This window comes from Paraeggerthella hominis (assembly GCF_021044775.1).
Taxonomy (GTDB): Bacteria; Actinomycetota; Coriobacteriia; order Coriobacteriales; family Eggerthellaceae; genus Paraeggerthella; species Paraeggerthella hominis.
Genome location: NZ_JAJNOQ010000001.1, coordinates 57672 through 173014, shown reverse-complemented (window position 1 = coordinate 173014; position 115343 = coordinate 57672). Strand labels below are relative to the sequence as shown.

107 protein-coding genes and 1 tRNA gene (2 of these 108 cut by a window edge) are annotated in these 115343 nt (G+C 60.8%); 49 read left to right on the top strand and 59 right to left on the bottom strand.

Annotated features, from left to right (window positions below):
• From LQE90_RS00760 to hflX, 13 genes are all read left to right on the top strand, one after another.
• Window positions 1-1961, top strand: the 3' portion of a protein-coding gene (locus LQE90_RS00760; RefSeq protein WP_216528523.1) for an FtsK/SpoIIIE family DNA translocase. The gene continues 571 nt to the left of window position 1, outside the view; 1961 of the gene's 2532 nt are visible here — the last part of the coding sequence; the start codon falls outside the window, past its left edge; it ends in the stop codon at window positions 1959-1961.
• 4 nt (window positions 1962-1965) lie between these two features.
• Window positions 1966-3135, top strand: a complete 1170-nt coding sequence (locus LQE90_RS00755; protein ID WP_216528522.1) for a helix-turn-helix domain-containing protein — start codon at window positions 1966-1968, stop codon at window positions 3133-3135.
• A 99-nt stretch (window positions 3136-3234) separates the two neighbouring features.
• Entirely contained in the window at window positions 3235-3732 is a 498-nt protein-coding gene (locus LQE90_RS00750) for a YajQ family cyclic di-GMP-binding protein (RefSeq protein WP_114566108.1), read from the top strand.
• 16 nt (window positions 3733-3748) lie between these two features.
• Window positions 3749-5086, top strand: a complete 1338-nt coding sequence (gene rimO / locus LQE90_RS00745; protein ID WP_231088153.1) for a 30S ribosomal protein S12 methylthiotransferase RimO — start codon at window positions 3749-3751, stop codon at window positions 5084-5086.
• Between the two features lie 4 nt (window positions 5087-5090).
• Complete coding sequence (pgsA, locus tag LQE90_RS00740) at window positions 5091-6344, top strand: CDP-diacylglycerol--glycerol-3-phosphate 3-phosphatidyltransferase (RefSeq protein ID WP_231088152.1); 1254 nt, start codon at window positions 5091-5093, stop codon at window positions 6342-6344.
• Window positions 6345-6612: 268 nt separating this feature from the next.
• The gene (gene recA / locus LQE90_RS00735) at window positions 6613-7671 is read left to right on the top strand and encodes a recombinase RecA (protein WP_114566106.1); all 1059 of its coding nucleotides are present in this window, start codon (window positions 6613-6615) and stop codon (window positions 7669-7671) included.
• A gap of 6 nt (window positions 7672-7677) precedes the next feature.
• On the top strand, window positions 7678-8331 hold the full coding sequence (locus LQE90_RS00730) for a regulatory protein RecX (RefSeq protein WP_216528521.1): 654 nt from the start codon (window positions 7678-7680) through the stop codon (window positions 8329-8331).
• Window positions 8332-8634: 303 nt separating this feature from the next.
• A complete protein-coding gene (gene rny, locus LQE90_RS00725; protein WP_114566104.1) occupies window positions 8635-10167 on the top strand; it encodes a ribonuclease Y in 1533 nt (510 codons plus the stop codon).
• A gap of 12 nt (window positions 10168-10179) precedes the next feature.
• Complete coding sequence (locus tag LQE90_RS00720; RefSeq protein WP_216528520.1) at window positions 10180-11280, top strand: ATP-binding protein; 1101 nt, start codon at window positions 10180-10182, stop codon at window positions 11278-11280.
• 169 nt (window positions 11281-11449) lie between these two features.
• Entirely contained in the window at window positions 11450-11797 is a 348-nt protein-coding gene (locus LQE90_RS00715; protein WP_216528519.1) for a stage V sporulation protein S, read from the top strand.
• 13 nt (window positions 11798-11810) lie between these two features.
• Window positions 11811-13172, top strand: a complete 1362-nt coding sequence (miaB, locus tag LQE90_RS00710; RefSeq protein ID WP_216528518.1) for a tRNA (N6-isopentenyl adenosine(37)-C2)-methylthiotransferase MiaB — start codon at window positions 11811-11813, stop codon at window positions 13170-13172.
• Entirely contained in the window at window positions 13165-14121 is a 957-nt protein-coding gene (gene miaA / locus LQE90_RS00705; RefSeq protein WP_216528517.1) for a tRNA (adenosine(37)-N6)-dimethylallyltransferase MiaA, read from the top strand. Before miaB ends, miaA begins: the two co-directional genes overlap by 8 nt.
• A 32-nt stretch (window positions 14122-14153) precedes the next feature.
• The gene (gene hflX, locus LQE90_RS00700) at window positions 14154-15467 is read left to right on the top strand and encodes a GTPase HflX (protein ID WP_216528516.1); all 1314 of its coding nucleotides are present in this window, start codon (window positions 14154-14156) and stop codon (window positions 15465-15467) included.
• A 175-nt stretch (window positions 15468-15642) separates the two neighbouring features.
• On the opposite strand, the gene lexA is transcribed toward hflX, so the two are convergent.
• Entirely contained in the window at window positions 15643-16281 is a 639-nt protein-coding gene (gene lexA, locus LQE90_RS00695) for a transcriptional repressor LexA (RefSeq protein ID WP_216528515.1), read from the bottom strand.
• Between the two features lie 115 nt (window positions 16282-16396).
• Here lexA and LQE90_RS00690 point away from each other — a divergent pair, with 115 nt between their 5' ends.
• The 10 genes from LQE90_RS00690 to LQE90_RS00645 all read left to right on the top strand — a co-directional run bounded on the left by LQE90_RS00690 (window position 16397) and on the right by LQE90_RS00645 (window position 21351).
• On the top strand, window positions 16397-16630 hold the full coding sequence (locus tag LQE90_RS00690; protein ID WP_216528514.1) for a hypothetical protein: 234 nt from the start codon (window positions 16397-16399) through the stop codon (window positions 16628-16630).
• Between the two features lie 135 nt (window positions 16631-16765).
• Complete coding sequence (nrdR, locus tag LQE90_RS00685) at window positions 16766-17221, top strand: transcriptional regulator NrdR (protein WP_114566097.1); 456 nt, start codon at window positions 16766-16768, stop codon at window positions 17219-17221.
• Complete coding sequence (gene dut / locus LQE90_RS00680) at window positions 17214-17660, top strand: dUTP diphosphatase (RefSeq protein WP_216528683.1); 447 nt, start codon at window positions 17214-17216, stop codon at window positions 17658-17660. Before nrdR ends, dut begins: the two co-directional genes overlap by 8 nt.
• A 115-nt stretch (window positions 17661-17775) precedes the next feature.
• Window positions 17776-18153, top strand: a complete 378-nt coding sequence (locus tag LQE90_RS00675; protein WP_231088151.1) for a MerR family transcriptional regulator — start codon at window positions 17776-17778, stop codon at window positions 18151-18153.
• Window positions 18154-18305: 152 nt separating this feature from the next.
• The gene (locus LQE90_RS00670; RefSeq protein WP_231088150.1) at window positions 18306-18794 is read left to right on the top strand and encodes a hypothetical protein; all 489 of its coding nucleotides are present in this window, start codon (window positions 18306-18308) and stop codon (window positions 18792-18794) included.
• Between the two features lie 242 nt (window positions 18795-19036).
• Window positions 19037-19270, top strand: coding sequence for a hypothetical protein (locus LQE90_RS00665; protein ID WP_216528513.1), 234 nt, complete (start codon window positions 19037-19039; stop codon window positions 19268-19270).
• A gap of 9 nt (window positions 19271-19279) precedes the next feature.
• Entirely contained in the window at window positions 19280-19549 is a 270-nt protein-coding gene (locus tag LQE90_RS00660; protein ID WP_216528512.1) for a hypothetical protein, read from the top strand.
• 280 nt (window positions 19550-19829) lie between these two features.
• Window positions 19830-20810, top strand: a complete 981-nt coding sequence (locus tag LQE90_RS00655) for a permease (RefSeq protein WP_216528511.1) — start codon at window positions 19830-19832, stop codon at window positions 20808-20810.
• 24 nt (window positions 20811-20834) lie between these two features.
• A complete protein-coding gene (locus tag LQE90_RS00650) occupies window positions 20835-21068 on the top strand; it encodes a thioredoxin family protein (RefSeq protein WP_216528510.1) in 234 nt (77 codons plus the stop codon).
• A 16-nt stretch (window positions 21069-21084) separates the two neighbouring features.
• Entirely contained in the window at window positions 21085-21351 is a 267-nt protein-coding gene (locus LQE90_RS00645; protein ID WP_216528509.1) for an ArsR/SmtB family transcription factor, read from the top strand.
• 123 nt (window positions 21352-21474) lie between these two features.
• Here LQE90_RS00645 and LQE90_RS00640 read toward each other — a convergent pair whose 3' ends face one another.
• Together LQE90_RS00640 and fadK are read right to left on the bottom strand one after the other, a co-directional pair.
• Window positions 21475-21735, bottom strand: a complete 261-nt coding sequence (locus LQE90_RS00640) for a DUF4177 domain-containing protein (protein ID WP_114566094.1) — start codon at window positions 21733-21735, stop codon at window positions 21475-21477.
• 172 nt (window positions 21736-21907) lie between these two features.
• Window positions 21908-23542 (bottom strand): medium-chain fatty-acid--CoA ligase, encoded by a 1635-nt coding sequence (gene fadK, locus LQE90_RS00635; protein ID WP_216528508.1) that lies wholly within the window; start codon window positions 23540-23542, stop codon window positions 21908-21910.
• 199 nt (window positions 23543-23741) lie between these two features.
• On the opposite strand from fadK, the gene LQE90_RS00630 reads away from it, so the two are divergent.
• Complete coding sequence (locus LQE90_RS00630; protein ID WP_216528507.1) at window positions 23742-24305, top strand: hypothetical protein; 564 nt, start codon at window positions 23742-23744, stop codon at window positions 24303-24305.
• Window positions 24306-24733: 428 nt separating this feature from the next.
• Here the strand turns inward: LQE90_RS00630 and LQE90_RS00625 are convergent, their stop codons facing one another.
• The 4 genes from LQE90_RS00625 to LQE90_RS00610 all read right to left on the bottom strand — a co-directional run bounded on the left by LQE90_RS00625 (window position 24734) and on the right by LQE90_RS00610 (window position 29083).
• Window positions 24734-26023, bottom strand: a complete 1290-nt coding sequence (locus LQE90_RS00625) for an L-lactate MFS transporter (protein ID WP_216528506.1) — start codon at window positions 26021-26023, stop codon at window positions 24734-24736.
• 446 nt (window positions 26024-26469) lie between these two features.
• Window positions 26470-27738 carry a RidA family protein gene (locus LQE90_RS00620; protein WP_114566090.1) on the bottom strand — a complete coding sequence of 423 codons (1269 nt, stop codon included), beginning with the start codon at window positions 27736-27738 and terminating at the stop codon, window positions 26470-26472.
• A 425-nt stretch (window positions 27739-28163) separates the two neighbouring features.
• Complete coding sequence (locus LQE90_RS00615; RefSeq protein ID WP_216528505.1) at window positions 28164-28640, bottom strand: low molecular weight protein-tyrosine-phosphatase; 477 nt, start codon at window positions 28638-28640, stop codon at window positions 28164-28166.
• Entirely contained in the window at window positions 28637-29083 is a 447-nt protein-coding gene (locus LQE90_RS00610; RefSeq protein ID WP_114566088.1) for an acyl-CoA thioesterase, read from the bottom strand. Before LQE90_RS00610 ends, LQE90_RS00615 begins: the two co-directional genes overlap by 4 nt.
• 41 nt (window positions 29084-29124) lie before the next feature.
• Here LQE90_RS00610 and LQE90_RS00605 point away from each other — a divergent pair, with 41 nt between their 5' ends.
• From LQE90_RS00605 to LQE90_RS00585, 5 genes are all read left to right on the top strand, one after another.
• Entirely contained in the window at window positions 29125-30390 is a 1266-nt protein-coding gene (locus LQE90_RS00605) for an Mbeg1-like protein (RefSeq protein WP_216528504.1), read from the top strand.
• Between the two features lie 49 nt (window positions 30391-30439).
• Window positions 30440-31333, top strand: coding sequence for a prenyltransferase (locus tag LQE90_RS00600; protein WP_216528681.1), 894 nt, complete (start codon window positions 30440-30442; stop codon window positions 31331-31333).
• 9 nt (window positions 31334-31342) lie between these two features.
• A complete protein-coding gene (locus LQE90_RS00595) occupies window positions 31343-32548 on the top strand; it encodes a MalY/PatB family protein (RefSeq protein WP_216528503.1) in 1206 nt (401 codons plus the stop codon).
• 11 nt (window positions 32549-32559) lie between these two features.
• Window positions 32560-32997, top strand: coding sequence for a lipocalin (locus tag LQE90_RS00590; protein ID WP_216528502.1), 438 nt, complete (start codon window positions 32560-32562; stop codon window positions 32995-32997).
• 241 nt (window positions 32998-33238) lie between these two features.
• Window positions 33239-33877, top strand: a complete 639-nt coding sequence (locus LQE90_RS00585; protein ID WP_216528501.1) for a VanZ family protein — start codon at window positions 33239-33241, stop codon at window positions 33875-33877.
• Between the two features lie 33 nt (window positions 33878-33910).
• Here the strand turns inward: LQE90_RS00585 and gluQRS are convergent, their stop codons facing one another.
• From gluQRS to LQE90_RS00490, 19 genes are all read right to left on the bottom strand, one after another.
• Window positions 33911-34852, bottom strand: coding sequence for a tRNA glutamyl-Q(34) synthetase GluQRS (gluQRS, locus tag LQE90_RS00580; protein ID WP_216528500.1), 942 nt, complete (start codon window positions 34850-34852; stop codon window positions 33911-33913).
• A 95-nt stretch (window positions 34853-34947) separates the two neighbouring features.
• On the bottom strand, window positions 34948-36312 hold the full coding sequence (locus LQE90_RS00575; protein WP_225749155.1) for a phenylacetate--CoA ligase family protein: 1365 nt from the start codon (window positions 36310-36312) through the stop codon (window positions 34948-34950).
• A 5-nt stretch (window positions 36313-36317) separates the two neighbouring features.
• Complete coding sequence (locus LQE90_RS00570) at window positions 36318-36755, bottom strand: ACT domain-containing protein (RefSeq protein ID WP_216528498.1); 438 nt, start codon at window positions 36753-36755, stop codon at window positions 36318-36320.
• The gene (locus LQE90_RS00565; protein WP_216528497.1) at window positions 36752-37363 is read right to left on the bottom strand and encodes an indolepyruvate oxidoreductase subunit beta; all 612 of its coding nucleotides are present in this window, start codon (window positions 37361-37363) and stop codon (window positions 36752-36754) included. Before LQE90_RS00565 ends, LQE90_RS00570 begins: the two co-directional genes overlap by 4 nt.
• Window positions 37356-39110, bottom strand: a complete 1755-nt coding sequence (locus tag LQE90_RS00560) for a thiamine pyrophosphate-dependent enzyme (RefSeq protein WP_216528496.1) — start codon at window positions 39108-39110, stop codon at window positions 37356-37358. Before LQE90_RS00560 ends, LQE90_RS00565 begins: the two co-directional genes overlap by 8 nt.
• A 193-nt stretch (window positions 39111-39303) precedes the next feature.
• Window positions 39304-39744, bottom strand: coding sequence for an FHA domain-containing protein (locus LQE90_RS00555; protein WP_216528495.1), 441 nt, complete (start codon window positions 39742-39744; stop codon window positions 39304-39306).
• Between the two features lie 24 nt (window positions 39745-39768).
• Entirely contained in the window at window positions 39769-41184 is a 1416-nt protein-coding gene (locus tag LQE90_RS00550) for a D-alanyl-D-alanine carboxypeptidase family protein (protein WP_216528494.1), read from the bottom strand.
• Window positions 41177-41602: an ACT domain-containing protein gene (locus LQE90_RS00545; protein WP_123191241.1), complete on the bottom strand. Its 426-nt coding sequence runs from the start codon at window positions 41600-41602 to the stop codon at window positions 41177-41179. The genes LQE90_RS00550 and LQE90_RS00545 overlap by 8 nt, the downstream gene beginning before the upstream one ends.
• Window positions 41599-42909, bottom strand: a complete 1311-nt coding sequence (locus LQE90_RS00540) for a phenylacetate--CoA ligase family protein (protein ID WP_114566135.1) — start codon at window positions 42907-42909, stop codon at window positions 41599-41601. The genes LQE90_RS00545 and LQE90_RS00540 overlap by 4 nt, the downstream gene beginning before the upstream one ends.
• A 56-nt stretch (window positions 42910-42965) precedes the next feature.
• Entirely contained in the window at window positions 42966-44936 is a 1971-nt protein-coding gene (locus LQE90_RS00535; protein ID WP_231088149.1) for a VanW family protein, read from the bottom strand.
• A gap of 288 nt (window positions 44937-45224) precedes the next feature.
• Entirely contained in the window at window positions 45225-45884 is a 660-nt protein-coding gene (locus LQE90_RS00530) for a CDP-alcohol phosphatidyltransferase family protein (protein WP_216528492.1), read from the bottom strand.
• 440 nt (window positions 45885-46324) lie between these two features.
• Complete coding sequence (locus LQE90_RS00525) at window positions 46325-46681, bottom strand: 4Fe-4S binding protein (protein WP_114566074.1); 357 nt, start codon at window positions 46679-46681, stop codon at window positions 46325-46327.
• Between the two features lie 8 nt (window positions 46682-46689).
• Complete coding sequence (locus LQE90_RS00520; RefSeq protein ID WP_114566073.1) at window positions 46690-47778, bottom strand: hydrogenase large subunit; 1089 nt, start codon at window positions 47776-47778, stop codon at window positions 46690-46692.
• Window position 47779: 1 nt separating this feature from the next.
• On the bottom strand, window positions 47780-48463 hold the full coding sequence (locus tag LQE90_RS00515; protein ID WP_216528491.1) for an NADH-quinone oxidoreductase subunit C: 684 nt from the start codon (window positions 48461-48463) through the stop codon (window positions 47780-47782).
• 1 nt (window position 48464) lies between these two features.
• Window positions 48465-48908: an NADH-quinone oxidoreductase subunit B family protein gene (locus LQE90_RS00510; protein ID WP_114566071.1), complete on the bottom strand. Its 444-nt coding sequence runs from the start codon at window positions 48906-48908 to the stop codon at window positions 48465-48467.
• Between the two features lie 13 nt (window positions 48909-48921).
• A complete protein-coding gene (locus tag LQE90_RS00505) occupies window positions 48922-49809 on the bottom strand; it encodes an NADH-quinone oxidoreductase subunit H (protein WP_114566070.1) in 888 nt (295 codons plus the stop codon).
• 18 nt (window positions 49810-49827) lie between these two features.
• Window positions 49828-51741 (bottom strand): NADH-quinone oxidoreductase subunit 5 family protein, encoded by a 1914-nt coding sequence (locus tag LQE90_RS00500; RefSeq protein WP_181792511.1) that lies wholly within the window; start codon window positions 51739-51741, stop codon window positions 49828-49830.
• A gap of 235 nt (window positions 51742-51976) precedes the next feature.
• The gene (locus tag LQE90_RS00495) at window positions 51977-53425 is read right to left on the bottom strand and encodes an MATE family efflux transporter (RefSeq protein ID WP_216528490.1); all 1449 of its coding nucleotides are present in this window, start codon (window positions 53423-53425) and stop codon (window positions 51977-51979) included.
• A gap of 306 nt (window positions 53426-53731) precedes the next feature.
• Window positions 53732-55315: a YfcC family protein gene (locus LQE90_RS00490; protein WP_114566067.1), complete on the bottom strand. Its 1584-nt coding sequence runs from the start codon at window positions 55313-55315 to the stop codon at window positions 53732-53734.
• A 230-nt stretch (window positions 55316-55545) separates the two neighbouring features.
• Between LQE90_RS00490 and LQE90_RS00485 the strand changes: the two genes are divergently transcribed.
• The 3 genes from LQE90_RS00485 (at window position 55546) to LQE90_RS00475 (ending at window position 58246) form a co-directional block, all read left to right on the top strand.
• Window positions 55546-56517, top strand: coding sequence for a helix-turn-helix transcriptional regulator (locus tag LQE90_RS00485; RefSeq protein WP_114566066.1), 972 nt, complete (start codon window positions 55546-55548; stop codon window positions 56515-56517).
• Window positions 56518-56664: 147 nt separating this feature from the next.
• Window positions 56665-57159, top strand: a complete 495-nt coding sequence (locus tag LQE90_RS00480; protein WP_216528489.1) for an RNA polymerase sigma factor — start codon at window positions 56665-56667, stop codon at window positions 57157-57159.
• Window positions 57149-58246, top strand: coding sequence for a DUF4179 domain-containing protein (locus LQE90_RS00475; RefSeq protein WP_216528488.1), 1098 nt, complete (start codon window positions 57149-57151; stop codon window positions 58244-58246). The genes LQE90_RS00480 and LQE90_RS00475 overlap by 11 nt, the downstream gene beginning before the upstream one ends.
• Window positions 58247-58302: 56 nt before the next feature.
• Here the strand turns inward: LQE90_RS00475 and LQE90_RS00470 are convergent, their stop codons facing one another.
• The 4 genes from LQE90_RS00470 to LQE90_RS00455 form a co-directional block, all read right to left on the bottom strand.
• Window positions 58303-58554 carry a GlsB/YeaQ/YmgE family stress response membrane protein gene (locus LQE90_RS00470; protein WP_216528487.1) on the bottom strand — a complete coding sequence of 84 codons (252 nt, stop codon included), beginning with the start codon at window positions 58552-58554 and terminating at the stop codon, window positions 58303-58305.
• A gap of 132 nt (window positions 58555-58686) precedes the next feature.
• On the bottom strand, window positions 58687-60594 hold the full coding sequence (locus LQE90_RS00465) for a sensor domain-containing diguanylate cyclase (protein WP_216528486.1): 1908 nt from the start codon (window positions 60592-60594) through the stop codon (window positions 58687-58689).
• Between the two features lie 281 nt (window positions 60595-60875).
• On the bottom strand, window positions 60876-61358 hold the full coding sequence (locus LQE90_RS00460) for a peptide-methionine (S)-S-oxide reductase (RefSeq protein WP_216528485.1): 483 nt from the start codon (window positions 61356-61358) through the stop codon (window positions 60876-60878).
• Window positions 61359-61522: 164 nt separating this feature from the next.
• Window positions 61523-63205 carry a hypothetical protein gene (locus tag LQE90_RS00455; protein WP_216528484.1) on the bottom strand — a complete coding sequence of 561 codons (1683 nt, stop codon included), beginning with the start codon at window positions 63203-63205 and terminating at the stop codon, window positions 61523-61525.
• 753 nt (window positions 63206-63958) lie between these two features.
• On the opposite strand from LQE90_RS00455, the gene LQE90_RS00450 reads away from it, so the two are divergent.
• Complete coding sequence (locus tag LQE90_RS00450) at window positions 63959-64819, top strand: GGDEF domain-containing protein (protein ID WP_216528483.1); 861 nt, start codon at window positions 63959-63961, stop codon at window positions 64817-64819.
• A 323-nt stretch (window positions 64820-65142) separates the two neighbouring features.
• Here LQE90_RS00450 and LQE90_RS00445 read toward each other — a convergent pair.
• The 3 genes from LQE90_RS00445 to hemH all read right to left on the bottom strand — a co-directional run bounded on the left by LQE90_RS00445 (window position 65143) and on the right by hemH (window position 67640).
• A tRNA-Pro gene (locus LQE90_RS00445) sits at window positions 65143-65219 on the bottom strand.
• A 173-nt stretch (window positions 65220-65392) separates the two neighbouring features.
• Window positions 65393-66616, bottom strand: a complete 1224-nt coding sequence (gene coaBC, locus LQE90_RS00440; protein WP_114566058.1) for a bifunctional phosphopantothenoylcysteine decarboxylase/phosphopantothenate--cysteine ligase CoaBC — start codon at window positions 66614-66616, stop codon at window positions 65393-65395.
• Window positions 66609-67640 carry a ferrochelatase gene (gene hemH, locus LQE90_RS00435; protein WP_216528482.1) on the bottom strand — a complete coding sequence of 344 codons (1032 nt, stop codon included), beginning with the start codon at window positions 67638-67640 and terminating at the stop codon, window positions 66609-66611. Before hemH ends, coaBC begins: the two co-directional genes overlap by 8 nt.
• Before the next feature lie 95 nt (window positions 67641-67735).
• Between hemH and LQE90_RS00430 the strand changes: the two genes are divergently transcribed.
• Window positions 67736-68458 (top strand): putative ABC transporter permease, encoded by a 723-nt coding sequence (locus LQE90_RS00430; protein WP_216528481.1) that lies wholly within the window; start codon window positions 67736-67738, stop codon window positions 68456-68458.
• A 54-nt stretch (window positions 68459-68512) separates the two neighbouring features.
• On the opposite strand, the gene LQE90_RS00425 is transcribed toward LQE90_RS00430, so the two are convergent.
• The 3 genes from LQE90_RS00425 to ileS are packed head-to-tail and all read right to left on the bottom strand — an operon-like array spanning window position 68513 to window position 72973.
• The gene (locus tag LQE90_RS00425; protein WP_114566055.1) at window positions 68513-69529 is read right to left on the bottom strand and encodes an RluA family pseudouridine synthase; all 1017 of its coding nucleotides are present in this window, start codon (window positions 69527-69529) and stop codon (window positions 68513-68515) included.
• Window positions 69526-70119, bottom strand: coding sequence for a signal peptidase II (gene lspA / locus LQE90_RS00420; protein ID WP_181792515.1), 594 nt, complete (start codon window positions 70117-70119; stop codon window positions 69526-69528). The genes LQE90_RS00425 and lspA overlap by 4 nt, the downstream gene beginning before the upstream one ends.
• 4 nt (window positions 70120-70123) lie before the next feature.
• Complete coding sequence (gene ileS, locus LQE90_RS00415; protein WP_216528480.1) at window positions 70124-72973, bottom strand: isoleucine--tRNA ligase; 2850 nt, start codon at window positions 72971-72973, stop codon at window positions 70124-70126.
• Between the two features lie 267 nt (window positions 72974-73240).
• On the opposite strand from ileS, the gene LQE90_RS00410 reads away from it, so the two are divergent.
• Window positions 73241-74125, top strand: coding sequence for a DegV family protein (locus tag LQE90_RS00410; RefSeq protein WP_114566053.1), 885 nt, complete (start codon window positions 73241-73243; stop codon window positions 74123-74125).
• A 129-nt stretch (window positions 74126-74254) separates the two neighbouring features.
• Here the strand turns inward: LQE90_RS00410 and dinB are convergent, their stop codons facing one another.
• Window positions 74255-75523: a DNA polymerase IV gene (dinB, locus tag LQE90_RS00405; RefSeq protein WP_216528479.1), complete on the bottom strand. Its 1269-nt coding sequence runs from the start codon at window positions 75521-75523 to the stop codon at window positions 74255-74257.
• A gap of 238 nt (window positions 75524-75761) precedes the next feature.
• Here dinB and LQE90_RS00400 point away from each other — a divergent pair, with 238 nt between their 5' ends.
• On the top strand, window positions 75762-76892 hold the full coding sequence (locus LQE90_RS00400; protein WP_114566052.1) for a pyridoxal phosphate-dependent aminotransferase: 1131 nt from the start codon (window positions 75762-75764) through the stop codon (window positions 76890-76892).
• 44 nt (window positions 76893-76936) lie between these two features.
• Here LQE90_RS00400 and LQE90_RS00395 read toward each other — a convergent pair whose 3' ends face one another.
• Window positions 76937-79528 (bottom strand): heavy metal translocating P-type ATPase, encoded by a 2592-nt coding sequence (locus tag LQE90_RS00395; RefSeq protein ID WP_216528478.1) that lies wholly within the window; start codon window positions 79526-79528, stop codon window positions 76937-76939.
• Window positions 79529-79786: 258 nt separating this feature from the next.
• A complete protein-coding gene (locus tag LQE90_RS00390) occupies window positions 79787-80128 on the bottom strand; it encodes a metal-sensing transcriptional repressor (protein ID WP_216528477.1) in 342 nt (113 codons plus the stop codon).
• A 283-nt stretch (window positions 80129-80411) separates the two neighbouring features.
• Between LQE90_RS00390 and LQE90_RS00385 the strand changes: the two genes are divergently transcribed.
• Window positions 80412-80972, top strand: coding sequence for a hypothetical protein (locus LQE90_RS00385; protein WP_114566049.1), 561 nt, complete (start codon window positions 80412-80414; stop codon window positions 80970-80972).
• Between the two features lie 43 nt (window positions 80973-81015).
• A complete protein-coding gene (locus tag LQE90_RS00380; RefSeq protein WP_216528476.1) occupies window positions 81016-81669 on the top strand; it encodes an SOS response-associated peptidase family protein in 654 nt (217 codons plus the stop codon).
• 85 nt (window positions 81670-81754) lie between these two features.
• On the opposite strand, the gene LQE90_RS00375 is transcribed toward LQE90_RS00380, so the two are convergent.
• From LQE90_RS00375 to LQE90_RS00365, 3 genes are all read right to left on the bottom strand, one after another.
• A complete protein-coding gene (locus tag LQE90_RS00375; protein ID WP_216528475.1) occupies window positions 81755-82726 on the bottom strand; it encodes a DMT family transporter in 972 nt (323 codons plus the stop codon).
• Between the two features lie 67 nt (window positions 82727-82793).
• Window positions 82794-83528, bottom strand: coding sequence for an ATP-binding protein (locus tag LQE90_RS00370; RefSeq protein WP_114566046.1), 735 nt, complete (start codon window positions 83526-83528; stop codon window positions 82794-82796).
• Window positions 83529-83694: 166 nt separating this feature from the next.
• Window positions 83695-84204, bottom strand: a complete 510-nt coding sequence (locus LQE90_RS00365; RefSeq protein WP_216528474.1) for a flavin reductase family protein — start codon at window positions 84202-84204, stop codon at window positions 83695-83697.
• 188 nt (window positions 84205-84392) lie between these two features.
• Here LQE90_RS00365 and LQE90_RS00360 point away from each other — a divergent pair, with 188 nt between their 5' ends.
• The 7 genes from LQE90_RS00360 to LQE90_RS00330 all read left to right on the top strand — a co-directional run bounded on the left by LQE90_RS00360 (window position 84393) and on the right by LQE90_RS00330 (window position 92305).
• Window positions 84393-84773, top strand: coding sequence for an ArsR/SmtB family transcription factor (locus LQE90_RS00360; protein WP_114566044.1), 381 nt, complete (start codon window positions 84393-84395; stop codon window positions 84771-84773).
• Between the two features lie 29 nt (window positions 84774-84802).
• Window positions 84803-85021 carry a cation transporter gene (locus LQE90_RS00355; RefSeq protein WP_114566043.1) on the top strand — a complete coding sequence of 73 codons (219 nt, stop codon included), beginning with the start codon at window positions 84803-84805 and terminating at the stop codon, window positions 85019-85021.
• 81 nt (window positions 85022-85102) lie between these two features.
• Window positions 85103-87034 (top strand): heavy metal translocating P-type ATPase, encoded by a 1932-nt coding sequence (locus tag LQE90_RS00350; RefSeq protein ID WP_216528473.1) that lies wholly within the window; start codon window positions 85103-85105, stop codon window positions 87032-87034.
• Between the two features lie 105 nt (window positions 87035-87139).
• The gene (locus tag LQE90_RS00345; protein ID WP_216528472.1) at window positions 87140-87388 is read left to right on the top strand and encodes a VF530 family protein; all 249 of its coding nucleotides are present in this window, start codon (window positions 87140-87142) and stop codon (window positions 87386-87388) included.
• Window positions 87389-87477: 89 nt separating this feature from the next.
• Window positions 87478-87855: a hypothetical protein gene (locus LQE90_RS00340; protein WP_216528471.1), complete on the top strand. Its 378-nt coding sequence runs from the start codon at window positions 87478-87480 to the stop codon at window positions 87853-87855.
• 260 nt (window positions 87856-88115) lie between these two features.
• The gene (gene guaA, locus LQE90_RS00335; protein ID WP_216528470.1) at window positions 88116-89099 is read left to right on the top strand and encodes a glutamine-hydrolyzing GMP synthase; all 984 of its coding nucleotides are present in this window, start codon (window positions 88116-88118) and stop codon (window positions 89097-89099) included.
• A gap of 668 nt (window positions 89100-89767) precedes the next feature.
• A complete protein-coding gene (locus LQE90_RS00330; RefSeq protein ID WP_216528469.1) occupies window positions 89768-92305 on the top strand; it encodes a DEAD/DEAH box helicase in 2538 nt (845 codons plus the stop codon).
• Window positions 92306-92538: 233 nt separating this feature from the next.
• Here LQE90_RS00330 and LQE90_RS00325 read toward each other — a convergent pair whose 3' ends face one another.
• From LQE90_RS00325 to LQE90_RS00295, 7 genes are all read right to left on the bottom strand, one after another.
• A complete protein-coding gene (locus LQE90_RS00325; protein ID WP_216528468.1) occupies window positions 92539-92793 on the bottom strand; it encodes a type II toxin-antitoxin system RelE/ParE family toxin in 255 nt (84 codons plus the stop codon).
• 3 nt (window positions 92794-92796) lie between these two features.
• Complete coding sequence (locus LQE90_RS00320) at window positions 92797-93093, bottom strand: type II toxin-antitoxin system RelB/DinJ family antitoxin (protein WP_216528467.1); 297 nt, start codon at window positions 93091-93093, stop codon at window positions 92797-92799.
• On the bottom strand, window positions 93090-93344 hold the full coding sequence (locus LQE90_RS00315; protein ID WP_216528466.1) for a hypothetical protein: 255 nt from the start codon (window positions 93342-93344) through the stop codon (window positions 93090-93092). The genes LQE90_RS00320 and LQE90_RS00315 overlap by 4 nt, the downstream gene beginning before the upstream one ends.
• A gap of 1148 nt (window positions 93345-94492) precedes the next feature.
• A complete protein-coding gene (locus LQE90_RS00310; RefSeq protein WP_216528465.1) occupies window positions 94493-94912 on the bottom strand; it encodes a YjdF family protein in 420 nt (139 codons plus the stop codon).
• Between the two features lie 223 nt (window positions 94913-95135).
• On the bottom strand, window positions 95136-96635 hold the full coding sequence (locus LQE90_RS00305) for an ABC transporter ATP-binding protein (protein ID WP_216528464.1): 1500 nt from the start codon (window positions 96633-96635) through the stop codon (window positions 95136-95138).
• Entirely contained in the window at window positions 96632-97438 is an 807-nt protein-coding gene (locus LQE90_RS00300) for an energy-coupling factor transporter transmembrane component T family protein (RefSeq protein WP_231088148.1), read from the bottom strand. Before LQE90_RS00300 ends, LQE90_RS00305 begins: the two co-directional genes overlap by 4 nt.
• A gap of 10 nt (window positions 97439-97448) precedes the next feature.
• Window positions 97449-98105: an MptD family putative ECF transporter S component gene (locus LQE90_RS00295; protein ID WP_216528463.1), complete on the bottom strand. Its 657-nt coding sequence runs from the start codon at window positions 98103-98105 to the stop codon at window positions 97449-97451.
• Between the two features lie 268 nt (window positions 98106-98373).
• On the opposite strand from LQE90_RS00295, the gene LQE90_RS00290 reads away from it, so the two are divergent.
• The gene (locus LQE90_RS00290; RefSeq protein ID WP_216528462.1) at window positions 98374-99351 is read left to right on the top strand and encodes a helix-turn-helix domain-containing protein; all 978 of its coding nucleotides are present in this window, start codon (window positions 98374-98376) and stop codon (window positions 99349-99351) included.
• Between the two features lie 204 nt (window positions 99352-99555).
• Window positions 99556-100173, top strand: a complete 618-nt coding sequence (locus LQE90_RS00285) for a class I SAM-dependent methyltransferase (RefSeq protein ID WP_216528461.1) — start codon at window positions 99556-99558, stop codon at window positions 100171-100173.
• Window positions 100174-100390: 217 nt separating this feature from the next.
• On the opposite strand, the gene LQE90_RS00280 is transcribed toward LQE90_RS00285, so the two are convergent.
• From LQE90_RS00280 to LQE90_RS00245, 8 genes are all read right to left on the bottom strand, one after another.
• Complete coding sequence (locus LQE90_RS00280) at window positions 100391-101137, bottom strand: class I SAM-dependent methyltransferase (protein WP_216528460.1); 747 nt, start codon at window positions 101135-101137, stop codon at window positions 100391-100393.
• 167 nt (window positions 101138-101304) lie between these two features.
• Entirely contained in the window at window positions 101305-102720 is a 1416-nt protein-coding gene (locus LQE90_RS00275) for an MFS transporter (protein WP_114566027.1), read from the bottom strand.
• 152 nt (window positions 102721-102872) lie between these two features.
• Entirely contained in the window at window positions 102873-103745 is an 873-nt protein-coding gene (locus LQE90_RS00270; protein WP_216528459.1) for a MaoC/PaaZ C-terminal domain-containing protein, read from the bottom strand.
• A 227-nt stretch (window positions 103746-103972) separates the two neighbouring features.
• A complete protein-coding gene (caiC, locus tag LQE90_RS00265) occupies window positions 103973-105547 on the bottom strand; it encodes a crotonobetaine/carnitine-CoA ligase (RefSeq protein ID WP_216528679.1) in 1575 nt (524 codons plus the stop codon).
• A gap of 220 nt (window positions 105548-105767) precedes the next feature.
• Window positions 105768-106982 (bottom strand): L-carnitine CoA-transferase, encoded by a 1215-nt coding sequence (gene caiB, locus LQE90_RS00260; RefSeq protein WP_114566024.1) that lies wholly within the window; start codon window positions 106980-106982, stop codon window positions 105768-105770.
• Between the two features lie 72 nt (window positions 106983-107054).
• A complete protein-coding gene (gene caiA, locus LQE90_RS00255) occupies window positions 107055-108206 on the bottom strand; it encodes a crotonobetainyl-CoA dehydrogenase (protein WP_114566023.1) in 1152 nt (383 codons plus the stop codon).
• A 70-nt stretch (window positions 108207-108276) separates the two neighbouring features.
• Window positions 108277-109272, bottom strand: coding sequence for an acetyl esterase (aes, locus tag LQE90_RS00250; RefSeq protein ID WP_216528458.1), 996 nt, complete (start codon window positions 109270-109272; stop codon window positions 108277-108279).
• A gap of 93 nt (window positions 109273-109365) precedes the next feature.
• Complete coding sequence (locus tag LQE90_RS00245) at window positions 109366-110658, bottom strand: MFS transporter (protein ID WP_216528457.1); 1293 nt, start codon at window positions 110656-110658, stop codon at window positions 109366-109368.
• A 303-nt stretch (window positions 110659-110961) separates the two neighbouring features.
• On the opposite strand from LQE90_RS00245, the gene LQE90_RS00240 reads away from it, so the two are divergent.
• Both LQE90_RS00240 and LQE90_RS00235 read left to right on the top strand, forming a co-directional pair.
• A complete protein-coding gene (locus LQE90_RS00240; RefSeq protein WP_231088143.1) occupies window positions 110962-112425 on the top strand; it encodes a helix-turn-helix transcriptional regulator in 1464 nt (487 codons plus the stop codon).
• A gap of 8 nt (window positions 112426-112433) precedes the next feature.
• Window positions 112434-113024 (top strand): hypothetical protein, encoded by a 591-nt coding sequence (locus LQE90_RS00235; RefSeq protein ID WP_231088141.1) that lies wholly within the window; start codon window positions 112434-112436, stop codon window positions 113022-113024.
• Here LQE90_RS00235 and LQE90_RS00230 read toward each other — a convergent pair.
• Window positions 113014-113949 carry a LysR family transcriptional regulator gene (locus LQE90_RS00230; RefSeq protein ID WP_114566020.1) on the bottom strand — a complete coding sequence of 312 codons (936 nt, stop codon included), beginning with the start codon at window positions 113947-113949 and terminating at the stop codon, window positions 113014-113016. The two genes, LQE90_RS00235 and LQE90_RS00230, sit on opposite strands and share 11 nt — an antisense overlap.
• Window positions 113950-114094: 145 nt before the next feature.
• Window positions 114095-115343, bottom strand: the 3' portion of a protein-coding gene (locus LQE90_RS00225) for an MFS transporter (RefSeq protein WP_225749106.1). 17 nt of this gene lie beyond the right edge of the window; only the last 1249 of its 1266 coding nucleotides appear in the window; its start codon lies off the right edge, out of view — the gene reads right to left on this strand; it ends in the stop codon at window positions 114095-114097.

Sequence of the window (115343 nt, the reverse complement as noted above, 5' to 3'; positions counted from 1 at the left end):
TCTTGGCCGGGCTGATCGTCATCGGCTTCTCCCTTTCCAAGCTCATCGAGCGCGTGCAGGACGCGCGCGCAGCAGCAGCGGGGGAGGGCGGCGACGACGTGCTGGCTGCACCGCCCTTCGCGCGCGTCAAGCGTTCGGCAAGCTCGAAGATCCCCGTCGTTCCCACGATGGGCGACGCATTCTCGCAAGGGGCCACCAACGTGCTGCCCAAGGGCAAGAAAGCCGAAAAGGAGCGGTCCTCGAAGGCTCGTCGCGGCTCGCAGTCCCTGGCCACTCAGGCCATCGGTCGCGTAGGACCCGCCGCCGATACGGCAGGGGAGGCTCCTCAGACGCTTACGCGCAAGCTCGGCCGTAAGCACGAACGCGAGGCCGACGCCTCCGCATCCATGCCGAAGCCCTCGTCGGGTTCGAGCACGCCGTTGGCCGCTCCGCGCCCTGAAGACGGCTTCGAGCTTCCTCCCATGAGCCTGCTGGCCACGTCCAAGAACGCGAAGAAGGACGTCGCGTCGGATGTCGAGCTGAAGGAGACGGCGGCCTGCCTGCAGGAATCGCTCGAGAGCTTCCAGATATTCGCGGAAGTGGTGGGCTGGGTGGCCGGACCTACCGTCACGCTGTTCAAGGTCGACCTGCCCGCCGGCGTGCGCGTGAGCCGCATCACGGCGCTCGAAGACGACATCGCGCTTGCGCTGGCCGCGCCGGGCGTGCGCATCTTCGCGCCCATTCCCGGGACGAACTACGTGGGCATCGAGGTTCCGAACCGAACCCGCCAAAGCGTGCTTTTGGGCGACGTGATCAAGGACGCGCCTGCCGGGCCGCTCCAGATCGTGATCGGCAAGGACGTGGAAGGACGCTCCATCGTGTCCGACCTGGCCAAGATGCCGCACCTGCTTATCGGCGGCACCACGGGTTCGGGCAAATCGGTGTCCATCAACGCGATGATCATGTCCATCCTCATGCGCGCCACGCCGTCCGAAGTGCGCTTCATCATGATCGACCCTAAGCGCGTGGAGTTCACGCCCTACAACGGCATTCCCCATCTGTACGTGCCCGTGGTGACCGAGCCGCGCGAGGCGGCCAGCGCCCTGTCGTGGGGCGTGGCGGAAATGGAACGCCGCCTCAAGGTGTTCTCGAAGGTGGGCGCGCGCAATATCGGGCAGTACAACGCCAAGGTGCAAGCGGCGCAGGCCGAGGCCGAGCGCGCGGCGGACGCCGGAGAAGAGCCTCCCGCCAACGACCTGGGCGGCGAACTGCCTTACATCGTGATCATCATCGACGAGCTTGCCGACCTCATGATGAACGTGGGCAAAGAGGTGGAATTCTCCATCAGCCGCATCGCGCAGCTGGCGCGCGCGGCGGGTATCCACCTGATCGTGGCCACGCAGCGTCCGTCCACGAACGTAGTCACGGGCCTCATCAAGGCGAACATCACGAACCGTATCGCGTTCAATGTGGCGTCGGGCATCGACAGCCGCGTGGTGCTGGACACGCCCGGAGCCGAGAACCTGATCGGCTTGGGCGACCTTTTGCTGTCGAAGCCCGAGTACGCCAAGCCCCAGCGAATCCAAGGCTGCTACGTCTCGGAGGACGAGATCAACGCCGTGGTGGACATGCTCAAAGAGCAGGGCGAGCCCGAGTACCATTCCGAGATCCTGCAAACGAACCTCATCACCTTGGGCGCTTCGCAGCCCGACGGCAGTGGCGGTTCGGGGCTTTCGGACGATCCGCTCATCTGGGAGGCCGCAGACATCGTGGTGTCGAGCGGCCTGGGATCCACGTCGAACATCCAGCGCCGTCTTAAGGTGGGTTATTCGCGCGCTGGCCGTATAATGGACATGCTGGAGGAAAAAGGCGTCGTGGGGCCGCCGAACGGCAGCAAGCCCCGCGAAGTGCTGGTAGACGCCATGGAGCTCGAAACGCTGAAGGCGTTCGAAGCGAACGACGCGTCGGGTCCGGAGGAGTAACAGGATGGCTCAGGTTAATTTCGGGATGATTCTGCGCGAGGCGCGCGAGCGCAAAGGCTACGATCTGGCCACGGCCGCGCGCCGGCTGCGCATCAGGCCCGACATCTTGCGTGCGATCGAGGAGAACGACTTCTCGCGCATGCCTCCGCGCGGTTACGCGCGCAACATGGTGAACGCTTACGCGCGCCTCGTGGGGCTCAATCCCACCGAAATGACGCGCATGTACCTGGACGAGGCGTACGCTTATCAGGTAGGACGCGTGCGCACCGAGACGAAAACCGGCGCACGCTTCGACATGGGCGCGGCGTCGCGCCGCGCAGGAAGCTCGTCGGGCAGCGGTAACGGACCGGTCCGCCCGCGCGAGCGCGCAGCCCAGCAAGAGGCCGAACGCCCGCCGCGCCAGAACGCGCTCGGGCGCACGATGTACGACGATCGCCGCGAATACGTGCGCGATTACGGTTCGCGCGCCGGCGCGCCTGGGCGTCTGTACTCAGAGGATCGCACGCATCCGAGCAGGCACGCGGCGCTTCCGAACGGGCACTACACGAATTTCTACGCCGGCCCCAAGGCCCCCAATGCCGTGCAATCGAAGCTTCCTTTCATCATTGCGGGCGGCGTCATCCTGATTCTGCTGGTCCTGGTTCTCGTGCTGGCGTTCGGCGGCAAGGGGGGCAGCACCGACGACGCGCCGAAGGTTCCCATTACCGGCGTGACGGACACGACGCAAAGCGGAGAGGGATCGAACGGCGGGCAGGAAACGGCGCCGCCGCAAGAGGCGAAGCCGGTGGAAACCGCTCCCACGAAGGTGACCGTCGAGTACAAGGTTGCAACCGGGAAGGAAGTGTACGCGGTCATAACGGCTGACGGGACCCAAACGCCCCAGATGATCACCGGTCCAGTAACCGAAACCGTCGACGTTACGGGCACGTGGAGCTTTGCCACCTGGGTCGTCGACGCGGTGACCATCACGGTGGACGGCAAGGCCGTGAGCTTCGACGGCAAGGATGCGTCCGGCATGCCGCAGTGCACGGTGGATTTCCAGGCGTACCTCGAGCAATGGAAGGCCGACCATCCCGACGCTGCGTCGACCGGCTCGAGCGCGTCGACGGGCACCGGGTCGAGCAGCAGCACGGCAACCGGCGCGACGGGATCTACGGGCGCCTCCACCGAATAAACGAACAAGCACCTGCAGAAATGCGGTATGCTGTCATGATGCGAACGCTCAAGCGGCCTGCGCTCTTGCAGGCCGCGTTGTACGGAAAGGACGGTCTCCATGGCCAAGGAATCTAGCTTCGACGTCGTCTCCACGGTTGATATGCAGGAGGTCGACAACGCCTTTCAGCAGGCGAAGAAGGAACTTGCGCAGCGCTACGACCTGAAGGACTCGGGTGCCGAGATCACGCTTGACAAGGCGAACAAGACCATGACGGTTGCGGCTCCTGCCGACTTCGTGGCCAAGCAGGTCATTGACGTGATCGCGTCCAAGATCATTCGTCGCGGCATCGACCTAGGCGCGATCAAGTGGGCCGATCCGGAGGCTGCCGCCGGACAGAGCGTACGCCAGAAGGGCACTATCGTCGAAGGCATCGACAAAGAAACCGCCAGCAAGATCAACAAGGATATCAAGGCCGAGAAGTTCAAGGTGAAGGTGCAGATCGAGGGCGACAAGCTGCGCGTGAGCTCCGCATCCCGCGATGCTTTGCAGGAGGTCATCGCCTTCCTTAAAGAGAAGGACTACGGCCAGCCCCTTCAGTACGTCAACTACCGCTAAGGACGGCAGCCCTATCATGATGTCAGCAACAAAGCCGAACGCCGCGGTTCCCGCCGTGGCGTTCGTTACGCTCGGGTGCGCGAAAAACGAGGTCGACACGGCGCACATGAAAGCGCGCCTTGCAGAAGCAGGGTTCGCGCTGGAGGACGACCCTGCCGCCGCGGACGCCGTCGTGGTCAATACGTGCTCGTTCATCCAAAGCGCTACCGAGGAAAGCCTCGAGGCCGTGTTCGATGTAGCGGGCCTTCCCAATGTGGCCGAGGGAGCCGCGCTCATCGTTGCCGGATGCATGCCGGCGCGCTATGGCGACGACCTTGCAGGCGAGCTGACCGAAGCGCGCGCGTTCGTTCCGTGCAGCCGCGAGGACGACATCGCGCAGGTTCTCGTGGACGCGCTCGGCCTTGGCGAAGAACCCGCTGCATCGGATCGCTTCGATACGGTGGAAGCCGCCTGCGCGAAGCAAACGGCCCCGACGAGCGTCTCGGCTTACGTGAAGATATCCGATGGGTGCGACCGATTCTGCAGTTTCTGCACCATTCCGTACATCCGCGGTCGGTACCACAGCTTCGCGTACGAGGACGTGCGCGCCGAGGTAGCCGGGCTGGTTACCGGGGGCGTTCGCGAGATCGTGCTGATCGCTCAGGACACTGGCAGATGGGGGACGGATCTCGACGAGCCCTCTTCTCTCGCATGGCTGGTTTCCGCTTTGGCCGAAGAGTTTTCTCATACTTGGTTCCGCGTGATGTATATCCAGCCGCAAGGGCTGACCGATCAGCTGCTCGATGCGGTAGCCTCGCACGAAAACGTGTGCGACTACTTCGACATCCCGTTGCAGCACGTCGATCCCTCCATCTTGCGCGCGATGAATCGTTCGGGCTCGCGCGCCGAGTTCGAGGCGCTTGCGAACCGCGTGAGGACGCGCATTCCCCATGCTACGCTGCGCACTACCTTGATAGCCGGGTTCCCCGGAGAAACCGACGATCAGTTCGAGGATCTGTGCGATTTCGTGGAAGAGGGCCTGTTCGATTACGTGGGCGTCTTCCCGTATTCGCGCGAAGAGGGCACGAAGGCCTATGATTTGCCCGATCAGGTGGATGAAGACGAGAAGGCCGACCGCGCGCAGCGCTTGCGCGACCTTGCGGACGCGGTGTGCTGTCCGCGCATAGCCGCCCGCGTGGGGCTTGAATTGGACGTGCTTGTGGAGGGCGTGGAAGAGGACGGTCAGTTGTTCGGCCGCGCCATGTGCCAAGCTCCCGAGGTGGACGGCGTCACGTACGTGGAGGCGGGCGAGCCGGGGCAGATCAAGCGCGTGAAAATCACGGACACGCTGCTGTACGAGATGGAGGGGGAGTAGTCCCATGGCCAGCTCAAGCCAGATGAAGCCCACGCCGACCGACAAGCTGTGGACGCCGGCGAACATCGTGACGCTTGTGCGCATCTGCTTGGTGCCCCTGTTCGTCGTAGCATTGCTCAGCCCCTGGCCGCAGTGGTTCGGCCTGCCGCAGGTGGCGGACGACTCCAAGAGCCTCATCGCTGCCGGCATATTCATTCTGATCTCATGCACCGACTGGCTTGACGGCTACCTGGCCCGCAGCCGGGGGGAAGTCACCGATTTCGGAAAGTTCATGGATCCGCTGGCAGACAAGATCCTTGTTGCGGCGGCCCTGCTGGCGCTCATCGAGCTGGGAGCCCTGCCCAGCTGGGTGGTGCTCGTCATCTTGGCTCGCGAGTTCATCGTTTCGGGCGTGCGCATGGTGGCGGCCAGCGAGGGCGTGGTTATCGCTGCTAGCTGGTACGGCAAAGCGAAAACCGTTTCGCAGATGGTGGCTATCGTGCTGTTCACCATCAAGGACAGCTACATGGTGGGCAGCGTGCACGCTGCGTTCTCGGACTGGATGTGGATGATCAGCTGGCTCGTCATGATCGTGGCGCTCGTGTTGACCATCGTGTCCATGCTGGACTACATCGACAAAGCGCGTCACCTGATCGGACTGAAGCCCAAGGAGCCGAAGCGGAAGCGTCGGGGATCGAAGGATGCGCGCGCGGTGGCGTCCGAACCGGCGTCGCCTGCTGCACCCGTAGAGAGCCGGGTCCTTTCTGATGCGGATCTTGCCGAGATAGCCCCCGAGGCGCTCGAGGCCCTTGCTTCCACCGTGCTTTCCGCGGCGCGTGCAGCTGGAAAGACCATCGGAACGGCGGAAAGCCTGACGGGCGGGCTGATCGCCGCTACGCTTACGCAGATCCCGGGCAGTTCCGATGTGATGCGCGGAAGCGTGGTCAGTTACGCGACCGAGGTCAAAAGCTTGGTGCTTGCGGTGGATCCCGACACGATCGCCGCGCATGGCGTAGTGAGCGAGCAAACCGCGAAGGCCATGGCTCAAGGTGCGTGCACAGAGCTTCGCTGCGACGTGGCGGTGGCTGTGACGGGCATAGCCGGTCCGGGGGGAGCGGAGCCGGGCAAACCGGTGGGGACGGTATGGCTCGGCTGCGCTGACGGCTGCGGTACGGTCGAAGCGGAGACGCGCTGCTTTGCCGGCACGCGCGAGCAGGTGCGGCTCCAAACGGTGCGCGCTGCGCTCCAGGTCATGCAGCATGCGCTGGAAAGCCGCTAGAACGACGATAGGTTTCTGCTAGATTCGCGTGACGCTTCAGCAAGATTCGACGCAGGTCCCCGATAGAACCATGTTGGAAACCCGCTTGATTCGAAAAGGATCGAGCGGGTTTTTGGCTGTACGCGCGTCATGATTCAGCTAGAAAGGGCTTCTATACTTGAATTGCGGACTTGCCGATAAAAATGCTTGACCGACAAACAGATGTTCGTATAATAGGAGAAGTCGAAAAGCGGCGCTTTGGCGCACCTGCGGAAAGAGAAGGAAGCGCATGAACGAAGAAAAATCAAAGATGCTCAAGCTGACCACCGATCAGATCGAGACCAAGTTCGGAAAAGGCTCCATCATGAAGTTCGGCGAAAGCGACCAGAGCCTCAATATTGGCGCTATACCCACAGGCTCGCTTCCTCTTGATGCCGCATTGGGCATCGGAGGGGTGCCGCGCGGGCGCATCGTGGAGGTCTACGGTCCTGAATCGAGCGGCAAGACGACGCTTGCGCTTCAGGTGCTTGCCGAAGCGCAAGCGCTCGGCGGCATCGTCGCTTTCATCGACGCCGAACATGCGCTCGATCCGGTGTACGCGGCGCGTCTCGGCGTCGACATCGACGAAGTTCTTATATCCCAGCCCGATACCGGCGAGCAGGCGCTTGAAATCTGCGACATGCTGGTGCGAAGCGGCGCCATCGATTGCATCGTCATCGACTCCGTGGCGGCTCTTGTGCCCAAGGCCGAGATCGAAGGCGAGATCGGCGATACTACGGTGGGCTTGCAGGCGCGCCTTATGTCTCAAGCGCTTCGCAAGCTGGCAGGCTCGCTCTCCAAGTCGAACACCACGTGCATCTTCATCAACCAGCTGCGCGAGAAGATCGGCGTCATGTTCGGCAATCCCGAAACCACGACCGGCGGACGGGCGCTCAAGTTCTTTTCGAGCGTGCGCATCGACATCCGACGCATCGATTCCATCAAAAAAGACGGCGAGATCGTGGGCAACCGCGTGCGCGCGAAAGTCGTGAAGAACAAGGTGGCGCCGCCGTTTCGCCAGGCTGAATTCGATCTCATGTACGGCGAGGGCATTTCTCGCGAAGGCTGCATCGTCGATATGGCGGTAGAGGCCGGCGTCGCGAAAAAGTCCGGTGCATGGTACACCTACGGCGAAGAGCGCTTGGGGCAGGGCCGCGAAGCCGCGAAGCAGACGCTTAGGGAGAACCCCGATCTGCGCGACGAACTGGAGAACAAGGTGCGCGAGGCGTTCGATATCCCCATTATCACGCGAACGGCAGAAGAGGCGGACGTCCTCTCTCCGGTAGCGAAGCCCAAGGGAAAGAAGTAGCGCGTCATGTCGCATAGCTCCGACGACGTGAAAGCCCTCTTGCGGGCGAATATCGCTGCGATCGAATCGGGGGAACGGAGCTCGTTGCCCGGTGCGCGTCAGGCAACGAGCTCCGAGCGAAAAGCACGACCCGCCTCGTGCGAGAGCGTTTCCGTCGGCCGGGATAAAGAAGGGCCGGACGATTCGCCTGAGCGCGCGTTTCGCAAGATCGAGCGCCTTGCCTGCGCGCGCGAACAGGCAAGCGAGGCTTTGCGCCGACGTTTAGTGCGCGAGGGATTTTGCGAGGATGCCGTCGAGGAAGCGGTGGCGCGCGCCCAGGCATGCGGTCTTGTCGACGATCTTCGCTATGCCGACGTGCTCGTCCGAAGCCGTCTTTCGCAGGGCAAGGGGCGCCGCGGCATCGTCGCCGAGCTCGAGGATCTTGGCATTGCCGTCGACGAAGTCGCGTCGTTGTCCGAAGGGCAGGGGGTCGGCGACGATGCGTCGGAGATCTCGCGCGCCATCGCTTTGCTCGAGCGGAAGCCCCCTCGGTCGAAGAACGCTCGAGAGGCGGCGTATAGAAAACTCGTCCAGAAGGGCTACGGCTCATCGGTCGCTTCCTCGGCCGCCCGTCAATGGCATGAATCCCTTTGCTCGGCGCAGTTCGACCGGATAGGGTAAGGCCGGGCGTCGGACGTGCAAGCCGTCCGACGCCTCCGTTTTGCCGACCCTGTTCGTGAAGGTGCGTTTCGCCTTGTCGTTTCCGAATATTTCTTGTCGAGGGCTTTTACAAATCGCATACAAGCCTTATTATGTATAGAAGCTTGGGTGAAACGTACCTGATGAGGGTACTTCTTATAGACAAATTCATACGATGCTTCCCGTATCGCGTGCGTTCGCTCATGCCCGGTTTTGCCGGGATTTTTTATGCCTACGAGTACTTTGAAACACACTGACAGAATGCGAAACGAAAGGGGGGAGCGTATGCCTGAAATCATCTGGCTCGTTGTCGGAGCCGCAGCTGGCATCGCCCTCGGATTCGTCATCACGCGTTTTCTCGTCAATGCGTCCACTAAGCGTGCGGCGCAAGAAGCGGAATCCGTGGTGACCGATGCGAAACGACAGGCGGAGACGTTGCGCCGAGAAGCAATCGTCGAGGCGAAGGACGAAGCGCTTCGGCTCAAGCAGGAAGCGCAAGTTGAAAGCAAGGAGCGCATGCGCGAAGTGCGCGCCGCCGAGAACCGTATATCCCAGCGTGAGGAATCGCTCGACCGTCGCGTGGAGTCGCTTGATTCGCGCGAACATCAGATCTCGTCGATGCAAGGGCAGCTCGATCGCCGCGAACGCGATCTGTCCGAGGCAGAGCAGGAGATCAACCATCGTCTAGAACGCGTGGCGGGCATGAGCCCTGACGAGGCGAAAGCCGAGCTGCTCGATACGCTGAAGGACGAGGTCACGCATGCCTCTGCAGCCATCATTCGCGATGCTGAAGCGCGCGCGAAGGCCGAGGCCGACAAGAAGGCGCGTTCGATCCTGAGCCTGGCAATCCAGCGCGTTGCGGCCGACCATACCGCTGAAACCACGGTATCGACCATCCATATTCCGTCGGATGACCTGAAGGGCCGCATCATCGGCCGCGAAGGTCGCAACATTCGCTCGTTCGAGCAGCTGACGGGCACGAACCTCATCATCGACGACACCCCTGAGTGCGTGACGATCTCCTGCTTCGATCCGGTGCGCCGCGAGATCGGTCGCGTCACGATGGAGAACCTTGTTGCGGACGGCCGCATCCATCCGGCTCGTATCGAGGAGATGTTCGGCAAGGCCGAGGCGTTCGTGAACCAACGCGTCCAGGAGGCCGGCGAACAAGCTGCGTTCGATACGGGAATTCACGACCTGCATCCTGAGCTCGTGCGGACGCTCGGTCGTTTGCGGTACCGCACCTCTTACGGGCAGAATGTGCTCAACCATTCGCTCGAAGTCGCGTACCTGTCGGGCGTCATGGCTTCGGAGCTGGGACTCGATCCCATTCCGGCCAAGCGCGCCGGCTTGCTGCACGACTTGGGAAAGGCCGTTGACCACGAGGTCGAGGGAAGCCATGCCGTGATCGGCGCCGACCTTGCGCGCCGTTTCGGCGAAAAGGGCGATATCGTGCATGCTATCGAGGCTCACCACAACGACGTGGAGCCTTCGAGCGTGCTTGCGGTTCTGGTCCAGGCTGCAGACGCCGTATCCGCCGCGCGCCCCGGTGCGCGCAAAGAGACGCTTGACGCCTATATCAAGCGTCTTGAGAAACTTGAGGAAATCGCGAATTCGTACAAGGGCGTCGAGCGCACCTACGCAATCCAAGCGGGTCGCGAAGTACGCGTCATGGTGGAACCCGAAGCGGTGGACGAAGCGGCTACCACGGTGCTCGCCCACGATATCGCGCAGCGCATCGAAAACGAGATGCAGTACCCCGGCCAGGTGAAGGTCGTGGTCATTCGCGAGAGCCGTGCGGTCGGCATCGCGAAGTAAGGCGGATCTGTTGTGAAGCACGACTCTCTCGAGAGCTTCATCGAGGACGTCTGCGGCGAAAGCCATCTCCGGGTCGAAACCGACCTCGGGGATGGCTTCGTCCGTTTGAGGAGCGCAGAAGCCGAGCGGCGCCAAGCTGCGCACGACATACGGTCAACGGAAGACATCGTTATCGAGATGTTGAGAAACGCACGCGATGCTCATGCGCGCAGTATCTTCCTTGCGGTTACCCGCGAGGATCGGCGGCGGAAACTGGTCATGATCGACGATGGAGACGGCGTTCCCCCTTCCATGCACGAGCGCATCTTCGAGCCGCGCGTTACCTCGAAGCTCGACACTATGTCCATGGATAAATGGGGCGTCCACGGACGCGGCATGGCTTTGTACTCTATTGCCGTCAATTCCGAGTCTGCGTACGTAGCAGCTTCGGATTCGGGCAAAGGGTCTTCGCTGTACGTCGAGACGAATCTGGACAAGGTGGGGGAGAAGACCGATCAGTCGAGTTTCCCCACGTTCGAGCGAAATGAATCGGGGAACGTGGTCGTACGCGGTCCTAAAAACATACTGCGTACGGCATGCGAGTTCGCCATTGAAAGCAGAACAAGCTGCACGGTGTACCTGGGATCCGCTACGGACGTGGCCGCCACGCTGTACGCCTTCGGGCTTGCTTCGCTGACCTCGTCGGCAAGGGCGTTTTGCAAAGAGCCATCCCGCCTTCCTGTCAGCAAGCGGTTGTCGGTGTGCGCCGACCCCGCTTCGTTCGCACAGGAAGCGGCTCGATTGGGCCTTGAATTGTCCGAGCGAAGCGCGCGGCGCATCATGGACGGAGAAATAGCCCCGTTATCGCCGCTTATCGATCGAATTCGCATTGAGGCTGTTGCAGAACCCGACAACACCCCGACGGCTCCGCGCAACGTGCGCGATCATGCAGCTGCACAGGATGCGCGCGGCTTGAAAATCGCCACCGAGGATTTGGAGATCTTCTCGAAGCGCGTTGCCGCAGCTTTCGAAGACGTGGCGCGCGATTACTACCTCGAATCGGGGGTAAGCCCGGAGGTTCGCGTTGGGAAGGACTGCATTCGTATCACCATTCCTATTGCCAAGTTGCGATAACGCCTAGATGCCCTGATCGCTTCGAGTTCTCCATGGTTTCGGTATACCCGCAGGTTGCACGCCATAGATCGAATGGGTAGAATGTTGAATGCATAAACATTGCAGGCTGAGCGAAGCATATTTATCGAACTAAACGCACGCGTAACGGACCAAACGAAAAAGGATATGCATGTCCACTACAGAGCATAAGCCAGACGTCGGCTGCCTGAAGGTGTCGTCGAAATCGTCGCCCGCTTCCGTAGCGGGTGCCATCGCCGGCATGGTGAAGGACGGCGTTTCCGTCGAGATTCAAGCTGTGGGAGCGGGAGCCGTCAATCAGGCGGTCAAAGCCATCGCTATTTCTCGAGGGTTTCTGTCGCCTATTGGAATCGAAATCGCTTGCGTCCCTTCGTTCGCCGACATCGTAATCGACGGCGAGTACCGCACCGCAATCCGATTCGCGGTAGATCCTCGCTATACGCGCGGCGTCGGAGCTTCCGTTTCCGACGAGCGTCGCGACTCCCTTTCCGACCTCTAAGATAGACGAGCCTATGCAAACTCCCTTTATGAACTTGACGTTCTGCATCCGTACGTTCGGATGCCAAATGAACAAGCATGATTCCGAGCGTATTGCCGGGATGCTCGAGGGCTTAGGGGCCCTCATGGTGGATTCCATCGAGGATGCGGACATCGTCGCGTTCATGACGTGCTGCGTTCGCGAAGCGGCCGATACGCGCCTGTACGGCCAAGTCGCCTCGCTCAAGAATATCCCGCTGCGCGAAGGCACGCCGCTTTCCAAACGCGTTGTGGCCGTTGGAGGCTGCATCGGCCAGCGCGACGGCGAGAAGCTTACCGAAGAACTGCCTCATCTTGATGTGGTGTTCGGAACGCACAATCTAGGATCGCTGCCATGCCTTTTGCAAGCAGCTATAGAAGAGGGCGGCCATCAGGTGGAAGTGCTCGATGCGGCCTCTTCGTTTCCGACCGAGCTGCCCACGGCGCGCGAGCACGAATGGGCGGCCTGGCTTCCCATCACCATCGGCTGCAACAACTTCTGCTCTTACTGCATCGTGCCGTACGTGCGCGGGCGGGAGAAGTCGCGTCCGCTCGAGGACATCGTCAGCGAAGCCGAGCGGTATGTGGCTGCCGGCGTAAAAGAGATCACGCTGTTGGGTCAAAACGTAAATTCGTACGGTCGCGATCTGTATGGATCGCCTCGTTTCGCGCAGGTGCTCGATGCGCTCGACGCAACGGGAATCGAGCGGCTCCGCTTTGCCACGAGCCATCCGAAGGATTTGACCGACGAGGTGATCGCGAAATTCGGTTCGCTACGCTCTCTTATGCCTGCTTTGCATCTTCCGGTTCAGTCCGGGTCCGATGCCGTCTTAGCTGCGATGAATCGTCGCTACACGCGCGAGCACTACCGGGGCCTTATCGCCAAACTGCGCGACGCCTGCCCCGATATTGCGCTGTCGACCGACATCATCGTAGGCTTTCCGGGAGAGACCGCCAAGGATTTCGAAGATACCTACCGATTGCTTGACGAGGTGGGCTACCACCAGGTGTTCACGTTCATCTATTCGAAGCGCGAAGGCACGCCTGCCGCTTCCATGGACGATAGCACCCCGCGCGAGGTTATCCAGCAGCGTTTCGATCGCTTGGTGGACCTTGTGCAGGACAAGGCGTTCGAGGCGAATCAGAAAGACCTGGGAGCTACGGTGGATGTGCTGGTAGAGGGCGGATCGAAGCGCGACGAAACCCTTCTGACGGGCAAGAGCCCGAAGAACCAAACCGTTCACGCAGCTGTTCCTGCAGGGCTTTCGGTGAAGAGCCTGACCGGCCAAACGGTACGCGTGCGCATCGACGAAGCGAAAACGTGGTATCTGGCAGGCGAGGTTGTAGACGGTGTTTAGCCTTTCGGCCCCCGTTGTATGCGTCGTAGGTCCCACGGCATCGGGCAAGACTGCGCTTGCGCAAGCGCTTGCTTTCGAATTGAACGGCGAAGTGGTCAGCGCCGATTCGATGCAAGTGTATCGCGGTATGGACATCGGCACGGGAAAGCTCCCTGTTCGGGATCGCATCGTGGCCCACCACGGATTCGACTTGGTCGACCCGGGCGAGCCTTATTCGGCGGCGTTGTTCCAGGCGTATGCGCGAGATTGTTTTCTTGACGTCGACGCGCGCGGACGAAGAAGCGTGCTCTGCGGCGGTACGGGGTTTTATGTGCGCGCAGCGATAGACGATTACGATTTTCCCAAAGGCGAGCAGGTCGGCAATCTTGTACGAGATCGTTGCAATCGCATTGCGCAGGAACAAGGCCTTGAAGCTCTATGGAATCTTCTTGCGGATCGCGACAAGGAGAGCGCCGCTTTGATTCCGCCTGCCGACGTGAAGCGCGTTGCTCGTGCCTTCGAACTTCTCGAGGACGGTACGACGTATGCCAAACAGCGCGCCAAACTTGCGCAGTTGCCGCAATGCGTTCCCGCCGTGTTCGTGGGGTTGGCGGTCGATCCCGATGTTCTTCGCGCTCGGATCGACGCACGTGTCGACCAGATGATCGAAGACGGCTTGGTCGACGAAGTGAAGCATCTGCTCCAAAAAGGGTTCAGAAACGGAATCACGGCTCCGCAGGCTATCGGGTACAAAGAGATCGTTGCCGCGCTTGACGGTGAAACTACCATGGAGGAAGCGATTCTCAGTATCAAAACGGCAACGCACCGGTACGCTAAGCGACAACGTACCTGGTTTCGCAAAGATACGCGCATCCGCTGGATCGATGCAAACGCTCCCGATGTGCGTGCGATGCTGCGCGCGTCTTTAGCGGTTCTCGAAGAAGCTCAACCGCTTGCAAGCGGTTGTTGAAGATAGCGATGTTCTCTGGGAAGGATGGCTTGATGTCCGATTTCGAAGCAGTGATTACGCGCGGCATGACGCCTACTGCCGAAGTACGGCGCGAACGGGCCGTTCTTGTGGGGGTCGACCGACCCGGAACCGCATGGCCCTTAGCCTCGTCGCTTGCAGAACTCGAGCGGTTGGTAGATACGGCGGGAGCCGACGTCGTCGCCAGCACGACGCAAAAGCTCGAGGCGCCGAATCCTCGCACCTTCGTAGGCACGGGCAAAGCCGAGGAAGTTGCCGAGCTCGCACGCGCCCATGCTGCGGACCTCGTCGTTTTCGACGATGAACTGACGCCTTCTCAGCAGGCGAATCTGGAGAAGGTGGTAGGGCGCGATGTGAAGGTCATCGACAGAACGGCCCTTATCCTGGACATCTTCGCCTTGCATGCAACCAGCAAGGAAGGTCGTCTGCAGGTGCGGCTAGCTCAAAACCAGTACTTGCTACCTCGCCTACGCGGCATGTGGGCCCACTTGGCATCGAACCGCATGGGCGGCGGTGTGGGATCGCGCTTTGGCGAAGGCGAGAGCCAGCTCGAAGTCGACCGGCGCATGGTTCGCAAGCGAATCACTTCGATCAAGCGCGAGCTCAAGCATCTTTCTGAAGTGCGTGCGGTGCAGCGTGAAAGTCGCTACGAGAGCGGCATGTTCAAGGTGGCGTTGGCGGGCTATACGAATGCGGGTAAATCGAGCTTGCTCAATCGTCTGACGAAGGCCGATGTGCTTGCGTACGACAAGCTGTTCGCCACGCTGGACTCCACGACGCGCAAGTTCGAGCTTCCTGAAGGCCGGGAAATAACCATCACCGATACGGTCGGGTTCATTCAAAAGCTTCCGACGACGCTTGTCGAGGCGTTCAAATCGACGCTTGATGAGATTACGGGCGCGGATTTGGTACTGCATGTAGTGGATGCTTCTTCAGAGGAATACCAAGGTCAGATAGATGCCGTCGATGCCATTCTGGGTCAAATTGGCGCTCAAGATCTTCAGCGCATTCTCGTGTTCAATAAATGCGACCTGCTTGACCAGGAGCATCAACATGCGCTCGAGACGCGTCATGCTCAGACTCGGTTCGTTTCCGCCGAAACAGGGGAGGGGATCGCGGGGCTGATCGAGCATATCGCGCGCGTTGCTTCCGCGCATGACGATCACCTGAGCGTGTTGCTACCGTACCACCGGGGGGATCTTGTTTCGCTTGCGCACGAGCGTTGCCATATTCTATCGGAGACCCACGAAGAGCAGGGAACGAAGATCACCATGCTGGCATCGCCTTCGTTTTCCGGATTGTTCGCGCCGTTCGTTTGCGAAGAATAAAACAACGGGCAGTTTCCAGGTCGCGTGCTTGCTGCATCATGCGAATCCTTGCTAACCGCATCGCAGCACACGAGAAGATCTGCGCGTCAGGCCCATGTTAGAGTTGCTCTAACATGGGCCTGAAATCGTTTCGCCACCATAAGGGAGTGCGTCTCTCTCGAAAAACCGCTTACGCTTAAAGACGGCGAAACACTGCGACTACTTTGCCCGCGATGGAGCAATCTCGGGTGATGATGGGATCCATGGAGGAGTTCTCCGGTTGCAGCCGAATATGATCCTGCTCTTTAAAGAAGCGCTTGACAGTTGCACCGTCGTCGATAATCGCCACGACGATATCCCCGTTGTTCGCAACGGGTTGCTCTTTCACTACAACATAGTCACCGTCGTTGATCCCGGCTTCAATCATGCTTTCCCCGCGAACCGATAAAAGGAACGAGGGAGAATCCCCCACTATATCGGTCGGGAGAGAGATGGTGTCAGTAATGTTCTCTTCCGCAAGGATGGGAGAGCCTGCTGCAACGTTTCCGACCAGCGGAACGTTCACGACCTTGCTGAAACTCGGCTGCACGACGTTCGTTGCAAGCGCAGCATCTTCAAGAGGATAGGTAAGCGCTATAGAACGGGATTTGAGCGGGTCGCGCTTGATAAGCCCCTTGTCTTCAAGCGCTTTCAAGTGAACGTGCACTGTGGAAGGGGAGGAGAGCCCCAAGCTTTGGCAAACCTCGCGCACGGTAGGGCCGTACCCCTTTTCGCGAATGCACTCTTCAATGCAATCAAGTACAGCCTGTTGGCGCTTCGTCACTTTTTCGGACATACTCCATCCTTTCCTAAAAGCGAACAAATGTTTTGATTTTATGTTGACATGAACCTTTGTTCGCTCTATTATATACGCGAACAAAGGTTCTACGCAAGGGCAAGGAGGCAGAAAGATGAAGAATTTCGAGGTGCGCTACCCGACTGACGGCACGTCTGATGGTTTTGAAGTTCGATCGATTTCTGCCTCCCGCCCAGGATCATGCGGTACGCTCCAAGGCTTTGTTCGGACTTTACGGCAGGGCAATTGTCGCGGGCGGGCTTATGATCGCTTTAATACGGGGCAGGCCGTTGCGGGTGGAATTGTTCTTACGGCTTGTTCTTTTGCCGGCGTGCTCTTGAGCTTGTAACTGAGACGGTTTTCAAGCGGCGCATGTGATTGCACAGTGGAGGCGTTGGTTTTCTTGCAGTGATCAAAGAACGCGATTGAACCACTATATGTAGTATGTTAGGCTAGGGTAAATTCGAGAGAAGGAGTCCAGCCTATGCGTTGCCCAGCCTGTGGAAATCCTGAATCGAAGGTTGTCGATTCCCGACCTTCCGAAGACGGCACGGCTATACGGCGCCGTCGCGAATGTCTTGATTGCGGCCGACGATTCACCACGTACGAACGACTAGGCGACAACCCCTTGCTCATAATCAAAACGGACGGATCGTCCGAAGCGTACGACCGTCAAAAGCTCATGCGCGGCTTGCTTATGGCATGCGCGAAAAGGCCTATATCGCCTGAACAAATCGGATCGCTTATCGACAGTATAGAGAGCGAGCTCCGCAACGCCTCCAAGAGCGAGATTAAATCGAAAGAACTAGGCGATATGGCGCTTGTCCGTCTAGCTAAGCTTGACGATGTGGCTTACGTTCGCTTTGCGAGCGTGTACAAGGACTTTCAGAACGTCGAAGAATTCTCGGCTGCACTTGAAGGGTTGCGATACCATGACTGACCTTACAATACCAGTAAAACAGCTCGATCCCAGTTTACCCGTACCCGCGTATGCCTACGCAGGCGATGCGGGAGTTGATTTGCGCGCAACCTGCGATGATGTGCTGCAACCTTTTGAACGAAAGCTTGTTCCCTGCGGCCTTGCGATGGCAATACCGCAAGGCTACGCGGGCTTCGTCCTTCCGCGAAGCGGGCTGGCCATTAAGCACGGCATTTCCCTGGTGAATGCACCCGGTTTGATCGACAGCAACTATAGAGGGGAGATAAAGGCGGTTCTCGTGAATCTCGATCCCCAAACGCCGTTTGAAATCAAGCGCGGCGATCGTATTGCTCAGTTGGTTGTCATGAAGGTTCCGGACATCGCTTTCGAGTCGGCCGATGAGCTTCCTGAGAGCAGCAGGGGCGCGGGTGGTTTCGGCAGCAGCGGAGTGCGTTCGTAAGACAATGCGATCAGCTTAGAGTTACTCTAAGCTGCAGTACAAAAGTACTTAGAGTTACTCTAAGTACTCGAATTCTCGACTGAATAGACTAGGACACGAACGAAAGGGATCCGACGTGAGCGGCGTGCCATGTTACAGCATAAGCGACGTTGTCGACACGACGGGTATTTCTGCATTTACGATTCGCTATTACGATAAGTGCGGCTTCTTTCCAGATCTCGCGCGTGATCATCGTGGTGTGCGTTCGTTTTCACACGCTGACATCACGCAATTGCTGTTTGTGGATGCATTGAGAAAAAGTGGGCTTTCAATCGAGGGTATTCAGTACTTCGTGAAGCTGCAGAAACGCGGCGTTGCGACGCAGGCTGAACGCTTGGAAATCGTCAAAGACCAGGAAACTGTCCTCGAGTACCAGATCAGCGAATTGAAGGAAAGCTTGAAGCGCTTGCATGCAGCGAGTATGGAGTTGTCGGCAAGCGATTCGAGCCAATAGCGCACCATGGTATAGTTTGATAACAGGTCATCGAAAATCATTGCGATTTCCGATGACCTAGGAGTCGCGAAAGGGCAACATGGGGCCTTAGAACGGCTCTCAGAGCGTCGTTTACAAAAAGCCTGGTCAGAGGCATGAAATAGAGGGTATTTATGGCAGATGAAGAAAACAAAGCTCCCGAAGCGCCTCCAGCGCCGAAAAGCAACCGTGAAGAAAAGTATCAGCCTCCGACTGGTCCGCGGATATCGATTGCGCCTCCGCCGTTTCAGCCGAACATGCAGGATTATCGAGAACTGAAATCTTCCCAGACGCTGATCATGGTCGCAAATATCGCCGGACCCGTTTCGTTGTTCATCGGCGGTGTCTTATTGAGCGGCACGGGGCTTATATGCGGAATAATAGGTTACAGAAAACTGAGCGCGCTTGCAAAGAAGCAGACCGAAGTTGCTGCCGTTGCATCTCGTTTAAGGCGGTCGAGCGTTGTGGGCATGGTTATCTGCGGCGTCGCGCTCGTCCTCAATGCGGTTTCTCTATACTTCCTGCTTCCTGAAGTCATGCAATTGGTCGAAAGCGGCGACTACACTGGGATTGCAGCCGATGTCGGAAGCGGAGCTGCTGGTCCTAGCACGACGTGGGGTTAAAGTCGCGTATTCGCAACCAGTCTGTTTTGCATGCCGACGGCAATCGTATGCATAAAGCATCACGAAACCGTCGGCATGTTTTCTTTAAAGTAGCTAATGGGTTTACGAACCATGCTTTCCATCAGCCCCTTTATCACTCCCCTTCATACGCTTTCTAATTTATTGATAATATGTCTTATGTAAACCTAGAGACTAGTGAGACCTTCTTCGGTTGGGACAAAAGACTGAAGGAGTGTATTTTTATGCGCGCGAAACTATCTGCTGTCTGCCTCGGTATCGAGGAGAAGACATTCGTCAAGAAAGACACCGGCGAGGTCATCGCGTACCGCAAGGCCAAGTTCTCCACTCGCGGCACTACGGAGACGTTCTCCCTCGAGGTTCCCCTCGATTTCGACGTCGCGTCCTTGATCGAGTACCAGGATGCCAAATCCATGGCGGCAGCCTCGTTCCTGTCCTGCGCCGAAGAACGCGCGTAGGCGATCGCCATGCAGCCTACTTGCTTCGGGATCCTGCAGCACCCTCGGTTTCGGGAGATCTATCCTGCCGCGCCCGACGGCATCCCTCGCGGCAACCTGCTCGAACTGTCCTGCAATCCCTTCAACGGCCGGATCGTCGTGACGCTCCAGCGCTCCGATACCGCTATCGAGATCGTGCGGTTCGCCCTGGACGCGCTTGACGGCCATGGCTCGTTCGGCGGGTTCGCCCGCCCGTTGATCGAAGCGGAGCCGCGCTTCGCGCTGCGGGCGGTGGTCTGACGACCGCCAATGCGTAGCGCGGCAACGTCGAACATCCCGTAGGTATCAACTTCGCGGCGGGCTCCCTTGCTATTGCTTGCTGTCGCCTAGCGAGTACTTCGATGCGGCATCGTTCCCCATGCAAAGCCAAGATGGGCGACTCCCCTACTTATCCTGGCTTTGCATTTCAGAAAAAGTGGCTGATAACATATTGACATATATCAATGTATAAGTATATTTGCTTGTTATATAGATTCTCATCTATGTTAGGATGGCAATGGAAGCAGTAGGAACGTTCGTTATGGAGCAGCTTCTGAAAATGCAGTGGCTCTCCGATTTGATCTCGGCCGCGCTTACATCCGTTGGCATCGATCTCTCGACCCAATGGGGCGGCAGCCTACACTTTTTCGTATACGATACGGCAAAGATCGTACTGCTGCTATGCGTGATGATATTCGTTATCAGCTATGTTCAAAGTTATTTCCCGCCCGAGCGCAGCAGGCAGCTTCTTAGTCGATTCAAGGGAGCGTGGGCTAACGTCATGGGCGCTCTCCTGGGGACCGTGACGCCGTTTTGCAGTTGCTCGTCAATACCCTTGTTCATCGGCTTTACCCGTGCCGGACTGCCTTTGGGCGTGACATTCAGCTTCCTTATATCCTCGCCGATGGTTGATCTAGGCTCCATCGTTCTCATTATGAGTATCTTCGGCTTGCCCGCTGCCATCGCATATACCGCGGTGGGGCTTGTCGTTGCCATTGCAGGAGGAACCCTCATCGACAAGCTGGGAATGGACAACCAAGTTGCCGACTTCGTACACGGCAGCGGACCAACCGACGAGGAAATGCTGTCGATGACAAGACTCGACCGGCTCTCTTACGCGCGTGGTGAGACGTGGTCCACGTTCAAAAAAGTGTTTCCTTACATCTTGGTCGGAGTCGCAGTAGGAGCGCTCATCCACAACTGGATACCTCAAGAATTCATCGAGCCCGTACTGGGCAGCGGGAACCCATTCGCTGTCGTGCTGGCTACGCTTGCGGGTGCACCTATTTACGCGGATACGTTCGGAGCCATTCCTATCGCCGAGGCGCTGTACCTCAAGGGAGTCGGGTTAGGCACCGTGCTCGCGTTCATGATGAGCGTCACCACGATCTCCCTCCCCTCGCTCACCATGCTTTCACGCGTCGTGAAACCCAAGCTCCTCGCCGTGTTTATTGGCGTATGTCTGACGGGAATGACTATAAGCGGCTATATCTTCAATGCTGTGCAGCCGCTTCTGATGTAAAGTAACCGAGTGGAAGGAAACGTTATGGCGAAGCAACTGACCGTGTACGGCCCAGGATGCAAGAAATGCAGGCAACTCAAAGAGAATGCCGAGGCGGCAATAGCCCAAGCAGGCTCCGATGCTGTGCTGAACTACGTTACCGACATGGCGTCTCTCGCCGAGGCGGGCGTCATGTCCACGCCGGCACTCGCCGTGAACGGCAAGATCGTGTCGTCGGGTAAAGTGCTCAAGCCGACCGAAATAGCGAAGCTCCTCTAGAAGAAGGGAGTCCTATATGGGAGAGACCGGCTACGCACTGCTGTTCAAGGCGCTGTCCGATTCCAACCGCCTGAAAATTATAGAACTGATCTCCAAGCAAGACGAGTTGTGCGCCTGCAAGATATTGGATGCACTCGGGATCACGCAACCAACGCTCTCCCACCACATGAAGGTTCTCTGCTCAAGCGGCCTCGTAACAAGCCGCAGGCAAGGCAAATGGATGCACTATTCGCTGAACCGAGAAACCGTGGCCGAAGTTCGGTCTTACATCGATTCGTTGTAACAAGCGCTCGAAGAAGCTCAATCACGCTCTCCAGAATGCAAACCATACAGCCCGCAGCGGCAAGGGCAGCCGACCGGCGGGTTCCTTGCCGCTGCGGGAACGCAGCGCCGTCAAGCGCTTACGCTACATCATCCTCTCGAAAACCAGGTTGCATACCGTTCTGTCGCCGCCGCCGAATCCAGCAGAAGCCGCCGTGGACTGGGCGAAGGTATGCAGGCGATATCCTTGCGCATATTGCTGATTACAAATCTCCTCGATTTCCGTAAAGTTCTTCGATCCTTTGCCGACGAACTTCTCCCTCAGCACCACCTGCATAACACGGTATTGCCCTCCGTTGAAGTTGGTCTTTCCTGCTTCGTCATTGAAGTTGTCCATAAAGCCCATGGCCGCACTCCCCCACTCGTCGTCGAGCGCACCCGCTAAAGTACGCTACCCCTGATCAAAACACTGTCTTTCATCAGTATAGACCCTCTTCAAACACGCAATGATCGTCAGGAGAGGAAACTTGCCGGAAAGGAGCTCCCCGGGGAGGCGATGCGCCGCAAGCCCTACCCTTCTAGCCCCGAACCTCTTCCTCCATTCGACGCTTCAACTCTTCGACTAGCAGAAACCGTCGCGTTTTTCCCGTTGCAGTATGAGGAATCTCGTCCACGAACTCCAAGCGCACGGGAAGCAGGTGCTCGTGCGCCTCTTGAGCGCGCATGTAGTCCCGCACTTCCGCAAGCGTTGCGCACCTGCCGTTCTCCGAGACCGCGAAGAGGCATACCACTTCGCCCGGACGTTCGTCTGGCATTCCGATCGCCGCATGATCGCCGATGCCGGGACAACCGTCGACAAGATGGTCCACCTCGACTGCGCTGATGTTCTCGCCGCCGCGGATGATAATTTCCTTTTTCCGTCCGTTGATGCGTATTCGACCCTGTTCATCCTGGTAACACAGGTCGCCGCTGTAGAACCACCCCTCATCGTCAAGCGCCTTGTCAGTGCGTTCGGGATCTCCCAGATAGCCGACGAACTGATGCGGTCCGCGCGAAGCCTCTTCCCCCTGCGTTCCCCGCGGAACCTCGTTGCGATGCTCGTCCACCACGCGCACCTCGATCCCCGGATACGGAATTCCCGACCAACTTCCATTCCAAGCAAGACAATCCGCAGGTGGGACGTATACGTGCGGGCAGCTCTCGGTCGAACCGTACACCTCGCAGAGCAGCACCCCGTGCTTCCATGCGCGTTGGACAAGAGAACCGGGAACCGGGGCACCGCCGCAAAGGAACATCTCAAGAGATTCGAGTTTTTTGCCGGTCCGGTCAAGCTCGTTCAGCAGGTCGAATATGAAGGGCGTCGCCCCCATAGACCACGTGCACCGCTCCGCATTGACCAAGTCAACGGCTTCTTCGACATCAAATCGCTCCTGCAGCACGGCACGTCCGCCAAGGATCATCGGAGAAAGCAGTCCGTGGAAGAACCCCGTAGCATGATTGAGCGGCGACGGCATGTACATCACATCTCGCTTCGTCCTTCCGGCACCCGCAATGAACGAGGTTTCGGAAAACAGGATGTTGTTGTGCGTGAGCATGGCCGCCTTCGGTTTTCCCGTAGAGCCGGACGTTGAGAGAATGCAGGCCACGTCGTCAGAAGATACCTCAGGCCGACCAGGAGTCCGTCCGACGTCTTGAAGAACGGCGGACAAAGCCGTGCCCCGTTGCACAGGAGCAAGACGATCGACGAACAGCAAGCAACGCAGCGAAGGAACCTCGTGCCGGGCATCGAGCGCCAACGACTCGAAATCAGTGGATTCGAACAACGTGGGGCCTATGTAAGCCCTCGACGCAACTTGGTTCATGTTCTGAACGACGCTGCGTCTCCGGCGATCAATGGAAAGCGGATGCATAACCACGCCCGCTTTCAGGCAGGCAACGTAGACGATGCAAAACTCTGCCCAGGTGGGCATCTGGAACGAAACGACGTCACCGGGCTCTATCCCCTGATCGATCAGCCAAAAGGCAAGCTTCGAAGCGGATTCGTCCACTTCGCCGTACGTAAAACTGGAACCCTTGCTGTCGGTAACGTACGTATCAGACCAGCAAGCTGCCGCCTGCGCTTCCCATACATCCAGGATGGTCTTTTCAGTCCACAGCCCCTCGCGATAGTACCGCGACTTCCGGTTCTCGTTGATTCTTGCTTCGGTGATCATGACGCCCCTTTCATGAAAGCCCTGGTATCATCCTAGCGTTCCATGAACGGGGAATCACCGGTCAAACGCGTAGCTTCGCGCGGTCCGCCACCTGGCTGAATGGTTCGTCTGAGCGGTCCGCTGGTCTGGACTGATCTGCTGAAACAAGGTATCCTTCCTGATAGAGGCCGAAAAGGGCGGCCTATGAAGGAGGGGTAGCATGAAGATCAGGAACGTGTTTGTCGCGTGTGCGGCTGCAATGCTCATGGCGTTTGGGGCGGTTGCGCTCACGGGATGCGGACCCAGCGACGAGGAGATCATTCGCGAGGGGGTCACCGAGCAGCTCGAAGCCATCAAAACGCTCGATCCCGCTTTGCTCGATGAACTTGCCACGGGCGCAGGCACGACGGAAATGGCCGCATACGGGATAGATCCGAAGGAGTTCGTCACATCGTATCTGGCGGGTTTCGACTATCGCGTTGACGGCATAACAGTGGATGGCGACAAAGCCCAGGCCAGCGTGGTTCTCACCTGCAAGAACCTCAAGGAATTCGAGAAGGGATTCGCGGAAGCGACCCAGGCGCTCGCTTCCGATGAGACCGTTGCCAACATGACCGAAGCCGAGATCACCTCGAAGATCGGACAAATCATCATGGATACGCTCGGGGCTCTTCAGCCAGCCGAAACGGCGCCCATCACCATCGGATACGAACTCAAAGATGACACCTGGATGCCTGATTCCAATGCCGAGCAGGCTGTTTCAAACGCGCTTTTCGGCAACTAAACGCAAGTTGAGGCCACTCGATGCACGCTACGGTTCGGCTACCGCTTGGCAACCGAACGCGTTTCACGTTGCAGACGGCCATGCCTTAAGCGTATTCTGCGCCTAGGGCTTTAGCGGGCACGCAAGGAGGATGCAATGGGATACGTCATAGGCCTGTTGTGCTTTATGGGGGCCGTAATGTGCGCTTCACTCGTTCGGCGCCTTGCATAACGGAAAAAGCTCGATCAAGGAAAGCGGGTTGCGAAAGCAGCCCGCTTTTTGCATTGCCGAAGCGACTATCGGCTATAGCTTAGAGTAACTCTAAGCTATAGCATGCCAACAGGGGGCACGGATCCGCTTCGACGTCCGCAGTCGCGACGAGTTGTTTTAAAAGCGGAATCGTTCCGGATGTCGCATCTCGCTCGTACGACATCCGGAACGAGCAAAAGCTAGCTTGCAGGCGATTCCCCGCGATCGAGATTCGCCGCTTTCCCGCTCGCAGCGTTAAGCTGGCGCTTCAAGACCACGCCGAGCAGGATGCACAGCGCCAGGATTGCGGCGCATATCAGATAGGCTGTATCGAACGTGCCCGTGATGTCGAACACCACATCGGCCATGACCGGCGCCAGCACGCCCGAAAGCCCCCAGGCAAGATAAAGAATGCCGTAGTTCGTCCCGTAGTTCCTCAAACCGTACAGATCCGCTGTCATCGAGGGAAACACGCTCAAGAGCGTTCCGTACGAGAATCCAACGAACAGCGCCCCCAGCGTCAGCAGCGCGAAGTTTCCGTACAGCGCGAACAAGCACATGTTGAGGCACTGGATGGCGAACACTAGAACAAGGGTGTTGATGCGCCCGATCTTGTCCGACAGGATGCCGCCCACAACACGACCGCCCGTATTGAACAGGGCCAGAAGAGAAACGAGCAAGGCTGCGTAGCCTGCGGCGCTCGCAGGATCCTGGATGGTCGCGATCTTCGAAAGGTTGCCGATGATCATGAGACCCACCGAAGACGACAGCGCGAACAACGCGAACAGCAGGTAGAACTCCTTGGTTCGAACCATTTGACGCCACGTACGATCCGGGGTCCGCTCGACGGATGCCTTCCCCGCTTTACGAACGGAGGATGAAGCGGGAACGTAGTCGGTTTCGGGGTTCTTGATAAGCTGGGCGATGGGCACGCTTACGGCAATCGTGACAACGCCTAGGATCAGGAACGTCTGCGAAATGCCGAAGCCCTCGATCAGCATCTGCGTAGCTGGTGCAAGGTAGACGGCCGCCAGCCCGAAACCGCCGACGACGAGCCCGGCGACAAGGCCTTTCTTGGAGGGATCGAACCACTTCAAAGCGCACGGAGTAACGCAGCCGTAGCCCAGTCCGATGCCCGTCCCGGTAAGGACTCCGTACGTGAGGCACACCCCGAGCACGCTCTGCCCCGCGAACGAAGAAAGCACCATGCCCAAGCCGGCCAGCAAGCCGCCCGCCGTGATGACCTTACGAGGTCCTATCCTGTCCTGCACGATGCCGCCGCCCAGCAATCCAAGCGCGAAGAACACGATGGCGATGGTGTACGGCAGTCCCGCCTGCGCGCTCGACCAGCCGAACCCGCCTGCGTCAGGCGCGGCGGTCAGCCCTGATTTGATAACGCTCCACGAATACAACAAGCTGATGGAGAGGTTGAACAAAACCCCTGCTATCAGGACGACGTTCGCTCTGCTTTGAGTCTTCGATCGTTGCATGGATCCTCCTCGTCTTGGGGGAAAGCACGCAGTATAGCGAACGAGGTTCGGTGTCTTGATGCTTGCCCTTCCTTTTCCGATAAGCGGCAAACGCATCGTTTACGTCGCGAGCCATCGTTTCCGGAAAGGAGCAACGAGAACATGCATATAACCTAGTAAAACACTTTCGATTATGCGAAAACGGACACCCGATCCGCAGGGCGTTCGGAATACGCCCAATCGGCGAACGGCTGCCGGCGCGCGACCCGCACAGCCGCTGCGGCCCATTGAACATACGAGATCCAACAAGCGAAACCTCCGTCTAAGCCGTACCGACGTCGATCGAGCATCGGAATCCCGGCATACGGCCCCGAAACGGCGAAAGCGAGACCGCGTCGGCCTCGCTTTCTTGCCAAGGAGCTTCAACAGCTCCTTCTATATCAGGTTGATCGACTCCTGCTGGAAGCTTACGCCACCGGAGGGGTGCCCTCGGCGTTGCCGAAGATGGCGTCGATCTGCACCAGGGCGTCCATGGGCAGAGCGGAGGCGCCCACGACGCGGCGAGCAGGGGTGCCGCCCGGGAAGAACGTCGCGTACACTTCGTTCACCGCATCAAGGTCGTCGATGTTCTTCAGGAAGATGTTCACCTTGACGGCGTCCTCCATCACATGGTCGACGCACTCGATGATGGCCTTGATGTTCTTGAAGCACTGCTCGGCCTGCTCCTTGACGCCGCCAGCAACCATGGCGCCCGTGGCGGGGTCGATACCCAGCTGAGCAGAGATGTTGTTGTAGTGCGAGAAGGCAACGGTCTGCGTGGAGAGCTTGCACTTCGGCGCGGCGTCCGTGTTGTTAGCCTCGAGGATGAGCCCGTGACGGTCCTCAACCAGCTGCGGGGGCGTGCCGTCGCCATGGGAAACCACGGCTTCGATCTGCACGAGCGCATGCATGGGAAGGCCGGCAACCTCGACCACCGTGCGAGCCGGCATGTAGGCGACCGCGCGAGCGATGCCCGAATCCGGGAAGAAGCGCGTGTACGCCTCGTTCATGGCATCCGTGTCGGCGAGGTCCTTGAGGAACACGTTCACCTTGACGATGTCGTCGAAGGGCACGTCGATGCTCTCGAGCACGGCCTTGATGTTCTTCAGGCACTGCGCGGTCTGCTCGCGCACGCCGCCGACCACGATCTGGTTCGACTTGGGGTCGATGGGCAGCTGGGCGGAGATGTTGTTGTAGTGCGAGAAAGCCACGGACTGCGTGGACATGACGTCCAGCGGAGCGTTGTGCGTGTTGTTCGTGTACTTCAGGATGTCGCCGGCCTGCGGAGCGTTGGGGATGGTGCCTTCGCCGTTGGAGATCAAGGCCTCGACCTGGATCAGGGCGTCCATGGGCAGAGCGTCAACGGCGACGACCGTGCGGGTGGGCACGTAGGTCGGGAAGAACACCTTCTGCACCTCGTCGACGGCGTCCATGTCCTGGATGTCCTTGACGAAGATGGTGATGCGGATGACATCGTTCATGACGTGATCGATGCTGTCGATGATCGTCTCGATGTTCTCGAAGCACTGCACGGCCTGCTCCGTGATGCCGCCGGGCACCAACTCGCCGGTGGCGGGATCGATCGGCAGCTGAGCCGAAAGGTTGTTGTAGTGCGAGAAAGCCACGGTCTGCGAGTACAGATCGCTCACCGGGGCATCTTCCGTGTTCCTTGCCAGTACTACGTTATCGCCGCTCATTAGTACCCTCCTTTTAGAGTGTCTCGCTTACGATGCTTACGATCGGACCGCATGGGCCCTGTTCCCGAGGCGGACCGCCCGAAGGACGCTCCTAGTCTTTTTGGGAGGGCTGCATTATACCTATTTGTGCAGGTGCACAAATCCCTTTTCGGCAGATTTCCCCGCAGCCCTACCGGGCCCGTCCGACCGTTCGCCGCAAAATCTGGAAGGCTGAAAGCTGGCATGCAAAAAACGGGTGCGTTGCTCTTATTTCATGCAGGATTATCGCACCTACCGTTCACCGATTAATTTTCGCGCACGTGCGCACGACCGCAATATCACCACGGAATATACCGAACTTCGCCTCGCAACGAAATGAAGGCGCCCTCCTGCGCAAAAAGCGACAGGAGGGCGCCTTCGTCAATGCACGACGAGCGCTTCCGAAGCTACCCTCGCCTTCCTCCGGTGTTCAGCCAGGCCAGCAGGCCCGTGCAACCGGCCAGCACGTCGTCGTACGTGGTTTCGAAGTCGCCCGTGTACCACGGGTCGGCCACATCGCGATCCGTGTCTGCAAATTCGAGCAGCTTAATGCAGCGGCCTTCGGCCTCCCGACCCAGTTGACGACGCATGTCGCGCATATTCGCCTCGTCCATGCCCACAAACAGGTCCCACTCCCCCGCGTCTGCCCGCTTGAGGCGTCGCGCCCTCTTGCCAGCGCAGTCGATCCCTTGCGCCGCGAGCACGGCGCGCGTTCCCGAATGCACGGGGCTTCCTATCTCGTCATCGTGGGTGGCCGCCGACTCGATGACGAACGCATCGGCCAAACCGCGCTTGGCAACCAGGTCCTTCATGACGAACTCCGCCATGGTAGAGCGACAGATGTTGCCATGGCACACGAATAGGATGCGGTACGGCGCACTCATCGAGCGGCCTCCTCGGGCTCGAGCACTTCTTCGTAGCAGGCAAGCAGGTCGGGCATGACGCGCTTGATGCTAACGGGCTTGAACGTAGTCGCATCGACCAGGCAATGGGTGCTGCGCCCCGTGCAGCACGGCTTCTCCGTTTCCATGTCCTGCCCTTCCCTGAACACCTCGTAGGCGTACACGGTCTTCGTCGGCCGCGACAGCACGACGCGCGTGCGCACGATGGCCGTGTCCCCGTAGCGCAAGGGCATGCCGTAGTCGCATTCGAAATGCGTGACGGGAGAAAGGTAGCCTGCCTCTTCGATGCGCGCGTACGGAAATCCGATCGCCTCCAGAAACGAGGTGCGCGCATCTTCGAAGTACAGCAGGTAGTTTGCATGATAGACGATGCCCATCATGTCGGTTTCAGCATAGCGTATGGTTATTGGCGTGCAGACGCGCATGGGTGGCGGCCCTGCCTTTCGCAATCGGCTACAATGTGAGTATGCGCAATATCGTATCGTATATAGCAGAAGAGCAGCGGACTTTCTCCGAATTACCGTTCAACCCGGTGGACTCCCTCGTATTCTCGACCCTGGCTTACCTCAACTACGAAGAAGCCGGACGCGACCAGGCTGACGCCTTGCGCTCGGACGGCTCGATCGCCGCCCCCTGGGAGGCGCTGCTCGACGCAAGCGGCCCCCGGCGCGTGCACTTGCACGACGTTTTGGCCTTGTCGGACTGGGAGGCCCTTACCGCGCACAGCTGGATGGAGGATGCGCGGGACACCGTGGCTTTTTTGCACGTGGCAATGGCGAGCCGTCGTTTGCGCGACGTGCGGGTATCCTTCTACGCCAACGAACGATCCGAGGTGGTTGAGAAGCAGTTCAGCGCCGTAACCTTGTTCTTCCCCGCCATTGAGGGAGAGCGTGCTTACCTGGCGTTTCGAGGCACGGACGGCAGCTTCGCCGGTTGGAAAGAAGACTTCAACCTGTGCTTCAAAGACGTCATCCCGTCGCAGTGCACGGCGGCTGCCTATCTTTCGGGCGTGGCGTCGGCCTGCGCGTGCCCGCTTCTGGTTGGCGGCCACTCGAAGGGCGGAAACCTTGCCGAGTACGCGGCTCTGGTTGCAGACGACGGCACGTTCTCGCGCCTTGAAGGCGTGTTCAACCACGACGGCCCGTCGTTTTTGGACGATCCCTCCCCGCGCATCGACGATCCGACGTTCTGCTCGCTTCTGCACAAGAGCGTCCCCGAATCTTCCGCGTTCGGCATGATATTGGAACGGCGCGCCGACTACCGCGTGGTAAGATCATCAGCGCTTTCGGTGTTTCAGCATGAGCCGTTCACCTGGCAGACCGAAGGATCGGACTTCCTGTACCAGGACGAGCTCAACGCATCGGCCGTGTTCTTCGACGAAACGCTCGACGCATGGCTGCGCAGCAGGAACGCGTCCGAGCGCGAGCGGTTCATCGATTCGATCTACGACTTGTTCGCCTCGACCGAGGCGAACACTTGGGCCGAGTTCCAGGAAAACCTGTTCGCGAACACCCGGCAGCTTTTGGGATCGGGATCCAAGCTGAACGCGGAAACCAAGAGTTTCATCTGGAAGACGCTGGGAGGATTGGGCAGCGTGCTGAAGGAAGAAGCCATCAAGCGCTTCAAGTCGTCGCCGCCCATGTGGCTACCGCGTCGTCGCGAAGCGTACGCAACAATGAAGACGAGGAAGGAAGCGAAGCATGAGCGCAGAAGCGCCCGCAAGGACGGCTGACGAAAGGGACGCGGAAACGAAGCGCGCATACGGAAGGTTTACGCTGCGCATGGCGGTGCAGCTAGCGGCTCCTCATACGTGGCCGGCGGCCATTCTGCCCGTACTGGTGGCAACCGCAGCGGCCGCTGCCACAACGGGAGCCGTTTCCGCCGTGATGGCATGCGTGCTGCTGGTCATCTGCGTGCTGATGCAAGCCTCGGTCAACACGTTCAACGACTACTACGATTACGTGAAAGGCGCAGACTCGGCCGACGACAACGTGGATCCGACCGATGCCGTACTGGTGTACAACAACGTGAATCCGCGCGCAGCGCTCGGGCTTGCCGTCGGGTTTCTGGTGGCGGCGTTCGGACTGGGCGTTTACGTTATCTGGCAGGCCGGATGGATTCCGTTGGCTCTGGGCGTCGTCGGCGCGATCATCGTGGTTTTGTATTCCGCGGGGAAAACGCCCATCTCCTACCTGCCCATTGGCGAGCTTGTCAGCGGGTTCGTCATGGGCGGGCTCATTCCCCTTGCCTGCTACCAAGCATTGACCGGAGCGTTCGACCTGCGCGCGCTGCTGTGGGCGGTGCCCACCGTGCTGGGCGTTGGGCTGATCATGTTCACGAACAACACGTGCGATATCGAAAAGGACGTCGAATCGGGACGTCGCACTCTGTCGGTGCTGCTGGGACGCGACCGCGCGCGCAAGCTGTACCACAGCGTGGTGGCGGCTTGGATGATCTCGATCGTAGCGCTGGTGGCCCTGTTCTTCACGAGCGGCGTCATCGTGGTTCCGTTCATGCTGCTTGCGTCGTATCCGCTGGTGAAAGCGCTCATAGCCAACCCGCTCGCGCCTGCGTCGCGCATAGGCGCCATGGCGCAGGTATGCAGCTTGAACATCGCGTTGGGCGCGTTTTACGCGGCGGCGTTGTTCGCAAGCGGCTTTTCCCTGTTCGTGTAGGAGGCTGCCATGACGTACGACTTCGATCGAGTGATCGAGCGACGCGGAACCAATAGCGAGAAATGGGATTGCGGACCGCAACTCAAAGGGCGCGACGATCTGCTGCCGCTCTGGGTCGCCGATATGGACTTCGCGCTGCCCGATGAGGTGCTTGACGATATGCGCACAGCCGTGAACCACGGCGTGTTCGGCTACGGGTTCGCAGGAGCCGCGTACTACGAATCGGTTCTGGCCTGGTACTCGGATCGTTTCGACTGGACCGTGGAGCGCTCGTGGCTCACGCAAACTCCCGGCGTGGTGTTCGCGCTGGGAATCGCCCTGCAGGCGTTCACCGATCCAGGCGATGCCGTGCTGATTCAGCAGCCCGTTTACTACCCGTTCGCGCAGCTCATCGAATCGAACGGACGCAAGCTTGTTGACAGCCCGCTTGTCTACGAGCAGGGGCGATACCGAATAGACTTCGATGATTTCGAGAAGAAGATCGCGTCCTCTCGGGTGAAGGCGTTCATTTTATGCAGTCCCCACAACCCGGTCGGCCGGGTATGGACGCACGACGAGCTGGAGCGGATCGGGCGCATCTGCCGCGCGCACGACGTGCTGGTCATCTCGGACGAGATCCACGCCGACTTCACCTATCCGGGGCATCGCCATCACGTGTTCCCTACGGTGGATCCTTCGTTCGCCGAACGCTGCGTAGTATGCACGGCGCCGAGCAAGACATTCAACATCGCCGGGCTGCAGATAGCGAACATCGTCATCCCGAACGAGGAGCTGCGCGCACGGTATCGCAAGGTTTTGGAGCGGATCGGCTACTTCGGAGCAAGTCCGTTCTCGCTGGAAGCATGCCGTTCGTGCTACACTCACGGCGGCCCTTGGCTGGACGAGTTGAAGGACTACCTGGCGCAGAACCTGAGCTTTTTAAGGGAGTTCCTGCGCGAACGGATGCCTGAGATCGCGTTGGTCGAGCCGCAGGGCACGTATCTTGCATGGCTCGATTGCTCGGGCTTGGGCCTGGACGACGCGCGGCTTGAAAAGCTCATGGTGGACGACGCGCGCGTGTGGCTTGATTCCGGCAGCATGTTCGGACCATGTTCGGGGCAGTTCGAGCGCGTGAACATAGCCTGCCCGCGCGCCACCCTCGAACGCGCCCTCGAGCAGATAGAATCAGCTGTCGGAAAGCTGCGCGCACAGCGTGCGGTCAACCGGGAAAGATAAAGGAGCACGCTATGGAAATCGTTCGTTTCGGCGTAGGGCTGGTGCTGTTGATTGCGTCGGGCGCGTTGACGGTGCAGTTGTGGAACGGCAACTGGCTGTCGCTGATCGCAAAGCCTACGACCACGAAGAAGGGGACGTTTTATCCTGAAGGCACCCGCAAATCAGGACAGCGCGCAGCCTGGGTCATGGTCGCCTGCTTCGCGGTGGTCGGAACGCTCATGGCGTTCGAGATGGCGAAGATGACCGGGCTCGTCCTGTTCGCGCAGATCGCTTCGGTGCTGTGCAACGTAATGCTGGTTGGATTCTGCGTTCTGGCGGTATGGACCCTGTTTTCCCGCTCGAAAGGCGCAGACGGCAAGTTGAACTTCGGCGGCGACAACGTGCGCCTGACGCTTCTTCTGCTGGGAAGCTGCGTGGTACTTACGCTCGTGTCGCTCCTGTTCGCGTAGTCTCGTCAACTCTCGCCGCGTTCGGCGGGAGTTGACGCGGGGTGCAAGCCGGCCTCCTATCGCACAGCCGAAACCATCAGCCCTGGTTTGCGTCCGGATCTTGAAGAGCGCTCCCGCGACGGTTTCGGCAACGAAATCCTTAACGATCCTCAACGTTGCGGCACTTGCCCCTTCAAACGTCGAAGCAAGCTGCTAGGATACGGTGTTCGAGGGATGAATCTGGGCGAAAGGTACGGACACGATGGTCGAAAGCGCGCTGCTGGCCGCGTACGAGCTGGCGACGGTGCTCGCGCCGTTTCTTGTAGCCTACGCGATACGGCATGCCCACGCACGACGAACGGGCTCCATTCCCGTTGAGTTCGCGCCCGCTTTCGCGTTCGTGCTGTACGTGTTTGCCGTGCTGTACGTCACGGGATCGGGCACGCTGTACGACCTGCTGCGGCAAACGGCCAGCTGGGGGCCGAATGACCTGTACTTGATTCCGTTTCTTGCCGCCGACCCGATCGGATGCGCTCTCAATGTCGTGCTGTTCCTCCCCTTGGGCTTTTCGATCCCGCTCATCTGGAAGCGAGTTGACCGGGCGTTCACCATAGGAGCGATGGGCTTCTCTTTTTCGCTCGCCATCGAGCTGAGCCAGCTTCTCAACCATCGCGCGACCGACATCGACGACCTGATATTGAACACGCTCGGCGCGCTTTTGGGCTTCGCGCTGTATCGACTTTGGTCGAATCGCGCGAATGCGGCGCGCAGCAAGCATGTTTTCGTCTCGGAGCGTCTTCCGAGCGCACGCGAACCCGCCCTGTACCTGGCCGTCACCTTTGCGGGGCATTTCTTTTTGTTCAACGAGATGGGTATTGCGAAACTGCTTTACGGGTTCTAAGCACCTGCACCCTCCGCGCCAAGCCGATACGCTCTATCGCCAGCGTATCTGGGTAAGATCCTTCAGGTCGGTTGAAATCCTGTCGAAATCGAACAAGGCCAGCAACTCTTCGGGCGACGCCGGATCGCACGTGGGGGCAAGCCCCGTGATTCCCGCAATATGGCCGATAACTCCCTCGGACGTTTTGAACCGATCCAAAAGAGCATCGAGCGCCGCGTCGTGATCGCGCTTCGAAAGGCGCCGCTCCTCTTCCGCAACGATAAGCGGCACGTGCGCGTACGCAGGATGCCCCAGACCGAGCAGTTCCTGCAGGTACAGCTGCTGCGGCGTGGAACAGAGCAGGTCGACGCCGCGCACGACCGAGTTCACACCCTGTTCCGCATCGTCTACGACCACGGCCAGCTGGTATGCGAACGCCCCGTCCGAGCGCTGTATCAGGAAATCGCCGCACTCGCGAGCAAGGTTTTGACGATACGGTCCTTGCACCTGATCATCAAGCGAAACGGCCCTGTCGACAACCAGCAGACGTTGCGCCGGGACGCGCTGAGCGCGCCGTGCGGCGCGCTCTTCGACCGTCAACGCACGACAGGTTCCCGGGTACACGGGCTTTTCGCCACGATGAGGCGCTGATGCCGCATGCAGATCGGCGCGCGTGCAGAAACAGGGGTACACGAGCCCGCGCGCAGCCAGCGAATCAAAGGCGGCCCGATACGCCTCCGTGCGATCATGCTGGAAGTACGGCCCTTCGTCCCAGGTGAGTCCTAATGCCTCGAAATCGCGTTGCACGGCATCGATGAACTGCGGCTTCGATCGTTCGGCATCAAGATCCTCTATGCGCAGGACAATCCGTCCGCCTTGCGATTTCGCCACAAGCCACGCCACGAGCGCCGCGAACACGTTGCCCGCATGCATGCGCCCGGTCGGAGAAGGAGCGAACCTCCCGACGACCTCGGTATGCGAAGGGGCTGCTTGCATGGGCTGATCTCCCGTTGGTCCTTCCCGCGTGCGGGCTACCGCACCGCAATGCCGGCGGGAGGCCGACGTGCGTGCACGGGCCTCCCGCATTCAATCTACTTGCGTCGATCTTCGACGTGCTTCGTCTTGCCCAGAGACCTCTCGATGCCGCCGGGCTCGACCAGCTTCACGCGCACGCCCACCAGAAGAACGCCCTTGAGCTTCTCCTCGATAGCGCGGCGGAAGCGGTCCATCTCCTCGAAGGAGTCGCTGAACGCCTCGGGCTTGAGCTCCACGTGCACCGCCATGCGGTCGAGCCCGCCCTCGTTGTCCACCACGATGCGGTAGTGCGGCGTGACCCCTTCGATGCCGGTGAGGACATCCTCCACCTGGCTGGGAAACACGTTCGTGCCGCGGATGATCAGCATGTCGTCCGAACGCGCGCGCACCTTCTGCATGCGCGCCGTCGTGCGCCCGCACGCGCACGGCTCCGTGACCACGCGCGTCAGATCGTGCGTGCGGTATCGCAGCACGGGAATAGCCTGCTTGCCAAGGGGCGTGAGCACCAGCTCGCCCATCTGCCCATCGGCGACGGGCTCGCCCGTTTCGGGATCGATGACCTCCCACAGGAAGTGATCCTCCGCAATATGCTGCATGTCGCGCGCCGCCAGGCATTCGCCCGACACGCCTGGACCCATGACTTCGGTCAGACCGTAGTTGTCGGTGCAGACGATGTGCATACGGCTTTCGATCTCGGCCTTCAGGCCCGGCGGGCAGGGTTCGCCGCCGAACAGGCCCACGCGCAGGGTGGACCGCTCCCAATCGAAGCCCATGCGCTCTCCCACCTCGCACATGTGCAGGGCGTAGGAAGGCGTGGCCACGAGCACGGTGGTGCCGTAGTCCTGGATCATGGCGATGTGGCGCTCGGTGTTGCCCGACCCTGCGGGAATCATCATGCAGCCAAGCTTCTGCAGCCCGTAGTGCAAGCCGAAGCCGCCGGTGAACATGCCGTATCCGAACGCCATCTGCGCTCGATCGCCCGGCACGACGCCCGCCATCTGCACAAGGCGCATGATGCAGTCGGCCCACAGCTCCATGTCATGATCGTTATAGCCGACCACGATGGGCTTGCCCGTGGTGCCCGAGGACGAATGCAGCTCCTTCACCTGGTCGAGCGGTACGGCGAACAGCCCGTACGGAAACGTGTCGCGCAGGACCGACTTGTCGGTGAAGGGGAGTTTGCGAACGTCTTCAAGCGTCTTGATGTCATCGGGGCTCACGCCGTCGCGGTCCATGCGCTCGCGGTACCAGGCCACGCGGTCGTACGTCCAACGCACCTGCTCGATCAGGCGCTCGAGCTGCAGCGCGCGAATCTCCTGGCGCGAGGCGCACTCGACGGCAGGGTTGTGGATGGGCAGGCTGGAGAAGTCCCCGGCTTGGGCGGCAGCCAGCGCCGCGCCCTTGACGGTCATATCGGCCATGACGTTCACCGCCCTTCAGCGGGCGCAAGCGGCTGCGCGAGATCGTCCTGCCCGATGAGCTCCACCGGTTCGCCGGCCAGCAATTCCTCGGCACGTGCCAGATCCTTGACGGATAGCGCGATGTAAGTGGAGATGAGGGAATAGCTGTACGTGACGTTGATGCCGCAATCGGCCATGACGCCCATGACGCGCGCCAACTCGCCGGGCGTGTCGTCCAGGCGCGCGCACAGCACCTCCGATTTCGTGGCGGCGGCGCCCATGTCGGTGAGCACGGCCAACGCCTTGTCCGGATCGCTCACGATGAAGCGCACGATGCCGTAGTCTCCCGTGTCGGACGCGCTGTATCCGCGAACGCTGACGTGAGCGGTCTCGAAGGCGTCCAGCACGCGCCGCAGATGCCCCGGCCTGCTCTCAAGAAACACGCTGATCTGCTGTACGCTCATGCTCGATCCCCTTCCCTGCTCTCGACCGCTTCCTCGGCGAAGGCGAAGCCGGCGCGAAACGCGGCCAGGTTCGCTTCGACGGTTTTGGGCGGCACGCGCTTTGCGATGACCCGCTCCCATGCGTCCTGCGGAAACTCCAAACGCGTGGCAAGCGCGCCCAGCAGCACGACGTTAACCGACTTCGGGCTGCCGACGCCTGCGGCTATGTCACCGGCGGAAATGAGCGTGGCACCCGCGTCGGCCAGCGTTTCGCGGGCGTTCTCGGGCATGGACGCACGTCCGATGAGCACGGGCAAAGGCTGGATGGACTCGTCGGCCACCAGCAAGTACCCGCCTTCGCGCACGAAGGAAAGGTTGCGCAGCGCCTCGGTCGTCTCGAACGACACGACGCAATCGGCGCACCCCTCGTCAGCCACCATGGACTGCACGCCGTCGCGCCCGAAGCGCACCACCGTGGTAACCGCGCCGCCGCGCTGAGACATGCCGTGAATCTCCGAAACCTTGGCGTCGAAGCCGGATTCCAAAGCCGCATGGGCAAGCAGATCGGCGGCGAGGATGGTTCCCTGCCCGCCGACGCCGCACAGGAGCACTGTGGTCGCCTTATTCATGGCAGCCCCCTTTCTCCAGAGCAGGTTGCGCGATGGCCTTCCAGGCGCAGTACTGCGCGCATTGGCCGCACCCGACGCACTGGCCGGCGTCGATGATCGCATGGTCCGTTTCGGGATCCTTCGATATGGCAGGGCAGCCCAAGGTCGAGCAAACGCCGCACGCCGTGCAGGCGTCGCTTACGGCGTACACCGGATTCTTGATGCGATCGATGAGCACGCACGGGCTGCGGAACACCAGTACGGAAAGGTCCTCGTTCGCCACGGCCTCCTTGAGCGTGCGGCGCACGGCCTTCGCATCGTTGGGATCGATCGTGCGAACGTCCTCCACGCCGAGCGCCCGCACGATGCCCTCCAAGTCCATCTCGCGCGACGGGCGTCCCTGAAGCGTTTCGCCGTTGAACGGGTTTCCCTGACGGCCCGTCATGGCGGTCGTGCGGTTGTCGAGCACGCAAACGGTTCCACCGCCCTGGTTGTACACGGTGGAGATGAGCGCCGAAAGCCCCGAATGCGCGAAGGTCGAATCGCCGATCACGCCCACGACGGGACGATGATCGGTTCCAGCCCACGCCAGCTCGAAGCCGTGCGACATCGAGACGGACGCGCCCATGTCGATGGTGGTGTCCATGGCGGAAAGGGGCGGCAACGCACCGAGCGTATAACATCCGATATCACCCGTGACCACGGCTTTCATGCGCGAAAGCTCCTTGAACACCAAACGGTGCGGGCATCCGGCGCACAGCGCGGGCGGACGGCCCGGAAGGCCCTCGGGCATGGGCGCGTGCGCGGGCTCTTCGAACCCGAACGCGGCGCGAATCAGGCCGGGCGAAAGCTCGCCGTCCCGCGGAATGGGATTGGCGAACTCGGCAACCGCTATTCCGAGCGCTCGCACGGAGTCGGTCAGGTATTCGGACGCTTCCTCGACCACGTACAACGCATCGACGCTGGCAGCGAAGTCGCGCAGCGCACGAGCGGGCAGCGGCCACGTTACCCCGAGCTTGAACACCGACGCGTCAGGCAGCGCCTCGGTCACGTGTTGGTACGTCGCGCCGGCGCAGACCACGCCGACGGCGCTTTCCTTATGCACGACGTTGTTGTACGGGCATTCCTCGACCCACGCGCGCAACGCGTCGATGCGGTCGAGCTGCACCTTGCGGCGCGGCTTCGCGAATGCGGGCATCATCACCCACTTGGCAGGATTGCTCTCGTAGGCCTTCACCGGAACGTCGGTGCGCTCGCCAGGCTCCACCGGGGTCTTCGTGTGCGAAACGCGCACGGTCGAGCGAATGAACACGGGCACGTCGAAGCGCTCGGACAGATCGAACGCTTCGCGCGTGAAGCTGAGGGCTTCGGCGGAATCCGCAGGATCGAGCATGGGAATATGCGCTGCGCGGGCGTACCAGTGCGAATCCTGCTCGTTTTGCGACGAGTACATGCCCGGATCGTCCGCGGCCAGCACGACCAGGCCGCCTCCCACGCCCGCATATGCGGCGGTGAACAGCGGGTCGGCCGCCACGTTCACGCCTACGTGCTTCATCGTCGTGAGAACGCGCGCGCCGGCGGCAGACGCGCCGATGCCCACCTCCACGGCCACCTTCTCGTTGACGGCCCATTCGGCGTACACGCCGTCCTTCTTCGCGAACGCTTCGAGCGTTTCCGTCGAAGGCGTTCCGGGGTACGCCACGCCGATATGGGCGCCGGCTTCCCACGCCCCTTGGGCGATCGCCTCGTTACCTGACATCAATTCCATTAGACGAACCTTCCTTGAATGCTGACCCGCAGGGAATTATACGGCAAAGCGCGCCGCGCGGCCCGGTCAAAGAAGGAAGACCGTTCCGAGCGGCGCGCTATTCGACGCTGGGCGCCCGACGGCGCGTCGTCGCCCTGAAACGCGAAGCTCGGCTTCAGCTCGGCCTCAGGACGACGACGCGCGAAAGAGCGCGTTACTCCTCTTTGTAGACCAGGCAGAACGCCCCGATCTGGATGACGTCGCCGTTTTCGAGCTGGCGCTCGTCGATGCTCGCGTTGTTCACCCACACTCCGTTGAAGGAGTTGGAATCTCGGATGACATAGCCCCCGTTCGCAGGCTCGACCGACGCATGGGAGCGCGACACGGTCATGTCGTTGAGAAACACGTCGCACTGGGGGCTGCGGCCGATGGACAGCGGCGCGTCGGCAAGGTGGAAGCTGACGCCGGTCTGCGGACCGCGCACCACATGCAGCACGGCGCTCGCCTGGGGCTGGGCTGCCGAAGTCAACGGGTCGTCCGACAGCGCCACCGGCTCGAAGCGCTGCGTGCTGCCAAGAAGCTTGAACCCGCAGGTCGGGCATGCGGCTGCCTGGGCGTCAACCGGATTGTTGCAAACGGGGCACATGGTGCTCATGGCAATTCCTCTCTGCGGCGCGCCTTACGCGGCGGGGGCCGTCTTGTCTACGACCAGCGGCGTTTCGTTGATCGTCACGGATTGGGCCACGGTGCTCTGCCCGGAGAACCCTCTGAACAAGCGATCCCACCAGATTCCCACGCTCTCGAAGAAATTGGGGGCTGCAACGTCTTCGCATGCGACCAAGTCCATAGTGGCTATTTCAGCGTTGCGCTGCTTGAACGTGATGGTGCCCACCTTGTCGCCTGCGCGCACGTCGGTGGTCAGCTGATCGAACGAAAGCGACTGGCTGACGTTGCCGTTCAGGTCGAAGATCGTGGCAGAAGCTGCAGGATCCGCAAGCGTGGCCTTCACGGTCTTGTCGATCCATCCCTCGTGCGCCACTTCGGCGATTACGGGAACCTCGGCTCCGTTCATGGTGGCGGTCTGGTTGCTGTGGGCCAACGGGTACTTCACCTCGTGCTGGTACACCCACTCGCAAAGCGCCTGCGCATCCCTGAAGCGCTGGGGCTCGGACGAGGAGTTGATGACGATGGCGTACAGCTCTTTCTCGCCGTTGTTGGCAGCGCCTGCGAACGAGAACCCTGCAAGCGCGGTGAACCCGGTTTTGACGCCGATGGCGTACTCGTAGATGTCGAGGAAGCCGTCCGTGGTCTCGAGGCTGATGTCCGCCTTCGCGCCGCCGCGCGTCACCTGGATGACGGTATCGCCCTGGGAAACGTCCGCGCGGAACGTCTCGTCCTTCATGGCGTACTGCACCACCTTGGCCACGTCGGCAGCCGTGCTGTGCAGGTTGCCCGCGTACGCGTCGAAGTCCAGGCCGTGGGGGTTCTCGTAGACCGTATCGGTGCAGCCGAGCTCTGCGGCCTTCGCGTTCATCTGGGCGACGAACGCGCCTTGAGCGCTGTCGCCCGATGCCGTGCCGCTTGATTGGAGCGCGGCGCCCACCGTCTCGGCGATGGCGACGGCCGCGTCGTTGCCCGACGGGACGAGCAGCGCCGTCAGGGCCGTGCGCAGGCTCATGACGTCGCCTTCTTGCAGCCCGGCCGACGATTCGCCCGCGGCGGCGGCGGTTGCGGACACCGTGATCGGGGTGTCGAGCGATACGATGCCGCTGGACACCGCATCAAGGGCCACCACGCCCGTCATGACCTTGGTGATGGAGGCGATCTGCGTGGGAGAAGACGCGTTGCGCTCGAAGTACACGGTTCCCGCAGAGTCCATCACGATGGCGTACTCGGCATCGATGTTGGGGCTTTGCGCGACCGACAAGCCGCGCGCGTCGACGGTTTGGCCGTAAACGACGTCCGCTTTGCGCACGTCCGCCGCTGCAACGGCCGGAAAGGCCGCAGCGCTCGCGAACGCAAGCAAAAGCGCCAGGGCGCACGCGAGGATGCGCGTGCGCCCGCTCTGGGCGATATGTTGAACGGTGCTAGTCAATGCGGTAGATATCCTCCGGTCGAACCGGCTGGAAGCCGGCATCGGTCAGCTTCTGCTCCACGGCGTCGTCGCTTACTTTAAGCACGTCGACAGCAGTGTCCTGGTTGACCGAGAAGCAGTAGCCGTACTCCACGTTCACGTTCTGCTCGTCTAGGAACTCCAAGAGCTTGGCAAGACCGCCGGGCTCGTTGGGAACGCGCACGGCCAGCACGGGCGTGACGGCGGCGCGCCAGCCCTGCGCCTTCAACGCTTCGGCGGCGGCTTCGGGCGTGTCGCACAGCATGCGCACCACGCCGAACTCGGTGGTGTCGGCCAGGTTCAGCGCGTGCATGTTGATGCCTGCGTCGGAAACGGCGCGGCAAGCGGCCGCCAAGCGGCCTTTCTCGTTCTCGAGAAAAACGGTCAGCTGGGAGATCATGCCTTCTTCCCTTCTCTCAGGTCGATGATGCGCTTCGCCTTGCCCTCGCTGCGCTCGATGGTCTTGGGCTCGACGATCTTGATCTCGACGGCAATCTGCAGGTTGCTCTTCAGCTCGGAGGCCAGACGGCGCTTGAGGTCCTGGAGCTTGCGGATCTCGTCGAACGGGAACTCGGGAACGGTCTCGACGTTGAGCTCCACGTGATCCAGCGCGCCGCGCGTGGTCAGGACGATCTGGTACTGCGCCGCGATCTCCGGGAATTCCGTGATGACCTGCTCGATCTGCGACGGGAACACGTTGACGCCGCGCAGGATGAGCATGTCGTCGGAGCGGCCGACGATGCGGTCGATCTTGCGATGGGTGCGTCCGCATGCGCACGTCTCGGGTATGATGCGCGTGATGTCGCGCGTGCGATAGCGCACGAGCGGGCAGCATTCGCGCACGAGCGTGGTGAACACGAGCTCGCCCCATTCGCCGTCGGGCAAGGGCTCGAGCGTGTCCGGATCCACAATCTCGGCGTAGAACTGGTCTTCGGCAAGGTGCAGGCCGTTCGATTCGGAGCACTCCACGGCTACGCCCGGCCCCATGACCTCCGAAAGCCCGTAGATGTCGCAATAGCGAATGCCCAGCTTCTCGCGGATTTCCTGGCGCATGTTCTCAGAGCACGGCTCGGCGCCGAAGATGCCGGCGGAAATCTTGAAGTCGGTCGCGGGATCGTAGCCCATCTCCCGCGCCGTGTCCGCTATGAGCAGCGCGTAGGAGGGGGTGCAGGCCAGGATGTCGGTACCGAGGTCCTTCATCATTTGGATTTGCCGCTTGGTGTTGCCCGAAGACGTGGGGATGACCGTGCAACCAGCCGCCTCGCCGCCGTAATGCGCGCCCAAGCCACCGGTGAACAGGCCGTATCCGTACGATACCTGGATGGTGGATTCCGGGCCGCCGCCCGCCATGTAGATTCCGCGCGCGAAGCAGTCCCCCCAGTTCTTGAGGTCGTTCGCCGTATGCCCGACCACGGTCGCCTGACCGGTGGTGCCGGAAGACGCGTGGATGCGGGACACCTCTTTCTGGCCGACGGCGAACAAGCCGCGAGGATAGGCGTCGCGCATGTCCTGCTTGACGACGAAGGGGAAGTGCGACAGGTCTGCGAGGCTCTTGAGATCGCCCGGCTCGATGCCGGCTTCCTTAAAGGACTTCTGATAGAACTCGACGTTGTCGTAGGCGTGCTGAACGGTTTTCTTCATGCGCTCGAGCTGCAGCTCGCGGAGCCGCTCGAAGGGCATGGTCTCGATTTCGGGCTGGTAGTACACCTTGGGAATCACCTCTCCTGCTGTTGCAAACGGATATCGAGCGGCGGGCCGCTCGTTTAGGCGTTGGTCTCGTCGCTTGGGGACTCGGGGCCCTTCACCACGACTTCCGTCACGGGATCGTACACGGAATAGAACGGGTCCTCGTGCAGGATGCCGCCGTCTTCGCTCTTCACCGTGCGAACAACCGTGATCTTGCGTCCGTCGGTTCCGCGCGTTTTGACGTAGCTCGAACCGGGTGCGAGCGACTCGTCGACCTTTGTCTTGGTCGCGTAGTGCTTGCCTTCGCTCCATTCGCCCGTGGTCGAAACGACCTGGTAGCCGGGATCAACACCATACAGTGTAGCCGTTACCGACCCGTCTGTACAAGAAAGACGGACCAAAACATCGCTCGCGCCGTCGTTTTCCCACACAAGATCCAGGTCGGGCCAGCTGACCGCGGCATCGCGTCCGGCCGGGTAGCTGGATATGTACAGGGAATGGTTGTGGCGCGTCTTCACCGGGTACCCGGCTTCGTACACGGCGTTGAACATGGTGGTCGCCACCTGGCAGATGCCGCCGCCCACTGCATCGTCGTACTGGCCGTCGATGATCGCTCCGGCTCCCAAAAACCCTCTCTCCTCGTTGCACTCCCCTGCCGTTTTATTGAACGACCAGGAGCCGCCGGGCTTCACGACGGAGTTGGAGAGCAGCTGGGACACCAGCTTGATGTTATGGTTGCGGTTCTCCGTCCCCGCGCCCGTAGTGAACTGCGTGGTGTACGAGGCTATCGAGCTTATGATGCCAAGGTCCATCGCCTCGTCGAACGAAAGGGTCGCGGGCGCCGGGCCTTCGGTTATGGATACCTCTATGGGAGATCCGCCGGGCGTCGAGCCTTCCGCTTTGCCGCCCGGCCCGAACAGGGCGTCGTTGAGCGCATGGACGCCTTCGGCGACGAGCGGCATGGTGCCCGTCCCGTCCGTATGCACCGCCACACCCCCTTCGTTCGCTTGGAAAGTCACGCGGACGGGGTCGTTCGTGTCGAGCTTTTCCACGTGGGTGAGAAGGGACGGCTTGGCTTGCGCCTCGTCTATGTACGCAGACAGGGCGAAGGACCCCTCGCCCTCGTCGATGCGCGTGGCGATCCATGCGCCCATATCCGAGGGCGTGGCCTTCCAGGTCGATCCGTTGTAATTGAACTGCGCTCCGTCGGCGATCGCGCGGTTCACGGCATCCGCGACCGCCTGGGCGGCGGCTTCGTCGATGCGCAGCGGCGCATGCTCGGCACGCGCGACGAACGACCCCTGCCCGGCTTCCTGCGCGAGCAGAGCCTGGTCGAGCGAACGAGCGAAATCTCCTCGGTTGACCATGGAGCCGTCGTGGCCCTGCACCACCGTCGCGACGCCGCCGTTGACCGCCACGTTGAAATCGACGCGCGGATCGCCGATGGTTGCGTCTATGTCGGAGGCAAGCTGCTCGAGCCGGTCGCTCGCGTAGTCGGCTCGCGGCTGGATGGTGCGCCCTCCGAACAGCGCCCCGATGCGCGCGAAGATGCCGCCGTCGCTGCGCCCGGCCGCAACGGCCTCTTCGGCCAAAGCGCGGGCAGGAAGGGTGGCGCCCAGGTCGGAGGCGCTCGTGGTCCATGCCAGCTTGTTCGCACGCGCCTCCTCCACTGCCAACTGCTCGGCAAGAGCGGCATCCTGGGCGGCGGTCATCTCGTCGTTCACGCGCGCTTCGGCATCGTCGTTGGCGTATACGATGGCGGTGTTCGATTCCAGGCGCGGCCCGTAAGCTTGCTCGATGGATGCCTCGATCTCGTCGACGGTTTTCCCGGCGACGTCGATCTCCCCCACGCGCACGCCCGGATACGCCTTGCCGTAATTCAGGCCGAAGTCAACCGCGCCGCCGACGAGCAGGACCGCGGCGAGCACCATGACGGCGAGCGCAGCGCGGCTGCGCGAGGCAAGCGAGACCATCGCGCGCAGAAGGGCGAGCGAAGCCGCTCCCAATAGGCCGATCAGGGCAAGCAGCGCGTGTCCGAGAATACGCAAGATCCGCAGAGCGAGATTTTCGTCCGACGGGGACCGCGGCGCGTCCTTCGTCCAAAGCGAAGGCGCGTTGTAGGCGCCGGCATCTCTGGTTCGAGATCGGCTGGAAGAAGCGGGTCGACCTGAAGACGCTCGGGTCGAACGCGGCGAACGCCCGGCATCTCGGCCCGTCTGCGGGCGCGACGATCGCCGGGAAGCCTCGCGGCGATCGGGTGCGCGATTCGGACGCGGCTGCCTTGGAGCGCCTCCCTGCCTGCACGCTGGTTCTCTGGGCGTACGTCGATCCATCCGCTATCGTCCGCCCTCCGGCGTTGCGCCTTTGGCCTCGCGCAGCTGCCGAAGCGCCGACGCGATGTAGTAAGCCGTGGTAGCTAACGCCAGGACAAGGCCGGCGTACACGAACCAGATGCCCCACGAGCAGGCGTCGGCGTTGAATCCGGGCAACCAGGCGACGTCGACGATCCCCAGGCCGGGCAGCAAAGGCCAGTTCAAAAGCAAGCCGGCGAACCCGATGAACAAAAGCGTGGTGGCAACCTTGCCGGGATAGACGACCGCGACGCGAATACGGAAACGCTTGATGAGGCACGCGCCTCCAACAAGAAGAAACAGGTCGCGCACGACTACCACGAGGATGATCCACAAGGGAAGGCGGCCCACCAAGAACAGGCCCAAAACGCCCGATATCATGAGGATGCGGTCGACGGCGGGGTCGAGCAGCTGGCCGAGCTTCGACACTTGGTTCGTGCGACGGGCGATCTGCCCGTCGACCCAGTCGGTGCCGGCGGCCAGGGCGTACAGCAGCGTAGCTACCAGGTTGTAGCCATTCATGAGCAGGACGAAGAAAACGGGGACGAGACACAGCCGGATGAACGATATGACGTTCGGCACGGTGAATATCTTGTCAGAAACCTGCACGTCCTCAATCGTTGCTTCCTCGCTGCGTTTCGCCATATCCTCTTCCCTCGTCGCTTGCCGATCGCGCTTCAACAAAAACCGGGCGCGTTTAAGGCAGCCCGGCTTTTCCTTTGAATTCACTGGATCATTTTAGCAGGTTTCATTCAGGCCCTCGCAGGGTTTCGCGCTTCGACAGGTTTTCCATCAGGCGCTGCCGGGCAGAGGTCCACGAGCGCCGGTGCAAAGCCGGTATCGACGTTCGCTGGGATAATGCGCGAAGCGACGGCTTCCCATGTCAAAACGGACGAGTTTTGCGGCGGTTTTTCGCCCAAACGGAGCAGCTTCGCGCAAGGAGTTTTTCATCATGCCTGGTCAAAAGCTTGCCGCCTGCTATTATCCTGGTTCGAGGACCAGCAAAACTCATCCGTTTTGACAAAGGAGCCGCATCGTTTCCGATGCGGCTCCTCATGTTCGAACGTTTCGCCTTGGTTTCGACGCTACGCCGTCTTCTTGGTGTCGGGCACCTCGAAGGCGTCCACGTGCTTTTTGGCCGCCGGCGGAGCATACGAAGGCTCCATCGTCAGGCAGTCCTTCGGGCACTCGCGCACGCAGCTGCCGCACTGCACGCAGCGGAAGCGGTCGATGGTCCACGTGCGGCCGGGCTTGTCCACCGTGATGGCGCCGCACGGGCAGCGCTTCTGGCAGATGCCGCACAGAATGCAGTTCGCCACGTCGTTGGCCACATGCCCCTTGAGTCCCGGCGGCGGCGTTTTGGTCTGAACCGGGTACTGGATGGTCTCGGGCTGCTTGAACAGCCCCCCGAGGGTCATCTTTCCAAGCTTGAAGCTTCCCATGGTCCCTCCTACCTTTCCGTGCAGCTGATGCAGGGGTCGATGGTCAGCACGATCATGTTCACGTCCGCCAGGTCGCAGCCCGCGAGCGCCGTGGTCATGCCGGCCAGGTTCTGCGACGTTGGCGTGCGCATGCGCATGCGCTCCAGGTTCTTAGAGCCGTTGCCGCGCGCGTAGTAGTAGCATTCTCCGCGCGGCTGCTCCACCACGTTGGCCGCTTGCGACCCGGCCGCCGGGGCGCCCTTCACGTCGACGGCGATCTCGCCCGCAGGAATTTTGGCGATCATCTCCTCGATGATGTCGATGGACTGCAGCACTTCGAGCGCGCGCACCTTGACGCGCGCGTAGCAATCGCCCTGGCCGTCCAGAATAGGCTGGAAATCGGACAGGTACCTGTACCCGCCGCCACCGAGCATGCGAGCGTCGTAGTTGACGTTGGATGCGCGGGCGAAGGGGCCCACCATGCTCTGCGCAAGGGCGTCCTCGTGGCTGATGTAGCCCACGCCCACGGTGCGGTTCTTCACCGACGTGTCTTTGAGGAACGCGTTGCACAGCTGCGCGTAGTCGTCCTTGATGCCCTCGAGCACGCGACGCATCTCGGCGAACTGGGCGTCGTCGATGTCGCGGACCACGCCGCCCACCTTGACGACCGAGAAGATGACGCGGCCGCCGGTGGTCTTCTCGAACACGTCGAGCACGCGCTCGCGCAAGCGCCAGCAGTGCATGAACAGGCTCTCGAAGCCGAATGCGTCGGCGGCAAGGCCCATCCACAGCACGTGCGAGTGGATTCGGCTCAGCTCGTGCCAGATGACGCGCAGGTACTCGGCGCGCGTGGGAATCTCGACGCCCATGAGCTTCTCGACGGTTTCGGCGTAGCCCATGGAATGCCCGAAGGCGCAGATGCCGCAGATGCGCTCGGCCACGTAGATGAACTGGTTGTAGTCGCGCGTTTCGACGAGCTTCTCAAGACCGCGGTGGATGAAGCCGATCTGAGGGATCGCCTCGATAACGGTTTCGTCCTCCACCACCAAATCGAGGTGCAGCGGCTCGGGCAGCACCGGGTGCTGCGGTCCGAACGGGATGACGGTCGCCTTTCCCATGCTACTCACCTTCCTTTCCCGCTGCCTCGGCGTCGGCTTTCGCCTTCTCGCGCGCAGCCTTGGCCTCGAGCGCCGCCTTGACCTTAGCGGCCTTTTCGGGATCGAGGTCCTTCAACTTGTCTTCGGCTGCAGCCTGCTTGGCTGCAGCTTCCTTCTTGGCCTTGGCCTCCATGGCGGCGCGCACCTTCGCGGCTTTTTCGGGATCCATCCCGGCCAGCTTGGCCTCCATGGCCGCCGCATCGTCGGCAGCAGGCTTGTCCCCCGCCGCCGCCTTCTCCTTGGCGGCTTTCGCGGCCGCGATCTTCGCAGCCTTCTCGCGCGCAGCTTTCTGCTCGGGCGAGATGATGGTCATGGGCTCCTTCTGCGAAACGGCGTAGAAGTTGCCGCCGAAATCGATGGCGATGCCCTTGATGTCCACGCCGAACAGGTCGTGCGTCTCGTTCTCGAACACGAACGCGGCCAGGAACTGGTCGGTGATGCTGGGAACGACCGTGCCCTTCTGCACGCCCTTGATCTCGTAGTTGACCAGCAGGCTGTCCTTCATGAAGGAGTAGATGAGGTCGATGCCGTCATCGGTGTTCACTGCCAGCAGCTGCACGAAGCGCCAGCCTTCGGCCTTCTTCTCGGCCGCGAGGGCGGGCAGGCCCTCGACGGTCAACGGGATGAACTCGGTTGCAAGCGTCATGTCACGCCCCCTTCTTCTGCGCCTGGAGCGCCTTGGACTTCTCTTCCAGGATACCCAGGCCCTGCACCACGGCGTCGATGATGGCTTCGGGGCGCACAGCGCAGCCCGGTGCGTACACGTCAACCGGAATGGCCTGGTCAACGCCGCCGATCACGTTGTAGCAGTCATGGAAGATGCCCGCAGAGCACGCGCAGATGCCGCAGGCGATGACCACCTTCGGCTCGATCATCTGGTCGTAGATCTCTTGCACTACCTTGATGTTCTGCTCGTTCACGCTGCCGGTGACAAGGAAGATGTCGGCGTGCTTGGGATTGCCGGTGTTGATGATGCCGAAGCGCTCGACATCGTAGCCCGGGCAGAGCGCGGCCAGCACTTCGATGTCGCAGCCGTTGCAGCTGGAGCCGTCGTAGTGGATGACCCAGGGTGATTTGGTTGCATACGTCATAGCTGCAGCTCCTTTACAGGTACGCCAGGACCGCGATGTTCACGCCGCCCGCCACGAAGGCCACGATCCAAGCCGACTTGAGCATGAACTGCCACTTCACGCGGGCGAAGTTGTTGTCGATCCAGATCTCCAGGAAGTACACGAGCAGGGCCACGACCACCGCGAGCAGGATGGACAGCGGGTTGCTCCAGACGAAGAACAGGCCGGTCCAACCCAGGAACAGGATGTTCTCGCACCAGTGCATGACCTCGACCTTGGCAAGCGTCTTGCCGCTCATCTCGGTGGTGATGCCCTTGACGATCTCCTGGTGGGCATGGTGGGAGTACGACAGGTCGAACGGAGACTTGCGCAACTTGATGGTCAGCACGAACAGGAAGCCCAGGAACACAAGCCATATATTCGTGATGACGGGCGCGTCGAGCAGCAGGGCGCCGGCCGAGCTGAACGTGCCGATGGGACCGATCAGGCTGGTGGACATGAAGAACGCCACAGCCATGAACAGGATCATGGGCTCGTACGCCATGACCTGCAGCATCTCGCGACCCGCGCCGATTTCGGCATAGGGGCTGCGCGTGGAGTACGCGGCCACGATGAAGAACAGGGCCGACAGCGTTATCACGAACACGCTCATCAGCAGGTTGCCGCCGGAGAAGAAGATGCCGCCGGCAATGAGCGTGAACACGAGAGCGCAGGTCACGTACGTGCCCTCAGTGGAGTTGACGGACACGTTGTCCTTCTCGATGAGCTTGCGCACGTCGTAGTACGGCTGCAGCAGCGGAGGGCCTACGCGTCCCTGCATGCGCGCCGAGATCTTACGGTCGAGGCCCGCGAGCAGACAGCCCAGGATGGGAGCCAGAATGGCGAAGGCAAGGGTGCCGATGAGAACGAAAAGCAAAGACATGTCGAATCACACCCTTTCCTAGAACAGTCCCGGAACGGCCACGGCCGAAGCCGCGAACGCCACGATGATGACGACAGTGCACAGCGCGGTGCCAACCGGAGAGAGACGCTTCTCGCCGAAGTAGTCCTCCATGTACCAGTTGCGCGCGGTTGCCGTGGATTCGCCCGACAGCGAGTTGCGGAACGTGCGCGCCTCGTTGTCGCGGCTCACGCCGGCAAGGTAGATGTCGGCCTTCTTGGCTTTGCTGCGACCCAGGCCCGCGAACAGCACCACGACCACGAGCGCCGACAGGATGGAGCCGATCCACAGGTTCGTGGTGGAAATGTCCTGGCCGATGGTCCCGAACACGCTGTAGACGTACGGATCGATGACGGTCCAGGAGATCACGGGCAGGCCCACGCAGCACAGGATGACGAGCACGGCCATGACCATGATGGAAACCCACTCGCTCTTATGCACGCTGACCTCGACGTTCTCAGGCTGCGCGGCAATGCCGGAAAGCTTGCCCAGCCATTTCGCCCAGAACATGAACGTGGCGGCCGAGCCGAACGCCAAGATGATGATGAGCGCCACCTGGCCGGTTTCGGCGAACGACACGAGCGTTGCCCATTTGGCGATGAGCATGCCGAACGGAGCGATGAACATGACCATGATGCCCAGCATCATGAAGCGCGCCAAGCGGGGCATGCGCTCGAACAGAAGGTCCATGTCCTCGATGTCGCGGCTGCCGATGTGGTGCTCGGCGGTGCCGACGCACAGGAACAGCAGCGATTTTGCAATAGCATGGAACAGCACCAGAAACGATGCGGCCCACACGGCCTCGGGGGTGCCAACGCCGGCGCACGCTACGATCAGGCCCAGGTTGGCGATGGTCGAATACGCCAGCACGCGCTTGGCGTTGCTCTGCGAAATGGCCATGCACGAGCAGAACAGGAACGTGAAGCCGCCCACGAGGATGACCATGACCGCCGGAACGGGGCATGCCATCATGATGGGAGCCAGCTTGATGAGCATGAACACGCCGGCCTTCACCATGGTGGACGAGTGCAGCAGCGCCGAGGTGGGCGTAGGCGCCACCATAGCGCCCAGAAGCCAGGTGTGGAACGGCATTTGAGCGGCCTTGGTAAGGCCCGCGAACGCAAGCGCGGTCACCGGCAGGGCCACCATCGCAGGGTTCTGGATGCCGATCTGCAAGAACTCCAAAAACGACAGCGTCTGGAACTGGATCGCCATGACGAACAGCGCCACCAAGAAGGCGATGCCACCCAGAAGGTTCATGATGATCTGGCGAAACGCGTTCTTGATAGCCTCTTCCGTACGGGTGAACCCAATGAGCAAGAACGAGCACACCGTGGTGATCTCCCAGCCCGTGAACACCCACATCATGTTGTTCGAGAACACGATCAGGAACATGGCGGACAAGAAGGCGAACATGAGCGCGAAGAACATCGGTCGGCGGTCCTTGGCGCCTTCAGGCTCATGCGCCTGGAAGTCTTCCATGTACCCGAGCGCGTACACGCAGATGCCGGAGCCCACCACGCCGATGATGAACGCCATGAGCAGCGACAGCGAGTCGAGGTACAAACCTTCGGTCACCAAGATGTCATGGGCGAACCCGAACTCGAACACGAGCGACCCGACCACCTGCACACCGGCCAGGACGCATGCCCACACGTTCTTGTACTTGATGCCGAAGTACAAGATGACGACCGCGATAAGCACGCTGATCGCCATGCACGCGTAATCCGCCACGGGCGAGTAGAATTCGTACGTTATCCACGGAGCTCCTAGGTAGGCCACCACCAGCCACACGGACACCAGTCCGATGACCAGGGCCGAGGCTCCCACAATCACGTTTCTCGCTCGATTGTTGCGCACGACCAACAGGACGCCTGCAACAACCAGCGGGAAAAGGATTAAAAACCCGAGCATAGCCACGTAACTTCCCCCTTCACCTTTACCGATTGCTTGCGAACAATAAAAGCGACCCGTGTCGCTTGCCTAGCACTCTATCAAAGAAAAGCAGGGAGGTCGTATCTAGGGCCGCGTCGGGGGCGTTTGCTCGGTAAAAGGGCGTTTTGGGAAAACGGCGACAGCGCAAGCGGCAACACGTCTTAGGCGAACGGTTTCAGGGAGCCGCACAGGGCGCCCGCCCCCTGAAAAAACCTTACCCTTCCAGCGTGCGCAGCCGCTTCATCTCGAAGAACAGGAACAGCGACACCAGCAACGTCGAGGTGATGTCCGACAAAGACGGCGCGAACCAAACGCTTTCCAGCGGGGTGATCGGCAGCACGGACGGAAGGAATACCGGGCAGAACACCAGCAGCGGTATCAAGAACAGTATCTGGCGCGTCAACGTGAGCACGGTGGCCTTCACGGCTTGCCCCGTTGCATCGAAGTAGTTCGACCCAATAGCCTGAACAGGCAAGATGGGAACGAACACCAGGTACAGCACAAGCGCCCACGCGGTTTCGGACAGGTAGGCTTCCGGCAGGCCGAACAGATGGGCGTACATGTTCGGCGCAACGATGACGGTCAGCCACAGCGGCACGGTGATGGCCACGCCCATGAGAATGGCCTGCCCCAGCACGCGCTTCATGCGCTTGAACTTGCGCGCGCCGTAGTTGTACCCGATGATGGGCTGCGCGCCCATGGCAATGCCCATAGCCGGCATGAACGTGAACAGCCCCACGGCGGAAAGCACGCGCATGATGGCCAGCGCACCGTCCACGCCCAGAGGGTCGGAAGCGCCGTAGAACACGAGCAGGTTGTTCTCGACGGCCGACGACACGGCGAAGCCCAGCTGCATGACGGAGGGGGCCACGCCGAGCGCGCAAATGCGCAGGGCGAGCCGAGGCCGAAGCTTGAGGGACGGCACGGTCATGGGCATGGGCGAGCTCTTCTTCAAGAAGAACTGCATGACGAACAGGGCCGACAGAGCCCACGAGCACACGGTGGCAAGGCCCGCGCCGCGCATGCCTCCATCCAAGACAACAATGAACAGGTAACCGAAAACCACGTTCGCGCCGGTGCCCACCAGCATGGATCCAAGCGCACGGTTCGGATGCCCGGCAGTGCGGATGAAGTTGTTCATGCCGAACGCGATGAACTGAAGGGGGCAGCCCGCCACGATAACGACCATGAAGTCCATCGCCAGAGGCAAAACGGCGTCATCGGCGCCGGAGTAGCGCAAGACCGGCTCGAGCGCGAACGGCGCCACGATCCAGAGCACCGCAGCCGCGATCAGCAGGAGCACGAAACTGTTCCCCAGCACCTGTCGGGCGACGTCTTTTCGGCCCTCCCCCAGCCTGATGGCGGCAAGCGCGTTGCCGCCGACGCCCACCAACATGGAAGCCGCCACCATGGCGGTCATCATCGGGGTTGCCACCGTGGTGGCGGCAAGGCCGTCCGCGCCCACGGCATGGCCCACGTACACCGCGTCGATGACGTTGTAGAGCATCTGCACGATGACGCCCACCACGGCAGGCACGGAAAACTCCAGGAGCAGCTTGAACGTGCTCTCGGTGCCCATGCGGTCGATCTTGCGATCCGCCGATCCGGCGCTTTCGCAGAGCGAGGGCGCCTCCGCGCCCGATTCATGTACGGTCTTGCTCATAGGTGCTCGTCGCTTTCGATAAAACGACCACGTATACGCCCGGACGATCTGGGCGTATACGTGGTCGATAAACGTTCCGGGTTGTCCCGGCTAACGGGATCTCGGCTGCGGAGCTTCCTCGAAAGGGCTCGACGCATCGAGTCTCGGGTCATCCCGAGCAGGCATCAGTATACGGGAACGAACTTTGTCCGACAACCCGGCCGAGCGCAGGAAAACGGCCCGGCGAAACGCTGCCGGGCCGTGACGAATATCGGGCGCGCGTACCGTTGTCCGACAGTTGCGAAGCGCCCGCGGATGTGCGTTGGATCACGCGCTGTACATGAGGACCTGCGCAACCAGCAGGATGCCGCCGAACACGAGCACGAACACCACCATGGGCCACACGAACTTCAGCCACTTCGAGTACTTCATGTCCAGCATGGTAAGCGTTGCCAGCACCAAGCCCGTTGGCGCAAGGTAGAGCATGGCGTACTGGCCCCACTGGTAGGCGCACACGACCACCGAGCGAGGGATGCCCACGGTGTCGGCCAGCGGCGCCATGATGGGCATGGACAGAACCGCAAGACCCGACGACGAGGGAACCACGAAGCCCAGGAAGAAGAACACGAGCATCATGACGATGATGAACACGGGCCCCTGCATGCCCTGCACCAAGCCCGAAGACCAGTGCAGAAGGGTGTCGGAGATGAGCCCCTGCTCCATGATGAGGTTGATTCCGCGCGCCAGGCCGATGATCAGCGACACGCCCACCAAGCTGGACGCTCCGTTGATGAAGGCGTCAACCACCTGCTTCTCGGCTATGCCAGAAAGGAACATGATGATGATGGCAATCGCCAAGAACGAGGCCGCCATCTGGGGGAACCACCAGCCTTGGCTGACGACGCCCCACACCATGATGGGAAACGCTATCACGAACAGCACCAGGATGGTCTTCTTGCGAAGCGTGAACCCGCTTTCCTTGGCCTCTTCGGTCTCGCCCGCTTCCACGTTGTAAAGCTGCGCGAACTTCTCACGATCTTCGTACGTGTAGGAAAACGTAGGGTCGGCCTTGATCTTGCGGCTGTACCAATACAGGTAGCCGATGACCACGAGCGCGCCTACGATGCAGCCCGCCACGCGCCATTCGATGCCCTGTGTGAAGTTGATGCCCGCCGCGTTCGATGCGATAACGACCGAGAACGGGTTGATAGTCGAGAACGTCGTTCCCATCGACCCGGCCAAGAAGATGGCGCCCACGCAGATGATGGAGTCGTAGCCGAGCGCCAGGAATATGGGCACGAGGATCGGGTAGAAGGCGACGGCCTCCTCCTCCAAACCGCAGGTGGTGCCGCCGAGCACCATGAGAACGCTCACCAAGAACACGAGCAGAAACTCGCGTCCCTTCGTCTTCTTGGTGAGAGCCATGAGACCCGATTCGAAAGCACCGCTGGCGTTGACCACGCCGATAAGGCCGCCGAGCACCAGGATGAACACCATGATGTCCGCCGCTTCGATGGTTCCCGACACCATGCTCACCGTGATGTCGGCGATGCCCTTAGGCTGCTGTTCGAGCTGTTCGTAAGTGCCCGGAACGGAAATGGGCTTGGATAGCGCGCCCGACGTGAATTGCTCGATGTCGATGTTCACGCCGATCTTGTCAAGCTCCTCTTGCGTGGCGGCCACTTCCGTGACCTGCTTCTGAGGACTAGTGATCTGCAGCACGTTGTCATCCGCGTTGTACGCGAGCTTCGCGTACTGGCCCGCGGGCACGAACCACGTTGCAGCTACCGCAACAATAGTGAGCGCGAACAGGATGGTGAACGCGGTGGGAAAGCTGAGCTTGCGGCTCTTCTTCGGCTTTCCCTCGCGCTGCCCGACGGATCGGGCGGGTGCAGTCGCTTCCGTCGACATGGGGACCCCTTTCGTAGGCATTGGACCTTGCTGCGGCACATGATGTACCGTCGGCGCTCATCCGAACAGGTATAACGCGGGGATATAGGCGGGTATAATTCGGTAATACACCCAAAGGACGATGCTCGATCAGGGCTGATGCAGCGGGAGTTTGCGCGCGCAGCGTTGCGGCATAGCCTATACTGTTGCCATTCTGCTCGACCGAGGTGGCCGACGATGGAGAACGCTTTATGGACATGGGTCTCGTGCTTTTCTACTACACGCTGTTCGTGCTGCTTGCCGTGATTCTGACGGCGGCGGCGTGTCTTGCCTCGTATTTGGTTTCGCGAACGAAAGCGCTGCTGTACGCGTTCTTCGGCTTCCTGTTCTACTTCTTCGACGTCGCCTTGGTCTTTCAGGACGACTTCATGATGCGCAGAGCCGCCGACGTGCTGTCCACGCCGTTTTTCATCGGCAGCCCCGCCGCGTCCATCGTCATCGGAGGCGGAGCGTTGATGGCTTTTTGGCTGGTGGTGTGCGAGTACATCGAGGAGCGCCGGCTGTTCGCGCAATGGATTCCGGGAGCCGCTTTCGTGCTGGGAAGCATCGCGGTGCTGTTGTTGGTCGAAGAAGGGAACGTCCAGGAGTTCCTCTTCTACAGCATGCGCGAGCTGATGATGTACTGGATGCTGGCCTACGTTGCCGTGATGTACGTGGGCGCGCAGGACGAGGTGCTGCGCCTCCGCATGCGCCGGTTCCGCAAGCTCTACCTTGCGCTGTGGATCCTGGTGACGCTCGTGCTGCTGGAAAACGTCACCTTCCTGCTGGTCATCGGACCGAGCATGGTGGCCGACGGGCTGTTCCCCTTCCTGCCGCAACGCAACTTCGCAGAAAACCTGCTGGTTCTTTGCTGTGCGTTCGTGGCATGCCGCGGATCATGGAAGAACCTTTCGCTGCGCCATGCCGACCCGCCCACGCAAGGCGGAGACTCGCTTCAAGCGTTCATCGAGCACAACCTGGGCGCGTACAGCGCCGCGCGCAACCTGTCCAAACGCGAGGAAGAGGTTTTGCGGCTGGTGCTCTTGGGAAAAGACAACCAGAACATCGCCACCGCCATGAGCCTGGCGCCCGGTACCGTGAAGGTGCACATGCACCATATTCTGCGCAAGACGGGCAAAGCGAACCGCAAAGAGCTCATGCAGGATTTCTGGGAGTTCTCTTAAACCCTTCGGGAGCGCGGAATCCTCAGCGCGTCTTCTCGAAATCTTTCGCGCGGGTGTCAGGATTCGCGCATCTCGTTCGTATTGTCGGTGAAGCAGCGTTGCCGCCCGGCGACGATCGGGCCCACACGACAGGAAGCGAACCGGATCATGGACAAAAGACGGCCGGCGCAAGCCGAAGCCGAACGGCTAGTGGACGCGTACGCGGACCTTATCCTGAGGTTGAGCTACACGTACCTGAAATCCACGCACGATGCCGAGGACATCTGCCAAAACGTGCTGTTCAAGCTCATGAGCCGCACGGATCCCTTCGAAAGCGCCGAGCACGAGAGGTCCTGGGTGATTCGCGCCGCGGCGAACGCCTGCAAAGACGTGCTGCGCAGCGGGTTTCGGCGAACGTCGGCGCCGCTTGACGAGATGGCGGACCCGCCCGCGCCCGAACTGCCCGAAAGCAACGTGCTCGACCAGGTCATGCGGCTGCCGCAGAACTACCGCGAAGCCATCTACCTGCATTACTACGAGGGATATTCCCTGAAAGAGATAGCAGAGATGACCGGACGCAGCGAATCGGCCGTAGCGGCGCACGCAAGCCGCGGCCGCGCGAAGCTGCGCGCCATGTTGAAGGAGGAATCCGATGAACGATGAGCTTCGACGCGCACTGGACGACCTGCGATTCTCCGACGACGAGAAAGCGCGCTTGGCACGCAACCTCGCGGCCGCCTGCGAAGAACCCGAGCGCTCGGGGAAGCGCGCCTTCGCAGCCTCGGCGCAACCCGGTGGAAAGCGGACCCGCCGGACGATCGTCGCCGTAGCGGCTGCCGCGTGCTTGACGGCTGCGATCTGCGGCGGCGCGCACGCATCCGGCGCGCTTTCGAGCATGGAAGACGTGTTTGACGACGTGTTCGGGGGGCCTCCTGCGCAAACCGAGGTGATCGACAAGATAGGGCGTCCGCTTGGCGTAAGCGCCACGACGAACGGCATTACCATCACGGCCGAGGCGATCGTAGGGGATGCGCGCAGCTACGCGCTGGTGTTTCGCGTCGAGAAAGACGACGGCACGGCGTTCGAAGGCATCGAGCCTCTCGAAAACGGTCTGCTGCCGCTCTGGTTCGAAAACGGCTCCATGCTGCATGTACCGGGCTTTACGGGAAGCGGAGGCAGCTCCAGCTTCCACGATCCCGATCCCGCCGACAACGCCCTTCGATTCGTGCAGCGAATGACCGTGAACGCCTCCGACGGCACCATCGCGGGCAAGACGGCGCACGTCGAGCTGAGCGATCTCTGCGCGCTCGGTCCGGAAGGCGACAGGCGAATGGTGGCCGAAGGGACGTGGAAGATGAAGTTCGCCATCGACTACGAGGACACATCCGTCGCCCTGCCCGCCGGGCAGGCGCTCGACGTCGACGGCATGGACGCCACCGTCGAGGCGATCTCCCTTTCTCCCCTTTCGCTTGCCGTGGACTACACGGTGCAAGGGGCGATCGGGCGACACGAGGGCGCTTTCGAGCAGGATCCCGCAGCGCGGTCCGAGGAACTGGATCGATTCCGCGACGTGAGGATGACGGTGCGCCTGAAGGACGGAACGTCGATCGACGCGTCCAACGCCGCAAGCAGCATGCGCGAGCAGGGTTCGGCCACGGCATGCAGCAAGACGTTCATGTTCGATGCTTTCCTCAACCTTGACGAGGTGGCGTCGGTCACGATCGGGAATGCGGAGGTTGCCTTTCCGTAGGGCGGCAAGCCCCGCGCATGCGGCCCGCCCGCTCTGCGAGGCGGACCGTGCTTTTGCTATGACTTCTTTCCCGTGATCAGGTTGATCGCCGCCAAAAGAACGATGGACCCAATCAGCGCGACGACGAACGACCACACGTTGAGGCCGGTGAACCCCGCTTGCCCGAGGAAGTCCATGAGGAACCCTCCGACGAGCGCGCCCACCACTCCGGTAACGATGTTCTTGAGAAAGCCTCCGTCGGTTTTCATGATGAGGCTTGCAATCCAACCCGCCAGTCCGCCGATTACTATCCACACGATGACGCTCATGATCGCTCCTTTCCATCGACTGCACCATAAGCATAGGAAAGGCAGGGGGCGACCGCCCGTCAAGCGGTTAAAGGTAACCCCGTCGTTATGGAATCGTTGCCGCTGCGACGCGGCGATCGGAATCGGCGCGGCCTAGTCCTCCCCGTACACCGTCAACCCGTTTCGACCCTTCTCCTTCGTGCGGTACAAAGCCTGGTCGGCGTGCTTGTACAGCGTATCGAAGTCCGAGCCGTCGCGAGGGGCGAACGCGATGCCGATGCTCGCCGACATGTGCCACGTCTTACCGTTGCTGGCATGGTCGCGATCCAGCTCGCGCGAAAGCTCCTCGGCCTTCCTCCTGGCCCATGCCTCGTCGGGCACGGAGGCGAACGCCACGAACTCGTCGCCGCCGATACGGCCGATGACGTCGTCTTTCCTGAACGCCGAGCGGATGGAGCCAGTGAAGGACTTGATGACCGTGTCGCCGAAGGCGTGGCCGAACCGGTCGTTCGCCTGCTTGAACACGTCGATATCGAAGATGAAGAACGCGAACAGGCCCGCACGATCCTCTTCGAGCGCCTGCCCTATGACGCGCTCCGTCGCAGACTTGGTGTACAGCCCCGTCATCTCGTCCGTCATCGCAAGGCGGCGCATGTGGCCCTCGCGCAGCTTCTCGGCGTTGACGTTCTGGCGATACACCAGCATGTGCACCGCGCCGTCTTCGTCGTTTTTCACGATGCGCCCCGTGATGCGCAGCCAGTAGTACTCCCCGCCGCTCGATATCATGCACTCGTAGCGCAGCTCCTCGCGCCCGGCCTCGTACGCTTCGAGCACCTTGTCAGGAGAGAACGTGTTCAGGTATCCGTCGCGGAATTCCTCTTTGATCTGCTTCTCCGCAATGATGGCCAGCCCTTCGCTGAACGAAGCGCCTCGAGGCGCGCCCAGGCTTTCGAAATAATCTTCGGCCGCTTCGTTCGCGGGGCGGTCGTTCGTCACGTCCAGCTCGTAGATGTCTTCGAACAGGTGCTGCGTGGCTTTCTCGAACGCGGTTCGGCGCTCTCGCTCGATCGACTGCGTCAGATTCACGATCTTGCGGTTGAAGTTGCGGATGACCGACGTGATGACGAACAAGATGACGCCCACGATGAGGACGATCACGGCAAGCGTCTCGGCAAGCTGCAAGCGCAGATCCGTCAAAAGCTCGCTCGTGTCTCTTTCGACAACCAAATGCCAGCCGGCATCGGGCAAGAAGCGCGCGACCACGTAGTCGGATTCCACCGGGATGACGCCCGAGTTCTCACCCGCCCAGAACCCGAGAGATTCGGTTGCGGAATCCCAGCTCGTCAGCTCCGCCTTCTGTTCCTCCGTGAACGGATGCACGTCGAAGTAGTTCAGGTTCTCCCCGACGTCGTGGTTCGCGGACACTTCCACCGTGCCCGCGGCGTCTACAAGGTAGGCGTCCACGCCGAAGTCGTCGTGGTACTGCCTGAAAAGCGATTGCAGATGCTCGATGCGCATGCCCACGCCAACGACGCCGAGCGCGTTGCCTTGCGCATCGCGGATCACGCAGTTCGCGAACAGGGTGACTTCGCCGTTCGCTGCGTCGTCGTTATCCACGTTCGCCACGTAGGCTTCGCCGCTTTTCAACAGGTCGTAATACCAATCGTTGGCAGGATCTTCAGGATTCATCGTGCGATCCGACCCGGTATAGCTGTAGTAACGCCCGGTATCCGCCGACACCAGGAACACGGATTCGTAGCCGTACAGCTCGTGGTACTCCCCCAGGTAGGTTCGGATCGTCTCATCGTAGCTAGGATCGTCCTCGCGGTCGCGCTCTTCGGAGAGCAGAAGTTTGAGCAGGCTGTCGTTCGCCATGGTGAGCGACACGTTGAGCGGCTTCGAAAACGTGGTGTTGAGCTGGTGGTACATGCTGCCCGACGCAAGGCGGGACACTTGCTCGATGTTTTGAAGGGAGGCTCCGTAGTTGGCCTGGTAGCTCAGCGCAGACGTGACAACGAATCCCCCGACGATGATCAAGCAGACCAAGACGTTGGTCCGCATGAGAATCCCTCGCCTCACCTGGCTCCCCCTTCGATACGCGAAACAGCTGACGCTTGGCCCGTCGTTGGACCGATGCGCTTCCCTAGCCGGCATCCGCATATCCGCGGTGCGGTTCCCATGGTAAACCAACGCCGCCAAAGAAACCGCGCAGAGTCGACGGTTTTTCGCGCGCTGCGCACCCTGTCGCGTATTTTACGGGCGCGAATCGCATCGATCCCGCTCGTCAAGCTAGCTCCGCGACGCGCGAGCGCGCGCCATTCCACGCGAAGGCAAAGCGAGCGCTAGGGAACAACTCGCTTGTGCTTGGCCAGCAGCTCGACGGGAATATGGCAGTAATCGTCCGGGCATCGATCGAGCCTGTCCTGATGCTCGTCGGCGCTTCTGACGTACCTCGACAACGGCTCCACCTCGACGACGATCCTCGCTGCATCGTCGCGCGCTTCGATGAAGGCCCTTGCTTCATCAAGATGGCGAGGATCCTCGCTGTACACGCCGGTACGGTACTTCTTGCCGACGTCGATCCCCTGCTTGTTCAAGCTGTACGGATCGATGATCTCGAAGAAGTACCCCATAAGCCGAGGAACGGATACGACGCGCTCGTCGAAGACGGCCCTGACGCATTCCGCGTACCCGTCGTAGGGGCCGTCGAGCGTGTCGGTGCTGCCGTTTGCGCGGCCCGCTTCCGTTTCGACGACGCCCGGCAAGGTCTTCATATATGCCTGAACGCCCCACAGACAGCCTCCGGCGAAATACATGGTTTGCATGACGGGTGCGCCTCCTTCTTGAACTCCGCGCTTATCATAACCGTAGAGCGGCCGCCCTGCCCTGCGAACCGGAAAAACCAGAGGAGGCCGCGAGGCATGCAAACTCAACGGAATCAGCCCGCAATCCTCTGCTCCGGCCCCGCTAAGCCGACAACCTGCAGGTTTCAACGATTTCCGCCGTCCTCGCCAAGATGCGATAGCAACTTCAGCGCTTTCTCCCGCTCGGCTTCAATCGCTTCCTTGATCTTGTCCCTATCGGAATTTCGGTTGATCAGCTGGTCGATAATCCACTGGGGAATCGAAGCGACCGTATCGAAAATCGTTTTCGACGTTTCGGGCGACAGGGCATTCTCGCCGGCGTAACCGCCCAAGTTGGCCGCGACGGAATCCAAGGCAACTATGCGATTCTCAAGCTCGTCGAAAACAGCGGCGTCCTTCTCCGTATCCGCCTCCTGAAGCCAATCGGGCACGTACCTGAGCTCATGCGTTGCAAGCTCCGCTTCGTATGCTTGCTCGACCGACGAGATTCGGGATCGATACTCCTCAAGGCACTCTTTCAAAGCCGTATCGTCTACGCCCTCGTTCAGCATCTGAACGTAGATGCCGCGCAATTCCTCCTCTGAATACTCGCCATTTCTGCTTGGCAGGTATCGCTTGTTTTCGGACTCGTAGCATTTGGAAAGAAACGAATCGACGTTTTCCTTCCGCTTGTTAAAAGCCTCGTTGATCAAATTGGTGAGGTTCGGAGCGGCTTCGTCCGTTATTTCGTTCAGCTGGTTCTCGTAGACAGCAACAAGCTCTTTCACAACATTTCTATCATAGTACTTGCCTTCGTACTCGCATGCTGCGGAAAGTATCTCTTCATGCACGATCGACTTTGCAGACTGATAAAGAGGGCGATTGAAAAGCAAACCCGTGTTGGCATTCAGCGCAAAGCAGAGAACTACCAGCATAATCGGAGCGATACAACCAAACAGGGCATATTTTTTAACCAAGATGACGTCCGCGTTTCTGACGTTGTTTTCCTTTAGCGTTTGAAATGCGCGGAGCAATTCGCCTTTAGGCATTCCGCAAACACCAAGAAGGCCCGCGATGGAGGCAAGCGGAGCAAATTGCAAAACAATGCGGAGGATAAAGCAGACCTCGGGCGACAAGGTGCTCACGGCTTCAATCTCAGTTGCCTGAAAGGCGTTCATGAACCTGGTGATAGCGCCCGCTTCAGAGAAAAGAGCAACCCCCGATCGCTCGAAAGGCTGCTCTACCAAGCAAAACGTCTCCGCGAACGAAACCGTCTGCTGGGTTTCCGCATTGTCCGCGGCAACGGCATAGCCTATGCCGAGCAAGAGCGCCGTAAGCAGAACGCTCCACCAGAAAACATGCGAAGGCCGATAATCGTCCTCCATCTGCCGCCCCGACGTCTTGTCGATCGCAGCGGCAACACACCGGTACAGAGGAATGGCGAGCAGCACTATCAACCAGTTCGACCAAGACCACAGGGGCGACTGCAAGATGAGCATCAGCATGCAGGCCGCAGAGACAAGGAACGATACCGTAAAGCACAGAAGACGACCTTTGTTGAGCCGCGCAAGAGTCGTGTCCACTTTGTATTTCACTTGCTTGTATTGCTTTGCAATCGTGTATTGATAGGTCGCTCCAACGGCGGTTAATGTGCTTAAAGCGGCCCATACCAGGGCAATGACGACCAACGGCATATGTTGGGTAAGCTGCGAGAACAGCGCGAACCCGCCCAATACGATAGAGCTTTCGATGAGATAAGGGCGCCAACGCTCGACCGTCCGAACCCGCTCCGGCGTCTCTTCTGAAATCGACTCACTTTGAACCAGCATGCCTAAATCCTCGGACTACGCAACGAATGCAAGGGCGCAACCGCTGCAGCTGAAGCACCGCCGTGCCGAGCCCCTGAAGCACGACACGACATCTGCCGTTGCCCAGGGATACTCGATGCTTGATGTTTGCGAACGTTCATGCCGATATTGTACACCGAGCGCACTCGTCGCACGTGCTCGACGTGCAAGCGAGCTTCTCTTCCGGAGCCGCTACGGGATGGCCGCCCGGTAAAGGGGCGTGACAAATCTGACAAACGGGCTGGCTGCTTCCAGGCGGTTTAATGAAGCCAAGAGTCACCCTGCGATGCGGCCGAGCAGCCGGCGAAGCCAAACAAGCGCTCCGCGTCCTGGACGAACCGCACCTCCTGCACACCCAAGCCGAGCAGCACACCCATGCCCCAGGCCGGCCGCTGCGTGCGTGACGGGCGAAGCGCACCCTGCTGAGACTCTCTCTCAGGCTCGGGCTGAAGGGGCTCCCCTCACCGCGAACGGGCTGCGAAGACGGGCCCTTCATGCCTTCACGATGGAGAATTCATGGATCCGCCCAGCGTGAACCGAGCTTCGACTACCTTGGAACTACTTTAATTAGATTAGACTAACTTATATCGCCCAGCGACGGGCGCCGCCCTTTCCGCAGATTGCGGGAATCCAAAAAACCGTGCACCATCGCTTGCCGGTCGCCTCGGCGCGCGCAGAGGAAACAGCCGTCCGCACGGCTCGCGTGCGCCTTCATTCGGGAAAGAGGGGGTCTCCATGAAACTGACCGAGAACCAGCTGCCGGGCTTCATGGCCGGTCTGCGGGAGCTGTTCGACGTAGCCAGGCTTGTCGACGCGTCGGCAGCCGAGGCCTGGGACGTGTCAGAGGACGGCAGACTCGTCGCGTGCGAGGGACGATGCCACGCGATCTGGGGAAAGAGCAGGCGTTGCCGTGATTGCACGTCCGCAAGGGCGCTCTCGTCCAAAGGGCAGGCGTCCAAGTTCGAGATCGCGGACAACGAGGCATTCTTCGTCGTGTCCACGTACGTCGAGGTCGACGGCTCGCCCTACGTACTCGAGACCGTGAGGAAAGTGGGCGAAGACGCCCTGTTCGGCGCCAACGGCAAAAGCCGCTTCCTCGAGATGGTCGAAACCTACAGCAAAAGGCTTTGGCTCGACCAGCTTACCGGAGCATGCAACAGGAGGTACTTCGACGAGCAGATCAAGAGCCTCGAGGGCTTCGATGCAGCGGCGTTCGTCGACGTCGACGACTTCAAGTCGGTCAACGACTCGTTCGGCCATGCGGCGGGCGACTACGCCCTGAAGGAGATCGCATCCGCTCTGGCCTCGTCCGTCAGGCCCTCCGACCCGCTCGTCCGCCTCGGAGGAGACGAGTTCGTCATAGCGTTTCGAGGAATGCCCCCGGCGGCGTTGGCCGGCAGGCTCGAGGAGGCGCGCCGCAAGGTCGCGGCGCTGAGGTTCCCCGAGACCCCGGACCTTCGGGTGTCGGTCAGCATCGGCGGCGCCTGCGGAGCCGGCGGGATCGAGCAGCTTGTAGCGCGCGCCGACGAGGCCCTCTACCGCGCTAAGGAAGGCAAGGACCGCGTGGTCCTCGCCCCCGTCGACCCGCAGCCCTGACGGGCCGGCGGGGGCAAGGCGGAACCGGGCCGAGCCCTAGCGAGCGGGCAGCGCAATGTGCGCGGGGGCTTGGCCGCGACGACCCGTGCATGCATCCAGAAGCCCGAGAGGTCGGACAGGAGCCATCCCGCGACCATGGGCCAACAACCAGCCTTGTCCGCATCGATGAGGCTGCATATCCCCCGGTCCCCGCAGCCTCGGAGGACGAGCCTATCCGAAGGAGACCGTCATGGGAGGATTCTACGAGAAGAAAGTCGACATGCGAATTACCCCAAACGAAAAGCAGGTCAGAAGCTCTTAAGCCTCTGACCTGCTGTAATAGCTGGTCGGGTTGACAGGATTTGAACCTGCGACCCCTTGACCCCCAGTCAAGTGCGCTACCAAACTGCGCCACAACCCGTTCATGCTCGCTTCTTCGAACTCGCGCTCTTCCGAAGCAGCGCAGATTATATTAACCGTATCGCCCAGGCTTTGCAAGCCCGAATTTCCATCTTTTGAAAATTTCTGGCGCTTGCACTAAAAAGTTCGAGCTTCCCTTGCCCGCAGGCCAGGGAAGCTCGAACTCCCGACGCTTTACCGCAGGAACTCGACCGCCTTGTTCAGGATCGCGTCGGCCAAGCGGGCTTTCGACATGCGCGGAAGCTCCTCGATATCCTCGTCGTCAACGAACCACACCTCGTTGTCGTCGGTGCCGAAGGCCTTGCCCTCGCCCACCTGGTTCGCCACCACGAGATCGGCGTGCTTCGACACCAGCTTCTTCTCGGCGTTCGCCACCACGTCGTTCGTTTCAGCCGCAAACCCTACGACCACCTGGTGCGTTTTCCGCGCACCGAGGGTCGCCAGGATATCCGGGTTCTCGATCAGCTCCAGCACGCCCAGCTCCGCGTCCGACTGGCCCTTCTTCAGCTTTCGGTCGGCCGCCAGCTTCGGGCGCATATCGGCCACCGCAGCCGCGAACACGGCGATGTCGGCGCTTTCGAACGCCTCCTCAGCGGCTGCGAACATGTCGCGCGCCGTCTTCACATGAACGACGCGCACGCCCTCGGGAACCGGAATGGACACCGGGCCGGAAATCAGCGTCACGTCCGCGCCGCGCAAGGCAGCAGCACGTGCCACGGCGTATCCGGTCTTGCCGGAAGAATGGTTGGAAATGTAGCGCACCGGATCGATGGGCTCCACCGTGGGGCCGGCCGTCACCATGACGTGCCTGCCCGACAGATCACGGCTCATGCCCAGTTCCTCGAGCACCGCCGTCACAATGTCGTCGATCTCCGCCAAACGACCGCGGCCCACGTCGCCGCAAGCAAGGTAGCCGTCTCCGGCTTCGATGATGCGCGTCCCGCGGATGTGAAGCTTGCCGATGTTGTAACGCGTGGCGCCGTTCTCGTACATGTTCACGTTCATGGCGGGTGCTATGACCAACGGCGCCGTGGTGGCAAGCGCGGTCGTGGTCAGCAGGTCGTCGGCAATCCCGTTCGCAATTTTCGCAATGACGTTGGCCGTGCACGGAGCAATCAAGAACACGTCCGCCTCTTGAGCAAGCGAGATATGATGGATGGGATCCGACGGATCGTCGAACAACCCAACAGCCACCGGCTCATGCGTAAGCGCGCGAAACGTCGTAGGGCCCACGAACTCGGTTGCGTGCTCGGTCATGACGACCTTCACGCGTACGCCGGCTTTCTGCAATGCGCGAACGATCTCGCAGGACTTGTAGACGGCGATGCACCCCGTAACGCCCAACAACACCGTTTTTTGCGCGGGCTCGACCGCAGAGCGGCCCTCGTCTTTACCCATGGTTAGCCTCCTCGATATGCGGCCGCAGCACGTCGGATAAAACGCGCAAATGCGCTCGGCTGCGGTCGAGGCAAGGCACGTATACGAAACTATCGGAGCCAGGCGTCCTCCCCGCCTGGCGAATATGATCAAAATAAAAAGGTTTCAACTCGTATTCGATATCGTAAAGCGTCTCCAGGCAATCGACGGCGAAGTTCGGGCAAACGTAGAAAACGCGCCCCACATCGGCTTCCGCCCATCGAGCCAGCGTGTCGCGCGAAAACGGCTTGAGCCATTCCCTGCCCTTATCGAACTGGCACTGATAGCCGATAGTCCAACGGTTGCGATCAAGGCCCAGCTCGCTGGCTATCTGCAAGCTCGAGGCACCCGTTTGCAGCTCGTAGGTGTCCCCCGCCTCGATGTCGACAAGGGGGATCGAATGATACGAGAACAGTAGGCGATCGTCTGATTCGATCTGAAAGCCCGCATGTTCGATGGAAGCCGCTATAGCGCGGATATACGTGACGTGATCGTGGTAGTTGTCGATGAAATCGCACGGGACCTTCCAGCGCGTTTTCTTGAGCGCGCGCTCAACGCTGTCGGAGACCGACCCGGTGGTGGAGTAAGCGCTCTGCGGGTACAGGGGCAGAACCACCAAACGCGTGCATCCGGCCGCCTTCATCTGCTTCACGCAGTGCCGAACCGTAGGATCGCTGTAACTCATGGCGCAGCGAACCATCACGTCGAAGCCCTCTTGCTGAAGCGATGCGTTCAGCCCCGATTCCAGCTTCTCATGCGCCACGGTGAACGGCGACCCTTCGTCAGTCCAGATCTTCGCGTACTTCTCGCCTGACGCGCGCCCGCGCTTGGGCAGAATGAACAGATGCAGAATGAACCACCAAGCCACGCGATTCATCGGAGCTATGCGCTTGTCCATCAGAAACCTGGCCAAATACGCACGAACAGCACGAGGACGCGGCTCGGCCGGCGTCCCGGTATTCACGAGGAGAACCCCGCAGCGACTACCGGCTGACACGATGCTCATCACCTTCCTGCAATTGACATGGGGTGTAACGGTTTAATTTCAAGCCCCCTAAATCTGATATAGTTTAGCCCATTGACTTATCGGAGGGCAGGTGAATGGAGAAAGAACCTCAAAATTCAAGCGTCTTCAAGGAGATAGGTCAGGAAGTCCGCGAACAGGTCAAGCCGAATTTCGGCTATTTGAAGATCGACTACTTTACATTGTTCTGGCTGTTCGTGGCCGGCAGCATGTTTGGACTTGCCGTGGAAACCATCTTCCATGCAATCGTGTACGGAGGCTACGAAAGCCGCGCCGGTCTGGTCTGGGGTCCGTTTTCCCCCATTTACGGCATGGGGGCCGTGCTGCTCACGGTAAGCCTGAATCGCTTCCACCATTCCCACAACTTGATCATCTTCATCGTATCGATGGTGCTGGGATCCGCGATCGAATACACGGCAAGCTGGCTCATGGAAGTGCTTTGGGGAGCCATAGCCTGGGATTACGCCGGCACGTTCGGGAGCATCGGAGGACGCACGAACTTCGCGTTCGGCGTCATGTGGGGCCTTCTGGGGCTTCTATGGGTTCGCATCGCAATGCCGCTCGTCAAGCGCGCGTTCTCCCACGTGAACGCGCGAACCACGACGGCAAAAGCGCTGACCGCCGCAGCAAGCGTGCTTATGGCACTGAACATTGCCGTCACCGTGCTTGCCCTCGATCGCGAAAGCCAGCGGGCGCAGGGTGTGCCCGCCGTCACCTGGGAGCAACGCGCTTTAGACGAGTGGTTCCCGCAACCCTACATGCAGGAGCACTTCCATAACATGAGCGTCTACGGGAAGTGATGCGAAGCGAACGGGCGCTAGAGCCGACCCCGCGCCCGGATCGTGCGCCCGGCTCTAGTGCGAAAGCAGCTCGAAAACCTCTTCGCCGGCTGCCGTACGACCCTCGCTTCGGTCGGACAGCGCGTCAAGAGCCGCCTGGAGATCCTCGGGCAACGCATCGAAGAAGCGCAGCTCCTCGCCGGTTTCCGGATGCGCGAAGCCAAGCTGGAACGAATGCAGGAACTGCCGGTCAAGCCCCAGATCGGCGGAAACGTCCTTCGGAGACCTGGACGAGTACACGGGATCTCCCACCAAAGGATGCTTCGCGTACTCCATGTGCACGCGAATCTGGTGCGTTCGTCCCGTAAACAGCTTGCAGTCGATAAGCGTGTAGCCGTCGTCTTTCGCGCGAGGCTCGAACCGCTCGAGCACGCGAAACGTGGTAATGGCCTCGCGCGCAGAAGGCGCGACGCGCACGGCCATGCGCGTGCGCTCGTTCGCAGAGCGAGCGATGGGCGCGTCCACCATGCCCGTGTCGTGCGCGACAATGCCATGCACGAGCGCCAGGTACCGACGATCGACGGCGCGATCGCGGATGTCGGCCATGAGGGCGTACCCCGCCTCGTCAGTTTTCGCAGCCAGCATGAGCCCGGTCGTATCGCGGTCAAGGCGATGCACGATGCCCAGCCGATCGTCCTCGCCCTGCACATTGCAGAGGTTCTCAGCCCCGCAATGAAACACGAGCGCGTTCACCAACGTGCCGTCATCGTGATCGACGGAAGGGTGGCACACGAGCCCCGCCTGCTTCGAAAGCACGATAAGATGCTCGTCCTCGAAGCGAATGTCCAAATCGATGGGCTGGCCCGCCAACGGACCCGCCTCGATTGCGTCTTCTACCTGGTAGACAATGGTGTCTCCAGCGGCCACGGCGTGCTTCTTCGCAACGGACGCACCGTTCACGTACACGGCGCCGTCATCCACCGCGCGCGCAGCAGCGCTGCGGCTCGGGTACAGCCCGCGAGCGGCCAGCAGAGCGTCCAAGCGCTGGCCAGCGTCTTCGGGGGCGACGATATGGGACAGCAGGCGCGTCATCGATCGCCACCCTCCTGCACCTGATCGACATGCGCGGCCGCCAAAGCGCCCATGCGCCGCTCGCGTATCAGCAAGCCCACAATAAACAGAACGAACCCGCAGGTCACGCCAATGTCGGCAACGTTGAACACCGGAAAGTCGATGAAAACCGGTTCGATGAAATCCACTACGTAGCCCAACGCGAACCGATCGATGGCGTTGCCCAGTCCTCCGGCAACCACCAGCGCAAGGCCCAAAGCCTCAAGCGTCGAGGCGGTCGGCGAGAACCCGATCAAATACACGACGAGAACCGCGCACACGACCAGCGACATAATCCCCAAGGCGAACGTGGAGTCGCCGAACATGCCCCACGCCGCCCCGGTGTTATGAACCAGATGAAAGCGCACGATCCCCCAAAGCGAGTTCGCCGAAGCCTCCCCCACCGCGTAGTTCGCAGTAAACCAGCTTTTGGTGAGCACGTCCAGCGCAAGCCAGGCCAAGCCGGCCGCCCCGAGAATCAGGGCGCTGCGCAGGCGATGCGAGGGCGCAGCGCCTGCAACAGCCCCCTGCGCCTCAAGACGGTCGGTTTGGGCTTTGTTGTCGTCGATCAAAAACCTACTCGCTTTCCGTGAAGCCGATGGCGTCGAGCGCGTCGCCGCAACGATCGCACACGTCAGGATGGCTCGCGTTGCCGCCGAGCACGCGATAGTTCCAGCAACGCGGGCACTTCTCCGCATCCGTGCGAGCAACCGCGGCTGCAAGCTCGTCGCCTTCGACGAACGCCACGGATGCCACGATGAACAGCTCTTCGTACACGGCGGCGTCGTAGCGCTCCAGCACGTCGAGCACGCTGCGCGGAGCCGTCACCGTCACGGCGGCTTCCTGGCTCTTGTTCACAACCTTCTGGCCACGGGCGTCCTCAAGCGCCTTCGTCACCGCTTCGCGCACGCCCAGCACCACGCCGAAGTCCTCGGCCATGCGCTCGCCGCCTTCCGCGGGAATGGCGGGCACGAAGTCCGAGACTTCAGGCCAACCGGCCAGCTGCACGTTGGAGGGACGGCCTTCGTTCATGCGCTCGGCCTGCGGGTAGTGCTCCCACACCTCGTCGGTCGTGAACGTCAGGACGGGCGCCAGCACGCGCACGAGCACTTCGAGGATGTTCGCGAGCACGGTCTGCACGGCGCGGCGGCGCGGCGAGTTCGGCGCCTCGGAGTACAGGCGGTCCTTCGTCGCGTCCATGTAGACGGCCGACAGATCGTTCACGATGTAGTCGTACACGCTGCGGTACACGTAATGGAAACGGTAGCTGTCGTAGGCCGCCTCGACGTCGGCAAGCAGATGCCGCGTGCGCACCATCGCCCACTGGTCGATCGGCTCGAGCCCCTCCCAGTCGGAAACGGCGTCGTGCTCGAAGCAGAAATCGTCCAAGCTGCCCAGCAGGAAGCGGAACGTGTTGCGGATGCGGCGGTACGCTTCGCTCGTGCGCTGCAGGATCTCGTCGGAAATGCTCACGTCCTGCGAGTAGTCGACGCTGGCCACCCACAGGCGCAGCACGTCGGCGCCCGCCTTCGCCATCACGTCGGCCGGATCCACGCCGTTGCCCAGCGACTTCGACATCTTGCGGCCTTCGCCGTCCACCGTGAAGCCGCAGTGCATGACAGACTTGTACGGCGGCACGCCGTAAGCGCCCACGCTGGTCAGAAGCGACGACTGGAACCAACCGCGATGCTGGTCGGAGCCTTCCAGGTACATATCCGCCGGGAAGCGCAGGCCCTCGGCCTCGCGATGCTTGAGCACGGAGGTATGGGACACGCCGCTTTCCCACCACACGTCCAGGATGTCCTTTTCAGGCACGAGCTCGCTGCATCCGCACGTTTCGCACTTCACGTGGCGGGGCAGGTACTCGGAGGGCTTGCGCGTGAACCACGCGTCGGCCCCTTCGCGGTTGAACAGGTCGATGACCGCGTCGAACGTCTCCTCGGTAGCAACCGTGCTGCCGCACTTCGCGCACTTGAACACGGGAATGGGCACGCCCCACGAGCGCTGGCGCGAAATGCACCAGTCGGGACGGTCGGCCACCATGCTGCCGATACGGTTCTTCGCCCACGCGGGGATCCACTCCACCGTGTTCTCGATGGCGTTCAGGGCGTTCTCGCGCAGCGCGTTCTTGTCCATGGACACGAACCACTGGTCGGTGGCGCGGAAGATGACCGGCTCGTGGCAGCGCCAACAATGCGGGTAGCTGTGCAAGATGGTCTTCTGGGCCACGAGCGTGCCGCGCTCGCGCAGCCACTCGATGATCACCGGGTTGGCCGCCTCGACGTCAAGGCCGGCGAAGGGGCCCGCCTCGTCGGTCAGCACGCCGTTGTCGTCCACCGGCATGAGCAGCGGCACGTCGAATTCGAGCGCCACCAGGTAGTCGTCCTGGCCGTGTCCGGGAGCCGTGTGCACGGCGCCGGTGCCCGAATCGAGCGTGACGTGATCGCCGTAGATAATCGTGCCCTTGAGATCCTGGCGGATGGGGCACGTGTAAGTCAGGCCGGTCAGCTGACGGCCCTTGAGCGCAACGGGCTCGCCATCTTCGCCGAGCACCAGGTCATAGCTTTCCCAACCCGCGATCTCGGCCACCTGCTCCACCAGCTCGCGCGCGAAGATCACGTTGGACCCGTCGGCGCGCACCATGACGTAGTCGGCGTCGGGGGCAAGCGACACGGCCGTGTTGGCCGGCAGCGTCCAGGGCGTGGTGGTCCAGATGAGCACGTAGGCGTCGCCCTCGGCTCCGGCGGCCTCGAACACGCCCGGCATCACGTCGAGCTTGAACTTCACGAAGATGGACGGCGACGTTTCGTCGGAGTACTCGATCTCAGCCTCGGCCAGCGCGGTATGGCAGCGCTTGCACCAGTGAATGGGCTTGCGGCCGCGGTAGACCGAGCCGTCCAGGTACATCTGCTTGAACACTTCCACGTTGCCGGACTCGTAGTTCGGCGTGAACGTGAGGTAGGGGTGATCCCAGTCGGCGTTGACGCCCAGGCGCTTGAACCCGTCGCGCTGGATGCCGACGTACTTCTCGGCCCATTCGCGGCACAGGCGACGCAGCGTGGGCTGGTCGATCTTGGCCATCTTCTCAGGCCCGAGGGTCTTTTCCACCATGTGCTCGATCGGCTGGCCGTGGCAGTCCCAACCGGGCACGTACGGCGTGAAGAAGCCGCGCTGCGCGTGGGACTTGTTCACGAAGTCCTTGAGGATCTTGTTGAAGGCATGACCGATGTGAATGGGGCCGTTGGCGTACGGGGGGCCGTCGTGCAGAATGAAGGGCTTGCCGTCCTTGTTCTTTTCCAGCACGCGCTCGTAGATGCGCTCCTCTTCCCACTTCGCAAGACGCTTCGGCTCGCTTTCGGGCAAGTTCGCCCGCATTGCGAAGTCGGTCTTGGGCAGGTTCATCGTTTCCTTGTACGTATTGGCCACGGGATGCCGTACCTTTCCTCAAGAGTCCAAGATGCATGCGGCGCGCGGACCCGAAGAATCCCCTGCGGCCCGCCGCGCGTTTCAATCGTTGCAAACCGCTATAGTATAGTGGAAGCAAGGCAGGATACGGCGAGTTCGATCGCACTTTTCAAAATTGCGACATAGGAAAGCGCGCGAACCGGTATACTTCTTGTGTTTGCAATTCAAAGCGAGCGGCTTTTGTTTCCGAACATGCCGTTCGCTTGGCTTTTCAGGAAGGAAGCGACTATGTCGATGAACTTCGAAATCGTCACCGATTCAAGCAGCAACCTCGTCGAAGAGATGATCGACGATTTCGGCTTGCACGTCCTGCCCCTCACCTTCATGGTCGACGGCGAGGACGAAGTGTACCAAAGCTACCTCAAGGGCGAGCACACCGACCTATCGCAGTTCTACACCATGATGCGCGAGGGGAAGGTGTTCAAAACTTCCCTGCCGAACCTGGCCGACACCGAGCAGCTGATGCGCGGCTTGCTGGAGCAGGGTCGCGACGTCCTGTACCTGGGATTCTCGAGCGGCCTGTCCGGCACGTACGAAGCCGTGGAGCTTCTGGTGGGCCAGCTTGCCGGCGAGTTCCCCGACCGCACGGTGCTCTCCGTGGACACGCTGGCGGCCTCCGGCGGCGAAGGCCTGCTGGTGTGGCACGCGGTGCAGCGCGCTCGCACAGGCGCCGCCATCGAAGAAGTCAGGGATTGGGTCGAAGCCAACAAGCTGAAGCTTGCCCACTGGTTCACGGTGGACGACCTCATGTTCTTGTTCCGCGGCGGGCGCGTGTCGAAAACGAGCGCCTGGGCGGGCACGATGCTCAACATCAAGCCGGTCATGCACGTGGACGACGACGGGCATCTGGTGCCTATGGAGAAGGTGCGCGGGCGCAAGAAATCGCTCAACGCCCTGGTCGACCACATGGAGAAAACGGCCATCAAGCCCATCGAGGACCAGATGGTGTTCATCACGCACGGCGACTGCCTGGAGGATGCGGAGTACGTCGCCGCGCAGGTCAAAGAGCGCTTCGGCGTGCGCGACGTGGTCATCAACTACGTCGATCCGGTGATCGGCGCGCACTCCGGGCCGGGCACGATGGCGCTGTTCTTCTTGGCTGACACGCGCTAGCCCCTCGCGAAACGCAACCTGCCAAAAGGCCGACGGGACGCCCCGCCGGCCTTTTTCGTTCGCCCGCTTTTCAACGAGAACCCGCCCGCTACGTCCGCCCTTCCTCGACGCAGCGCTTCGGATGCGCTTCTACTTGTAGTCCGCGATGTTCTTGCTTGACGAGCCGGTGGTGTTCTTCTCGTTGCGCAGCTCATGCCCGAACCGCACGGCCGATTCGCCGAACCGGTTGCGCACAAGATCGGTGGCGTCAAGAAGGCCCCGGCGCTTGCCCTCGTCTTTGATGACGGGCGCGGCATCGTCGTCCGACGGCGCGGCCTCGGACAGGTCGAACAAGCTCTCCTGCACGGCGGCATCGGCGTCGAACCCGGTCATCGCAACGCCGATCAAGCGAACCGGCATGCCCGGACGCCACACTTCGTCCACCATGCGGTACAGGATCGGCGTGTAGGCCAGCTCGTCGTCGGAGGGGTTCGACAGCTGCCGCTGAACCGAGCGCACGCTCCGATCGTCGAATTTGACCCGTAGGCCAACCGTGCGTCCGACAAGCCCTTTGCGACGTAAGCGACGACCCACTTTGGCAGCCATGGTGGCGATGGCCGCTTCCACGTCCTGCCGATCGACCAGATCGTGCGCGAACGTCATTTCGTTGGACACCGACTTCACCGCATCGTCCTGCTCGACCGGCGCATCATCTCCGCCGAGCGAGCGGATGTGCATGACGCGACCGTTTTTGCCCAGCATCCTTACCAGCATGGCCTCGTCGGCTGCGGCCAGCTGCCCGAGCGTGACGATGCCGCGCGAGCGCAGCTTCTCCTCGGCCGCGGCCCCGATGCCGCTCATGACCCGAACAGGCAACGGCGCCAGGAAGTCCCGCTCGCTTCCCGGATACACCACGGTCAAGCCGCGCGGCTTATCCATGTCGGAAGCGATCTTCGCCACTGTCTTGGAGGTTCCAACGCCAATCGAGCAGGTCACGCCAAGCTTTTCCACGCGCGTCTGGATGCGCTGCGCCACGAGCACCGGGTGCTCGCAGTTGACGGCGGTCGGCGTCACGTCCATGAACGCCTCGTCGATGCTCACCTGCTGCACGCGAGGGGTTTCGGCCTTCAGGATGTCCATGATCTGATTGGAGACCGCCCGATAGCGATCGAAATGCCCGCGCGTCCAGATAGCATGCGGGCACAGGCGCTTCGCCGTTGACGAGGGCATGGCGCTGCGCACGCCGAACGGCCGGGCCTCGTAGGATGCGGTGGACACCACGCCGTGCTTGTCGGGGTCGCCGCCCACGATAACGGGCTTGCCGCGCCAGGCGGGATGGTCCAGCTGCTCGACCGAAGCGAAGAACGCGTCCAGATCGACCAGAAGGATGGCAGGGCCTTCCCAGGGGGCCAACAGCATCGAGGCGCCTTGGTCGCCGCTGCAAGCCGAATCGGTATGTTCGCCCGAGAGATTCATGATCGCAATTAGTCTACCATGTCCGATGCGCGCGTATGGAACTTGTGCTAGGATGTTCATTCCCTGCCTCTTAAGGAAGGCATGGATGCGACCGCATTCGAACGCCCGCTTCAAACGCTCACCTGGATTTCGACGTCGAGTCCATTTGCGGTTCGTTGACGACAGTCGGAAAGGAGGGACGATGGCGCTGCATGAAACCGTCGCGCGCGGGTGCGTACGCGACTGCGTGACCGCGCTTCCCGAGCAGCTGCTCTCTCCGCCCTACGAGTTACGCACCGAAATGAACTGGATAGACTTTTCGGGCACGGCGAACCCCTTGGGCACTCCCCCTACGTTCATACGAGCTATGGAAGCGGCGCTTGCCGCCGGACAGCTGAACTATCCGCCCGACCGCGAGGCTCATACGCTGCGCAGCGTGCTCGCGCGCAGGTTCGGGCTGCCCGTGGCATCGTTTCTCGTGGGATCGACCGTCGGCGACATGGTTCGGGCGGTTGCCCAAACCTACCAGCCGTGCACGGTCGGCGTCACCGTGCCGGGACCGGCCGAGTATGCGCTGGCGGCGGGAAACGCCGGGCATCGCGTGGTCGAGATAACCAGCCCGGCAGGATTCGTCATTCCCGATCCCGCCGCAGCCGAACGGCACGGCATCTACTTCGACGCCGCCGTGCTGGCAAACCCGGGCTACCCCACCAGCCGCCTCTTGCCGCAGCCGACGCTGCTGTCGTACCTGGAGGCATGCACGTGGGTGGTGGTGGACGAACGATCCATCGAGCTTACGCTCGGCGGCGAGAGCATGGTCGAGCTCACGTCCGAACATCGCAACCTGGTGGTGGTTCGCTCCTTCTGCGAGCCCTTCGCCATGCCGGGCGTGCCCATCAGCTACTGCATAGCGCACCCCGACACCATCGCGCAGATCGCGCGCTTCTACGACAGCTCCGCGGTTCCGATGTTCGCCGAAGTGCTCGGCGAGCTGACCCTGACCGAAGTAGGGCACCTGGAGCGCACCCGCGAGTTCCTGGATTCCGAGATTCCCTGGCTTCAGTGCATGCTCAACCTGATTCCCGGTATCGACATTTTCCCGGCGGAAGCGAACTACGTCATGTGCACCTTCGATGCAGGAGCGGACATGACTTTAGGCGTCGCAAGCGCCGAAGAGCTTGCCAGCAGACTGCAGCTTGCCGGCTTCCTGATTCGCAAGCTGGAAAGCACGCCGGGCCTTGAAGACGGCCGCTACTTCTGCGTGGCCGTGCGCACGCGCGAAGACAACGAGAAATTGATCAGCGCGCTGCGCGAGATCATCGTAGGCTGCTAACGCGGGAAGGGAGCCTTGCAAACGGCGGCTCCCTTCCCGCAATGCTAATCGACCTTCGTCACCTCGTATCCGGCATCGACCACGGCGGCGGCAAGATCCTCGACGGGCACGTCCCTCCCGAGTTTCGCCACAGCGGTCTTTGCCTCCAGATCCACGATCGCCTCTTCAACGCCGTCCACCCCTTCGAGGGCCTTCTTCACGTGCGCGACGCAATGCGGGCACATCATGCCCTCCACATGCAAGGTTCTTTCCATGGCTGTCTCCTTTCTTTCGGGCGCCTCGACGCCGCCCGATTCGCTTTGCTGATCGGCAGCCTGCCGGGCCACCGCCGTTGCCGTCCGACTGAAGCGCGGCTCCCACCTGCGCAGCCGAAGGGCGTTCGCCACCACGCACACCGAGCTCATGCTCATAGCCGCCGCCGCGATCATGGGATTGAGGTTGATACCGGCGAACGCGAACGCACCGGCCGCCACGGGAATGCAGACCGTGTTGTAGACAAGCGCCCAGAACAGGTTCTGCTTGATGTTGCGCAGCGTGGCACGCGAAAGCTGAATGGTTGCGGGCACGTCGAGCACGTCGCTTTTCATGAGCACCACGTCGGCGCTCTCGATAGCGATGTCCGTACCGGCTCCGATAGCTATCCCGACATCGGCGCGCGCAAGAGCGGGCGCGTCGTTGATGCCGTCGCCCACCATGGCAACCTTTCCCTGGCGGGCTAAGCGCCGGATCTCGCGCTCTTTTCCATCCGGAAGCACCCCGGCAATGACCTGGTCGGCTCCCACTTCGCGTTGAATGGCCGCAGCGGTGCGCTCGTTGTCGCCGGTCAACATGACCGTGCGAATGCCCATGGCCCGCAACTCGGCCAGCGCCGCCGCGCTCGTAGGCTTCACGGTATCGGCAACCGCCAAAACCCCCGCAAGCCGACCGCCCCATGCGAAGAAGAGCGGCGTTTTGCCCGCGTCGGCGAAACGCTGCGCGTCAGCCTCCAAAGAGGAAACGTCCACGCCCTGCTCGCGCATGAGCCGATCGTTGCCGGCCGACGCAGGCCTGCCGTCCACGACGGCCGTCAGGCCCCCGCCCGGCACCTGCGCGAACTCTTCCACGGCAAGACGTTGGACGCCGCGCCGCTCGGCCCATGCGACAACGGCCAAAGCCAGCGGATGCTCCGAGCGACCCTCGATGGACAGCGCAAGCCGAGCCAGATCGTCAAGGCCGGAATCCGGCACGCACAGCGCGTCGGTCACGCTCGGTTCGCCGCGCGTGACGGTGCCCGTCTTGTCCAGCACGACGGTTTTCACGTCATGGGCGGTCTCAAGAGCCTCCGCCGATTTAACCAGGATGCCGCGCTGCGCGCCACGGCCCGTGCCCACCATGATAGCCGTGGGAGTTGCCAAGCCCAGCGCACACGGGCACGAGATCACCAGCACCGTAACGGCATGCGAGAGCGCGGTTTCGAGCGGAGATCCCAACGCCGTCCACGCAGCGAACGTCGCCACGGCGATCACGATGACCACGGGAACGAACACGCCCGATATTCGGTCGGCTATCTTCTCGATAGGGGCTTTCGTGGACGTGGCCTCGTCCACCAGGCGAATGATGCCGGAAAGCACGGTGTCGTCGCCCACGCGGTCCGCGCGCATGGAAAACCAGCCCGTTCGGTTTATGGCGCCGCCGGTCACGGCGTCTCCCGGCCGCTTCTCAACCGGAACGCTCTCCCCCGTGATGACGGACTCGTCCACCGTTCCCGCGCCCTCGAGCACAACGCCGTCCACAGGCACGCCTTCGCCCGCTTTGACCGCCAGCACGTCGCCCACGCGCAGCTCTTCCACCGGCACGCGCTCCTCGCGCCCGTCCGTCAGGCGCACGGCCTCCTTGGGAGCCAGATCCATGAGCTTCGCGATGGCATCGGTGGTCCTGCCTTTCGCGCGCGCCTCGAAGTACTTGCCCAGCGTGATGAGGGTCAGGATCATGGCCGCAGACTCGAAGTACAGGTCCATGGACGCCGCATGCGCCGCGTGCAGGTCCCCTGCGCCCAGCGCGTACCCCATTTTATACAGAGCGTACACGCCGTACCCCGCCGAAGCGGTCGAGCCCAGCGCTATGAGCGAGTCCATGTTCGGAGCACCGTGAAAAAGCGCCTTGAACCCCACGCGGAAGAACTTGAAGTTCACGAACGCCACGGGGAGCAGCAAGAGGAACTGTGTGAGCGCGAACGGGATGACGTTCGCCTCGCCGAGCAGAAACGCCGGCAACGGCCAACCGAACATGTGCCCCATGCTCAGGTAGAACAGCGGGACCGTGAACGCCGTCGACACGGCCAGGCGCATCCTCACGTGCGCAGCTTCGGCGGCTGCGTCGACAACGGGGCTCGCCTGGGCGGCGCGAGCCCGACTACCGCCCGAAGCTCCGCCTTGCTCGACGCGTGGAAAAGCGCCGTATCCGGCCTTTTCCACGGCGGCGCTCACTTCGGCGGCAGCGTCCGAAGCCGATGCACCGTCGGCGTAGGTCACGTCCATACTGTTTTTAAGCAGGTTGACCGACACGCCCTGCACGCCGTCCACCGTCCGGGCGGCTTTCTCCACCCGCGCCGAGCATGCCGCACAGGTCATGCCCGTCACGTCAAATGTTTGCTTCATCTTGCATTCCTTTCCGGCACATGCCGAAACGCCCGCCTTGCAACCCGACGCTCCGTGAACACAGGGCGCCGAAGCGCCGCGTGAGGGACTCGGCGGAAGCGGAGACAGAACCTATTGTCGCCCGAAACGTACGCTTTCGAGTTATTTTCCGTACGTTTCGGGCGACAACGACCCTGCGCGCCGGCCTTTCGCAGCGGATGTTCACGACAGCCGTTCGCGTCAGGCGTTCGCAGCGGCCCTGCGCGTCGGTCCTGCGCGCTAACGCGAGAACTTCTTCAGCAGCTGCATGACCTCGTCGATAACTTCCGTGTTGCCGCGCTCGATTTGCTCGACCACGCATGTTTCCAGGTGATTGCGCAGCATAATGGCCGAAACGCTGTGCACGGCGCTTTCCGCCGCCGCAAGCTGCGTGAGCACGTCACCGCAGTAACGGTTGTCGTCGATCATTGATTTCACGCCGTTGAGCTGGCCTATCACGCGATTGAGCCGCTTTTGCAAGTCATCCTGCAACTCAGCCGAGCGCGGCGTGTCCTTATGACGGCAGCAGCACGAACCGGCGGCGGGCGCGCTTGTTTCGCCGTTGCGCTTATCGGTTGCCATGACGGTCCTTTCTCGAAGGCGCATCCATTCTGCACATACCCCCAGGGGGCATGCGATTACGCGAAGTATATACCCGCACGGGGTATTGTCAAGCACTCTTATGGGAAATTTCGGAATACGTCGCACGGCAGTGCTGAATCGTACGCAAACGCCCCGGGCTCCCTATCCGCCAAGATGCCGGAGACCGGCGCTTACGATGAACTTCTCGAATCCTCAACGATGCGCGCCACCGTCGGAAGGCTCGTGATACAATGCTCGACCACCTTCGAAAGGAGCTGGACCCATGTCGACCGTGCAGTCCGTGCAAGACATCAAGAAAAGCCGCCCGAGCGCGCGCGTGGCCATCGTCTCCATGCTGCTCATTCCCTTGGTGGGCGTCGGATGCCTGCTGTTTCCCGATATCGCCGAAGAGGTGCTGCCCTATTTTCTCGGCGTGCCCATGGTCCTTTCGGGCGCGGGCAGCATCGTCACGGTGGCGCGCGAGCGAAACGTCGATGCCGCGCAGAGCAGCGTGGGGACCGCCATCGTGCTGTGCATTCTGGGAATGACGACCATCGTCCATGGCTCGAAGTCCACCATGTTCATCGGAATCATCTGGGGTTTGCTGGGCCTGTACAAAGCAGGCGGCGAGTTCGACCAGATCATAGCGTCCATCAAAGCGAAAGAACCCTACCTTCTGCCGCTCGGCCTATGCGTGTTCCAGCTGGTGCTGGCGGTGCTTTTGATCCTCAACCCCTTCGCCAATATCGAGCATCATCTGCTGTTGCTGGGACTCGAGCTCATCGTCTACCCCTTCAAGGTCCACCGCGAGCACGGCAAGTTCAAGCTGGAAGCCGAGGCGTAAAGCCAGCCATCGCCCGGAAAGCTTGACCCGCCAAGGAGCAGCCATGTGCCACCGATTCGCCACGCTCAAGCGCGCAGACATCATGAAAGCCGCCGAGTCCATCGCAGCGGAGCTTGCGCGGGAGCGCATCGACCTCAGCATGCTCGATGCGCTCGAAACGTATCGCCAGCACCTCTCCCGCCCCGTCGATGCAGCGGAAGCGTACCCCTCGTCCACCGTTGCGGTGATTGCGGCAACAGGTCGGGGCTCGCAGCTTGCCGTCGCCGATATGGTCTGGGGATTCGATGCTCCTTGGGCCTCGTCGGGCACCGTGTACAACGCGCGCATCGAATCGATCCTCGAAAGCCAAGATGGCATGTGGGCGGACGCCGCTGCCCGACGAAGGTGCATCGTCGCCGTGCGTGCGTTCTTCGAAACCCACCGAAGCGAAACCGCCCTCGACAAGACGACGGGGAAAAGCGCGAAGCGCCAGTACGCGTTCGAGCGCGCCGACGGGGAGCCGCTTTTCCTTGCGGCAGTTCACGAAAAAGGTCGCTTCGCCCTTGTGACCGCGAAGCCGTGCGCATGCGTGGCGGACGTGCACAACCGCATGCCGCTCGTGCTGAATACGCAGGAAGCGGCTCGATGGCTGGACGGACGATACGCCGACCTGGCCGATCGAAGCCAGGTGCCCCTGCGCGCAAAGCCCGAAGACTGAGCTTGCTCGAGCCGCTCCAACGCGCAGACGAAGCTCAGAACTCCGGCGAACCTCCCGACCAGACGCAAGGATCTCGCAAGCGGCCTCACTTTCCCCGCTCGGACAGGAAAAGCCCTGCCACCGTAAGAAGGACGCCCACCAGAACAGGCGGCGTCAACGGGTCCCCCAGTACGACCGCCGACGCCATGACGGTCAACGCCGGCACCAGGTAGATGTAGAGGCTCGTGCGCACCGGCCCCAATTCGCGCACCGCAACGTTCCAAGTCACGAAACATAAAGCGCTCGCCCCTAAGCCCAGAAACGCCAGGTTCGCCCAGGATTGCGGCAAAAGGAGCGCAGGCCAGTCGGGCGAAAAGCCCAACAGGGGCAGCGTCGGCACCATAAGCGCCAAGCCCCAGGCGAACGTCCGGCGCGTTGCCAACACGCTGTCGTATCCAAACGTCGAGATCTTCTTCGACACCAGGGAGTAAACCGCCCATGTAGCGGCGGCCGCAAGGGCAAGCGCCACGCCTACGACAACCTCCCCTAGCCCTGCCCTCGCTCCGGCATCCGCCGGAAGCGCCTCCGCGCCGCCGAAACTGACCAAGCACACGCCCGCCATGGCCACCAAGAAGCCGAAGAAGAAGGGCGCGTGCAACCGTTCCTTGAAAACCGCCGCCGAAAGCAAACCGGTGAACAGGGGTGCTGCCGCCACCACGACGCCGACGATCGATGCCGTGACGAATGTGAGCGCAATATTCTCCAACAGGTAATACAGCATGACGCCCGTAGCGCCGGCCGCGATAAACCAGCGCTCCTCGGCGAAACCGCGAACCGACAACCGTCGGGGCCTTAGGGCAACAAGCGCTAAAAAGCCCATGACGAAGCGGAAGAAAAGGATTTCCACAGGCGCGAAATGCTCCAGCAGCACCTTCGTCGAAACGAAGGTGACCGCCCATATAAGCACCGTGACGAGCGCAACCGCATGCCCGCGCGCAATGGGAGAACCGCCCGACCCGCCGGCAATTCCCAACCGTTTTCCTCTAGACGTCCCGTCACCGCGCGCGCCAGCCTTCATGCTTCACCTTTCGTCGCAGACGAACGATAGCACGAACCGGCGCCGCGCGCGGCAAGAACGTCGATCGCTACAGCAGCTCTCCGCGCACCGACACGGTTACGACCTCGAACGGCACGTCCTTGCCGCTGAGCTCCAGCGCCGCGCGCGCCGCATGCTCGATTCCGCCGCAGCACGGCACCTCCATGCGCGCAACGGTCACCGACGCGATGTCGTTGCCAGCGAATATGGCAGCCAGCTTCTCGGTGTAATCCACGGCGTCGAGCTTCGGACACCCGATAACCGTGGTACGGCCGCGCATGAACCTTCGATGGAAATCAGCGTAAGCGAAGGCCGTGCAATCCGCTGCCACCAGCACGTGAGCCCCCTCGAAATAGGGCGCGCGAACCGGCACGAGCTTGATCTCGACCGGCCATTGAGCCAGCTGCGAAGGGGGCGTCGAGGACGCATCGGCCTCAAGCGCGACGTCGGGCTGCTGCGACGCAGGCCGAACCGGAGCAGGCTCCTCGGCTGCGAAGAACCGAGAGAGCGACCCCGGGCATCCGCCCGACCGGCCGCCTGCGGATGCGGCGGACATCCGCGCTTTGACGGCCGCTTCATCGTACGGGGCCGCCTCGCGCTCGACGAACGTGATGGCGCCCGTAGGGCACGCCGGCAGACAGTCGCCCAGACCGTCGCAGTAATCGTCGCGCAACAGGCGGGCCTTCCCGTCCACAAGGCCGATGGCGCCCTCGTGGCAAGCGCTCACGCATATTCCGCAGCCATTGCAGGCCGCTTCGTCTATATGGATAACTCGTCTTATCATGGCAGCATCTTTCTCCTCATGCACAATCCGTCTAGCCTTCGCCGATCGTACCAGGATGCTATGCTCTATTCCGTTGTATTCACAACAAAAAGCGCACTGAACCGCCTCGTCCACGTTCTGCACACGTTCACGGCAGCGCAACGGACGTCAGAGGAGCGCGGCGGCGTCAACGCTTGGCAAGGGCGCGCTCAACCTGCGCGACGTACATGCAATGGTAGTCGTGCTGGGAATACCAACGCCCATCGTTCTCCTTCGCGATGAAGTTCTCGGGCGGCATGTCCGCAGCGTAGAGCTTGCGGCACACGAGCACCAGATCAGCCTCTTGAATGCCCGTCGTGCCATCTACGTAGTAGGGCGACAACCCGGCGCGTGCAAGCTTGTCGGCTTGATCGCGTCCCGACACCTTGCCGCAGTACGCAAGCGCCTTGCGATGCTCCTCGCCCAGAAACGACAGCGTGAAGCGGTCGTTGGCATCGACGAACTCTTTGGTGTAGCGCTGAGGACGCAGGTAGACGGTCGCCGCGTTCATCCCCCACAGCACGCCGAAACCGCCCCAACTTGCAGTCATCGTGTTGCACCCGCGCTCGTCACCTGCGGTCACGAGCATCCATTGGTCGCCGATCATGGTGAACGGGTTCATCTGCAGCTGAGCGACGTCGATCTCTTCGAATGCCATGCGAGCTCCTTCTCTCTTGTCCTTGGTCGCCGCCATGATACCGCATCTTGCGAGACGCTTGCAGCCCGCTCGCCGCTGCCGTTACCGGAAAAGAACGGACGAGTTTTGCAGATTGCTTCACGAACGCTTGACAGCCTCGCATGCGTCCGTATACTTATGAACAGTTGTTCACATGAAAAGAGGTTACCATGTCCACGGAAGAAGCTCCGCATCTTGCCAGCTCCCACGACGGAGGCTGCGCCTGCGGCAATGCCGAACATGCAATCGACGCCACGCTTGACTGCATGCCCGACGAGGAACTGCTCTACGACCTGGCCGACCTGTTCAAGGTATTCGGCGACACCACCCGCATCAAGATCCTGTACGCCCTCATGGGCCAGGAACTGTGCGTGGCGGACATCGCCGACGCGATCGGCGCCACGCACAGCGCGGTGTCGCATCAGCTGCGCACGCTCAAGCAGGCGCGGCTGGTGAAATTCCAGCGCGACGGCAAGAACGTCATCTACTCGCTTTCGGACGATCACGTGCACACGATGCTCGCCCAAGGCATGACCCATATCTGCGAATAAAGCCGAACCAAGAACGAAAGGACAGCGACATGCGCAAAGCGTTCAAACTCCAAGACCTCGAATGCGCGAACTGCGCCGCTAAAATGGAAAACGGAATCAAGGAAATCGACGGCGTGCAAAGCGCCACGATCAGCTTCATGACCTCCAAGCTGGTGATCGAAGCAGACGAAGGTCGCTTCGATGCCGTCCTTGCCGAAGCCCAGCGCATCTGCAGCAAGTACGAACCTGACTGCGTGATCGTGCGCTAGCCCCTCCAGACAACCCAGGTGCACCACGGCGCCGATCGACGCCGGGCATCGTGCGCCCCGAAACGCGAAAAGAAGGACCCTATGAACAAAAAGCAGAGACGGACAAGGAACCGCATCGTTGCAGCCATCGTGCTGTTCGTCCTCGTCTACGCTGCCATCGAAACGCTTCCGCTAGCCACCTGGCTCGGCAGCGAAACGAACGCCCTTTGGATCGAGTTCATCCTGTTCCTTGTCCCCTACCTCATCGCCGGCTACGACGTGCTGCTGCGCGCAGCCAAGAACATCGGGCGCGGGCAGGTGTTCGATGAGAACTTCCTCATGACGGTGGCGACCATTGGAGCGTTCGCGCTCGTGCTATTTCCCGACAGCGACCCGCACATGGCCGAAGGCGCGGCCGTTATGCTGTTCTACCAGGTGGGAGAACTGTTCCAAAGCTACGCGGTAGGAAAGAGCCGCAAGTCGATCGCCGACATGATGGACATCGCCCCCGATTACGCGAACATCGAACGCGACGGCTCGCTTGCGCAGGTGGACCCCTACGAAGTGAATGTCGGCGACGAGATCGTGATCAAGCCTGGCGAGCGCGTGCCGCTCGACGGCGTGGTGGTCGACGGCCGAAGCCAGCTTGACACCGCGGCGCTTACCGGAGAATCGGTGCCGCGCGAGGTGCAAAGCGGCGACGAGATCATTTCGGGATGCGTCAACCTATCGGGCAAGCTGGTCGTGCGCGTGAGCAAGCCGTTCGGCGAGTCCACCGTGTCGCGCATTCTGGAACTGGTGGAGAACGCGGCCGAGAAGAAAGCGCGCACCGAGAACTTCATCACCCGATTCGCGCGCTATTACACGCCCGCCGTGGTGATCATCGCGGCGCTCCTGGCTGTAGCTCCACCGCTTCTCACGGGCGCAAGCTGGTCGGACTGGGTGCAGCGCGGCCTGGTATTCCTGGTCGTGTCATGCCCGTGCGCGCTTGTCATATCGGTCCCGCTTTCGTTTTTCGGCGGCATCGGCGGGGCGTCGCGCCTGGGCATCTTGGTGAAGGGCAGCAACTACCTGGAGGCGCTCGCATCCGCGGAAACCGTCGTGTTCGACAAAACGGGAACGCTGACCGACGGATCGTTCAACGTCGTAGCCGTGCACCCGCAAGCCGACATCGACCCCGACCGCCTGCTGTCCATCGCAGCGCATGCCGAAGCGTACTCCGACCACCCCATTGCGCTTTCCGTCAAGAAGGCATACAGCGGGACTCTTGATCGGCAGCGCATCGCGGATACGGAAGAGCAAAGCGGTCACGGAGTGCGCGCGACCATCGACGAGCACGTGGTGTACGTTGGAAACGACAAGCTCATGAGCTCGTGCGGCGTAGACTTCCGCGAATGCGACTTGACGGGGACCATCCTGCACGTGTCGCTGGACGGAAGCTATATCGGCCACATCGTCATAGCCGACGTCGTCAAGCCCGACGCCGCCCAAGCTGTCGCCGATCTGCGCGCGGCTGGCGTACGCGAAACCGTCATGCTCACGGGCGATCGCGCCGACGTAGCCGCCGCCGTGGCCAGCAAGCTGGGAATCGACGAGTACCGAGCACAGCTGCTTCCCCAAGACAAGGTGGCCGAGGTGGAGAAGCTGCTCGACCGCACGCACGCGCACGGTCGAGGACGGGGCAAGCTGGCGTTCGTGGGCGACGGCATCAACGACGCGCCGGTGCTCACGCGCGCCGACATCGGCATCGCCATGGGAGCCATGGGATCCGACGCTGCCATCGAAGCCGCCGACGTGGTGCTCATGGACGACAAGCCGTCGAGCATCGCGCAAGCCATACGCCTTGCGCGCAAGACCATGAGGATCGTGCGGCAGAACATCGTGTTCGCCCTGGGCGTGAAGTTCCTTGTGCTGATCCTGGCTGCGATAGGCTTCGCCAACATGTGGCTGGCCGTATTCGCCGACGTAGGCGTGGCGGTTCTTGCCATCCTGAACGCCATGCGCGCCATGAACGTGGGAAGCATGAAGCGCTAGGCGCTTTCCCTATCGCGTTGATTCGAAAGGTTGCTCGCGCTTTGGCGCGGGCGACCTTTCTTGTACTATGGAACCTTGCGAAACCGAATACGAGAAGGACGACCCATGGCCTCCGACAACCCAAAGATGCGCGAGCATCCCAACGACCCGCTGCACGGCATCACGCTCAAGACAATGCTCGAAGAGCTGGTGGACGAGTACGGCTGGAACGAGCTTGCCCGACGCATCCACATCAACTGCTTCAGCAACAACCCGAACCTTAAAAGCTCGCTCAACTTCCTGCGCAAGACGCCTTGGGCGCGCAACAAGGTGGAGGAGCTGTACAAGGAATCGGGGCTCTGGAGGAAGGAGTAGGACGAGAGTCCTACTCCTTACCGGTAACGAAACGGATGCGGCTTTCATTCGAGATCACGAAGCCGCCTTCCCCAAGGTAGCATGAAGCCATGAACGCCCTCGAAGACAACGAGCCTCCCGCGAAGCGCAACCTTGCCCGGTGCGTCATAGTCGTTCTGCGCTGGGCGCTCGTGGCCGGATGGTTCGCCTTCTCCGCGCTCGTTCAGCCCGGCGCCGAAGATCCCGTGCGCGCCGTTTCCCAGTCTCTTGCCTCCGCAGGGCTCGCCTTCCTTTTGGTCAATGCTCTCTGGCAGCACATGCCGCTCAAGCGGGCATGCTTGGTTGGCGCGATTGCGGCATGCGGTTTGAACCTGCTGGCGCTTTCGCCGAGTTCTTGGCCCGCCATCGTCATCGGCTCTGTTGCCGGAGTGCTGGTGGGCTACCCCGTTATCCAGCGCATCGACCGTCTCATCGCATCACGCCGTTGAAGCCGGCGCGCGTCGGGCACCCTGCCCCGCTTGCGCGATCGGCTCAAGCGGAACGGACGCATCGGACGCGCAACCGGGAACGCGGCGCGAACTTCGCCAAGCAGCAAGATTCTGAACGAAGATTTCGTTTAGAATGAGCTTTTCAGCGCGCGCTGCGCCAAAGCGCCGTTTCTCGACGTCCGTTCGTCCGCTATAATCTCACCAGTGAAACCAAGGCTGCGGCTGTGCGCCCGGCTTACCGACGAGAAAAAGGAGACCGCATGGATCCCAACAAGCGTCCCGACGACATGGAGCGCATCACCACGCCCGAACTGGCAAAGGCGTTCATCGACGAGCAGGTGGAGGCCATTCAGGCGCAGGTCGGCGACCAGAAGGTGCTGCTGGCCCTGTCCGGCGGCGTGGATTCGTCGGTCGTGGCGGCGCTTTTGATCAAGGCTATCGGCAAGCAGCTCATCTGCGTGCACGTGAACCACGGCCTCATGCGCAAGGGCGAAAGCGAGCAGGTCGTCGACGTGTTCCAGAATCAGTTGGATGCGAACCTGGTGTACGTGGACGCGACCGATCGCTTCCTGTCGCTTCTCGACGGCGTGGAAGAACCCGAGGCCAAGCGCAAGATCATCGGCGCCGAGTTCATCCGCGTGTTCGAGGAAGAGGCACGCAAGGTGGGCGACGAGGTGAGCTTCCTGGCGCAGGGCACCATCTACCCCGATATCCTGGAGTCCGACGGCGTGAAGGCGCACCACAACGTGGGCGGCCTTCCCGACGATCTGCAGTTCGAGCTGTGCGAGCCCGTCAAGCTGCTGTACAAGGACGAAGTGCGCGTCATCGGCCGCGAGCTGGGACTGCCCGAAGGCATGGTCGAGCGCCAGCCGTTCCCCGGCCCCGGCTTGGGCGTGCGCTGCCTGGGCGCCATCACGCGCGATCGCCTGGAGGCGCTGCGCGAAGCCGACGCCATCCTGCGCGACGAGTTCGCAGCGGCTGGCCTGGAAGGCAAGGTGTGGCAGTACTTCGTAACGGTTCCCGATTTCCGCGCAACCGGCGTGCGCGACGGCGTGCGCGCCTTCGAGTGGCCGGCGATCATCCGCGCGGTCAACACGGTGGATGCCATGACCGCCGAGGTTCCGGAGCTGGATTGGTCGCTGCTCAAGAAGATCACCGCGCGGATTCTGGCCGAGGTCCCCGGCATCTGCCGCGTGTGCTACGACCTGACCCCGAAACCGATCGGGACGATTGAGTGGGAGTGATTTAGCCCAAAAATCACTCCTCCGCACTACCCTCCAAAACACATCATTTCCGCAGGTCAATAGTGGTGTATTAGCCCTTTTGGTACACCACAAGAAACCACAAGAAAACGCTCCTTCCGGGTTTTTTCTTCCACGAATTCTTCCATGGAAGAACCGGGGAGCGTTTTGCATGGGCGCACCTCGTGGCAAAGGGAACCCTAGTGGGTGCCAGGACAGGCGACCCGCAGACAGCAAGAACCCCGCCCATCATGCTGACGGGCGGGGTTCTTGCGCTACTTGTTCTCATGCAAATTACGGAAGCCGCATCTGCCTCCCGGAGCGGCTTCCGCAGGCTCCTTAAGACAGCATCTGGCTCCTACATGCGTCCCCATTGCTGAGCTCTCCCGCAATCACCCGACGTGCAAACCTGTCAACATCCACAATACCCGAACATTCCTTACCGAGCTCGAAGGAGACACAAACCTTTCTGATGAAGAAGCCGGGAACCTAGCTGAGCTCATTCAAACGCAACGCACACTTTATATCATTAATTGTCTTATAAATGATATTCTAACTTGTCGCGAGATACTTTGATACATTTCAAGCATGGTAAAATTCGTCAAAACTGACGCAGGCCACGCTGAAGGCTATCATCAGTTTGAGGAAATTTACTGGGGAGGTACCGCAGCATGGTTGATTTCAATGCTCTGATGAGCCGCGATACGACTTATATCACAACTAACCCGATAGATATTTTTGAAGAGCTTCCAAAATCGGGTCAAATCGACAACTTATACCATGTGCAAGCGGAAATACTGCAGAAGTGGTTTAACGACCTTCGCGACGAAAGAGATATTGTCGTTGAGTTGAATACTGGTGGAGGTAAAACACTAGTTGGCCTTCTTATGGCCCTTTCCACAATGAGGGAGACCGGAGAAGGTGTTCTCTATTTGGTGGAAAACAAACAGTTGGCGGATCAAGTCGTAGATCAGGCGGTCGATTTGGGTATTCCCGCCAGAGCGTATTGCGGTCGCATGTCCGTCGATGCAGATTTCGACAACGGCAATTCAATCCTCGTTAGCTCTTATCAAGTACTTTTTAACGGAAAGAGCGTTTTTGGCACTCGAGGTGCGTACGAAATCCAACAATTAGGTGGCATCGTGATAGACGACGCACACGCATCGCTCAATGCCATTAAAAAAGCCTTCTCACTTTCTATTCCAGCCGAGGGAGCGTCTCCTCTCTACAAAAAGATACTCGGTGAATTTAAAGAGGCTTTTAACGCCATGAACAGGTCGACAACTTATCAAGATTTTCAGGAGGGAGTAGGGAGCGGCGTAGTGGAAATCCCCATCCAGTATTGGACTGCCGCCATCGAGAGGGTGTCTTCTCTCATTCGACAAGAATGCCGCAAAAGAAGCGAGGATGACAGTGCATTTTCAAAAGACTTGATTTTTAAGTGGCCCTTAATTAAAGACAATTTAAGGTATTGTCAAGCGATTGCAAGTCGTACTCATATCACAATAGCCGCTCTTTACCCGATGCTCGAAATGACTCCCTGTTTCCAACGTGCACGCCGTCGTATTTACATGTCTGCAACGATAACGGACTACGGGGACATGGTTCGAGCTTATGACCTGCGAGGTCTGGAAGAGAGCAACATCATCGCCCCGAAAACAGTGGCCGGCGTGGGAAGACGAATGATTCTGAATCTGCCTACAGAAATTGCTCGCAGCAGTGAGTTTCTAAACTTTATTGAAAGTGAGATTAGCGCCAAACAGGGAATCGTATGTCTTACTTCTCGACAGAACATAAAGAGTGAATGGACCGGGATAAGCTTTTCCGAACCGATAGGGCATGAAGAAGTTAGCGAGGCCGTAGAAGCCCTTAAATCTAAGCGCATGTCCTCACCGGTGTCTTTTGCCAATCGATACAATGGAATAGATCTGCCCGGTGATGCTTGCCGAATACTTGTTTTACATGGCCTCCCGTCAGGCACAGATGACGTCGACGCGTTGATGTCGATTTATCTTTCCGAAAGCAATCTAATGGCACAAAGAGTGGCGCAGCGAATCGAGCAAGGTCTCGGAAGGGGCGTTAGAGGAGCTAGCGATCATTGCATAGTCCTCCTTGAAGGAGAAGACCTGATCGAGTGGATGAGACGAAAAAGAAACAGGAAGTTCATGTCGTCAGCGCTAACGGCGCAACTGGAGATTGGCGATGTAATTAGCGAAGGCCTGATCACTCCCCTCGACTACTGCGAGGCCATGAACCAGGACGTTAATTCTGATGAAAGCTGGAAGAAATTTCACGCAAGCAAGCTGGCCAAGCATGTATCTGAAGAGACCATAAACCGATTTGGCCCATCGTTTCAGGCGGCATGCGCCGAAAGAAGGGCGTTTGCACAATGGGTTGAGAACCACAATGGTGACGCCTGTCGCAAGCTCGAAGAGAAGGTAAATAGCTTTAACGGTGACCCTTCTTACCAAGGCTGGCTTCTTTATCTTGCGTCTCGTATTGCGCTTGACGGCAGTGACCCAGATAGCGCATCTACCCTGCTGCAAAGGGCGCATTCGTTAAATAATGCTATCCCCTATATCCCCTTTCATGCTAGCGATGAGATATCAAGCTGGGCTATTGACCGGGCAGATAAGATATGCACAGCAATTGCTGACAGCGGAAACGTTAGCGCAAATCAAAATTTTGACGCGGCGGTTGCCGATCTTTTGTTTTCCGCCAACAGCAAGGCCTTCGAAGAAGCGCTGATGCAGCTTGGTCTCTTCCTCGGATTTGAGTCTGCGAAAGCAGATGTCAACGGTGTTGGATCGGATGTCTACTGGTTGTCAAAAAAAGAAAACGCAGGCTTTGTATTGGAAGCAAAGAACGACAAAAAGGATGATACGCCGCTACGAAAAAAGGAGGCCGGACAACTAAGAACTGCGCATGATTGGTTGAAGCAAAAATACCCAGATATCGAGATACTTGCAGTATCCGTTCATCCAAATTCAAAAGCCGACCGCAACGCAAGCGCCAAGAATCTAAAAGTGCTTACTCCTGAAAATTTAGATCTTCTTAAAGAGGAAGCGCGGCTCCTGATCCATGACGCTGAAAGCCATCTGCCTATCGAAAGAGCACAGCGTGTTGCATACGAAATTGAGAAACGAAAACTAGGAGTTAGTGACCTTTCTAGCAAATTTTTCGTTTCATTTGAAAGCGACGAACACTAGGAGAGTCTCTTCGGTCTTCTCTAAAGACCGAAGAGACGTACGTTGCGAGGCGAACACTATTGCACAGGAATAGTACAAATCGGATAGCATAGAGAAGGTTGGCGCAGGTTAAACTGTACCTTTCGATCTAGCTCTTTCTACGTGGCGACCTTTCGGTGTCATCGAAAGGTTCCCGCTTCTACGAAATCAGTAGGCCCCAATTTGGAATAGCAAAATTGGGGCCTACATGTTGTTCATGCCGGGTTCGTCTTATGGGGCACGCAGAGCATCGCCACGTCGACCATGCCGTCCGAGAGGTGAAAGTCGATATGCCCGTTGCAGTTCCCGCCGGGATTGCTGAGCTCGTGCGGGCCGCACTCATCCGGCGCCGCGCCGATCCTCATGAGCTCCGACACCGCCGCCGCGAACTCGCCCCGCAAGCGGGGGTGCCGTCTCATGACGCAGGCGTAGTCCACTTTGAAGGCCGACTCGACCTTGATCTCGTACACAGGCTACTCCTCTTCGAGGAACGCCATGAGTCCGTCGACGTCGGCGAAGGCCGGGGCATCGTCGGAAATGAGGCCGAGCTCCTTCGCCTCCGCGGCGACCAGGGCGCGGCGGGTCTCCTCGTTCGGGATCCCGACCGCCGGGACGATCTCAAAGGGGATCCTGCGCTGGTTCACCAGCTGGCGCGTCGCCATGACGACGTAGGCGTTGTAGCTCAGCCCGACTGATCCGAGAATCTCGTTCGCCTGGGCCTTGAGGTTCTCGTCAATGCGAACCGTCGTCGGTTTCGTTGCGATGGTCATGCCGCGCCCCCTTTCCTTTTAGGGGCCATTACACCACCGATGCCAAGATGATGCCGAATGACATCTATACACCATACAAATTCGGCACTATTCGCATCTTTTGAACCTACAACCGAATAGGAGACTTCGTTTTGAAAGTCAAAATCAACCGCGAGATACGCGACTACGCCGAATTGGTCTTCTTCGGCATGAGCTTGTGCCAGTGCGCTTTCACTGCTGCTGCCTGCGTCGTCGCGTGCCACCTGCATCAAGCTGGTTCATGCGCATTGCTCGACCGGCTTTATGCGAGCATAGTGAAGATGAGCGCCTCCTCTTGGCTCAGGATGCTCTTGCATGTCCTTATTCTCGAGAATCCATACTAGAAGGTGCCTCGCGGGCAAGAAAGAAGAGGTCATTCCGAGCGCGACGGCTCGGCCCTTTGCGAAGGTGACCGCCCCGCGAACCGCATGCCGTACGGCAGGCATGTCGAAACAAGCGAATCTGCACCAGCGAGAGGCTCATGAAAAAGGGTTCGCATCATAGGCAGCCGGGCAACCATCGTCACCGAGAAGTAAGACCTTGCACTGCACCCGCATTGGACGGTGGGCGCGACAGCGTAGAGACGTTTCTGGAATATTGCGAGCCGCACGGCTTCCACTCCCCAGAATCCGACGGCTACGGATGGGCTCACCTCACACAGATCGTATGCAACTTCTTCAGGACAGACGGGCTTTCCTACGACATCCACGAGTTTTCGCCAGACTGCGAGTCTCAATGAGACAACGACGACTATATCATCCGCAATTAGAAGATTATTGACCACCGCTACCCCTACGAAGGCTTCATCGAGCAGGAAGAATGCGACTGAAGGACATGCTCCTCGCCATAGACAAGACTCAGCCGGAATCTCAGTAGCTCGGCGCGTACCTCAATGCCCAAGCAGCCCCCGTGTCCAAGGTGCATATCGGCGACATGACCCACCTCGGAACCATTGGCGGCCCCGAGCCTTTCGGGGTCGCAGGCTTCGCCCCGTGTCCGAAATATTGCGGCAACGGCGACGCAAGGCCCTACGTGGAGCAGGATAGCCGTCGCAGCCGTCACCCTCTTCACCGATGTTGCAATCTTGATGCCGGCGATCGGGTTCACCTCGGTCGCGTTGATCGCGGGGGCGCTTTGCTGCGTTGCTACGACAACCTCCTATGCGGCGTCCGTCACAAACGCGGCGTTCGGAACCAGGACTCGCTAGTCATCTTGAAAGGAAAGGCTCTCGGAAAGGATGCCCGGCGCTTTCGGGCATCCTTTCCGTTTACGGATCGCTCAAGACGAGCTACAGGGAAGCTGATGCATCGAGAACTTTGCAGGTACGCCATTCCGCCCCGGAAGCAACAAGCTTCTCCAGGCAAAGGCCGTCCCGTCCGAATCAGTGCCCCCGCCTCTTCTTCTTGAACTTCTCCTGACGCTGCTGAAAGCGGATGCGTCGCGACTCCTCGCGCTTCTGTTTTCGTAGGGCCGCGCACTCCTGCTTGCGCGACTCGCGCTGCTCCGCGAGCGCCTGCTGCGCCTTCGTGCTCGTGACAGCCCGACCGAGGGCTTTAGACACCTCCCGCTGCCGGCGCTTCGGGTTCTCGGCAAGCCTCGGAACGGCCGCCTCCGCGTCGCCGCAAAACGACAGGCTTCCCCACCGCGCCACCACGAATCGCAGGACCTCCTCATCCGACGGCTCCGCCCCGAATACGATGCGAGCGGCTTGGAACCTGTCGTCCTCAATCCGTTCGACGATCCCCACCCAAAACCGGCCGTCATGATAGAGGGTCAGGGTGGACGACACGCTGATCTGCATGGTTGTTCCTCCTTTATGTGCCGAAACCATGCAGAGAAGGGACAACCAAGGAGGCAGGTTACTGATACGGCCTATCCGCCGCACGCCCACGACTACCCGACGGGGACTGTGTTTTCATCTCTGATTATCGTCAGCATAATCCAATGGGCATCTCCATGCAAGACGCTGCGCACTGGCTGTATTCGCGAGCGGAAATGATGAGAAGCGACCACCCACCACGCCCCTATTCCCCAAGACTCACGATCGCATCGCCAGCCAAGCGGGCAAGCAGGCTATCATGAGTGATGACGACCACCGTCTTGCCGGACCGCGCCAGCTTCTTGCACCACAGGGAAACCTCAGCCACACCGCGCCCGTCAAGCCCGCTTGTCGGCTCGTCGAGCACGACGAGCTCCGCGTCGGAGCAATACGCCGCTGCAAGGGTAACGCGCTGCTTTTGGCCTCCCGAAAGACTCGCTGGATGACGATTCGCCACATCGATCAGGTCGAACGTATCAAGCGCCTCCCACGCGCGCGCCTTCAAATCGTCGTCGACTTTGCGGCCGAGCACTACTTCGTCAGCCACGCTTCCCGCATACAATTGATAGTCGGCATCTTGCATGACGAAGTAGCTCATCCGCCTCCTTTGTCGACGAGACAGCGGCTTTCCGCCGCGCACCACGCATCCCCGCTGCTGCTTTGCGGCGCCGCACAGCACTTTTGCCAGCGTCGTTTTCCCCGCGCCGTTCCCTCCTTCGACAACCGTGACCTTGCCGCTTTCGAACACGGCATTCACGCATGCGATACCGCGCTTGGTAGATGGATACAAATACGAAACATCTTCGACGATCCAATCCTCGCCCGCACGCTCGCTTGCTTTCGCAGAAGACCTGCGCGCCGCTTTTTCCTGCCCATAGAAAGTTCCAGCAACCATGGATGGATGCCTGAGGCCAAACCGAGCAGCTTCATCTACCGAAAGAGCAGCGAAAGTCCGTGTATCCCATCGAGCCGCTATCCTGCCATCTTTCAGGCAAATAAACTCGTCAGCTATGGGCGACATGCGATGCAGACGATGCTCTGAAATCACGATGGCAACACCCGCCTGCTTCAAACGAATCAAGATACACTCGAGGTCGTTCGTCCCCTGCGCATCAAGGTTCGACGTCGGCTCGTCCAAAATCAGCACCCTGGGATTGCACGCTATGGCAGCCGCAAGGGCGACGCGCTGCTTTTGACCGCTCGACAACTCGGACAACCGCTCTCCAAGAAGCGCGTCGATACCGCACCATGCAGCGGCGCGGTTGATCCTGCTGATGGTTTCGTCCGGGTCGACACCCAGGTTTTCGGACGAGAAGGCGATCTCGTCCCCAACCAACCCCATGAAAAACTGGCTCCGCGGGTCCTGCAGCACAACGCCCATGCCCGAAGCCCTATCGTAGGGAGTCACTTTTCGGACGTCGGTTCCGCAAACGCAAACCACCCCTTCAAGGCATCCTGGGAAAAACGCACCCGCAAGCCCGTCGATCATGCGCAAGACAGTCGATTTCCCATCCCCCGAGCGCCCGCATAAAACCGTGCAGGCGCCCGGCCTGATCTCAAACGAAATATCGTCCACAAAACTTCCCGCTACATCTTGCCGCGCATCGCACGCTGCCCCGTCGGCAGCCTCAGACCGATCGACGTAGCGAAACGATGCGCTCTCCAGCAACACCGAAGCCGTCCGCCGGCATGGCATCCCGCTCATACGTAAAACCCCATTCCGTACAAGAGGGCGCATGCACATGCGAAGACCGCAACAGCAATGGCATCGCGCGCGGCGAACCCCACGTGGTAAATCGACGAGCGCCCTGCTTGCACGTCAATCCCCCTCAATTCAGACGACGCGGCAAGCTCGGAAGACAGGCGCAAGCAGCGCATCACAAGCGGCGTGTACAAACACTCGTACACAAGCCCCAGATGAGAAAACACATCGACAACCCGAGGGAACACACCCCGCATGCGCAGGCCGCGAACTATGGACGAGAATTCGAACGGAAGGATCGAAGCGAATCGAAACACCATGCATACGCCGATCAACGCGCGGTTCGGCATGCGCCACCTGCGCAAGGCGCACATGATAGCCGACGGCGAGAGGGTGAAAAGCGCGCTTCCCGCCGACATCGGCGGCATCATGTGCATGAGGCTTACGAACAGCACGCCGTAAAGTCCGGGCAGCGGAACGAAGCTGAGCCCGCAGATCACCGCGAAGCTTACGCACATCCTCGCAGCCAGCCTCGCCCTGCCGTTCGCCGCAAGGTAGGCCGCGCAGAGAATCTGGAGACCGACGAGTTCGGGCAGCCCCACAATAGCCAAAGCCGCCATGCCCGCAGCCAGGATGACAAGCAGATGCGTGCGGGGATCCAGCCCAAGAACGCCCTCCTTCATATCGGCATGCAAGAAAGCCGCCTTGTGCGCAGACCCATTTCCAGCCGCAACAGGCTCGATACGCTGCCGCACTGCGGAAGGAGGAGAAAACGGCTCCGTACAGTTTTCCAATGGCGTCTCCATAGCGAAACCCTTACGCGATCTTCGCTTTGCGGACATGCTTTTTCAAGAACTTGCCGCCAATGAAACCGCCCGCAAACGTACCGACAGCGAACATGGCCAGCATAAGAAGAATCCATGGCAGCTCGGTATATTGAGCCACCATCGCAGCGATGTCGGAGGCGCTGTAGTACGCGCCCAACTGCTGCATGTAAGTTTCTTTAAACAGCAGATACGGAACTATTCCGTAGAAGGCGAATGCAACCCAGTACACGTAGTAGCCCAGCACAACGCGTTTCACCTTATGATACGAATCCTTCCCCCACATAAGCAATTCGCCCACGATCGCGCCGACGATAGCCACGGGAATGCAATACAAGCCGCCCATGATAGCGTAGAAAATGCCGAAGACGATGATCGAGGCGCTCAACACTCCGCGTTTTCCTATACGATCGGCCATAACCAGGTAAAAAGGTGTTGCGAGCAGCGGAAACAGCCATGACCCAACGAAGAAAGTATTCTGAGGCGATAGCAGCATGTCCTCCACCATCTTCGCCGCCATAGTAACAACAACAATGATGATGTTGAAAACGACAAAGGTTAAAACGTCATGGGTAGTCCAGCCCCCGCCTCGTTTCGAGGACTGAGAAGACGAGGCGTCTTCCCCTCGATCGTATACCGCTTGCGACATAACGAGCGCTCCTTTCAAGCCAACGGCTTATCAATCGGTTATGGTTAGCTTTAGCTAACTTTTGCTACAATAGTCGATGAGTTCATAAGGAAACGCGGCTCAAGCAACAACCGGCCGATTTCGGCATTAAGGCGACCAGATAAGGCTGCGTCGTTTCGACGCCTTTGCCCGTGCGCGAAGGAGCGGGAGCCTTGCGTTCTTTCGGCTGTTTGATTTTTTCGCAATGACGACAGAGGGCACCGGCAATCGAAGGAAAGGGAACGCGAGCATGCTCGATATAAAAAGCGACCTGTACGACAAGGCGTTTCAGCAATGGAACATGACGCCGGTCGCGTCGGAGCGCTCCTATGCGCAAGCCGGATGCTCGTACCGGATGGACAACGAAGAAGGCTCGGGCGAATACTGGGTCTATTCTCGAGACAACTTCTTCGCCGTCAGTGCTTTTCGAATCGAGTTCAAAAGCCAAGGCATCATGCGCTTTCGCCATACCGAGCACCTTTCAGTTAGCTACTACGACAAAGCCGGCTTGATCGCAAAAGCCCGCACTGCCACGCCGAGGCCCGGAACGGTCTCCACCTACATCGCGAGCGAAGGAAACGAGTACGTGGCGCGCTTTCTTCCTGGCTCGACCGTGCAGGCCACGTCGATCACCGTATCGCCGGACTATTACAGAACCTACCTGCATGAACGGTTCGGCAATATACCCGACATGCGCAAGGCTTTCCTGCTCGTCGACGGAAGACCGGACTGCCCGGAGCTCATCGCCCTCTTCAAGCAGATCAAACGCTATCGAGGCGCCGGCATGGCAGCTGACTTGTTTTACGAAGGGGCCGTAGCCGAAGCGCTGGCGCTCATCATCAAACGAGCAAGCGAGATCGAAGAAGAGGATGCCGGACGAGAAGGCGCTTTGCCGCCGCTCGACGACCGGAGATCGCTTGACAACGTCGGTAGCTTCATTAGAAACAACCTGAGCGCGAACCTTACCTGCAACGTTCTGGCCCATCGCGCATGCATGGGCCAAACGAAGTTCAAGGCAACGTTCAAAAGCTACTTCGGAGCGTCCCCCAACGCTTTCGTTACCGAAGCGCGCATGGAAGAAGCTGCCGAACTCTTACGGACCACCAACATGCCCGTAGCCGATATTGCCGCAAAGGTCGGTTACAGAAAGCCGGCGGCGTTCACCGAGGCGTTCAGGCGCCATACCGGCATAGCCCCAAGCGCCATGCGCGGCAAGCGAATGCGCTAGCGCAGGGTTCATGCGGCCCTTCGCCGTCCCGTCTGCCGTTTTCCACCCGACCGCCCAGATTGGCCCGTCGGTTTGACAAAGAGCATCGCGAGCGGTAGCATCCAAAGTTAGATATAGCTAATTTCTAATTGAAACACGGCTCGAAGGCCGCGCGAAGCACAAGTCGCAAGCACCCCCCTTCCCCGCCTAACCAGGAGCTGCTTTATGTCGAACAGCGAACCGAACAAGAAGTTCTGGGACAAGGTCGCGCCTCTGTACGCGCCCCTTGTCGAAAGGCGCAACGGGCCTTACCCTCAGCTGTGCCGAGAATTGAGAAACTGGCTGGAAAGGGACATCGACGTGCTTGAACTGGCCTGTGGAACCGGGCAGCTGACCTTCGCGCTTGCAGGGAGAGTCCGCTCTTGGGAGGCTACCGATTTCTCTGAGGCCATGATCGAAAAGGCTCGCACGCGATCGCCTGAAAGCCGCGTCTCTTTCTCCGTGCAAGACGCCACGAGCCTTCCTTATCGCGAAGCGTCCTTCGGCGCCGTGGTCGTCGCCAATGCGCTGCACGTCATGCCCGCACCCGAACTCGCACTGCACGAGGCGCATCGCGTTCTGAAACCGGGCGGTTTCCTGCTGGCCCCGACGTTCGTCCACGACCGGGTAGCATCCCCTGCAAGGCTGCGATTGATGGAGGCGGTCGGCTTCAAGACGTTCCACGAATGGACGTCCGAAGAACTGGCTTCCTTCGTCCAAAACTGCGGCTTCCATGTGATCAGCGCCAATCTGGTCGAAGGCGGTCCTGTCCCCGAATGCGTCTTGATAGGAATGAAATCCTAGGCGCCCGGCGCGTCAACCACGCCCGAATGCACGATTCTGTTCCCAATGTTGCGCTCGGGCGCATATTGAAACCCGTTCGTCGGCAATGAGCATCCGCGACCAGGTGAAACGCACAGTCGCACCGAAGATCGTCGCTCTGCATGCCCTTCGAGCGCAACATTGCAGTAAGAATCGTGCAGCAAGCAAGTCGTCTGCCTCCGACGCCGCCCGCAGCCCCTTAAACGCTCGCGCGGACGACAGACGTTTGGAACCTGCGGTTGACCAGCTCGGGGACAACCTCGAAGCCGCTCGGCGCCACACCATCGCCTGGGGCGAACACGCACGTCGAGAAACCCGCCTCCCGGACGGCGCGCTCGAACGTGCGCTTGCTGCGTGCTGCACCGAACACGTTGCCGCGCGCAGCAAGCCGGCTCATCGGATCTTTCGACAAAGGAGACTCGGCGAACACGCCCGCGTGGTACAGAAATCCCCCCGATACGAGCACGCGCGCGATCTCGCGCAGCGCAGACGGCAGATCGCGCACCAGGTTGAGCGCGCTGTTCACGACCACCACGTCGAACGTCGCATCCTTGACGCCGGCGGCCCGCAGATCCTCGGGACACCCCTGCGCGAACGCAAGGGTTCGTCTCCAATCGTCACCTTGAGGATGGTTGCGAGCCGCTTGCTCTCGTGCGTGTTCAATGCGATCCTCGTCGGGATCGATTCCCAAAACGAACCCGTCCGGCCCTACCAGATCGGCAATTTTGTAAGCGCCCTTGCCGCTGCGGCACAAAAGATCCAGCACGCGCTTGCCCGAAAGACCATCGGGAAGCGACATCTCGCAGCGGGAGCTGTACCCTTGGCGCGGCAGGGCCGCATAGTAGCCCTCCCCGGAAAGCTGCTCCTCCGAACGCCCGCGGGTTTCCACCCCCAACGAATCAAGCAAGCCGACAAGCTCGTCTATGGTTTTGGGATTTTCCAACATGCTCGCTCCTGAATCCAGAAGGTCGCGCCCGACAAGGGCGGCACCCTCCCTCGTCGGCAGCCGTCATGGAACTCCCTCGACTATACCACCGTGCCCAACCCAAATGCAGGGTTGTTTTTTAACCGGATACCGCCTAGTGCCGAATGCCGATGCAGCACGGCGCCTCGCTAGTCCAGCGAACTCGTCTCCAGAAGCGACTTACCCTTGGTCTCGGGCGCCATGAGCACCGACAGCACCAATCCCAGGATCACGAGCCCCGCCGCAACAAGCATGGTGGGTCCTATGCCGTATGCAGCCAAGAACAGCGGCGTACCGTACGTGGCGATGATGGTGCCGATACGCGAGATACCGATAGCCACGCCCACCGCCGACGCGCGCACTTCGGTCGGGAACAGCTCGTTGGGATAGAGCCACTGCAAAATGCCCGGCCCGCCGCTGAAGAATGCGTACAAACCGAACGCCACGATGATCACGTACACGGGAGCATCGGGGAACAGGCCCAGGATAACCAAGCCCACGGCCATAAGCGCCAGCGAACGAATGAGCAGCGGGCGGCGACCCATCGAGTTCAGCCAGAACATCGCCGGAATAGACCCGATCAAGAAGAACAAGCTGACCACGCTCTCGCCCAAGATGGCCTCGTGCCCCTCGCCCAGGCCGAACGCCGTCATGATCTCGGGACCGAACGTGTAGATGGCGTACATAGGCACCACCTGACACAGCGTCAAGATGCCCAGAAACACGATGCGCTTGGCATAGCCGCCCGCGAACACCTTGCGCAGGCTGGTCTTCTCGCCCGGCTCCTCAAGCTCAAGCTCCACGCCCTCGCCGAAGACGCGACGCATGACCTCGTCGGCCTCGGCGGTGCGCCCTTTCTGCGCCAGCCACATGGGCGATTCGGGAATGTCGTGACGGCCGATCAGCAAAATGATGCAGGGAACCACCGCCGACCCGAGCATCCACTGCCATCCGTTGGGAACGCTGTACAGGAAGTAGCCCACGAACGCCGCAACGGTAGCGCCCAGATACCACGCAGCCGACACCATGCCCATCGAAATGGATCGATGCTGCTTGGGGGTGAACTCGGCAATGAGCGACGTGGCAATAGGATAGTCCGCGCCCACGAACACGCCGATGAAAAAGCGCGCCAAAACCAGCTGGAACGGGTCGGCGCAGAACACGCTCAAGATAGAGAACAGGCCGATAGCCACGATGTCGACGATGAACATCTTCTTGCGCCCGATGCGGTCGGTCAGGTAACCGCCGAGAATCGTGCCCACGAAGATGCCCAGCAGAACCGACGCGCCGATAGCGGCGCTCCAGGCGCCCGTCAGGTTGAACAGCGGCGTGATCTGCGTAAGCGCCACGCCGATCAGAGAAAGCACGTACCCGTCCAAAAACGAGCCGCCGCTCGAGAAAAACGTGATCTTGCGCAGAAACGGGGTCATGGCAACGTCGTCCATGGTCTTCTTGGCGGACTTCTTCACCTTGCCCACCATGCCCTCGCCAATCTGCTTGGCACCGTCCATCGCCTCGCCCATTGTCGGGCTCGTCACCTGCGTGATCTGCTTCACATCATCCATGCTCTCGTCTCCTCACATGCTAAAACCAGCTCCGCCCGCGTCAATCGCAGGAGGCGATCCTTGGGCTGAGGGTGCCTGAAATATCCTTGGAGCGAAGCGACGGTCTTTCAGGCACCCTCAGCCCAAGGATCGACCCCGCCCGGTTGAACCTGCTACTCCCAGGTGCAAATACCGAAGTTCAAATGCGGCTTCGCGCCCGTCTCGTCCACGTCCGCATCCACCAACTGGAAGCGAATCTCCTTCTCCCCCACCTTCCACATGCGAGTTTGAAGCGCGGTGCCCGGAAGCACCGGCGAAGTGATCCTCGTCTTGAATCGCTTCATGCGCTCAGGCTCGCCCGGGAAAAACGAGCTGATGATGTGGCGCATGGAGAAGCCGCCCAAACTCACGCCGTGCGCGATCGGACGCGCAAGGCCGGTCTGCTCGGTATAGGCGAAGTCGATGTGCTGCTGATGCCAATCGCCCATAAGACGATAGATGAGCGGCATGTTGAGCGGCATCGTCTCCTCGACCACCGCATCGGGCGCACGATCAGGCATCTCGACGATGTCCTTCGGCGGCTTGGGCCCGCCCCATCCACCGTCGTAGATGCACACGTCCCATGTCTCGGTTTCGCACAACAGCGTCCCGTCGGAGGCGAAGGAACGCCCCGTCTGCTTCGACAGGCACCCGCGGCCCTCGCCGCGGTCGTACAGCGCGTCTTGCGTCACGAACGTCTCGATGCGGTCGCCCATCGGGAAGGGAGCATGCAGCTTGATCTCAAACCCGTAATGCAGCGAGCCATCGTAGTTGTAACCGTAGTCAAGCGTGCGCGTCATTTCCTCGTGCACCGTCAACGGCACGCCGAAAATGGGGAGCACCTTGAGCTGCGGGTTTTCCGCGTCATGTTCGTTCACGTACTCAAGATCGGTCTTGCCGTCGAATCCCGCGTTGCAGCCGAGCGCGCAAATCTCCAGATCCTTGAACGTGTACTCCCGCACGAACGGCCCGAACTCCTTGCCCACGATTTCAGTGCTAATAGCCATGACGCCTCTCCTTATCTCCCAACCAGAAAAACAGCACCCATTCACCAGGTTCTCAAGTACGCCCCGTCCACCGACCCCTTTCCCCGCTCTCGTCGAAAGTCGAGCACGTTCAAGAGACTTCGCAGCGACGGGCGGCCCGGGCGGTATCCACCAAGCGAGTTCCGCAGCGAAGCGAGGACTGTTCGAGCGACTGGATGCCGCCCGGGCCGCCCGTCGCCGACAACAGGTTACTTCAGCAACTTCTTCTCGATCTTCATAGAGCACGTGCGCGGAAAGTCGTCGACGATCTGAACGAACGAGGGAACCTTGAACCCCGCCATGTGCTCCTCGCAAAACGCCAGCACCTCCCCTTCGGTGATCTCGACGCCCGCGCGCGGCTTCACGAAGGCTTTGACGGCCTGGTCGCGAATAGGGTCGGGCACGCCGATCACCGCGGCCTCGTCGACGGCGGGATGCTGCATGAGCACGCTTTCAAGCTCGCTGGCCGATATGTTCTCGCCCGCTCGCTTGATCATGTTGGCCTTGCGGTCGACGAAGAAGAACCAGCCGTCCTCGTCCATGTAGCCCTTGTCGCCCGTGCGCAGCCATCCATCCTGGGTGAACGTACGCGCCGTAGCCTCGGGGTCGTTGTAGTACTCCTTCATGATGGTGCGCCCGCGCGTGCCCTTGACCTGGATCTCCCCCAGTTCGCCCGCAGCGGCTTGCGCGCCGTCGTCGCCTGCGATGCGAACCTCGTACCCCAAGCCCGGGCGTCCGACGCTCGGCCAACGACGCGGACCGGTCGGAGGGTCGGTAAGCACCCAGCTGATCGACTCGGTGGAACCGTACGTGTTCATGATGCGCACGCCGTAGCGCTCCTCGAACGTGCGCTTCTCCTCGTCGGAAACGGCCAGGAAGTACAGCATCTCGCGCAAGCAATGATCCTTTTCGTTCGGATCGACCGGTTGCAGCAGCAGGGTGCGCAGCATCATGGCCACGCATTGCACAACCGTGGCCCGATAGTCGCGGATCTGCTTCCAGAAGCGGCTCGCGCTGTACTTCTCCACCACGATGAGCGTGGCGCCTGCCGTGAGCACCGGGGTGAGCGCCGCCAGTTGGAAGTTGGAATGGCAGGCAGGCATGGTCGAAAGCATGCGGTCGTCGCGTGTAAGCGACACTTCCCAATCGCCATACAAGCCGCTGAACAGCATGTTCGCATGCGTAAGCACAACGCCCTTCGGACACGACGTCGTGCCCGACGTAAAGATGATCTCAACCGGGTCGTTCGAGGCAAGGGGGCGTTCCTCGCGCAGCACGGTCGGCTCGCACGCGCGCGCCTTGTCGAAACAGCGCACCGGAACGGAAGAGGGCAAACCTGCTTCTGCATCTGCCGAACCGCGCGCAACGAACACGCCTTTGGCAAGATAGCCCTGCTCGTCAGCCAAACCGTCGTACAGGCCGACGAAATCCGCCTCCACCACTGCGCACGACGCGCCGGTACGCTCGAGCACGAACGCCGCCTCTTCGGCCAGGTACTGCTCGTTCATCGGCACCATGACGGCACCGATCTTCGCCAAGCCGAACAGGCACATCATGAACTCGGGGCAGGTGTGCATCTGCACGGCCACCCGCTCGCCCGCCTCGATGCCCAACGTGAGGAACAGGTTGGCGGTTCGGTTGATTTCCTGGTCGAACGCGCTGTAGGAAAACTCGCACGTCGCGCCCTCGCGATCCTGGAAGATGAGGAACGTGCGGTCACCGCACGAGTCGACGAGTCCCGTCCAAAGGCTTCGCAGCGTTTCGTTTCCTACGATGTCGGTCACCCGTCTCACCCTTCTCGTCCTTCGACCCCTCGTTCAATTCCCTACCCGCACGATGCCGCCGTTCGACCGCGCTTCGCTTTCGGAAGGCGGCATCGTGCGGGTGCGCGGAACGTTCGGGCCGCGCACCCGCATCCGGTTTCACCGGACGGCGGTCCCTTGAAAACGGAACCGCGCTACGGGCGGCGTGCCTATCGCAAGCCGCCCGCCAAACGCATGGACCTTATTCGCTGATCTTCACGACGCCGGCCTCGGCCAGCTCGTTGATCTGCTCGGGCGTGTAGCCCAGCTTCGTCATGATGTCCACGGTGTCGCCACCCTGATGCGGCATCGGACGCCAGATCTGACCCGGGTTGTTCTTGAACTTGGGGAACACGCCCAAGCCGTGGAACGTCTCGCCGTCGACGGTCTCCCAGTCAACCCACGTGTTGCGCAGCTTCAGGTGCTCTTCCTTCACGAGATCTTCCATGTCGTTGACCACCTGGGCAGCGATGCGGTGCGCAGCGAAATCCTCTTCGATGTCGTACTTGGAGTTCGCCAGGCAGTACTCCTCGAACGCCTTCTGGATCTCGTCGGCATGCGGGTTGGACAGCCACAGGCCCGACGTGTCCTCGGGAATGTCCTCGGTGCCCCACAGATGGCCCAGGCCGATGGTCTCCAGGAAGTACTTGTTCTGGTCGACGCCGTACAGGCACACGCCCAGGAAGCCGTCCTTGCACTTGAACTCGCCGATGCCGCACAGGTTCTGGTTGCGCGCGCCAGGGCGGGGCCACTTGATGCCCTCGTTCAAGTAGTCCACCAGGTAGTACTGGCCGATGGCAAGCAGCGTCTCGTACATGGCCAAGTCGATGCTCTCGCCCTTGCCGGACTTCTCGGCCTTGTAGAGGGCCGCCAGCGCCGAGCTTGCGATCATGAGCGTGTTGAAGTAGTCACCGGCGTACGGTCCGGGCAGCATCGGCTGCTCCTCCGTGCCGTTCTGCATGATGATGCCGGAGTAAGCCATCACCGTCAGGTCGTACGCAGCGCGCTTGACCATCTTCGGGTCGCCTTCCTGGCCGAAGCCGGAAACATGCACGATGACCATCTTCGGATTGAGCTCCCACAGCACGTCGTCGGTGATGCCCTTGCGCGCCCACGTGCCGCCCTTCGATGCCTCCATGAAGATGTCAGCATCCTTCACAAGGTCGAAGAACACCTTCTTGCCCTCTTCGGAGAAGTAGTTCAAAGCCACGGAACGCTGGTTGCGGCGCTCGGCCTGCTTCACGTACGCGGTATCGCGGATGGTGTCGCCCGCGCCGGTGTTCTCGAGCCAGATGACGTCGGCACCCCAGTCGGCCATGAGGTCGGCTGCTTTCGGGCAGGCCAACTCGACTGCTGCGTAGACGACCTTGACGCCGTCGAGGGGGCCGTAGGACGGCTTGTCGGTAGGAATTGCCATGTTGTTCCTCCTTGTTCGCATGGGTTTCAGGATGCGGGGGCGCTATCCGCGCCCCCGTGGACGAGCGGCAGGTTACTTCTGCTTGTACTTGATGGAAGCGCCCTTGGAGGTGGCCAGGATCATCATCTCGTCGGTGCCGCCGGAAACGCGGTCGACGCGCAGGTCGCGCCAGATGCGGTTGATGCGATGCTCGCTGGCCACGGCGATGCCGCCCATGATCTGCATGGCGTCGTCGGTCACCTCGAAAGAGGCGTTGGCGCAGTAGTACTTGCACATGGCGGCCGCTGCGGCGTTGAAGTTGCCGTCGTTGTTGTCGGCGTTCCAAGCAGCCTCGTACAGCATGTTCTTCATGTTGGTCAGCTTGATGCACATCTCGGTGATCTTGAGCTGGTTGAGCTGGAAGCGGCTGATGGGCTTGCCGAAGGCGATACGGGAGTTCGCATGCGCCATGGCGTCCTCGAACGCGCAGATAGCGGTGCCGTAGTCGCACGCGCCCACGAGCCAGCGCTCGAAGTTGAAGTCGGACACGCCGCGCATGAAGCCGTTGCCCTCTTTGCCGAAGATGTCCTTTTCCTCAAGTTCCACGTTGTCCAGGTAGACTTCGCAGCAGCTGTCCATGCGCAGGCCCAGCTTGGTCAGCGGGGACAGCTTCACGCCCGGCTTGGACATGTCGACGAAGAACTCGGTGAACACGGACTCGTCGTCAGCGTTCTTGGCCATGATGACCAGGTACTTCACGCCAGCGGAGGAGGTGATGAACGTCTTGGTGCCGTTCAGGTAGATCTTGCCGTTCTCGCGCTTGTACGTGGTGGCCAGCGCGCCCACGTCGGAGCCGGCACCCGGCTCGGTGCATGCGGAGTTCCAGATCTGCTCGCCGGAACCCAGCGTGGACATGACGGCTTCGATCTGCTCTTCGGTGCCCTCGCGGATGATGGTCTCGAAACCGGGCAGCTGATACAGCACGTAGGTGGGAGCGCCGTACTTGCCCAGGATCTCGTACACGGCCATCAGCGTCACGCACGGCTGCTCAAGGCCCAGACCGCCATGGCTCTCGGGAAGCATGATCTGGTCGAAGCCCAGCTCGCACAGGCCCTTCACCCAGCGAAGCGGGTACTCGTGCGCTTCGTCGCACTCGTGGAAGTAGGTCTCCCAGTTCTCGCTTTCCATGTACTCGCGGTAGCTATCGACGATCAGCTCCTGCTCGTCCGTCAACTTGAAATCCATGACGATCCTCCTTTTTGTATGCGTTCAGCGGGATCCTCCCGCTTTGAAACCTGAATGATGTATCTCTCGCCTACAGGCCCATCTGCTGGCGATAGAAGGTCGCACCGTGCTCAAGGGCGTCGTTCGCCTCGTCGAGCATCTTGGTGTAGTGCAGAAACGCGTGGATAACGCCTTCGAACAGTTCGAAACGGTACGGAACCCCGTACTCCTCGCAGATCGTCGCCAGCGTGGTGCTGTCGTCGCGCAAGGGGTCGTACTCGGCCGCCGCGATATAGCAAGCAGGCATGTCGCGCGTCATGTCGTTGAGGAACAGGTTCGCGTACGGGCTTTCCTCCAGCTCGGCGGGATCGTTCGCGTACATCTGCATGTAGAACTTCCAGTCCGCCTCGGTCAAGCCGTCCCACGAGCCGCCCAGAAGGCGCATCGAAGACGAATCCTTGAGCCCGAACCAGCCGTAGTACAAAAGGCAGCACTTCACGAAATCGCTGCCGCCCAGCTCCTCGCGCAGATACATCGTGGCCGCAAGGCTCAGATGCGCGCCGCCCGAATCGCCCGCGAACGACAAGCGCTCGCCGTCGATACCGTGCTCGGCACCGCGCTCGTGCAGGTACGCAGCAACAGCCGCAACCTCGTGAACCGCGCTCGGGAACTTCGCTTCGGGCGAAAGCCGGTAATCCACGGCCACCACGGCAACGCCGGCGTTGCGAGCAAGCACGCGGCAGATGCGGTCGTGCGTGTCCAGGTTGCCCAGGACGAACCCGCCGCCGTGCACGTACACGATAGCCGGAGTCTCAGGCTTGCTCGCGGCGCGCGCCGCGGCGGACTCGTCAGTGGGATAGTAGTAACGCACCGGGATGTCGCCGTACGGACCCGCCACGGCAGCGTCGAGCTTTTCGGCCATGACCGGGCCGCCTTCGACCCAGTACGCGCGACCGGCAACGTAGTTCTCGCGCATCTTCTCGAAACCCACGCTCGTGTCGTTCGCGTCGCCAGCCAGCTCGTCTTCCTTCGCCAGCACGGCGTTCATCTGCGGATTGATCAGAGACAGTACATCGAGCTTGTTCACGTTCGCCTTCCCTTTCCGATCGGTGATGCAAAGCCGCGGAGGGCTCGGGCGAACCGTCGCCCTCCGCGGTGATCTGTAAACGCAGCGCTTGGATTACGCCTCCTCGGCCTGAGCGGTCGAGCCGAAGTGCTTCTTGACCGTGCGGAGCAACATGACCAGGCAGAAGCAGCCGATGACGCCGAACATGATTTCGAATCCGAAGATCATGTTGAAGGCGGCGGTGCCCTGAGCGTCGATCATGCCGCCGTACCAGGTGTGGATGAACACGTCAGGCAGGAAGCCGACGACCGAGAGGATGCCCGTAGCGGTACCGAAGATGGACATCGGGATCTTGACCTCGGACAGCGGGGAGGAGCCGATGGAGAAGGCGCCGTAGGTGGTGAAGCCGAACACGACCACCAGGATGGAAGCGATCACGGCACCGGAGGGATCCTGCGGGAAGAGGATGAACCCGACGAGCACGGCGACGGAGAGGATCAAGCCGCCCAGGATGGCCTTCGAGGGGCTCTTGATCTTCGTGGCGATGTAGCCGATAACCGGGCCGGCGATGAGGCCGATACCATAGGTGCGGATAAGGCCGACCACGTTCACCAGGTTGCCGTCGGCGTTGAAGCCCTGCGTCAGGTACGGGGTGGTGTAGGTAGCGCCCTGGTACACGGCATACACGCAGAAGTAGGCGACGCAAGCCCAGATCACGCCGGGATGCTTGACGGCCTGCAGAGCCTCGGACACGCTGAACAGCTTCGCGTCCTTGTTGATCTCGCCCTTGAAGTCAGGGATGATGAAGTACGAGACCACGCCCAGGATGGCGATCATGACGCCCAGGAAGATGAGCATGGCCTGCACACCGGCGGAGCCGGAGATGGCAGCGATGATGCCGGCGTTGATAAGGCCGATGACCAAGCCGGTCACGCCGTAGATGGAGTAGCTGACGCCGATCTTGGAGGCGTACTCGTTCTCCTCGCAGCACAGGCGGATCACCTTGAAGCGCGTGCCCCACCACACCAGGATAGAGGTAACGCCCATGAGCACGAACAGGATCAAGCAGATCTGCACGGAGGGCAGCGTCGCGTATACGAACACGAGCACTGCGGTGGCCAGGAAGCCCAACCACGCCAACGTGCGCATCCGGAACTTGTCGGCTACGATGCCGGAAGGCAGGTAGCAGATCATGGCAGCGATGCCGTAGGCGGACACCATCAAGCCGAGGTCCGCGTTGGTGGCGCCGAGCGCCTGCATCAAGGGATCGTAGAACACGTTCTTCAGGTACATAGGCGCGTAGATAATCGACGAGCCCATGGAGATGAGCACGACGAGCGCCCACTTGTGCAGCGTGGAGAGTTCCTTATAGGTAACCTCTCCCTTGCTCTTGGCAAGCAACGACATCTTTCATTCCTTTCTCCTTGTCTTTGCCCGGCCTCGCAGCCGGCCGCCGGTAGCTTTCCCTCGGCGTCCGGCTGCCAAGTCGAGCCGATGGGTGCATTCTGTCCTCGAGCGGTCGAATTAGCATCGCAAAATGCCCACTAATTAGGCGAATACTTAATTTCTTGCGAGGGTTTCATGACGAACTAGTGATAGGTTTCTATACTAACGATTGCGAAGCTATGCACTGCAAGTGCTGAACAATCTGAGCAGTTCAGCGGCATCATCATCTATCACAAACGCACGATAGGAAGGATGGTCGACTTCATGGCACCCCAAACGGCAGCATCCCCTGCCACCGGAACGGAACCGCGCGAGGCTTTTGCATCCATCATGGCCCGCCCGTCGTTGAAGTACGTGGGTTTCGCGCTTCTTCTTGCCTGGCACTACGCGCTATGGTTCGTTCCCCACATGTTCGCGCAGACTCAGCTGCTCGATGAGCGCGTGACAATCGCCTGGCTCGTGAACCTGGGGGCCACCGTCCTCTTTCTTTTAGTGTTCGCCTTCTTGCTCGGACGCAAGAAGCACCTCTCATCCTATAAATGGATGTACGTGGCTGCCCCTGCGTTGACGGCGGCAGCCACGTTGGCGCTCTGCCTGCTCCCCCAGGTGTTCACTGTTCCGGGCTTGGCGTACGCGCTTTCGTTTTTCCTGGGAGCAACCGAATCGGCTATGTGGATCCTCTGGGGCGAGCGCTACGCGTGCGTGAAGGCGAACTACTCGCTGCGCCACATCGGCACGACGTTCGGCGTGGCGGTCCTGGCAACCGTCGCTATCGCCTGGGCGCTGCCGACGTACGTGACCACGGTGTTCGTGGCCGCGCTGCCCATCGCATCCGGCGTGCTGCTGGTGCAGGCTCGTCGCGACGGCGAGCGGTCCTTTCCCGTCCTGCTGCCGAAAAGCGCGGCGCAAGGCGGGCTCAAGAACATGGTAGCCGTCAGCGCCATCACGTTTCTAGCGAGCGTCGCCTGTTACTTCCTGGTCGCCATCATTCCCTGGGAAGTGCTTCCCACCGACGACCTCAGCTTCACCCTGGGCATCATAGGCGGAGCCGTGCTCATGCTGGGACTGGCCGGAATAGCTCTTCTCACGAAGGACAAGGCCAACATATTCAAGATGTTCCCGTGGATGATCGTGCTGCTGATAGCGGCGTTCGGCCTTTTCCTGGCCGACCCGGCCACCTACTTCCCGTCGTTCATCATGGCCACGGGCATCTCTTCGCTCATGGAGATCCTGCTCATCATGTACTTCGGCATCTTGACGTCGAAGGGCTACGTCACGCCCGCCATGGCCTTCGCGTTCGCCGGCGGGTTCGTACGGGCGGGCATCGCCGTGGGCAACACCTGGGCCGTAGGCTACGAGCACGCACCGCAACTGGCAGCGGCCATCACGCCGGAAACGTGCCTTGCGCTTATCTGCTTGCTGGCGGTATTGCTGATCCCGCTCGTGCGCCAAGAGTTCAACATCATCGCCCTGACCGCAGCCCCGCCCACGAAGGCCGAAATCGACGAGATTTGCGCCGAAGTGGCGAAGGAGTTCAGCCTGTCGGGTCGCGAAAGCGAAATCCTCGTGCTTATCGCGCGCGGGTACACCACTAACAACATGGCCGAGAAGCTGGTGATATCGCCGTACACCGTGAATACCCACGTGCGGCATATCTATGAGAAAATGCAGATACACAAACGAAGCGAGCTGCTGAACTACCTTAATATGCAGCGCAGCGACTTTTAGGAGGGGTTTTGGGGGAAGCGAACGCAACCGAGCAGCGCATGAGCCCGACGCGCACGCGCGCGTCGTGGAAGCCCGGCGTAAGCAGCCACCCCCTGCCGTTTTTCCGCTGCACCGAATGCCACGCCGTGCTCTGCGCCGTCGACGACGCAGCGGATCTTCGGATCGACCGCTCGCTGCGGCGCGAAGACGCGACGCTCCCCTTCGCCGGAAACGCGTTCGCCCCTTCGTGCTGCGGACGGCTCATGGAGCGCTTGGAGCCGCTTCCCGACGGCCAACGCGCCGGTTTCTCGATCGGCTACGAAGTGGTAGGCGGAGTCGACGCGAACGCGCTGCGCGTTCGATGGAGCTCGACAAGCGATCATCCGCTGCGCTGGGTCGCGCTCAAGACGTTCACCGGCGTGCAGCTGAAGTACGTGCTGCCCGGGAAAAAGCCACCGCTCGTATTCGCGTTTGCAGACGAGGACGCCTACGCGTACTGCAACGAGGATCCATGCCGCGCTTGCACGTTCCGCTGCAAGCGCGGCTTTCACCTGTACGCCTACCTGGACGGCCTAGGCTTGATCGACCAAGCCGTCCACGCAGAAACCCTTAGGACGTAGAGACAGGCCGCCCTTCGGGCCAATGGCCGAAATCCACATCATCTGAATCGAACCGCTTGACGAAATCGATGAACGAGCGAACTGCCCCGCTTTTGTAATGCTTCTTGCTGCACGCGAGGTACACCCAGTAAAAATCGCGGGGAACGCCTTCGATGGGAATCATCGTGATGTCCGAGAACAGCTTGATCCCAACCGAGTTCAGCATGAGCGCGCCGGTACCACCGTCAATCGAGATCACCGAAGCCATGGAGATGTCGTCGTCGTAGTTTTGCACAACGCCTTCAAGAGCCGCTTCTTCGAGCAGCTTTTCAACTTGTTCTCCTATGGGAATTCCCCGTCGATACGTGATAAGGCGCATGCCGCGCAAGTCGTCGAACGTCACCGAGGAGCGCCGCGAAAGCGGATGACCGGACCGAACGCACAGCTCGAGCGGACGGTTCAGCACCGGAAAGTAGGCTATGTCGGGCTCGTTTTCCCGTTTCCCGCAAAACGCCAAGTCCAAGGTTTCGTTGTGCAGGTTCTGCGTCAGGTAGTTCGTGAACGCCTGATGGATCTCGATGCTCACGTTGGAGCCGAATTCCGCCTGGTAGGCGCGCAAGAGCGCCGGCAGGTAGTCGTCCTGCACGGTAAAGATCATCCCCAGATTGACAAGGCCGTGCAAGTCTCCCTTGCGCGCCTCCATGGCGGCAACGCCCTCGTCAAGCTGGCGCAACGAAGCGCGCACGTACTCGTAGAATTCCGCACCGTGCGGCGTAAGCTTAATAGATCGTCCGTCTCGCTGGAAAAGAGGAAGCCCCAGTTCCTTTTCGAGCGAGGATATAGCGTCGGACAGCGTCGGTTGCGTGATGTACAGCTCCTTCGCCGCCCGCGTGTAGTGCTGCAGTTCCGCCAACTTCTTAAAGTAGTACAACTGCGATAAGTTCACGATTTCCCCCTCGTTCGCCTCGAAGCAATGATATAAGAAGCCCCCCCCCCCCGACAAGACTTCCCATATACCGAAAAAAAGGGGATCCGCAAAACCGGATCCCCCGTGAAGCTTTTCAGAAGAGCCGCCCCTTTTTCTCGAGACGTTATTCAGTCCACTGGCTCTTGAACTTTTTGGCGTTTGAGAAGGTGAAGAAGCCCAGCATCAGGATGAGAGCAAGCATCACGAGTCCGACGATGAACACCACGTTGAAGCCGAAGCTAGAGCCGATCCAAGCCCAGATCATGGACGCGAACGCTGCGATCAGGTTGAACACGGTGCTGACGCGGGAGTAGATGACCGAGTACTCACGCGAGCCGAACGACTGGCGAACGATGATCGGCACGAGCACGACCGCAGTGGCGTAGAAGGCGCCGAAGATGAACGACCCGATGTAGAGCATGTACTCGGAAGCGAAGCCCAGCCAGCACAGCAGGATACCGGCAACGCCGCACACGAAGGCGAACACGAGCGCGCCCTTGGAGTTCTTGTCGGCAACCGCGCCCAGGATGATCTTGAAGATAGCCTGACCAACCATCATGACCGTGGTCATGAGACCGCCGACCACCAGCACGTCGAAGGTGACGTCCGTCAGCGACTTGGTGTAGGTGGGGAACTGCATGGCGATGAGAACGGCGATGTTGATGATACCGGCGCACACGCAGACGGCGTAGAACGCAGGGGTCTTCATAGCCTTGGCAGCAGAGAGGCCCATCGGCTTGGCAGGAGCCTGGCCGGCGGCGACGGAAGCGCCGTACGGAGCAAGGCCGCAGTCCTCAGGAGAGTTGCGCACGCAGAACAGCGTGAACGGCAGCGAGGTGACAAGCGCGATAACAGCCCAGATCAGGTAGATGGTGTGGAAGTCCATGCCGCCGGAGCGCAGCGCGGTGAACACCGCAGACCAGATAGCGCCGCCGATGCCCGTGAAGGCCATGCACAGACCGATGAACGTACCCGCCTTAGCGGCGAACCAACGGTTGATGAGCGTGGGGATGGCAAGCCACAGGATGGAGATCTCGCCCAGGCCCAGCAGCACGGCCGCCAGGTAGAACATCCAGATCTCGTTCGAGAAGCTCATGAGCAAGAACGCACCGCCCACCAAGCAAGCGGAGACGGACAAGATGATGCGGATGTCCATGGTCTGCAGAAGCTTGCCCATGAACGGAGAAGCGACGGTCATCGTCAGGTACATAACCGTGACGTACATGGCGAAGGCGGTAGTTTCGACCCCCAAGCCCTCAGCCACGACCGGCTGGAACAGGCCCCACGTGGAGAAGCACAAGGCCGAGCATCCGAACGTGATCATGATGCCCGTGAGAACGACGAGCATGTGGCGCACGCTCATCTTCTCTTTC

What these genes read in the sequence shown, in the direction of transcription:
- LQE90_RS00450 (WP_216528483.1), top strand. Translation starts at nt 63,959, where the DNA reads ATGAAACTGACCGAGAACCAGCTGCCGGGCTTCATGGCCGGTCTGCGG.
- LQE90_RS00510 (WP_114566071.1), bottom strand. Translation starts at nt 48,908, where the DNA reads ATGACGTATGCAACCAAATCACCCTGGGTCATCCACTACGACGGCTCC.
- nrdR (WP_114566097.1), top strand. Translation starts at nt 16,766, where the DNA reads ATGCGTTGCCCAGCCTGTGGAAATCCTGAATCGAAGGTTGTCGATTCC.
- LQE90_RS00455 (WP_216528484.1), bottom strand. Translation starts at nt 63,205, where the DNA reads ATGCTGGTTCAAAGTGAGTCGATTTCAGAAGAGACGCCGGAGCGGGTT.
- hflX (WP_216528516.1), top strand. Translation starts at nt 14,154, where the DNA reads ATGTCCGATTTCGAAGCAGTGATTACGCGCGGCATGACGCCTACTGCC.
- LQE90_RS00600 (WP_216528681.1), top strand. Translation starts at nt 30,440, where the DNA reads ATGGCGGTGCAGCTAGCGGCTCCTCATACGTGGCCGGCGGCCATTCTG.
- LQE90_RS00425 (WP_114566055.1), bottom strand. Translation starts at nt 69,529, where the DNA reads ATGACGCGCCTGCTGTCCCATATCGTCGCCCCCGAAGACGCTGGCCAG.
- rny (WP_114566104.1), top strand. Translation starts at nt 8,635, where the DNA reads ATGCCTGAAATCATCTGGCTCGTTGTCGGAGCCGCAGCTGGCATCGCC.
- fadK (WP_216528508.1), bottom strand. Translation starts at nt 23,542, where the DNA reads ATGATCACCGAAGCAAGAATCAACGAGAACCGGAAGTCGCGGTACTAT.
- LQE90_RS00305 (WP_216528464.1), bottom strand. Translation starts at nt 96,635, where the DNA reads ATGAGCGGGATGCCATGCCGGCGGACGGCTTCGGTGTTGCTGGAGAGC.
- LQE90_RS00365 (WP_216528474.1), bottom strand. Translation starts at nt 84,204, where the DNA reads ATGGCATTCGAAGAGATCGACGTCGCTCAGCTGCAGATGAACCCGTTC.
- LQE90_RS00500 (WP_181792511.1), bottom strand. Translation starts at nt 51,741, where the DNA reads ATGCTCGGGTTTTTAATCCTTTTCCCGCTGGTTGTTGCAGGCGTCCTG.
- LQE90_RS00490 (WP_114566067.1), bottom strand. Translation starts at nt 55,315, where the DNA reads ATGTCGACGGAAGCGACTGCACCCGCCCGATCCGTCGGGCAGCGCGAG.
- dut (WP_216528683.1), top strand. Translation starts at nt 17,214, where the DNA reads ATGACTGACCTTACAATACCAGTAAAACAGCTCGATCCCAGTTTACCC.
- LQE90_RS00240 (WP_231088143.1), top strand. Translation starts at nt 110,962, where the DNA reads ATGGCACCCCAAACGGCAGCATCCCCTGCCACCGGAACGGAACCGCGC.
- LQE90_RS00615 (WP_216528505.1), bottom strand. Translation starts at nt 28,640, where the DNA reads ATGAGTGCGCCGTACCGCATCCTATTCGTGTGCCATGGCAACATCTGT.
- LQE90_RS00670 (WP_231088150.1), top strand. Translation starts at nt 18,306, where the DNA reads ATGGCAGATGAAGAAAACAAAGCTCCCGAAGCGCCTCCAGCGCCGAAA.
- LQE90_RS00320 (WP_216528467.1), bottom strand. Translation starts at nt 93,093, where the DNA reads ATGACCATCGCAACGAAACCGACGACGGTTCGCATTGACGAGAACCTC.
- LQE90_RS00475 (WP_216528488.1), top strand. Translation starts at nt 57,149, where the DNA reads ATGAACGATGAGCTTCGACGCGCACTGGACGACCTGCGATTCTCCGAC.
- LQE90_RS00400 (WP_114566052.1), top strand. Translation starts at nt 75,762, where the DNA reads ATGGCGCTGCATGAAACCGTCGCGCGCGGGTGCGTACGCGACTGCGTG.
- hemH (WP_216528482.1), bottom strand. Translation starts at nt 67,640, where the DNA reads ATGAGCATCGTGTCAGCCGGTAGTCGCTGCGGGGTTCTCCTCGTGAAT.
- LQE90_RS00565 (WP_216528497.1), bottom strand. Translation starts at nt 37,363, where the DNA reads ATGAATAAGGCGACCACAGTGCTCCTGTGCGGCGTCGGCGGGCAGGGA.
- LQE90_RS00515 (WP_216528491.1), bottom strand. Translation starts at nt 48,463, where the DNA reads ATGACGCTTGCAACCGAGTTCATCCCGTTGACCGTCGAGGGCCTGCCC.
- LQE90_RS00460 (WP_216528485.1), bottom strand. Translation starts at nt 61,358, where the DNA reads ATGCAAACCATGTATTTCGCCGGAGGCTGTCTGTGGGGCGTTCAGGCA.
- LQE90_RS00530 (WP_216528492.1), bottom strand. Translation starts at nt 45,884, where the DNA reads ATGGCGAAACGCAGCGAGGAAGCAACGATTGAGGACGTGCAGGTTTCT.
- LQE90_RS00380 (WP_216528476.1), top strand. Translation starts at nt 81,016, where the DNA reads ATGTGCCACCGATTCGCCACGCTCAAGCGCGCAGACATCATGAAAGCC.
- LQE90_RS00715 (WP_216528519.1), top strand. Translation starts at nt 11,450, where the DNA reads ATGTCCACTACAGAGCATAAGCCAGACGTCGGCTGCCTGAAGGTGTCG.
- LQE90_RS00330 (WP_216528469.1), top strand. Translation starts at nt 89,768, where the DNA reads ATGGTTGATTTCAATGCTCTGATGAGCCGCGATACGACTTATATCACA.
- pgsA (WP_231088152.1), top strand. Translation starts at nt 5,091, where the DNA reads ATGGCCAGCTCAAGCCAGATGAAGCCCACGCCGACCGACAAGCTGTGG.
- LQE90_RS00625 (WP_216528506.1), bottom strand. Translation starts at nt 26,023, where the DNA reads ATGCAACGATCGAAGACTCAAAGCAGAGCGAACGTCGTCCTGATAGCA.
- LQE90_RS00750 (WP_114566108.1), top strand. Translation starts at nt 3,235, where the DNA reads ATGGCCAAGGAATCTAGCTTCGACGTCGTCTCCACGGTTGATATGCAG.
- LQE90_RS00555 (WP_216528495.1), bottom strand. Translation starts at nt 39,744, where the DNA reads ATGAGCACCATGTGCCCCGTTTGCAACAATCCGGTTGACGCCCAGGCA.
- LQE90_RS00545 (WP_123191241.1), bottom strand. Translation starts at nt 41,602, where the DNA reads ATGATCTCCCAGCTGACCGTTTTTCTCGAGAACGAGAAAGGCCGCTTG.
- LQE90_RS00290 (WP_216528462.1), top strand. Translation starts at nt 98,374, where the DNA reads ATGCTCGATATAAAAAGCGACCTGTACGACAAGGCGTTTCAGCAATGG.
- LQE90_RS00560 (WP_216528496.1), bottom strand. Translation starts at nt 39,110, where the DNA reads ATGGAATTGATGTCAGGTAACGAGGCGATCGCCCAAGGGGCGTGGGAA.
- caiA (WP_114566023.1), bottom strand. Translation starts at nt 108,206, where the DNA reads ATGGATTTCAAGTTGACGGACGAGCAGGAGCTGATCGTCGATAGCTAC.
- LQE90_RS00285 (WP_216528461.1), top strand. Translation starts at nt 99,556, where the DNA reads ATGTCGAACAGCGAACCGAACAAGAAGTTCTGGGACAAGGTCGCGCCT.
- LQE90_RS00395 (WP_216528478.1), bottom strand. Translation starts at nt 79,528, where the DNA reads ATGAAGCAAACATTTGACGTGACGGGCATGACCTGTGCGGCATGCTCG.
- LQE90_RS00480 (WP_216528489.1), top strand. Translation starts at nt 56,665, where the DNA reads ATGGACAAAAGACGGCCGGCGCAAGCCGAAGCCGAACGGCTAGTGGAC.
- LQE90_RS00310 (WP_216528465.1), bottom strand. Translation starts at nt 94,912, where the DNA reads ATGCAGATCAGCGTGTCGTCCACCCTGACCCTCTATCATGACGGCCGG.
- LQE90_RS00350 (WP_216528473.1), top strand. Translation starts at nt 85,103, where the DNA reads ATGAACAAAAAGCAGAGACGGACAAGGAACCGCATCGTTGCAGCCATC.
- LQE90_RS00370 (WP_114566046.1), bottom strand. Translation starts at nt 83,528, where the DNA reads ATGATAAGACGAGTTATCCATATAGACGAAGCGGCCTGCAATGGCTGC.
- dinB (WP_216528479.1), bottom strand. Translation starts at nt 75,523, where the DNA reads ATGCTGTTGGCCCCCTGGGAAGGCCCTGCCATCCTTCTGGTCGATCTG.
- LQE90_RS00575 (WP_225749155.1), bottom strand. Translation starts at nt 36,312, where the DNA reads ATGGCCGATATGACCGTCAAGGGCGCGGCGCTGGCTGCCGCCCAAGCC.
- LQE90_RS00690 (WP_216528514.1), top strand. Translation starts at nt 16,397, where the DNA reads ATGAAGAATTTCGAGGTGCGCTACCCGACTGACGGCACGTCTGATGGT.
- LQE90_RS00525 (WP_114566074.1), bottom strand. Translation starts at nt 46,681, where the DNA reads ATGGGAAGCTTCAAGCTTGGAAAGATGACCCTCGGGGGGCTGTTCAAG.
- LQE90_RS00605 (WP_216528504.1), top strand. Translation starts at nt 29,125, where the DNA reads ATGCGCAATATCGTATCGTATATAGCAGAAGAGCAGCGGACTTTCTCC.
- LQE90_RS00610 (WP_114566088.1), bottom strand. Translation starts at nt 29,083, where the DNA reads ATGCGCGTCTGCACGCCAATAACCATACGCTATGCTGAAACCGACATG.
- LQE90_RS00645 (WP_216528509.1), top strand. Translation starts at nt 21,085, where the DNA reads ATGGGAGAGACCGGCTACGCACTGCTGTTCAAGGCGCTGTCCGATTCC.
- LQE90_RS00640 (WP_114566094.1), bottom strand. Translation starts at nt 21,735, where the DNA reads ATGGGCTTTATGGACAACTTCAATGACGAAGCAGGAAAGACCAACTTC.
- gluQRS (WP_216528500.1), bottom strand. Translation starts at nt 34,852, where the DNA reads ATGCAAGCAGCCCCTTCGCATACCGAGGTCGTCGGGAGGTTCGCTCCT.
- caiB (WP_114566024.1), bottom strand. Translation starts at nt 106,982, where the DNA reads ATGGCAATTCCTACCGACAAGCCGTCCTACGGCCCCCTCGACGGCGTC.
- LQE90_RS00495 (WP_216528490.1), bottom strand. Translation starts at nt 53,425, where the DNA reads ATGAGCAAGACCGTACATGAATCGGGCGCGGAGGCGCCCTCGCTCTGC.
- LQE90_RS00570 (WP_216528498.1), bottom strand. Translation starts at nt 36,755, where the DNA reads ATGAGCGTACAGCAGATCAGCGTGTTTCTTGAGAGCAGGCCGGGGCAT.
- LQE90_RS00665 (WP_216528513.1), top strand. Translation starts at nt 19,037, where the DNA reads ATGCGCGCGAAACTATCTGCTGTCTGCCTCGGTATCGAGGAGAAGACA.
- LQE90_RS00505 (WP_114566070.1), bottom strand. Translation starts at nt 49,809, where the DNA reads ATGTCTTTGCTTTTCGTTCTCATCGGCACCCTTGCCTTCGCCATTCTG.
- LQE90_RS00630 (WP_216528507.1), top strand. Translation starts at nt 23,742, where the DNA reads ATGAAGATCAGGAACGTGTTTGTCGCGTGTGCGGCTGCAATGCTCATG.
- LQE90_RS00300 (WP_231088148.1), bottom strand. Translation starts at nt 97,438, where the DNA reads ATGGAGACGCCATTGGAAAACTGTACGGAGCCGTTTTCTCCTCCTTCC.
- LQE90_RS00345 (WP_216528472.1), top strand. Translation starts at nt 87,140, where the DNA reads ATGGCCTCCGACAACCCAAAGATGCGCGAGCATCCCAACGACCCGCTG.
- LQE90_RS00245 (WP_216528457.1), bottom strand. Translation starts at nt 110,658, where the DNA reads ATGTCGTTGCTTGCCAAGAGCAAGGGAGAGGTTACCTATAAGGAACTC.
- LQE90_RS00730 (WP_216528521.1), top strand. Translation starts at nt 7,678, where the DNA reads ATGTCGCATAGCTCCGACGACGTGAAAGCCCTCTTGCGGGCGAATATC.
- LQE90_RS00430 (WP_216528481.1), top strand. Translation starts at nt 67,736, where the DNA reads ATGGAGAAAGAACCTCAAAATTCAAGCGTCTTCAAGGAGATAGGTCAG.
- LQE90_RS00390 (WP_216528477.1), bottom strand. Translation starts at nt 80,128, where the DNA reads ATGGCAACCGATAAGCGCAACGGCGAAACAAGCGCGCCCGCCGCCGGT.
- rimO (WP_231088153.1), top strand. Translation starts at nt 3,749, where the DNA reads ATGATGTCAGCAACAAAGCCGAACGCCGCGGTTCCCGCCGTGGCGTTC.
- LQE90_RS00280 (WP_216528460.1), bottom strand. Translation starts at nt 101,137, where the DNA reads ATGTTGGAAAATCCCAAAACCATAGACGAGCTTGTCGGCTTGCTTGAT.
- LQE90_RS00270 (WP_216528459.1), bottom strand. Translation starts at nt 103,745, where the DNA reads ATGGCTATTAGCACTGAAATCGTGGGCAAGGAGTTCGGGCCGTTCGTG.
- LQE90_RS00755 (WP_216528522.1), top strand. Translation starts at nt 1,966, where the DNA reads ATGGCTCAGGTTAATTTCGGGATGATTCTGCGCGAGGCGCGCGAGCGC.
- recA (WP_114566106.1), top strand. Translation starts at nt 6,613, where the DNA reads ATGAACGAAGAAAAATCAAAGATGCTCAAGCTGACCACCGATCAGATC.
- LQE90_RS00355 (WP_114566043.1), top strand. Translation starts at nt 84,803, where the DNA reads ATGCGCAAAGCGTTCAAACTCCAAGACCTCGAATGCGCGAACTGCGCC.
- LQE90_RS00485 (WP_114566066.1), top strand. Translation starts at nt 55,546, where the DNA reads ATGGACATGGGTCTCGTGCTTTTCTACTACACGCTGTTCGTGCTGCTT.
- coaBC (WP_114566058.1), bottom strand. Translation starts at nt 66,616, where the DNA reads ATGGGTAAAGACGAGGGCCGCTCTGCGGTCGAGCCCGCGCAAAAAACG.
- LQE90_RS00385 (WP_114566049.1), top strand. Translation starts at nt 80,412, where the DNA reads ATGTCGACCGTGCAGTCCGTGCAAGACATCAAGAAAAGCCGCCCGAGC.
- LQE90_RS00375 (WP_216528475.1), bottom strand. Translation starts at nt 82,726, where the DNA reads ATGAAGGCTGGCGCGCGCGGTGACGGGACGTCTAGAGGAAAACGGTTG.
- LQE90_RS00595 (WP_216528503.1), top strand. Translation starts at nt 31,343, where the DNA reads ATGACGTACGACTTCGATCGAGTGATCGAGCGACGCGGAACCAATAGC.
- LQE90_RS00295 (WP_216528463.1), bottom strand. Translation starts at nt 98,105, where the DNA reads ATGTCGCAAGCGGTATACGATCGAGGGGAAGACGCCTCGTCTTCTCAG.
- LQE90_RS00275 (WP_114566027.1), bottom strand. Translation starts at nt 102,720, where the DNA reads ATGGATGATGTGAAGCAGATCACGCAGGTGACGAGCCCGACAATGGGC.
- LQE90_RS00340 (WP_216528471.1), top strand. Translation starts at nt 87,478, where the DNA reads ATGAACGCCCTCGAAGACAACGAGCCTCCCGCGAAGCGCAACCTTGCC.
- LQE90_RS00465 (WP_216528486.1), bottom strand. Translation starts at nt 60,594, where the DNA reads ATGCGGACCAACGTCTTGGTCTGCTTGATCATCGTCGGGGGATTCGTT.
- LQE90_RS00655 (WP_216528511.1), top strand. Translation starts at nt 19,830, where the DNA reads ATGGAGCAGCTTCTGAAAATGCAGTGGCTCTCCGATTTGATCTCGGCC.
- LQE90_RS00660 (WP_216528512.1), top strand. Translation starts at nt 19,280, where the DNA reads ATGCAGCCTACTTGCTTCGGGATCCTGCAGCACCCTCGGTTTCGGGAG.
- LQE90_RS00520 (WP_114566073.1), bottom strand. Translation starts at nt 47,778, where the DNA reads ATGGGAAAGGCGACCGTCATCCCGTTCGGACCGCAGCACCCGGTGCTG.
- LQE90_RS00470 (WP_216528487.1), bottom strand. Translation starts at nt 58,554, where the DNA reads ATGAGCGTCATCGTGTGGATAGTAATCGGCGGACTGGCGGGTTGGATT.
- LQE90_RS00620 (WP_114566090.1), bottom strand. Translation starts at nt 27,738, where the DNA reads ATGAGCGGCGATAACGTAGTACTGGCAAGGAACACGGAAGATGCCCCG.
- LQE90_RS00650 (WP_216528510.1), top strand. Translation starts at nt 20,835, where the DNA reads ATGGCGAAGCAACTGACCGTGTACGGCCCAGGATGCAAGAAATGCAGG.
- LQE90_RS00590 (WP_216528502.1), top strand. Translation starts at nt 32,560, where the DNA reads ATGGAAATCGTTCGTTTCGGCGTAGGGCTGGTGCTGTTGATTGCGTCG.
- LQE90_RS00360 (WP_114566044.1), top strand. Translation starts at nt 84,393, where the DNA reads ATGTCCACGGAAGAAGCTCCGCATCTTGCCAGCTCCCACGACGGAGGC.
- LQE90_RS00410 (WP_114566053.1), top strand. Translation starts at nt 73,241, where the DNA reads ATGTCGATGAACTTCGAAATCGTCACCGATTCAAGCAGCAACCTCGTC.
- guaA (WP_216528470.1), top strand. Translation starts at nt 88,116, where the DNA reads ATGGATCCCAACAAGCGTCCCGACGACATGGAGCGCATCACCACGCCC.
- miaB (WP_216528518.1), top strand. Translation starts at nt 11,811, where the DNA reads ATGCAAACTCCCTTTATGAACTTGACGTTCTGCATCCGTACGTTCGGA.
- LQE90_RS00585 (WP_216528501.1), top strand. Translation starts at nt 33,239, where the DNA reads ATGGTCGAAAGCGCGCTGCTGGCCGCGTACGAGCTGGCGACGGTGCTC.
- lexA (WP_216528515.1), bottom strand. Translation starts at nt 16,281, where the DNA reads ATGTCCGAAAAAGTGACGAAGCGCCAACAGGCTGTACTTGATTGCATT.